79 protein-coding genes are annotated in these 94,964 nt (G+C 66.8%); 16 read left to right on the top strand and 63 right to left on the bottom strand.

Features of this window, described 5'->3' with window-relative positions; genetic code table 11:
- Positions 1-209 precede the first annotated feature (209 nt).
- The 3 genes from M2D63_RS13690 to M2D63_RS13680 all read right to left on the bottom strand — a co-directional run bounded on the left by M2D63_RS13690 (position 210) and on the right by M2D63_RS13680 (position 4,329).
- On the bottom strand, positions 210-1,547 hold the full coding sequence (locus tag M2D63_RS13690) for a DUF1329 domain-containing protein (RefSeq protein WP_285863461.1): 1,338 nt from the start codon (positions 1,545-1,547) through the stop codon (positions 210-212).
- A 14-nt stretch (positions 1,548-1,561) separates the two neighbouring features.
- The gene (locus tag M2D63_RS13685) at positions 1,562-3,382 is read right to left on the bottom strand and encodes a DUF1302 domain-containing protein (RefSeq protein ID WP_285863460.1); all 1,821 of its coding nucleotides are present in this window, start codon (positions 3,380-3,382) and stop codon (positions 1,562-1,564) included.
- 98 nt (positions 3,383-3,480) lie between these two features.
- Positions 3,481-4,329, bottom strand: a complete 849-nt coding sequence (locus M2D63_RS13680; RefSeq protein WP_285863459.1) for an AraC family transcriptional regulator — start codon at positions 4,327-4,329, stop codon at positions 3,481-3,483.
- 97 nt (positions 4,330-4,426) lie between these two features.
- Here M2D63_RS13680 and M2D63_RS13675 point away from each other — a divergent pair, with 97 nt between their 5' ends.
- Positions 4,427-5,347, top strand: coding sequence for a LysR family transcriptional regulator (locus M2D63_RS13675; protein WP_405310036.1), 921 nt, complete (start codon positions 4,427-4,429; stop codon positions 5,345-5,347).
- Positions 5,344-6,351 carry an AraC family transcriptional regulator gene (locus M2D63_RS13670; protein WP_285863457.1) on the top strand — a complete coding sequence of 336 codons (1,008 nt, stop codon included), beginning with the start codon at positions 5,344-5,346 and terminating at the stop codon, positions 6,349-6,351. Before M2D63_RS13675 ends, M2D63_RS13670 begins: the two co-directional genes overlap by 4 nt.
- Positions 6,352-6,357: 6 nt before the next feature.
- Here M2D63_RS13670 and M2D63_RS13665 read toward each other — a convergent pair whose 3' ends face one another.
- The 4 genes from M2D63_RS13665 to M2D63_RS13650 are packed head-to-tail and all read right to left on the bottom strand — an operon-like array spanning position 6,358 to position 10,975.
- Positions 6,358-7,542: an acetyl-CoA C-acyltransferase gene (locus M2D63_RS13665; RefSeq protein WP_285863456.1), complete on the bottom strand. Its 1,185-nt coding sequence runs from the start codon at positions 7,540-7,542 to the stop codon at positions 6,358-6,360.
- 17 nt (positions 7,543-7,559) lie between these two features.
- Positions 7,560-7,988, bottom strand: coding sequence for a thioesterase family protein (locus M2D63_RS13660; protein WP_285863455.1), 429 nt, complete (start codon positions 7,986-7,988; stop codon positions 7,560-7,562).
- 21 nt (positions 7,989-8,009) lie between these two features.
- Positions 8,010-9,791 (bottom strand): acyl-CoA dehydrogenase C-terminal domain-containing protein, encoded by a 1,782-nt coding sequence (locus M2D63_RS13655; RefSeq protein WP_285863454.1) that lies wholly within the window; start codon positions 9,789-9,791, stop codon positions 8,010-8,012.
- Positions 9,788-10,975, bottom strand: a complete 1,188-nt coding sequence (locus M2D63_RS13650; protein WP_405310039.1) for a 3-hydroxyacyl-CoA dehydrogenase family protein — start codon at positions 10,973-10,975, stop codon at positions 9,788-9,790. Before M2D63_RS13650 ends, M2D63_RS13655 begins: the two co-directional genes overlap by 4 nt.
- 147 nt (positions 10,976-11,122) lie before the next feature.
- On the opposite strand from M2D63_RS13650, the gene M2D63_RS13645 reads away from it, so the two are divergent.
- Positions 11,123-12,013, top strand: a complete 891-nt coding sequence (locus tag M2D63_RS13645; protein ID WP_405310032.1) for a LysR family transcriptional regulator — start codon at positions 11,123-11,125, stop codon at positions 12,011-12,013.
- 72 nt (positions 12,014-12,085) lie between these two features.
- On the opposite strand, the gene M2D63_RS13640 is transcribed toward M2D63_RS13645, so the two are convergent.
- A complete protein-coding gene (locus M2D63_RS13640) occupies positions 12,086-13,504 on the bottom strand; it encodes an amino acid permease (protein WP_285863451.1) in 1,419 nt (472 codons plus the stop codon).
- Between the two features lie 186 nt (positions 13,505-13,690).
- On the opposite strand from M2D63_RS13640, the gene M2D63_RS13635 reads away from it, so the two are divergent.
- Positions 13,691-15,097, top strand: coding sequence for a PLP-dependent aminotransferase family protein (locus tag M2D63_RS13635; protein ID WP_285863450.1), 1,407 nt, complete (start codon positions 13,691-13,693; stop codon positions 15,095-15,097).
- Between the two features lie 152 nt (positions 15,098-15,249).
- Positions 15,250-15,537, top strand: a complete 288-nt coding sequence (locus M2D63_RS13630) for a hypothetical protein (RefSeq protein WP_285863449.1) — start codon at positions 15,250-15,252, stop codon at positions 15,535-15,537.
- Positions 15,538-15,743: 206 nt separating this feature from the next.
- On the opposite strand, the gene M2D63_RS13625 is transcribed toward M2D63_RS13630, so the two are convergent.
- From M2D63_RS13625 to M2D63_RS13535, 19 genes are all read right to left on the bottom strand, one after another.
- Positions 15,744-15,893 carry a hypothetical protein gene (locus M2D63_RS13625; protein WP_285863448.1) on the bottom strand — a complete coding sequence of 50 codons (150 nt, stop codon included), beginning with the start codon at positions 15,891-15,893 and terminating at the stop codon, positions 15,744-15,746.
- Between the two features lie 33 nt (positions 15,894-15,926).
- A complete protein-coding gene (locus tag M2D63_RS13620; RefSeq protein WP_285863447.1) occupies positions 15,927-16,967 on the bottom strand; it encodes a Rieske 2Fe-2S domain-containing protein in 1,041 nt (346 codons plus the stop codon).
- A gap of 129 nt (positions 16,968-17,096) precedes the next feature.
- Positions 17,097-18,497, bottom strand: a complete 1,401-nt coding sequence (locus M2D63_RS13615; RefSeq protein WP_285863446.1) for a DUF1329 domain-containing protein — start codon at positions 18,495-18,497, stop codon at positions 17,097-17,099.
- 87 nt (positions 18,498-18,584) lie between these two features.
- Positions 18,585-19,793 carry a helix-turn-helix transcriptional regulator gene (locus tag M2D63_RS13610; protein ID WP_285863445.1) on the bottom strand — a complete coding sequence of 403 codons (1,209 nt, stop codon included), beginning with the start codon at positions 19,791-19,793 and terminating at the stop codon, positions 18,585-18,587.
- Between the two features lie 64 nt (positions 19,794-19,857).
- Positions 19,858-22,242 (bottom strand): RND family transporter, encoded by a 2,385-nt coding sequence (locus M2D63_RS13605; protein ID WP_285863444.1) that lies wholly within the window; start codon positions 22,240-22,242, stop codon positions 19,858-19,860.
- A 7-nt stretch (positions 22,243-22,249) separates the two neighbouring features.
- Entirely contained in the window at positions 22,250-23,224 is a 975-nt protein-coding gene (locus M2D63_RS13600) for a YCF48-related protein (RefSeq protein ID WP_285863443.1), read from the bottom strand.
- Positions 23,225-23,340: 116 nt separating this feature from the next.
- Positions 23,341-24,549 carry an acetyl-CoA C-acyltransferase gene (locus M2D63_RS13595; protein ID WP_285863442.1) on the bottom strand — a complete coding sequence of 403 codons (1,209 nt, stop codon included), beginning with the start codon at positions 24,547-24,549 and terminating at the stop codon, positions 23,341-23,343.
- Between the two features lie 8 nt (positions 24,550-24,557).
- Positions 24,558-25,028 (bottom strand): MaoC family dehydratase, encoded by a 471-nt coding sequence (locus tag M2D63_RS13590; protein ID WP_285863441.1) that lies wholly within the window; start codon positions 25,026-25,028, stop codon positions 24,558-24,560.
- Positions 25,029-25,038: 10 nt separating this feature from the next.
- Complete coding sequence (locus M2D63_RS13585) at positions 25,039-25,824, bottom strand: SDR family oxidoreductase (protein WP_285863440.1); 786 nt, start codon at positions 25,822-25,824, stop codon at positions 25,039-25,041.
- 341 nt (positions 25,825-26,165) lie between these two features.
- Positions 26,166-27,044: an SDR family oxidoreductase gene (locus M2D63_RS13580; RefSeq protein ID WP_285863439.1), complete on the bottom strand. Its 879-nt coding sequence runs from the start codon at positions 27,042-27,044 to the stop codon at positions 26,166-26,168.
- Between the two features lie 18 nt (positions 27,045-27,062).
- Entirely contained in the window at positions 27,063-28,214 is a 1,152-nt protein-coding gene (locus M2D63_RS13575; protein ID WP_285863438.1) for an acetyl-CoA C-acetyltransferase, read from the bottom strand.
- A 3-nt stretch (positions 28,215-28,217) separates the two neighbouring features.
- The gene (locus tag M2D63_RS13570) at positions 28,218-29,276 is read right to left on the bottom strand and encodes an acyl-CoA dehydrogenase family protein (protein ID WP_285863437.1); all 1,059 of its coding nucleotides are present in this window, start codon (positions 29,274-29,276) and stop codon (positions 28,218-28,220) included.
- 9 nt (positions 29,277-29,285) lie between these two features.
- Positions 29,286-30,449: an acyl-CoA dehydrogenase family protein gene (locus M2D63_RS13565; RefSeq protein ID WP_285863436.1), complete on the bottom strand. Its 1,164-nt coding sequence runs from the start codon at positions 30,447-30,449 to the stop codon at positions 29,286-29,288.
- Between the two features lie 9 nt (positions 30,450-30,458).
- Positions 30,459-31,211 (bottom strand): enoyl-CoA hydratase family protein, encoded by a 753-nt coding sequence (locus tag M2D63_RS13560; protein ID WP_285863435.1) that lies wholly within the window; start codon positions 31,209-31,211, stop codon positions 30,459-30,461.
- Positions 31,208-32,332 carry a nitronate monooxygenase family protein gene (locus M2D63_RS13555; protein ID WP_285863434.1) on the bottom strand — a complete coding sequence of 375 codons (1,125 nt, stop codon included), beginning with the start codon at positions 32,330-32,332 and terminating at the stop codon, positions 31,208-31,210. Before M2D63_RS13555 ends, M2D63_RS13560 begins: the two co-directional genes overlap by 4 nt.
- Positions 32,329-33,231: an enoyl-CoA hydratase gene (locus M2D63_RS13550; RefSeq protein WP_285863433.1), complete on the bottom strand. Its 903-nt coding sequence runs from the start codon at positions 33,229-33,231 to the stop codon at positions 32,329-32,331. The genes M2D63_RS13555 and M2D63_RS13550 overlap by 4 nt, the downstream gene beginning before the upstream one ends.
- Before the next feature lie 16 nt (positions 33,232-33,247).
- On the bottom strand, positions 33,248-34,045 hold the full coding sequence (locus M2D63_RS13545; RefSeq protein WP_285863432.1) for a CoA-transferase subunit beta: 798 nt from the start codon (positions 34,043-34,045) through the stop codon (positions 33,248-33,250).
- A gap of 12 nt (positions 34,046-34,057) precedes the next feature.
- The gene (locus tag M2D63_RS13540) at positions 34,058-34,933 is read right to left on the bottom strand and encodes a CoA transferase subunit A (RefSeq protein ID WP_285863431.1); all 876 of its coding nucleotides are present in this window, start codon (positions 34,931-34,933) and stop codon (positions 34,058-34,060) included.
- 12 nt (positions 34,934-34,945) lie between these two features.
- A complete protein-coding gene (locus tag M2D63_RS13535; protein ID WP_285863430.1) occupies positions 34,946-35,836 on the bottom strand; it encodes a VOC family protein in 891 nt (296 codons plus the stop codon).
- 194 nt (positions 35,837-36,030) lie between these two features.
- On the opposite strand from M2D63_RS13535, the gene M2D63_RS13530 reads away from it, so the two are divergent.
- Together M2D63_RS13530 and M2D63_RS13525 are read left to right on the top strand one after the other, a co-directional pair.
- Positions 36,031-37,200, top strand: a complete 1,170-nt coding sequence (locus M2D63_RS13530; protein WP_285863429.1) for an acyl-CoA dehydrogenase family protein — start codon at positions 36,031-36,033, stop codon at positions 37,198-37,200.
- Positions 37,197-38,384, top strand: coding sequence for an acyl-CoA dehydrogenase family protein (locus tag M2D63_RS13525; protein ID WP_285863428.1), 1,188 nt, complete (start codon positions 37,197-37,199; stop codon positions 38,382-38,384). Before M2D63_RS13530 ends, M2D63_RS13525 begins: the two co-directional genes overlap by 4 nt.
- A 604-nt stretch (positions 38,385-38,988) precedes the next feature.
- Here the strand turns inward: M2D63_RS13525 and M2D63_RS13520 are convergent.
- From M2D63_RS13520 to M2D63_RS13510, 3 genes are read right to left on the bottom strand one after another with little or no spacing between them, the layout of a single operon-like run.
- A complete protein-coding gene (locus M2D63_RS13520) occupies positions 38,989-39,618 on the bottom strand; it encodes a nuclear transport factor 2 family protein (RefSeq protein WP_285863427.1) in 630 nt (209 codons plus the stop codon).
- A gap of 5 nt (positions 39,619-39,623) precedes the next feature.
- Entirely contained in the window at positions 39,624-40,397 is a 774-nt protein-coding gene (locus tag M2D63_RS13515; RefSeq protein ID WP_285863426.1) for an SDR family NAD(P)-dependent oxidoreductase, read from the bottom strand.
- A gap of 10 nt (positions 40,398-40,407) precedes the next feature.
- A complete protein-coding gene (locus M2D63_RS13510; RefSeq protein WP_285863425.1) occupies positions 40,408-41,151 on the bottom strand; it encodes an SDR family NAD(P)-dependent oxidoreductase in 744 nt (247 codons plus the stop codon).
- Between the two features lie 258 nt (positions 41,152-41,409).
- On the opposite strand from M2D63_RS13510, the gene M2D63_RS13505 reads away from it, so the two are divergent.
- The gene (locus M2D63_RS13505) at positions 41,410-42,243 is read left to right on the top strand and encodes an alpha/beta fold hydrolase (protein WP_285863424.1); all 834 of its coding nucleotides are present in this window, start codon (positions 41,410-41,412) and stop codon (positions 42,241-42,243) included.
- 22 nt (positions 42,244-42,265) lie between these two features.
- Here M2D63_RS13505 and M2D63_RS13500 read toward each other — a convergent pair whose 3' ends face one another.
- The 5 genes from M2D63_RS13500 to M2D63_RS13480 all read right to left on the bottom strand — a co-directional run bounded on the left by M2D63_RS13500 (position 42,266) and on the right by M2D63_RS13480 (position 49,185).
- Positions 42,266-43,486 (bottom strand): NADH:flavin oxidoreductase, encoded by a 1,221-nt coding sequence (locus M2D63_RS13500; RefSeq protein WP_285863423.1) that lies wholly within the window; start codon positions 43,484-43,486, stop codon positions 42,266-42,268.
- 16 nt (positions 43,487-43,502) lie between these two features.
- The gene (locus tag M2D63_RS13495) at positions 43,503-45,137 is read right to left on the bottom strand and encodes a DUF1302 domain-containing protein (protein ID WP_285863422.1); all 1,635 of its coding nucleotides are present in this window, start codon (positions 45,135-45,137) and stop codon (positions 43,503-43,505) included.
- A 197-nt stretch (positions 45,138-45,334) separates the two neighbouring features.
- Positions 45,335-46,897, bottom strand: a complete 1,563-nt coding sequence (locus tag M2D63_RS13490; RefSeq protein ID WP_285863420.1) for a FadD3 family acyl-CoA ligase — start codon at positions 46,895-46,897, stop codon at positions 45,335-45,337.
- A 20-nt stretch (positions 46,898-46,917) separates the two neighbouring features.
- Positions 46,918-47,940 carry a ferredoxin--NADP reductase gene (locus M2D63_RS13485; RefSeq protein ID WP_285863419.1) on the bottom strand — a complete coding sequence of 341 codons (1,023 nt, stop codon included), beginning with the start codon at positions 47,938-47,940 and terminating at the stop codon, positions 46,918-46,920.
- 57 nt (positions 47,941-47,997) lie between these two features.
- On the bottom strand, positions 47,998-49,185 hold the full coding sequence (locus M2D63_RS13480; RefSeq protein WP_285863418.1) for an acyl-CoA dehydrogenase family protein: 1,188 nt from the start codon (positions 49,183-49,185) through the stop codon (positions 47,998-48,000).
- A 281-nt stretch (positions 49,186-49,466) separates the two neighbouring features.
- On the opposite strand from M2D63_RS13480, the gene M2D63_RS13475 reads away from it, so the two are divergent.
- From M2D63_RS13475 to dmpG, 4 genes are all read left to right on the top strand, one after another.
- Positions 49,467-50,240 carry a glucose 1-dehydrogenase gene (locus M2D63_RS13475; RefSeq protein ID WP_285863417.1) on the top strand — a complete coding sequence of 258 codons (774 nt, stop codon included), beginning with the start codon at positions 49,467-49,469 and terminating at the stop codon, positions 50,238-50,240.
- Between the two features lie 73 nt (positions 50,241-50,313).
- Positions 50,314-51,105, top strand: coding sequence for a fumarylacetoacetate hydrolase family protein (locus M2D63_RS13470; RefSeq protein WP_285863416.1), 792 nt, complete (start codon positions 50,314-50,316; stop codon positions 51,103-51,105).
- 36 nt (positions 51,106-51,141) lie between these two features.
- Positions 51,142-52,068, top strand: a complete 927-nt coding sequence (locus M2D63_RS13465; protein WP_285863415.1) for an acetaldehyde dehydrogenase (acetylating) — start codon at positions 51,142-51,144, stop codon at positions 52,066-52,068.
- A 10-nt stretch (positions 52,069-52,078) separates the two neighbouring features.
- Complete coding sequence (dmpG, locus tag M2D63_RS13460) at positions 52,079-53,101, top strand: 4-hydroxy-2-oxovalerate aldolase (RefSeq protein ID WP_285863414.1); 1,023 nt, start codon at positions 52,079-52,081, stop codon at positions 53,099-53,101.
- Between the two features lie 246 nt (positions 53,102-53,347).
- On the opposite strand, the gene M2D63_RS13455 is transcribed toward dmpG, so the two are convergent.
- The 12 genes from M2D63_RS13455 to M2D63_RS13400 form a co-directional block, all read right to left on the bottom strand.
- Positions 53,348-53,803, bottom strand: a complete 456-nt coding sequence (locus M2D63_RS13455) for an REP-associated tyrosine transposase (RefSeq protein ID WP_285863413.1) — start codon at positions 53,801-53,803, stop codon at positions 53,348-53,350.
- 378 nt (positions 53,804-54,181) lie between these two features.
- Positions 54,182-55,027 carry an SDR family NAD(P)-dependent oxidoreductase gene (locus M2D63_RS13450; RefSeq protein ID WP_285863412.1) on the bottom strand — a complete coding sequence of 282 codons (846 nt, stop codon included), beginning with the start codon at positions 55,025-55,027 and terminating at the stop codon, positions 54,182-54,184.
- 11 nt (positions 55,028-55,038) lie between these two features.
- Entirely contained in the window at positions 55,039-55,806 is a 768-nt protein-coding gene (locus M2D63_RS13445; protein WP_285863411.1) for an SDR family oxidoreductase, read from the bottom strand.
- Positions 55,807-55,874: 68 nt separating this feature from the next.
- A complete protein-coding gene (locus M2D63_RS13440; RefSeq protein ID WP_285863410.1) occupies positions 55,875-57,110 on the bottom strand; it encodes a helix-turn-helix transcriptional regulator in 1,236 nt (411 codons plus the stop codon).
- A gap of 118 nt (positions 57,111-57,228) precedes the next feature.
- Positions 57,229-59,637 carry an RND family transporter gene (locus tag M2D63_RS13435; protein WP_285863409.1) on the bottom strand — a complete coding sequence of 803 codons (2,409 nt, stop codon included), beginning with the start codon at positions 59,635-59,637 and terminating at the stop codon, positions 57,229-57,231.
- Positions 59,638-59,646: 9 nt separating this feature from the next.
- Positions 59,647-60,618 carry a YCF48-related protein gene (locus M2D63_RS13430; protein WP_285863408.1) on the bottom strand — a complete coding sequence of 324 codons (972 nt, stop codon included), beginning with the start codon at positions 60,616-60,618 and terminating at the stop codon, positions 59,647-59,649.
- A gap of 250 nt (positions 60,619-60,868) precedes the next feature.
- Entirely contained in the window at positions 60,869-61,813 is a 945-nt protein-coding gene (locus M2D63_RS13425; RefSeq protein ID WP_285863407.1) for an OB-fold domain-containing protein, read from the bottom strand.
- A gap of 4 nt (positions 61,814-61,817) precedes the next feature.
- Positions 61,818-63,029 (bottom strand): thiolase family protein, encoded by a 1,212-nt coding sequence (locus M2D63_RS13420; RefSeq protein ID WP_285863406.1) that lies wholly within the window; start codon positions 63,027-63,029, stop codon positions 61,818-61,820.
- Between the two features lie 111 nt (positions 63,030-63,140).
- Positions 63,141-64,808: a DUF1302 domain-containing protein gene (locus M2D63_RS13415; protein ID WP_285863405.1), complete on the bottom strand. Its 1,668-nt coding sequence runs from the start codon at positions 64,806-64,808 to the stop codon at positions 63,141-63,143.
- Between the two features lie 69 nt (positions 64,809-64,877).
- On the bottom strand, positions 64,878-65,954 hold the full coding sequence (locus M2D63_RS13410) for an MBL fold metallo-hydrolase (RefSeq protein WP_285863404.1): 1,077 nt from the start codon (positions 65,952-65,954) through the stop codon (positions 64,878-64,880).
- Positions 65,951-67,801 carry a long-chain-acyl-CoA synthetase gene (locus tag M2D63_RS13405; protein ID WP_285863403.1) on the bottom strand — a complete coding sequence of 617 codons (1,851 nt, stop codon included), beginning with the start codon at positions 67,799-67,801 and terminating at the stop codon, positions 65,951-65,953. The genes M2D63_RS13410 and M2D63_RS13405 overlap by 4 nt, the downstream gene beginning before the upstream one ends.
- The gene (locus M2D63_RS13400) at positions 67,798-68,883 is read right to left on the bottom strand and encodes an alkene reductase (protein WP_285863402.1); all 1,086 of its coding nucleotides are present in this window, start codon (positions 68,881-68,883) and stop codon (positions 67,798-67,800) included. Before M2D63_RS13400 ends, M2D63_RS13405 begins: the two co-directional genes overlap by 4 nt.
- Positions 68,884-69,203: 320 nt before the next feature.
- Between M2D63_RS13400 and M2D63_RS13395 the strand changes: the two genes are divergently transcribed.
- Positions 69,204-70,532 (top strand): MFS transporter, encoded by a 1,329-nt coding sequence (locus tag M2D63_RS13395; RefSeq protein ID WP_285863401.1) that lies wholly within the window; start codon positions 69,204-69,206, stop codon positions 70,530-70,532.
- 129 nt (positions 70,533-70,661) lie between these two features.
- On the opposite strand, the gene M2D63_RS13390 is transcribed toward M2D63_RS13395, so the two are convergent.
- The 11 genes from M2D63_RS13390 to M2D63_RS13340 all read right to left on the bottom strand — a co-directional run bounded on the left by M2D63_RS13390 (position 70,662) and on the right by M2D63_RS13340 (position 82,838).
- Positions 70,662-71,372, bottom strand: coding sequence for a TraX family protein (locus tag M2D63_RS13390; RefSeq protein WP_285863400.1), 711 nt, complete (start codon positions 71,370-71,372; stop codon positions 70,662-70,664).
- A gap of 139 nt (positions 71,373-71,511) precedes the next feature.
- Positions 71,512-72,894, bottom strand: a complete 1,383-nt coding sequence (locus M2D63_RS13385) for a DUF1329 domain-containing protein (protein WP_285863399.1) — start codon at positions 72,892-72,894, stop codon at positions 71,512-71,514.
- Positions 72,895-72,974: 80 nt separating this feature from the next.
- On the bottom strand, positions 72,975-74,663 hold the full coding sequence (locus tag M2D63_RS13380) for a class I adenylate-forming enzyme family protein (protein ID WP_285863398.1): 1,689 nt from the start codon (positions 74,661-74,663) through the stop codon (positions 72,975-72,977).
- Positions 74,656-75,816 (bottom strand): acyl-CoA dehydrogenase family protein, encoded by a 1,161-nt coding sequence (locus M2D63_RS13375; protein WP_285863397.1) that lies wholly within the window; start codon positions 75,814-75,816, stop codon positions 74,656-74,658. The genes M2D63_RS13380 and M2D63_RS13375 overlap by 8 nt, the downstream gene beginning before the upstream one ends.
- Positions 75,813-77,018, bottom strand: coding sequence for an acyl-CoA dehydrogenase family protein (locus M2D63_RS13370; RefSeq protein WP_285863396.1), 1,206 nt, complete (start codon positions 77,016-77,018; stop codon positions 75,813-75,815). Before M2D63_RS13370 ends, M2D63_RS13375 begins: the two co-directional genes overlap by 4 nt.
- A 103-nt stretch (positions 77,019-77,121) precedes the next feature.
- Positions 77,122-78,291, bottom strand: coding sequence for an acyl-CoA dehydrogenase family protein (locus tag M2D63_RS13365; protein WP_285863395.1), 1,170 nt, complete (start codon positions 78,289-78,291; stop codon positions 77,122-77,124).
- 10 nt (positions 78,292-78,301) lie between these two features.
- Positions 78,302-79,480: a lipid-transfer protein gene (locus M2D63_RS13360; protein WP_285863394.1), complete on the bottom strand. Its 1,179-nt coding sequence runs from the start codon at positions 79,478-79,480 to the stop codon at positions 78,302-78,304.
- A gap of 17 nt (positions 79,481-79,497) precedes the next feature.
- On the bottom strand, positions 79,498-79,917 hold the full coding sequence (locus M2D63_RS13355) for a MaoC family dehydratase (RefSeq protein WP_285863393.1): 420 nt from the start codon (positions 79,915-79,917) through the stop codon (positions 79,498-79,500).
- A complete protein-coding gene (locus tag M2D63_RS13350; RefSeq protein ID WP_285863392.1) occupies positions 79,889-81,022 on the bottom strand; it encodes an acyl-CoA dehydrogenase family protein in 1,134 nt (377 codons plus the stop codon). Before M2D63_RS13350 ends, M2D63_RS13355 begins: the two co-directional genes overlap by 29 nt.
- Positions 81,007-81,996, bottom strand: a complete 990-nt coding sequence (locus M2D63_RS13345; RefSeq protein WP_285863391.1) for a bifunctional MaoC family dehydratase N-terminal/OB-fold nucleic acid binding domain-containing protein — start codon at positions 81,994-81,996, stop codon at positions 81,007-81,009. The genes M2D63_RS13350 and M2D63_RS13345 overlap by 16 nt, the downstream gene beginning before the upstream one ends.
- A gap of 56 nt (positions 81,997-82,052) precedes the next feature.
- A complete protein-coding gene (locus M2D63_RS13340) occupies positions 82,053-82,838 on the bottom strand; it encodes an SDR family oxidoreductase (RefSeq protein WP_285863390.1) in 786 nt (261 codons plus the stop codon).
- A 135-nt stretch (positions 82,839-82,973) separates the two neighbouring features.
- Between M2D63_RS13340 and M2D63_RS13335 the strand changes: the two genes are divergently transcribed.
- Positions 82,974-83,759, top strand: coding sequence for an enoyl-CoA hydratase (locus M2D63_RS13335; protein ID WP_285863389.1), 786 nt, complete (start codon positions 82,974-82,976; stop codon positions 83,757-83,759).
- Between the two features lie 102 nt (positions 83,760-83,861).
- Here the strand turns inward: M2D63_RS13335 and M2D63_RS13330 are convergent, their stop codons facing one another.
- The 5 genes from M2D63_RS13330 to M2D63_RS13310 form a co-directional block, all read right to left on the bottom strand.
- A complete protein-coding gene (locus tag M2D63_RS13330; protein WP_285863388.1) occupies positions 83,862-84,620 on the bottom strand; it encodes an SDR family oxidoreductase in 759 nt (252 codons plus the stop codon).
- Positions 84,621-84,727: 107 nt separating this feature from the next.
- Entirely contained in the window at positions 84,728-86,422 is a 1,695-nt protein-coding gene (locus M2D63_RS13325; protein ID WP_285863387.1) for an FAD-binding protein, read from the bottom strand.
- An 8-nt stretch (positions 86,423-86,430) separates the two neighbouring features.
- Entirely contained in the window at positions 86,431-88,140 is a 1,710-nt protein-coding gene (locus M2D63_RS13320) for an FAD-dependent oxidoreductase (RefSeq protein WP_285863386.1), read from the bottom strand.
- Positions 88,141-88,314: 174 nt separating this feature from the next.
- The gene (locus tag M2D63_RS13315) at positions 88,315-89,883 is read right to left on the bottom strand and encodes an amidase (protein ID WP_285863462.1); all 1,569 of its coding nucleotides are present in this window, start codon (positions 89,881-89,883) and stop codon (positions 88,315-88,317) included.
- Positions 89,884-89,934: 51 nt separating this feature from the next.
- Positions 89,935-91,371 carry a coniferyl aldehyde dehydrogenase gene (locus M2D63_RS13310; RefSeq protein WP_285863385.1) on the bottom strand — a complete coding sequence of 479 codons (1,437 nt, stop codon included), beginning with the start codon at positions 91,369-91,371 and terminating at the stop codon, positions 89,935-89,937.
- A 178-nt stretch (positions 91,372-91,549) separates the two neighbouring features.
- Here M2D63_RS13310 and M2D63_RS13305 point away from each other — a divergent pair, with 178 nt between their 5' ends.
- The gene (locus M2D63_RS13305; protein ID WP_285863384.1) at positions 91,550-92,533 is read left to right on the top strand and encodes a flavin reductase family protein; all 984 of its coding nucleotides are present in this window, start codon (positions 91,550-91,552) and stop codon (positions 92,531-92,533) included.
- Complete coding sequence (locus M2D63_RS13300) at positions 92,518-93,837, top strand: MFS transporter (protein WP_285863383.1); 1,320 nt, start codon at positions 92,518-92,520, stop codon at positions 93,835-93,837. The genes M2D63_RS13305 and M2D63_RS13300 overlap by 16 nt, the downstream gene beginning before the upstream one ends.
- Positions 93,838-94,964 lie beyond the last annotated feature (1,127 nt).

Below are 94,964 nucleotides of genomic sequence, written 5' to 3'. Positions count from 1 at the left end.
AGGTCGCCAGGTTTGCGACCGCTTCGCGCTCGATCGCAGCCTGGCGGCAGCTCCCACAGGGTGAACTGCACCCCAAAAGTGGACACCCATCCAACCTTTGGGGTCTGTTCAGGGGCCTCAGCCTTCCGCTGTGGGAGCTGGCAGCGCCAGCGATCGACTGCGCAGCAGTCGCAATTCGGCCACCTCGTAGCGTCTGGCTACACACCCCTCTACTTGGCCCAGCGCCGCAGCTCGGACGGTGTGTAGTCATCTGTCCTGGCCATGAACCCCACCCGCATCGGCGTCTTCTCTTCGTTGCTCAGCCCCCCGGCGTAATAACGGCCGGAGATCAGGTCGTAGGAAGTCTCCAGCACGTTGTAGGTGAAGTCATGATCGTAGTGCTGGATGGCATGCAGCTCCGAGCTGCGCCACAGCTCACCGCGGCTGTCGTATTGATCGACCTGGGCGATCTGCCAGCTGTCCTCATCCACATAGAAGCGCCGCTTGCTGTAGATGTGCCGGGCACCGGGCTTGAGCGTGGCCTCCACCACCCAGACCCGGTGCTTTTCGTAACGGGTATGGGCCGGGTTGATGTGATTGGGCTTGACCAGTTCGGACAGGCTCAAGCTCCGGCTACCCAGACGGTAGCTGTTGTAGGCAATGAACATTTCCTGCTTGCCGACCAGCTTCCAGTCGAAGCGGTCCGGTGCACCGTTGAACCCGTCGATGTTGTCGGCGGTGATCAGGCCGTTGCTGTAGCGCGCACTGTTGTCGTAGGCCAGCATCGGCGCGCGCCGCACCCGGCGCTGGGCCGGCAGGTACTGCCAGGCCGAACGCGGCTCGGCGACCTGGTCGAGCGGCTCGTGCACCAGTACGGTTTCACCGGCCAGGCGCGCCGGTTCCAGCACCCGGCTCTTGAACATGAACAGCACGTTGGCCGCCGGCTCAAGGCCACCGACCGCTTCGGCAAAGCTCACCAGCGACTGCGCGCGGATAAAGCTCACCGCGCCGTTCTCGCGCACCAGGGCAATGCTGCTCAAGCGTTCGAAGCTGCCACCGCGCCAGCGGGTCATGTGGTTCCACATCACCTCCAGGCCTTCGGTGGGCAAGGGAAAAGGAATGCCACGCCCATAGTCATGCAGGCCGTTGCCGCCGTCGGCCAGGGTGGTCTTGCCGGCATTGACGCGGCTATCGGCCAGTACCTGGGCGGGCAGCCGGGCGCTGCGGTGGCTGGGGTACACCGGCATCTGGAAGCTGGCCGGGTAGCGCTTGAACATCGCCACCTGCCCCGGGCTGAGGAAGGCCTGGTACTGGCTGATATTCTGCGCCGTCAGAATGAACAGGGGCTTTTCACCGGCATAAGGATCGCTGTAGCCGCCATTGGCATCGAGACGCCCGGCGCCCTTGTCGAGGCCGCCGGTCCAGGCCGGGATGCTGCCGTCGGCATTGCCGGCGCGCTCCGAGCCCATGGGCGTGAGGGTCTTGTCCAGCGGGCCGAGGTCATTGCTCTTGGCCAGCACCGAGGCACTGACACAGGTCAGGGCCAACAACAGGGGATGGATTCGCATGGTTATTGTGCTCCTTAGAAATCGACCTTGAAATTGACCGAGGCGAAGTCGCGGTCATCCAGGGTGCTGTAGTCGTTGCTGCCAAAGAAGGCGTTGTAGGCGAGTTCGACGCTGTAGTCGTTGAGGTAGCTGGCGGTCAGGCTCAGGCCCAGGGCCTGCTGGCCTTCCTGGAAGGGACCGAGGGGGTCGTAGGAATAGCCGTCGACGTCATGGCGCCAGTTGAGCGCGGGGATCAAGTTGACGCCCGGCAGCACGTCGCTGTACTCAAGGCTCGCGCGCAGGCGGTAGCCCCAGGACCAGTCGGTGGCAAAGCCTTTGTCCGTGCAGAAGCGATTGGTCACCCCGGACGCCGGCGGATTGCAGGTGCTGCCGTTGCGCGGGGCACTGCGACCGAAGGCGGCGTTGCGCCCCAGGCGTTCGTCGCCCAGGGCGTCGATATGCACCACGCCCACTTCGGCGAACAGGCTCAGGCGCGTGGCCCCCAGCACGTTGTCGATGGCCTGGGTCGCCGAACCGGTCCACTGCCACACGCCTTTGCGCTCCCAGCCGTCGAAGCGGTCGCCGCCGCGGGTGTCGAAGTCGTCGGGCAATTGCACCCAGGCACTGCCCGCAGCGCCGGCCACCACGGCGGTGGTGACGTCCGGCGTGTTGTACGCCAGCGGCATGTTTGGCCGGTAACTCAGTTCGGTGGCCAGCGCGATACCCGAGGAAGGCTCGACGCCGGTCAGGCTGACGCCGTACAGGCGGATGTTCTCGGGAAAGGCTGCCGCGTAGGACGGCCCCTGCCCGCCCCCGGGGAAAGTGCCCGGCAGGCTGGTATCGCGGGCATCGAGGGTCAGGTACGGCATGCGCGAGTGGTAGTTGATGAAGTACAGCGCAGCCTCGGCATCGTTCAAGGACGGCAACAGCTGGCGCAGGGCGAAGCCGAACTGGCCGCTGTCGGCGGGCGACTCGTTGCCCCGGGCGCTGGCGAACAGGCCGCTGGCCTGCATCTGCTGGTCGGTCAGCACCTGGCTCAGGAACAACGGCCCGCAGCCTGGCTGGATCACGTCGCTGGCGGCAAAGAAGGTGCCGCAGCCATCGAGCACGCTGGGCCGCCAGTTGTACTGGTAGAAACCTTCCAGGTTGAGGGTGTCGGACACACCAAAACTGAACGACAGCATCTCCACCGGCAACTGGCCTTCCTTGATCTCCACCCCGGGCCGGTTGAACGCCGAGAGGTCCAGCGGGTTGATCACGTTGATGCCGTTCTGGACCAGCAGCGCCTCGCCCCAGGACAGCACCTGCTTGCCCAGCTTGACGCCCAGCGGATGGCCGGCCACCTGCATGTCCTTCCACACATAGGCGTCCAGTGCTTCCAGGCCCTGGAACCTGGCCAGGTCGTCCCAGCCGCTGTCGTCGAAATCCTTGAAGCGGCCGTCGCGGGTTTCATAGGCATGGTCGTACCAGTATTTCAGGCGCAGGAAGGCGCCCTGCCCCTGGCCATCGAGGCTGAAGTCGGTCAGGCCCTTGAAGGTCTGCGAGATCGGATCGCCCTTCTCGAAATTCAGCCGGTTGTCGTCGGCCGTGACACTGGCACCATCGGCATTCACCCCCTGGGCCTGCAGGGCGTTGGCGCGGGTCATCAGGTGGCGGTCGGGGCTCTGGGTCGACCAACTGCTGCCCAGGCTCAGGCTGCTGCGGGTGGTGAAGCTCCAGTCTTCAGTGAGGTCGAAGGTGATCGCCTGGGCCGGTGCGGCGACACCTGCCAGCATCGCCAGCCACAACGGCGAGCCCCTTCGAACGGTACCGTGATGCGGGCGCACGCGCGCCGTTGTCGAGCTTGTTGTTGTCATTATCGAGCTCCATGAGGATTACCCAGCCCGATAACGATGCCCAAGCGTCAGCGGCGCGACGCAAGCGACGCACGACAAAAAACAATCATCGCCCGCCGCTACAGCGCCAGTGCGCCGGCCAGGCGAAACTGCTTGGGCGTGACCCCGAACTGCTTGCGAAAGGCGCGGATGAAATTGCTCGGCTGGCGGTAGCCCAGGCGCTCGGCAATCCGCTCGATGGGCTGGTCGCCCGCCGCCAGCCAGTGGCGGGCCAGTTGCAGGCTGTCCTTGCGTTCATCGGCCAGGGTCGTGCCCTGGCACTGGCGCAACATGCGCTGGTGCAGAAACGGATTGGCGCCGGGCAGCGGCAGGTCCAGGGCGTGGGGAACCAGGTGCAGGCTCGGCCAGGGCCCCTCGACGGTTGCCACGCCCCAGCCCTGCAAGCAGTCACCCGCGGCCTGCAACCGGGTCAGGCTGACCTGGCTGAACATCTGCGCCGGGGGCTTGCCAGCGCGCCGGGCGATGTTGCGCACCAGGCTCAGCACGGCGGCATCGAGCATGTAGTAATGCGGCTGATGCCGATAGCGGCGCAAGTGCAGGACCGCCGTGCAGCCAGCCTCTTCCAGGCTCACCTGAACGCAATTGGTCACCAGCGGCAGGTAGCGGATGAAGCATTCCAGGCTGGCGCGCACCGTGGTGGCGGAATCGAGCAGGATGTTAAGCCCCTGCAACGAACTGGTGGCCATGCCTGGCACCAGTTCGCAGCCGAAGCTGCGTCCGGCGCCGGCCGCTTCAAAGGCGTACAGCAACTGCTCGACGGCCAGTGCCGGTATCTCATGCTGGTCCTCGAGCCAGGCGCGGGCGATGCCGGCCTGCTGTACCAGGCGTTCGACGGGCAGGCCACAGCCTTGGGCATGGGCCACCAAGGTGCGCAGGAAAGCGCTGGAAACGAAGGGTGCATCCGGCATGGCAGGTCACGAAAAAGGAACAGGCGTCGATTAAAGCCAGCCGCTACACTATCGATCAAATGCATAATAAGTATCTGCAACATGCAAGAGGTGCATGGTGGATCTACGACAACTTCGTCACTTCGTGGCCCTGGCCGATTACCGCGGGTTCGTGCGCGCCGCCGATGCGGTCAACCTCAGCCAGCCAGCGTTCAGCCGCAGCATCCAGACCCTGGAACGCGACCTCGATTGCGCCCTGGTCGAGCGCGGCAACCGCGAATTCCGCCTGACCGGCCAGGGCCAGCTGGTGCTGCAGCACGCCAGGCGCCTGCTGGCCGGCAGCCAGACCCTGCACAACGAACTGCTGCAGTACAACGGCCTGGAGGGTGGCGAGCTGAACTTCGGCAGCGGCCCCTACCCGGCCCAGCTGCTGGTGCCCGAAGCCCTGGCCCAGTTCATCCACGACCACCCGTTGATCCGCGCACGCTTCCACCAGGGCGACTGGGAAGAACTGGCGGTGCGCCTCAAGGAGCAGCAGATCGAGTTCTTCGTCGCCGACGCTCGTGCCTTCAAGGACGATCCGCGCTACCAGGTACAGGTGCTGCGGCCCCGCCGCGGGCACTTCTTCTGCCGCGCCGGGCACCCCTTGGCGGGGCGCGGGCCACTCAGGTTCAGCGCCCTGCTCGACTACCCCATCGCCGGCACGCGCATACCACCGTTGATCCGCAAGATCCTCGCCCGCGCCCAGGGCACCCAGGACTTCGTCACCAGCGTCGAATGCGCCCAGTTCGACGCCATTCGCCGGGTGGTGCTGCGCTCCGACGCCATTGGCCTGGCCACCGCCGAAGCCCTGAACGAGCGCACCGCAGCGGATGGGATCTGCCCGCTCAGCTTCGTCGACCTGGACCGCGACCACCCCGACCTGCAACTGCTCTACGGCATCGTCAGCCGCGCCGGCGACTCCCTGACCCCGGCAGCGCAGGCCATGATCGCCACGATCCTGAGCGTCGACCAGCAATTGCGCGAGGGCCAGCCATGAACGGCGCGCCCAATGCCTTCTACGCGCCGACGCTGCTGCCCGCCATCGAGGAGCTGCTGGCCCGGGGCGTGGAGCCGCAGGCCATCGAGGCGGTGTTTCGCCGCAGCCTGTTCGAATTGCGCACGCCGTTCCTGCGCGTACCCCTGGTGTTGTCGCGGCGCTTCTGGACCCTGGCCCTGGCCCACAGCGGCGATCCGCTGATCGGCCTGGCCGCCGGCAAGCGCTTCGTCTCCACCGCCACCAATGGCCTGACCTACCTGTTCGATGTGGCCGCCTCGCTTGAGAGCGCCTGCGCCTGGTTCGTGACCTATTTCCCATTCTTCAACGGCCACTTCCAGGCCCGCATCGAGCGCAGCGAACAGCACATCAGCCTGTGCCTGCACGATTGCGGCAGCCTCAAGGCCAGTGCGCCGATCACCGACTACATCCTCACCAGCCTGTTGAGCATGCTGCGCCGCAAGGTGTCGGCCAGCGGCGTGGACCGCGACCCGATCCTGGCGGTCGAACTGGCCCACCCGACGCCCGCTGACACCAGCACGCACCCACGGGCCTGGCGCACGCACGTCAGCTGGGGCCATGCCGAGCATGGCATCCGCCTCGACCCGGCGTTGTTCAGCCAGCCCCTGGCGCCCGGCAACCAGGCACTGGAACAGATGCTGGTGGAGGTGCTGCAACAGACCCGCGGCAACACCCGGCCGACCCTGCTGGAGCTGGCCAGCGACTACCTGGCCGCGCACCTGGCCGACAACGAACGCTGGCCGCACTTCTGCGCCAGCCAGCACCTGCTCGAACGCACCGCAGCCCGGCGCCTGAAAGCGCTGGGCTGGAGCTTCTCGGAACTGCTCGACGAGTACCGCCGCTACCGCGCCGAAGACCTCCTGCACGGCAGCGAGCTGGAACTGGCGCAGATCGCCGACCAGCTCGGCTACAGCGATGTGCAGAGTTTTCACCGCGCCTGCCTGCGCTGGTTCGACTGCGCGCCCGGGGCCTACCGGGCGCGCTGATGGCCGTCACAGCACTTCGAACAAGCCGGCGGCGCCCATGCCGCCGCCCACGCACATGCTCACCACCACGTACTTGACCCCACGGCGTTTGCCTTCGAGCAAGGCGTGGCCGACCATGCGCGCGCCGCTCATGCCATAGGGATGGCCGATGGCGATGGCGCCGCCATTGACGTTCAGCCGCGCCGGGTCGATGCCCAGGGTCTGGGCGCTGTACAGCACCTGGCAGGCGAAGGCTTCGTTGATCTCCCACAGGCCGATGTCGTCGACCCGCAGGCCGTGCTGGCGCAACAGCTTGGGAATCGCCAGCACCGGACCGATGCCCATTTCCTCCGGCGCCAGACCCGCCACGGCGATGCCACGGTACAGGCCCAACGGCTTGACCCCGATGCGCGCCGCCAGGGCGCCACTCATCAGCACGCTGGCGCTGGCGCCATCGGACAGCTGACTGGCATTGCCGGCGGTGATGCAGCCGCCTTCGCGCACCGGCGCCAGCTGCTGCAGGTCGGCCAGAGTGGTCTGCGGGCGGTTGCCTTCATCGCGGGTCAGGCGGACCTCTTCATAGCTCACCGCGCCGCTGACCTTGTCGACGACTTTCTTGCGCGCCGTCACCGCCACGATCTCGTCATCGAACAGCCCCGCCGCCTGGGCCGCTGCGGTGCGCTGCTGGGATTGCAGGCTGTAGGCGTCCTGGGCCTCGCGGCTGATGTGGTAGCGCCGGGCGACGATCTCGGCAGTCTGCAGCATCGGCATGTAGGCATGCTCGGCCATGCGCATTACGGTGGCGTCCTGCTCGGCGGCCGCTGCCTGCATGTGCGGGTTCTGCACCAGGCTGATCTGCTCCTGGCCGGCACCGACGGTGACCTGCATGCCGTCGACCATGATCTGCTTGGCGGCGATGGCGATGGCCATCAGCCCCGACGCGCACTGGCGGTCGATGGTCTGGCCGCTGACCGACAACGGCAGCCCGGCCGCCAGTGCCGACAGCCGCGCCAGGTTGGTCGAGGCGGTACCACTCTGCATGGCGGTGCCCATCACCAGGTCGTCGATCTGACCCGGCTCTATCGCGGCCCGTTCCACCGCGGCGCGAATGGCCACGGCGCTCATCGACGGCGCCTTGAGGTCGTTGAAGGCACCGCGAAACGCCTTGGCGATCGGCGTGCGGGCGGTGGAGACGATAACGGCATCTTGCATGGCAAAGCACTCCAGGGTCAGTCACACAGCAGACGGCTCAATACCGCCCGCGCAGGTTGAGGAATAGGCACCGGGCGATTGCTGGTGCGGTCGACGAACACATGCACGAAACGCCCGACCGCACAGGCCTGCTGTTCGCCGTCGGCGAACACGCCCAGGCTGTAGTGCACCGAGCTGTTGCCCAGTTTGCTCACCGCCACCCCCACCTCGATACGCTGGGGAAAGGCGATGGAGGCGAAGTAGTCGCAGCTGGAACTGACCACGTAGGCAATGACCTCGCCGTGCTGGATATCCAGCACGCCGGCGTCGATCAGGTAGCTGTTCACCGCACTGTCGAAGAAGCTGTAGTAGACGACGTTGTTGACATGGCCATAGACGTCGTTGTCGTGCCAGCGCGTGGTGATCGGCTGGAAATGGCGAAAGTGTTCGCGCGATAGCAGGTTCATCTCGATAGCTCGCTGGTTGGCTCAGAAGGCGAAGTCGTCCTCGGGCAGGCTCATCAGGCAGCCGGCGCCGGCCAGCAGTGCCTCACGGTGGGCGTCGGCCCTGGGCAGGATCCTGCGCAGGTAGAAGTCCGCCGCCGTAAGCTTGGCCCGGTAGAACGCTGCCTCGCCGCTGCCCGCAGCCAGGGCCGAACTGGCCGTGCTCGCGGCCTGCAACCATAGCGCGGCCAGCACCACGTAAGCCGAATAGGCGAGAAAATCCACCGACATCGCGCCGATCTCCTGAGGGTCGCGCCGGCAGGCTTGCAGCACTGTGTCAGTCAGTGCGCGCCACTCTTCAAGGCGCGCTGCGACCCGTTCGGCCAGCTCCGGCACGGCGCCGGCCTGATCCACTTGCGTCGCCAGTTCATCGATCAGCGCATTGAGCTCCGCGCCGCCATCGCCCAGCACCTTGCGACGGATCAGGTCCAGGGCCTGGATGCCGTTGGTGCCCTCATAGAGCTGGGTGATGCGACTGTCGCGCATCAATTGCTCCATGCCCCACTCGCGGATATAGCCGTGCCCACCATAGAGCTGCACGCCGAGGCTGGCCACTTCCTGGCCGCAATCGGTGAAGAAGGCCTTGACGATGGGAATCAGCAAGGCCGCGCGGCGCGCCGCGGCCTGGCGCGTATCGGCATCGACGGCGCCATGCTCCAGGTCCAGCTGGCGGGCGCTGTAGGCCGCCAGCATGCGGCAGCCTTCGGACAGGGTTTTCTGGGTCAGCAGCATGCGCCGCACATCCGGGTGGACAATGATCGGATCGGCCGGCTTGTCCGGCGCCGCCGGGCCGCCGAGTGCCCGCGACTGCAAACGCTCGCGGGCATAGGCCAGGCCGCCCTGGAACGCCGCCTCGGCGATGCCCAGGCCCTGCAAGCCGACCTGGAAGCGCGCATCGTTCATCATGGTGAACATGCAGGCCAGGCCCTGGTTCGCCTCACCCACCAGCCAGCCACGGGCGCCGTCGAAGTTCATCACGCAGGTGGAGGCACCCTTGAGGCCCATCTTGTGCTCCAGCGCGCCGCAGCTCACGGCATTGCGCTCGCCCAGCGAGCCGTCGCCGTTGACCAGGCGCTTGGGCACCAGGAACAGGCTGATGCCCTTGACCCCGGGCGGTGCATCGGCAAGACGGGCGAGCACCAGGTGGATGATGTTGTCGGTGAGGTCCTGATCGCCGCCGGTTATGAAGATCTTGCTGCCATCGAGCCGGTAGCTGCCATCGGCCTCGGGCCGGGCACGGGTGCGCAGCAGCGCCAGGTCGGTGCCGGCCTGGGGTTCGGTCAGGCACATGGTGCCGGTCCATTCGCCACTTACCAGCCGGGCCAGGTAGGTCTGCTTGAGCGCGGCGCTGCCGTGGTGGTCCAGGGCCAGTACCGTACCTTCGGTCAGCCCCGAGTAGGCGCGAAACGCCAGCGAAGCGCTCATCAGCATCTCATGGAAACTGGCCGCGACCATCTGTGGCAAACCCTGGCCACCAAAGGCCAGCGGCCCGGTCATGCTCGCCCAGCCTTGCCCGGCATACTGCCGGTAGGCCTGGCGGAAGCCGTCCGGGGTGATCACTTCGCCGTCCTGCAGGCGGCAGCCCTGCTCATCGCTGTTGCGATTGAGCGGCGCCACCACCTCGGCGGCGAAGCGTGCGGCCTCTTCCAGCACGCCATCGATGGTCTCGCGGTCCAGGCCGTTGTCCAGTTGCTGGCAGTGGCCTTGTACATCGAACAGTTCATGCAGCACGAATCGCATGTCGCGCAGCGGTGCCCGATAGTTCATACCCGGCCCTCCAGCACATCGGCAAAGCCCTTGCCCGCCGCCACCAGCCGGCCAATCAGGGCAGCCGCTTGCCAGTGCTCGCCGAGCATGCGCTGCAAGCGCTCGAGACGATCCTGGATAGAAGCCAGGCCCTGGCCGTCGGCCCAGGTCATCGGCCCGCCCACCGCAGCCGGGAAGCCATAGCCGTTGAGGTAGACCAGGTCGACGTCATGGCTGTTGGCGGCGATGTTCTCCTGGAGAATCTTCGCCCCCTCGTTGACCAACGCCAGCAGCGAGCGCTCGAGAATTTCCTGGTCGCTGATGGATCGCCGCCGATAACCCAGGCCGCTGGAAATCTCCATCACCAGCGCGTCGACCTCGGCATCCGGCTCGGCCTCGCGGCTGCCCTCGGCATAGCGGTAGAAACCGCGCCCGCTCTTCTGGCCGAAGCGGCCCAGCTCGCACAGGGCGTTGTCCACCTGTATCAACGGGTTGTCCATGCCCTGCCCGGCCAGCTGGCGGGCACGCCATTCCAGGTCGACGCCGACCACGTCGTACATGCGAAACGGCCCCATGGCAAAGCCGAAGGCCTGCAACGCGCCATCCACCTGGCGGGGCAAGGCGCCTTCGAGCAGCATCTTGCGCGCTTCGTTGGTGTAGGTCTTGAGCATGCGATTGCCAATGAAGCCAGGGCAGTTGCCGGCCACCACCGCCACTTTGCCCAGGCGCTGGCCGAGCACCCGAGCGGCATCGAGCACGGCCGCCGAGGTGTGTTCGCCACGGACGATCTCCAGCAGCTTCATGATGTGCGCCGGGCTGAAGAAATGCAGGCCCAGCACCTGCCCGGGGCGCCCGGTGACCGCGGCGATGGCGTCGATGTCCAGTGCCGAAGTGTTGCTGGCCAGGATCGCCGCCGGCTTTAAGGTGGCATCCAGGGTGCGGAAGATCTCCTGCTTGAGCTCGAGGTTCTCGTAGACCGCTTCGATCACCAGGTCGACGTCGGCCAGCGCCGCGTAGCTGTCCACCGCCTGCACCCGCGCCAGGTGCTCACTGGCCTGAGCCTGGCTGATACGGCCCTTGACCACCTGCTGGGCCCAGGTGTCCCTGGCCGCTTTCAGCCCCGCCGCCAGTACCTGCGCGTTGCTGTCGAGCCACAACACCGGAATACCGGCACTGGCCAGGCTGATGACGATACCCCGGCCCATGGTTCCGGCCCCCACTACCGCAGCCTGCTGCACATCGATTCCCTTGCTCACATCGGCACTCCCGGTTCGGAAAGAAGGATTGCCGACACACTAGGCAGGCGCCTACTATTTGAGAAATTTCATTTTCATATGCCTGATATTGGTCAGATGAATATATCTACCTTCGACCTCAACCTGCTGCGGGTCTTCGACGTGCTGCTGCGCGAACAGAATGTCTCCCGCGCCGCCGAGCGCCTGGCCCTCAGCCAGCCCACCGTCAGCAATGCCCTGGCGCGCCTGCGCGAGCTGCTCGACGACCCCTTGCTGGTGCGCATCGGCCGGCGCATGCAGCCCACGCCCAAGGCCCTGGCCCTGGAAGGGCCGATCCGCGCTGCGCTGTTGCAGATCGAACAGACCCTCACGGCAGGCGACAGCTTCGACCCTCGGCACAGCCGCCAGACCTTTCGCCTGGCCATGACCGACTTCGTCGAGCAGTGGTGCATGCCGGCCCTGCTGCGCCGGCTGCAGGACCGTGCGCCGAACCTGCGCCTGGACATCGTGCCGCTTGCGACCAGCCTGCCGGTCGATGCCCTGGATCGTGGCCAGCTCGACCTGGTGGTGGGCCGCTTCAACGACATCCCGGCACGCTTCGTGCGCCATCTCTGGCGCAGCGAAACCCTGCAGATCGCCCTGCGCAAGGACCATCCGCAGGTCAGCGGTGGGCTGGACCTGGATACCTTCCTGCGCCTGCGCCACCTGTGGGTGTATGGCGGCCAGACCCGCGGCATGGTCGATCAATGGCTGGGGGAACAAGGTCTGGTGCGGCAGATCGTCTACACCACGCCCAACTACCTGCAGGCGGCGCATCTGGTGGCGGAAACGGATCTGTGCGTGGTGCTGCCAACGCAACTGGCCCGGCGCTTTGCCACCCTGTTGCCGTTGCAACTGTTCGACTTGCCGTTCGCCCTGGAGGCGTTCGACACCGACGTGGTCTACCTGGCCCAACGCGGACAAGAGCGGGCGCTCAGTTGGCTGGTAGGGGAAATTTTGCAGCTGTAGGAGCGGGCTTGCCCCGCGATTGCGGAGTATCAGCCACATCGCAATCGCGGGGCAAGCCCGCTCCCACAAGTATCAGGCGCGGGCTTTTTTCGCCGCCCGCACATGCAATACCGCGCCCATCAGCGCCACGACAATCGCCGCCGCACCGGTGGAGATCACCAGCACCTGGTAGTCCGGCACGAAGGCCATGGTCACCAGGCAGCCAATGATGAACACGATCACCAGGTAGGTCAGCCAGGGGAACAGCCACATCTTCAGGCGGATCTCCTTGCCCTCGGCTTCCAGCTTGCGGCGCATTTTCAGCTGCGAGAAGGCGATCACCAGGTACACCAGCAGGGCAATCATGCCGGTGGTGTTCATCAGCACGTCCAGCACGTCTTTCGGACGCAGGGTCTCGCTGAAGTTGATCAGCGCGACGAACACCGCCACCGAGCAGGAGCCGATGATGGCGAACACCGGCACGCCCTTGCCGGCGCGGGTGATCTTGAAGAACGACGGTGCATCGCCACGGCTGGCCAGGGAGAACAGCATGCGCGAAGCGGTGTAGTGCGCCGAGATCAGGCAGCTGCTCACCGAGGTCAGGACCACGAAGTTCATTACGAACTCAGCGCCCGGGATGCCCAGCAGTTCCAGGGTACGGCGGTAGGAGCCGTAGCCCGACTGGCCCAGCAGTGGATCGTTCCACGGCACCAGGGCGACGATCAGGAAGATCGAACCGACATAGAACAGGCAGACCCGCCACACCACCGAGTTGGTGGCCTTGACGATCTGCTCGGACGGGTTCTTCGACTCGGCCGCGGCGATGGTGACGATTTCGGCACCGAGGAAGGCGAACATCACCCCGAGCATGGCCACCACCACCGACTCCATGCCGTTGGGCATGAAGCCCTGGGCCGTGAGGTTGCTGATGCCGTGCACCGCGCTGCCGGACCAGAGGTTGAACACCGCCAGGCTACAGACCACAAGGAAGCATATGATCGCCACCACCTTGATCAGCGCGAACCAGAATTCGAACTCACCGTAGTGCTTGACGTTGAAGAAGTTGACGCTGATCAGCACCAGGGTGGTGGCCAGGACGAAGGTGTTGACGCTGATCGAAGGGAACCAGCCATGCAGGATCTTGCCCGCCACATAGGCTTCCCAGGCCATGAGAATGACCCAGAACCACCAGTACAGCCAGCCGATGGTAAAACCGGCCCAGCGGCCGATGGCGCGCTCGGCGTAGGTGGAGAACGAACCGGTGTCCGGCGAAGAGGTCGCCATTTCACCGAGCATGCGCATGATCAGCACCACCAGGATGCCGCCAGCCAGGTAGGCCAGGATGGCGGCGGGGCCGGCGCTGTGGATCACACTGCCGGAGCCGACGAACAAGGCGCCGCCGATGACCCCGGCGATCGACATCATGGTCAGGTGGCGAGACTTGAGCGAAGCGCTGAGCTTGCTCTCGTGCTCCACCTTGGCTGTGGAAGTGGATGTGGATGTTGCGTCCATCTGTAACTTACCTCGTATTCTTTTTATAACTGGCGATAACAGACCCCTAATGTAAAAATGTCTGACAAAGAGAGCCATGCACAGCAGACAGTAAAATCCACTGCACTGTACAGGCCGCCCGACCAGTACACCCCGTTCTCCTGCAGGCGCCCGGCGGTACGCACCCCCTGAAGGCACAGCTTCCCGATGCTTGAATTACGACCCGATGCAGCGCCGCCACTGGTCAACCAGATCATCAACGGCCTGCGTGAACTGATCGAGAACCAGACTCTCAAGCCCGGCGCCAAGGTCCCCTCGATCCGCGCCTTTGCGGCCACCTACTCGGTCAGTACCTTCACCGTGGTCGAGGCCTACGACCGCCTGGTCGCCCAGGGTTTGCTGGTCAGCCGGGGCAACGCGGGGTTCTACGTCAATCGTGCGGTGGTCGAAACCCGGGCCAGCGATCCTGTGCCAGACAAACCGGCATTCGACTCCGAGTGGTACCTGCAGAAGATCTTCGAAAGCCGCCAGCTGCCGTTCAAGCCGGGCTGTGGCTGGTTGCCCAATGACTGGATGTACGAGGATGGCCTACGCCGGGGCATGCGTCAGGTCGCCAGCAGCGTGCTGGAGCTCAGCGGCTACGGCGACCCCATGGGCCTGCTGGAACTGCGCACCCTCACCGCGCAGAACCTGCAACAGGACCTGCGCATCGTCGCCAACCCGGCCCAGTTGATGCTCACCCATGGCGCCAGCCAGGCCCTGGACCTGGCGGTGCGTACCCTGGTGCGCCCGGGGGACGTGGTGCTGGTGGACGATCCCGGCTACCCCAACTTGATGAGCATCCTGCGTTTCCACGGCGCGACCCTGGTGGGCGTGCCGCGCACCCCGCACGGCTATGACCTGGACCAGCTCGAACGGCTGCTCGAACACCACCGCCCGACGGTGTTCTTCACCCAGCCGCACCTGCACAGCCCGACCAGCTCGCGCGCGCCGCTGGCGCAACTGCATCGCCTGCTGCAACTGGCGGCCCGGCATGGTTTTCGCCTGGTGGAGAACAACCTGTACGCCGACATGATCGGCGAGCCGCTGCCCTGCCTGACCAGCCTCGACCACCTGCAGCAGGTGGTGTATGTGGGTAGCTATTCCAAGAGCATCTCGCCCAACGTGCGGGTCGGTTTCATGCTGGCCAACCCCGAGCTGATGCAGCAGCTGCTGCAGTTGAAGATGCGTTCGGGGCTGACCACCTCCCAGGTGATGGAGCGGGTGGTGTATGCGGCGATCACCGACGGCCGCTGGCGCAAGCACCTCAAGCGCCTGCGCCAGCGCCTGGCCGAGGCGCAGCAGGAGGTTAGCCAGCACCTTGACCGACTGGGCTTCGAGCGTTTTGTCGAGGGTGATGAAGGCATGTACCTGTGGACCCGCCACCCGGCCATCGCCGACAGTGCGGCGCTGGTGGACGATGCCCTGGAGCAGGGCATCATGCTCGGCCCCGGGCAGCTGTTCATGGTCGATTCGCGGCCCACGGGCTGGATGCGCTTCAACGTGGCGTTCAGCACCGCGCCGGAGCTGTGGGAGAAGCTTGAGCGGTTGCTGGTCAAGCATGCACGCCGCTGACAAGTGGGCCATTGGAGACCTGACATTTCTATCAGTATCCACACTCCGCGATCCGAAATAGATTGGTTCCAGCCCGGTAACGGGTACCTGGCGGGGTGCATCTTCCCCGGACCGAGTTGAACGGAACCCTCAATCAGAAGGATCAAGACATCATGAGCACTTCAACCCAAAATGCCCCGACCGTCACCTTCGATCCGGCACGACCTGAAGTCGGCGCTACAGTTACGGTGCGAAGCCCACATATTAGAGGACTCACGGGTTTACAGTTCCATATGAACGAGACTGTTAAACAGGTCACCGTAGTACCAGACGCCCAGGGGGGCTTCGTATTCACTATGCCGGATATCGTCGGTGGCGTTCTTGTCGTAAGCTGGTTCGACGGAGGCGCAAGCAGCCCGCTGTCAAATTTGATTGTCGATGCCAAAAAGCACCAGCACTGACTCGCCACGCGCAAATTACGTTGCGATGAGCCCCCACAGGTCTTCGGCCTGTACCGATCCCTGTGGGAGCAACTGTCTTTTGTAGGAGCGGGCTTGCCCCGCGATTGCAATCGGTCAGTTACATCGCATCGCGGGGCAAGCCCGCTCCTACAGGCCATAGCCTTTTTCCTGTGGGAGCCTGCGATAGTCGCCCGCCCCAAGACGCCCTAACGCAACGCCTGCAACCCCTGAAAACTCGGCATCGCGCAGGCCGGACAGCTCCTGGATTTCTGCGGCACGGCCGTCAGCGCGGTGTACAGCACGATCACCAGGCACAACAGCGGTACAGCATAGGCGCGAAGGCTTTTTATTTTCATTGTCAGCACTCCTCTCCCCTGCACAGCGAAGAATCAACGCTCGTCGACGGTCACGATCTCCCGACGCTCGGCCATGCTCGCCGGTACCAGGTCCTCATCGGTGAAGAACTGCTGGTACCACTCGCGCAGCTGGTACACCGGCCCGTCGTTCTCGGCCAGCACCGGCTTGTCGATGCGGATCTTGTGCTTCCAGATGTCCACGTCCTGGTAGAACGAGGCACGGTTGCCCATGACATAGGCCTGGGCCACTTCACGGTTCTGCTCCTCGCTCCAGCCCGGCACGCGCTTGACCATGCAGCCGAAACGCAGCTGGAAGCTGTCGGGCGTCACCGGCACATGGCTGTTGAGCAGGATGGCATGCACCCGCACCTCGCCGAACATCGAGCTCAGGTGGGTGAAGTGGGTCGCCGGGCCGTAGTAGGCCGATGGCGCGATCAGGTCGCCGCCCAGGCGCTCGGAGTCGCCATGGAAGATCTGCCGGCCGATATGGCCTTCGAAGACGTTGGCAAAATACTTGGTCGGCGTGCCATGCACCGGGCCGAAGTGCTGGGCATCGACCAGGTTGTCGACCAGCTCCCGCGGGTTGGTGTCGATCAGCATGGTGTCGATGTTCCACTCATGGATCCACTCGTCGCTGTCCATCTCCTCCAGGTGCGGAATGATCACGCCCTCTTTCGGCGGCCGGCCCTCGGGGTTGTTCCAGACGAACAGCAGCTTGTTCTCTTCGCAAGTCAGCCAGCTGCGGGTCTTGGCCTTGGGCGGGATGCGCTTGCAGTACGGAATCTCCACGCACTTGCCGCTGGTGTCGTACTTCCAGTGGTGGAAGGGGCAGACCACGGTATCGTTCTCGATGGTGCCCTGGGACAGGTCGGCACCCATGTGCGGGCAAAAGGCGTCGAGAATGCTGATCTTGCCCTGGCTGTCGGCGAAGGCCACCAGGCGGGTGCCGAAGATGTTCAGGGTGTGCAGCTTGCCATCACGGTAGTCGGCGGCATCACCCAGGCAGTGCCAGCCACGGGCATAGCGGTGGGTGCGCTGGGTGTTTTCGATGCTCAGTTCTGCGAGTTTCGTCATGTTCTTGTTCTTCCTCTGGTGCAAACCCGGGTCGGGCGATGCCAGGGCTGAGCGCCAGCACCTTCCCCTACCCGACATCATTGAGCAGCCGTCGCCGGCCGCTCATCCTTCAAATGGACTAGATCGCCGTTACTGCCCTGCCCGGCGCGCCGCCTCCGGGCCGAAGTCGCGCGGGCTGAAGCCACCCTTGTTGAGCACATAGCCGTTGCGCTGTTCGTTGATCAGGTTGAAGGCCAGGTAGCTGCCGGCGTTGAGGTCGTGGTACAGGCCGACTCCGGCCTGGGGCACCTGGCTTTCGTAGGCATAGAAATAGTTGACCATCGAGGTGCGCCACAGCTCGCCACGGTTGTCGTAGTTGTCGGCCAGCATCGGGAACCAGGTGTCTTCGTCGATGTACAACTTGCGCTTGCCGTACAGGTGGCGGTAGCCGGGCTTGAGGGTGCCTTCCAGCTCCCACACGCGGTGGCGCTCATAACGCATGGCCTGGGGATTGATGTGGCCCGGGGTGAGCAGCTCGGCGTATTTGAGTTCCGGGGCATGCAGGCGGTAGGTGTTGTAGGGGATGAACATCTCGCGCTTGCCGACGATCTTCCAGTCGTAGCGCTGGCCGGAGCCGTTGAACAGGCGCACCTCATCGACGGTGATCGAGCCGCCGGAGCCCGGGAAGGCCATGTCGAAGCCATAGCCCGGCGACTGCCGCACCCGCCGCGTGCCCGGGTCGTAGCGCCAGCTCTGGCGCGGCTCGGTCTTGTCGTTCCAGAACTCGGTGCCGGTGTTGATCTCGCCCTTGTCGCGCTGGGGCAGCAGGGTTTCGTTGAGGTAGAACGAGGAGTTGCCCACGGTCTCGCCAATCTTGCCCGGCTGCAGCGCCGGCGCCAGGTTGCGCGAATGTACCCGGCCCCAGTTGATGTTGCCGTCCTTGAGCACGTAGGCGTTGTCGGAAACGTACTCCTCGGTCCAGGCCCGCAGGGTGAAGGTCGAGGCGTTCTTCAGCAGTTCCAGGCCGCTGCGCGGTACCGGGAACGGCGTGCCGCCGGTCTTGCCCACCACACCTTCGCCGTCGTCCACCAGGCGCGCCAGGCTGGCGTTCTCGCGGGTTGCCTCACACACCGAATCGGCAAAGCGAAAATCCCGGTGGGTCGGGTAGATCGGCATGTTGAAGGTTTGCGGGTAGAGCTTGAACAGGGCTTTCTGCCCGTCGGACAGGTAGTCGGCGTACTGCGCCAGGTTAGCGGCAGTGATCACGAACAGCGGCTTCTCGTCCGGGTAGGGATCGACCGGATGATGGCCGGTGCCCTTGAACTGCACCTGTGGAGGCACCCCCAGCCACTTCCCGGCATAGGGCGGGATGCTGCCGTCGGCATTGCCGCGCTTGTCGGCGCCGACGCAGGTCAGCTCGCTACCCAGGCGCGCCACATCCTCCGGCGCGGCCTGCAGCGGGCCTGCGGTGGCGCAGCCCAGGGCCAGGGCCAGCAACCAGCGGCGAGAGTCGGCGTGGGCCTTGGGCACACAGAAATTACGCTCGGTCATTGTTGTTCTCCATGGTTTCCGATAGCGGTGGCCCAGTATCGGCAGCGCGACAAAGGCCAGGCATCGTCTGCTCGGACTAACGCATTTTTACCCCGCCGCCTTCACCGCCGGCGGCAAGGCACCGGGCGGCCCCAGGGCCACCACGCTGTTGAGCAGGATGCGCACAAGCTCCGTCTGGCGCCGTACACCGGTCTTGGAGAAGATCGAGCGCAGGTGCGCGCGGGCGGTGTTGCGGCGGATATTGAGCAGCTCGGAGGCTTCCTCCAGCGACAGGCCGTTGGCCAGTTCCAGGGCCAGGCCGGTTTCCGCCGGCGTCAGGTTGTACAGCTGCGAGGTCGCCAGGTTGCTGACCAGCGACTTGCCCACCGCATCGCGTACATAGACCACCACGGTGGGCTGGCCCTTGCCCTCGACCCGCTCCTGGCACGGGATCAGCTCCACCACCACGCCGAGGTTGACCTGCCCGGACGGCCGCGAGATCGACAGGGCGGCGGCGCTGCACTGGCCGTTGTCGCCCTGGCGCGCCCGCTGGAAGGCCTCGCGCACCAGGCGCGACAGCTCGCGGTTGTCGCTCGGGTAGGTCGCCTCCAGGCGCCCGCCCACCAATTTGAGGCCATCGTTGCTGTCGAGAATGTCCCGGGCCACCGGGTTCAGTTGCAGCACACTGGCGTTCTCATCGAGGACGATGGTCGCCACCGACAGCCGACTGATGGCCTCGAAGTACAGGCTGCCCAGGGACTGGCTGCGGTCAAGCAGCGCATGCAGGTGCAAGGCCCGGCGCAGGTGCGGCAACAGCATCGCGCACAGCGCCCGGTCGGCCTCGCAGAAGGTCGGCTGGTCACGCCGGCGGTTGATGCGAAAGCGCAAGCGGCCGCCATCGGGCATGCCGATATCGGCGCCGAGCATCTGGTGGCAGCCGTAGGGCTGGCAATACAGCAGGTAGAAGGAGGAACCGAGCCATTCCTCCTCGCTCATCAGGTCGTCGATGGTGAACACCTGGTCCAGCGGCAGATGGTTGAACGGGGTCGACTTGCTGTAATAGGCATAGTGCTGGATCTCGCCGGCCCCCGGCACCTCGCCCACCGCCAGCATCGGCGACAGGTACGGCTCGTCCACCGCGCGCAGGATCAGGGTGACGATATGCGCCTGGAACAGACCCTGCAGCTGGCGCAGGCAGTCGGCCATGCGCCGGGTATCCAGGGCGCCGTCGTAGAGATCGCCGATCAGCTGTTCATACCCCTCCATGTCGAGCCCCATCTGCGCCAGGACCTGCGAGTTCGGCATACGGCTTTGCATAGACACACCCCCAAGGTGGTTCAATCGGTAGGAGCGGGCTTGCCCCGCGATTACGCTCTGCTCTTCAAACCGCATCGCGAGGCAAGCTCGCTCCCACCGGCAAGCCCGCTCCCACAAGCGGCCGACCCTGGTTGAACCAGGCGGCCAGGGCCGGCAGCAGGAAGATCGCCCCCAGCACGTTGACCAGGAACATGAACGCCAGCAGGATGCCCATGTCCGCCTGCAGCTTGAGCGGCGCAAAGGCCCAGGTGCCGACCCCGACCGCCATGGTCAGGGCGGTGAACACCGCCGCCGTACCCCGTTGGCACATGGCCAGGTAGAACGCCTGGCGCAGCCCGGCACCGGCGGCCATCTCGTGCTGGATGCGCTCGTACAGGTAGATGCCGTAGTCGACCCCCACCCCGACCCCCAGGGCCATCACCGGCAAGGTGGCGACCTTAAGGCCAATACCCAGCATGGCCATCAGCGCATTGCACAGGATCGCCACCACCCCCAGCGGCACCAGGATGCACAGCACCGCCCGCAGCGAGCGGAAGGTCAGCAGGCAGAACAGCGCCACCGAACAGAACAGCGCGGCGAGCATGATCACTTCAGCGTGCTTGACCGCCTCGTTGGACGCGGCCATGACCCCGACATTGCCGCCGGCCAGCCTGAACTCGACCTCCGGCGCCTGGATACCGGCGATGATGCGCTTGGCTTCCTTGACCACATGGAACACCGTGGCGCCTTCGTGATCGTTGAGGAACACCAGGATCTGCATGCGCTTGCAGCCTTCGGTGACCAGCCCCGAATCCGCCGAGTAGGCCAACGAGCCCTGCTGCAGGCCCCGGGACGAACCGGGAATGGCCGACCAGCGCGGGTTGCCTTCGTTGTTGCCGGCGATCATTTCCTTGCCCATGCCGGCCACGCTCTGCACCGACTGAACCCCGGCCACCGCACGCATCTGGAAGTCGAAGGCCTCGACTGCGCGCATCACCTGGGGGTTGAGGCAGGCCTCGTCGCCGGCATGGGTCTGCAGGAACACCGCCAGCACATCCAGGCCGATGGAATAGCTGCCGATGATGCGCTGGTTGTCCTGGTTGTAGCGCGAGTCGGCGCGCAATTCCGGCGCGCCGACGCCGATATCGCCGACCTCCAGCTGCCGCGCCTTGACCACCCCCAGCGCCAGCAGCACCAGGCTCAGCGCGAACACCGCCAGCGCAGGCTTGGGCTCGGCCAGCGCCGAAAGGCGCCACCACAGGGCATGGCGGGTGCTACGCGGCTGCGACTTGGCAGCCCGGGCCGGCATCGACAGCCCCGCCAGGATCAGTGGCAACAGCATCTTGTTGGTGACGATCATCAGCATCACACCGATGCAGGCAGTCACCCCCAGTTCATGGACGATGGGAATGTCGATCAGCATGATCACGGCAAAGCCCAGGGCGTTCATCAGCAGTGCAAGAGCGCCGGGGATGAAGATCGCGCAGAACGCCGAGCGCGCAGCACTGGCGGCATCGCTGCCGGCCAGCACGTCCTGGCGCCAGGCGTTGCTCATCTGCACGGCATGGGACACGCCGATGGAAAAGATCAAAAACGGCACCAGCACCGACATCGGGTCGATGCCCAGGCCCAGCAACGGCAGCAACCCGAGCAGCCAGACCACCGGCAGCAAGGCCACCAGCAGCGCCACCAGGGTCAACGCCTGCGAGCGGGTATAAAGCCATAGCAACAGCGCCGTGATGACGAAGGCCACGGCGAAGAACAGCAGCACCGTGTTCAGCCCCTCGACCACATCGCCCACCAGCTTGGCGAAGCCGACCACGTTGATTTCGATGTCATCGCTGTTGTAGCGGGCGCGGATCTCCTCCAGGCGCTGGGCGATCTCGACATAGGACACCGGCTGGCCGGTCTTGGGGTCGGTGTCCTGCAGGTCGGCGCGCACCAGGGCCGAACGCTGGTCGTTGGCCAGCAGGCGGCCGACCTGTCCTGCGCGGGCGGCGTTGCTGCGCACCTTGGCCAGGTCCTCGGCGCTGCCGGCGTACTGCGGCGGCACCACCAGGTCACCGACATAACCCTCTTCGGTGATCTCCACGTAGCGCACATTGGGGGTGAACAGCGAAGTCACGCTGGGGCGGCTGACCCCGGAGATGAAGAACACATCGTCGGTGACCTTCTGCAACACGTCGAGGAACTGCGGGTTATAGATGTCGCCCTCGCCCTTCCAGCGCACATTGACCAGCAGGCGGTTGGCGCCGGTGAACACCCGGCTGAAGTCGAGGAAATTGAGCATGTAGTCATGGCGCACCGGGATCTGCTTGTTGAAGCCCGGATCCAGGCGCACCTGGGTGGCGCTGTAGCCCAGGCCCAGGCTGAGCAGCAGGAACAGCATCAACCAGAAGCGTCGATGGGTGAACAGCAGGTCGGCGCAGCCCTGTACGCCGCGTTGCAGCCAAGCGGAAGAGGAAGTCATGGCAAGCTCACTGTGCATGGGCGGCCAGGCCGCTGTCCGGTCCTTGGGAAACGCCGCGCTCGCCGGCCACCAGCAGGTGCCGGGCATTGAGCGCCACCGCCGAGGTCAGGGTGCCCAGGCCGCTGCGCCTGGCGCTGTCTTGCAACTGGCCGCGGGCGTCGAGGCGAATCAACTGGCTGCCGGCCCCCACCAGCACCAGCCCGGCGTCACCCGGCAGGCGGGCATGGCCGTAGATCGGCTGTCTGCTGTGCAACTCGACACGCTGCCAACTGTCGCCAAAATCCTCGCTGCGAAACACCTGCCCGCGCATGCCGTAGGCCACCCAGTGCGACGCCGACAGGCTGACCACGCCGAACAGCGAGCCGTTGTAGAACGCCGGCAACTGCTGCCAGTGCTGGCCGCCATCGTCCGAGCGCAGCACCAGACCCTGCTCGCCCACCAGCATGCGCCGGCCCTGGCGGTCGCCGTCCATGCCGTTGAAGTGCGCACCGTCGCCGGGCAGCTCGCGCGCTTGCCAGTGACGGCCGGCATCATTGGATTCCAGGTACTTGCCATAGCTGCCGTAGGCCACCACCTGCTGGCCGTCGCCACTCCAGACACCGAGCAAAGGCTCGCCCAGCTCGGCGTCGTAGCGGCTTTCCTGCCAGCTGCGGCCACTGTCGTCCGAGCGCAGGATCCAGCCATCGTGGCCGACGGCAACCAGGGTCTGCGGGGTCAGGGCGATCAGCCCGGTCAGGGTCGCTTCGCGCTCGGCGGAGACCCTGGCGGCCTGCCAGGAGCGGCCGCTGTCGAGGCTGGTCAGCAGGGTGCCGCGCTCGCCGGCCGCCAGCAACTGCGGGCCGTTGGCGAGCAAGGCATTGACCTGCACGCGGTCGACCTGCAACTGCGTGGCGGCCAGGGGCGCCGGGTTACGCGGGGCGAAGGCGAAGGCCACGGCCGCCAGGATCACGCCGCTGACGGCGTAACCGATCAGCTGGCGCATGGCGACCTCCGGGATGAACGTCGTGGAAAATGGCACATGGGGCGGTGATCCTGTTGTTATTGTCAGCCGGATCATCAAGCCGCCCCCGGCGCCGCTACATCGTCCAAACGGCCTAGTCAGGCCAGCTCGAACAACCCTGCCGCGCCCATGCCGCCGCCAATGCACATGGCCACCACCACATAGCGGGCACCGCGCCGGCGCCCTTCGAGCAAGGCGTGGCCGACCATGCGCGCCCCGGACATGCCGAACGGATGGCCGATGGCGATGGCGCCGCCATTGACGTTCAGGCGCTCGGGCGGGATGCCCAGGGCGTCGCGGCAATGCAGCACCTGGCTGGCGAAGGCTTCGTTGATTTCCCACAGATCAATGTCGGCCACCGTCAGACCGAAGCGCTTGAGCAGCTTGGGCACCGCCAGCACCGGGCCGATGCCCATTTCCTCCGGGGCGCAGCCGGCCACGGCGATGCCGCGGTAGATACCCAGCGGGGTCAGGCCGCGGCGGCGTGCCTCGGCGCGGCTCATCAGCAGGCAGGCGGCGGCGCCGTCGGAGAACTGCGAGGCGTTGCCGGCGGTGACGAATGCGCCCTGCTCGATCCACTGGCCGTCCTTCCACACCGGCTTGAGCGCGGCCAGGTCCTCCAGGCGAGTGCCCGGGCGATTGCATTCGTCGCGGTCGACCCACACCGACTCATGCCCGGTCGGCTTGCCCTCCTTGTCCAGGCACAGCTTGTTGACGGTAAGGCCGACGATTTCCTCGTCGAACAGCCCGGCACGCTGGGCCGCGGCCGTGCGCTGCTGGCTGTGCAGGCTGTACTCGTCCTGGGCGGCGCGGCTGATGTTGTAGCGGCGCGAGACGATCTCGGCGGTTTCGATCATCGGGATATAGGCGCTGGGCATCACCTCCAGCACCGCCTCGGAGCGGGCCCGGTAGCTGTTCTTGTGCTTGGTCTGGGTCAGCGACAGCGACTCCACGCCGCCGCCGATGGCGACGCTCATCTCACCGGCGAGGATGCCCTTGGCGGCCACCCCGATACTCATCAGCCCCGAGGCGCACATGCGGTCCAGGGCCATGCCCGGCACGCTGTCGGGCAGGCCGGCGGTGTAGGCGCACAGGCGGCCGATGTTGTAGCCCTGGGTGCCCTGCTGCACCGCGGCGCCCATGATCACATCCTCGACGGCGTCGGCCTCGATGCCGGCGCGCTCGAGCACGGCGCGCACCACGTGACCGCCCAGCACGGGCGCCTCGGTGTCGTTGAACGATCCGCGAAAGGACTTGGCCAGGGCGGTCCGGGCGGTGGCGACGATCACTACTTCATTCTGGTCCATGCACAGGCTCACTCGGTTACGGGGTTGAAGGTGTAGCGGCTGATGGTGTCGACCACACAGCCCGGGCGCTCCTGGCCCTCGATCTCGACGCTGATGCGCACCACCAGCTGCACGGCGCTGCCGAGGGCTTCGGCGCGCAGCACTTGGCCGCGTCCGCGCACTCGCGAGCCGACCCGCACCGGCGCCGGAAAGCGCACCCGGTCGCAGCCGTAGTTGACGCCCATGGCCAGGTTGTCGACGCTCATCAACTGCGGCATGAACAGGTTGGCCAGGGCCTGGGTCAGGTAGCCGTGGGCGATGCAGGCGCCGAACGGGCCGCTGGCGGCGCGCGCAGGGTCGACATGAATCCACTGGTGGTCACCGGTGGCCTCGGCGAACAGATCGATGCGCGACTGCTCGATGGTCAGCCAGTCGGTATGGCCCAGGTCCATGCCCTGGGCGTCGAGCAGTGCCTGGGCACTGGCAAATACATGAGTCATGGGGCGCTCCTCAGGCCTGTTGCGAACTGACCGACAGCACTTCGCCGACCATATAGGAGGCGTAGTCGCTGGCCAGGAACATCATCACGTTGGCCACTTCCCAGACTTCGGCGGCGCGGCCGAAGGCTTCGCGGTTGGCCAGGCTTGCCAGCAGCTCTTCGCTGGAGGCCTTCTTGAGAAAATCGTGCAGGGCGATGGACGGCGCCACAGCGTTGATGCGCACACCGAACTCGGCGGCTTCCAGGCCGCTGCAACGGGTCAGGGCCATGACCCCGGCCTTGGCAGCGGCGTAATGGGCCTGCTCCTTCTGCGCCCGCCAGCCGAGCACCGAAGCGTTGTTGACGATCACCCCGGCGCCGCGTTGCTGCATGGCCGGGAGCATGGCGCGGGTCATGCGGAAGGTGCCGGTGAGGGTCACGTCGATCACCTTCAGCCATTCCTGGTCGGTCATCTCCACCAGGGTTTTCTGCCCGCCCAGGCCTGCGTTGTTGATCAGCACATCGACGCCGCCCAGGGCGCTTTCGGCGCTGGCGACCAGGGCCTGCACCTGTTCTTCGCAGGTGACGTCGCAGAGCTGGCCGTAGACTGCCTGCAGGCCGGTTTCGGCTTTCAGGCGCTCGACCGCTTCTTCCAGCCGGCGTGGGTGCACATCGGAAATCATCAGGGCCCGGCAGCCTTCCTCGGCGCTGCGCCGGGCGGCCGCGTAACCGATCCCGGCGCCGGCGGCGGCGGTGATCAGCACGGATTTGCCGGCCAGCAACTGGTGGCCGGGCACGTAGGGGGGAGCTTGTTTCACAGCGATAATCTCCAGGGAATCAATACGCTGTCAGGTATAAAGACTCGCCTGGATGGGGACATCGTCAAAACGGGGTATGAAGCGATCGCAGGCTTCGCCAGCTCCCACAGCTTTCATGGTTTGGTTGGAGTATCTGTGGGAGCTGCCGACAGGCTGCGATCGGGCGCGAAGCGGCCGCAAAGCCTGACACCACCGAACACCCGACCAACCGCGGCGCCCCGATTGCGACTGCTGCGCAGTCGATCGCAGGCTTCGCCAGCTCCCACAGTCGTCATGGGTTTGCATGAGTCTCTGTGGGAGCTGCCGACAGGCTGCGATCGGCCACGTCCAACGAGGAAACCTCAGCTCCCCCACACCTTCTGCGCCTTCGGCGCCTCGGCCAGGATCTCGCCCACCGCCGCCCCCACCTCTTCCACCCGCCACAAGGCCCCCTTGTCACGGGTCGTGCCGGTACGCCAGCCATCCCCCAGGGAAATACGCCCGCCCTGGCTCTCGAACACCTGCCCGGTCACATGCCCGGACTGCTCGCTGCCCAGCCACACCACCAGCGGTGCGACGTTCTCCGGGGCCCAGGCATCGAAGCTGCCGTCCTCGGGCTTTTTCACCAGTTCCGGCATGGCGCTTTCGGTCATGGCCGTGCGCGCCGCCGGCGCCAGGGCGTTGGCGGTAATGCCGTAGCGGGCCAGCTCCGCCGCCTGCACCAGGGTCAGCGCGGCAATCCCGCCCTTGGCCGCGGAGTAGTTGGATTGGCCGATCGAGCCCTGCAAGCCGGCGCCGGAGCTGGTGTTGATGATTCGCCCAGCCACCGGCGTGCCGGCCTTGGCCAGGTCGCGCCAGCGCCGCGCCAGCAGGTTGGCCAGGCAGTAATGGCCCTTGAGGTGCACGCGCATCACCGCGTCCCAGTCGTCTTCGCTCAGGCTCAGGAACAAGCGGTCGCGCAGGATGCCGGCATTGTTGACCAGCACATGCACCTCGCCGAACGCCGCCAGGGCGGCATCGACAATGCGCCCGGCGCTGTCCAGGGTGGTGATGTCGTCGCTGTTGGCAATAGCCTGGCCGCCGCTCGCGTGGATCTGCCCGACCACATCGCGGGCTGCTTCGGCGCGGATATCGTTGACCACGACATTGGCCCCTTCGGCGGCGAACGCCAGGGCATAGGCGCGGCCCAGGCCGCCACCGGCGCCGGTGATGATGACGGTGCGTCCGTTACAGATAGGCATGGCAAACTCCTGTGAGGTCTAGAGACGTTCGATAATGGTGACGTTGGCCTGGCCGCCGCCTTCGCACATGGTCTGCAGGCCGTAGCGACCGCCGCTGCATTCCAGCTCGTTGAGCAGCGTGGTCATCAGCCGCGCGCCAGTGGCGCCGAGCGGGTGGCCCAGGGCGATGGCGCCGCCGTTGACGTTGGTCTGCGCCGGGTCGTAGTCCAGCTCCCGGGCCCAGGCCATGACCACCGAGGCGAAGGCTTCGTTGATCTCCACCCGGTCGATGTCGGCCATGCGCAGGCCGGCCTTTTGCAGGGCCTTGCGGGTCGCGGCGATAGGTGCGGTGAGGTGCCAGATCGGGTCGTCGCCCATCACCGTCAGGTGATGGATGCGCGCCCGCGGGGTCAGGTCGTAGCGCTTGAGCGCCGCTTCCGACACCACCAGCAGCGCCGCCGAGGCGTCGCAGGTCTGGCTCGACACCGCGGCAGTGATCGACGGGTACTGTGGGTCCACCGGCTCCAGCCCGGCCATTTTCTCCAGCGTGGTCAGGCGCGGTGTCTCGTCCACGCGCAGCTGCTGGTAGGGCACGATCTCGCGGTCGAAGCGTCCGCTGGCCATCGCTTCCAGGGCGCGCTGGTGGCTTTGCAGGGCGAAGGCTTCCATCTGCTCGCGGCTCAGTTGCCAGTGTTCGGCGATGCGCTGGGCGGCATAGAACTGGTTAACCGGCTGCTGGCCAAAGCGTGCGCGCCAGCCGACGCTGCCACTGAACGGGTCGACAAAGCCCAGGGGCTGGCCGGCAAGCATCGCCGAGCTGATCGGGATCCGCGTCATGGTCTGCACGCCGCCCACCGCCACCACATCCTGGGTGCCGCTCATCACCGCCTGGGCGGCAAAGTGCAGCGCCTGTTGCGACGAGCCGCACTGGCGATCCACGGTGGTACCCGGCACACACAGCGGCAGGCCGGCGGCCAGCCAGCTGGTGCGGGCGATGTCGCCGGCCTGGGCGCCGATGGTGTCGACGCAGCCGAAGATCACATCGTCGTAGTCTTCGGCAGGAATGGCGTTGCGTTGCACCAGCGCCTTGAGCACATGGGCGCCCAGGTCGATGGCGTGAACCTCGGACAGCGCGCCCTTGCGCTTGCCGGTGGGGCTGCGCAGGGCGTCGATGATATAGGCCTCTGGCATGGATCAGTCCTCGAAGGTATGGCCCGGGCCGAGCCGGGCGCCAGCGGCGAACAGGTAGTCGCCGACACGGGATTTATGAAAACCGCGGTCGCCCCAGGCCGCGTCCAGCGACCAGGCGCGCTTCATGAACATCTGCAGGTCGACCTCCCAGGTGTAACCCATGGCGCCATGCACCTGGATACCCTTGCGCGCCGCCAGCCAGCTGGCTTCGCAGCAGGCCAGGCGCGCCTGGGACACCCAGCGCCCGGCGCTGGCATCGCCCCGGGCCAGGCCATGGGCGGCGCGGTACAGCACAGGCTTGGCCTGTTCGATCTGCCGGGCGACGTCGGCCAGGTGGTGCTTGACCGCCTGGAAGCTGCCGATCGGCTTGCCGAACTGCTTGCGCTGGGCCACGTAGTCCACCGACAGATCGAGCATGCGCTGGGCCAGGCCCAGCAACTGCCCGGCCACCGACAGCGCGCCCCGATCGAGCAACTGCGCCTGCAGCGCCCGCCCCTGTTCGCCATCGATCAGCAGGGTCGCCGAAGTGGCCTGCCAGCTGACCCGGCCCAGGCGGCGCGAGGCGTCGATGCTGGGGTTGGCCTCGACGTCGACTTCGGCACGCGGCACCGCGTGCACGGCGTCGCCGTCGAGCAGAATCAGCACTTCGGCCAGCTGGGCGTCGCTGACCAGCGGGTTGACCGGGTGGCCGATGGCCAGGCGCACACTGCCGTCGGCAATGCGCGGCAACAGCCGGGCACGGGCCGGATGCTCGGCCGGCAGGCCGGCCAGCAGCCCGGCGGCGACATAGGCGGTATCGGCCAGCGAGTCGGGAATGGCGTAGTAGCCCAGCTCCTGGGTCATCAGCGCCCAGGCCACATCGTCCATGCCCAGGCCGCCTTCGGCCTCGGGCACCGACAAGGCGGTCAGGCCCTGGGCGGCGATCTTGTTGCGCAGGTCCGGGGAGCGCCCGGCGTCGGTGTCCCAGATTTCCCGGAGCATCTCCGGGGCCGCTTCGGTCATCAGAAACCGACTGATGGCTTCGCGAAAGCTCAGCTGGTCATCGCTAAAGGTGAAGTCCATGGCCCGCTCCTACTTCGGCAAACCGAGCATCCGCTCGGCAATGATGTTGCGCTGGATTTCGTTGGTGCCGGCGTAGATCGGCCCGGACTGGGCGAACAAAAAGCCCTCCAGCCAACCGGCGGCATCGCCCGCCGCAGGAGCCCCGGCCAGCAGCTCGCCACGGGCGCCGAGCAGGCGCATGGCGGTGTCGTGCATCTTCAGGTCCAGCTCCGACCAGATGATCTTGTTGATGCTCGATTCGGCGCCGATCTGCGCGCCGCGGCTCAGCCGCCCCACCGTGTGGTAGGCCGACAGGGCGTAGGCTTCGGCGCCCATCCAGCAATCCTGCACGGCATCGCGCAGGCCCGGGTCGCGGTCGGCACTGGCCTGGTGCGCCAGGTACAGCTCCACCAGCTTGCGTGCGGTGTACTGGAAGCGCGCCGGCGAGCGCAGCAACAGGCCGCGCTCGAATCCGGCGGTGGCCATCGCCACATGCCAGCCCTCGCCCTGGGCGCCGATGCGGTTGTCCACTGGCACCCGCACGTCGTCGAAGAACACTTCGGCAAAGGCGTCCTTGCCGTTGAGCGCCTTGATCGGGCGAATGCTCACCCCGGGCGCGTCCAACGGCACCATCAGAAACGACAGGCCGTGGTGGCGGCTGGAGCCCGGCTCACTGCGGAACAGGCCGAACAGCCAGTCGGCGAAGATCGCCCGGGTCGACCAGGTCTTCTGCCCGTTGAGTACATAGTGGTCGCCTTCGAGCACCGCCTTGCTGGTGATCGCCGCCATGTCGGAGCCGGCATTGGGCTCCGACCAGCCCTGGGCCCACATGTCCAGGCTGGCGGCCATGCGCGGCAAAAAGCGCTGCTTCTGCTGCTCGGTGCCGAATTCCATCAGGGTCGGGCCGAGCAACAGCTGGCCGTTCTGGTTGACCCGCATCGGCGCGCCGGCACCGTAGTATTCCTCTTCGAAGATCAGCCACTCGATCAGGCCGCAACCGCGCCCACCGAGTGCGGCCGGCCACATCACCATCGACAGGCGGCTGTCGAACAGCTTCGCCTCCCAGGCCCGGTGCTGCTCGAAGCCTTCGCGGGTGTCATAGCTGGCCAGCGGCTGGCGCGGCAGGTTGTCCTTGAGCCAGGCGCGCACTTCGGCGCGAAAGGCGATCTGTTCGGGGGTGTAGGTAAGTTCCATGGCGATCCCTCAGAACTTCGCGTCGCGTTTTTCGACGAAGGCCCGGCGCGTCTCGGCCGAGTCCGGGCTGCTGTAGGCCTGCAGGGTGAAGCCCTGCTCCCAGCGGTACTTGTCTTCCAGGTTGCCGTCTTCGATGCCGTTGAGCGCTTCCTTGGCGATGCGGATCATCTGCGGGCTCTTGCTGGCGATGCGCGCGGCGATCTCCAGGGCGGTCTCGCGTAGCTGTTCGCGGGGCACCACACGCTCGATGAAGCCGTACTGGCTGGCCTCGCGGGCACCGATGCTGTCGCCGGTGAAGAACAGGTAACGCACCTTCTGCACGCCGAACAGGCGCTGCAGGTGGGCACCGCCGCCCATGGCGCCACGGTCCACTTCCGGCAGGGCGAAGCTGGCGCACTCGGCGGCGACGACAATGTCGGCGGCGCCGGTGATGCCGATGCCGCCGCCCAGCACGTAGCCGTGCACCGCGGCGATCACCGGCACGGGGCTGCGGTGCACGGCCTTGAAGGTGGCGTAGTTGCCGGCGTTGACCGCGACGATGCGCTCGGGGTGGGCATCCAGCTCCTTGATGTCGACGCCGGCGCAAAAGCCCCGGCCCTCGGCACGAATGACGATGACCCGCACCTGCGGGTCGGCACCCAGGGCTTCGATCTGCTCGGCCAGGGCCTGCCATTGCTGGCTGTCCAGGGCATTGACCGGTGGCTTGGCGATCACCAGCTCGGCGATGCCTGCATTGAGTTGGGTAGTAAAGGCCGGATTCACAGGGCTTCTCCAGTGTTCGCCAGGCGAACTGAGGGGGTTGTGTCACAGCCCGGCTGGCGCCGGGCCGACAAGGCGTCCAGGCAGCGCTCAGCCTCGGCGGCGATGCCTTCGATTACGTCACGGCAACTGAGCAGTTCATCGATGGCGGCCGCCACCTGGCCGCTGGGCAGGATGCCCTCGTCCGGCAGGCCGTCGACCATCGAGCGTTGCAGCAGCACCGGCTGGTTGGCGGCCATCACTACCTGGGACAACGCCGCCGGGTCTTCGCGCAGGCCGCGCAGGAACACCCCGAGCATGTGCCCCAGGCTCATGCCGGTGTGCTGCTTCCACTGCCAGGCGCTGCCCAGGGCGATGCGCAGGCGGCCGAACGGCCCGGCCTGCTCCAGGCGGTTGATGAAGGGGTTCTCGATCATCCGGTGGCGCATGCCGTCCACCGCCGTGGTCACCCGCACCTGCTGCGGGTCGCTGACCTTCAGGTAGTGCGCCAGGGTCGCCGCCGGGGTCGGTGATTCGCGGGTCATCAAAAAGCGCGTGCCCATGGCGATGCCGCTGGCGCCTGCGGCCAGCGCCGAGGCCAGGCCACGGCCGGTGGCAAAACCGCCGGCGGCGATCACCGGCACGCTGACCGCGTCCAGCACCTGGGGCAAGAGGATCGAGCTGGGCACGCCACCGGTATGGCCACCGCCCTCGCCGCCCTGGATGGTGATCAGGTCGGCGCCCAGGGCCTGGGCCTTGAGCGCATGCTTGACCGCGCCCACCGTGGGGATGCACAGCACCTTGGCGGCCTTGAAGCGGGCGATGGTCTGCGCATCCGGGCCGCGTCCGTAGCTCACCGCGCGCAGCCGGTAACGAATGGCCAAGTCAACGCACTGCGCGGCGTTGTCCTGGAACATATGGAAATTCAGGCCGAAGTTGCTGGCGCCGGTGGCGTCGATGACCTTGCGGATCTCGCCTTCCAGGTCCTTGCCGGCGATGGTCGCCCCGGCCAGGAAACCGAAGCCGCCGGCCTGGGTGGTGGCGATCACCAGGTTGGCGTCGGCAACCCAGCCCATGGCCGTCTGCACGATCGGGTAGCGGCAGCCCAGGGCCTCGGTCAGCGGGGTATTGAGCCAGGCGCTCATGTCGACTGCTCCTGGCGGTTGGCCTTGGCCATGCCCTTGGCATCGAAACCGCCGAGCTTGTCGCCCGACAGCAGCTCATTGTGGGCATGGGCGAAGTGGTGCCAGGCGAACGCCGCGTCCATGGCCGCGCGCTTGCCCTGCAGGTCCTCGACATGGTTGATCGCCTGCTTGGTCAGGGCCAGGCCCATGCGCGGCTGACGGGCGATGTTGGCCGCCAGCGCGTAGGTTGTCTGCTCAAGCTCGGCGGCCGGCAGCACACGGTTGACCATGCCCAGCTCATAGGCGCGGGCCGCGCTCATGCGCTCGCCGGCAAACAGGAACTCCTTGGCGATGCGCGGGTTGAGCTCGTAGGGGTGGGCGAAGTACTCCACCCCGGGAATGCCCATGCGCACCACCGGGTCCTGGAAGAAGGCATCGTCGCTGGCGACGATCAGGTCACAGACCCAGGCCAGCATCAGCCCGCCGGCGATGCAGGCGCCGTGGACCATGGCGATGGTCGGCTTGGGCAGCTCGCGCCAGCGCCGGCACATGCCCAGGTACACCTCCTGCTCGCGGGCATACAGCTGTTCGCCGCCAGGCTTGTTGGTGTGGTCCCACCACAGGTGCGCGCGCTCGAACGGCTTGTCGATATCGCGCCCCGGGGTGCCGATGTCGTGCCCGGCGGAAAAGTGCTTGCCGGCCCCGCGCAGGACGATGACCTTGACCTGGTCGTCGTCCACCGCCCGGCGCAGCGCGGCATCCAGGGCATAGGTCATCTGCGAGTTCTGCGCGTTGTTATAGGTCGGCCGGTTCAGCGTCAGCGTGGCGATGTGCTCGGCCACGCTGTAGAGCACCGGCGCCTCGGTCTCGTAGACCGCACGGTCCTCGCGGACCACGAACGAACTGTCGCTGCTGTGCATGTTGGCGCTCCTTGGGTCAGACGCTGCGGATGCCGGGCGGGTTGCCCTTGATCGCGGCGGCGCGGTAGTCGTGGGGGTCGAGGCGGCGGATCAGCGCCAGCTGCTCGGCGCTGGGGGGCGCGGTTTCCTGCAGCAGCGGCGACTTGAGTAGCGGGAAGCCGGTCTTGTCCTGGACCTCGTCGAAGCTCACCCCCGGGTGCAGGGTGCGCACCTGGGCGGCGCGCTGCGGGCCGTCGAAATCCAGGGTGCAGAGGTCGGTGACCACCCGGCGGATGTCCATCAGGTCGCGGCGCACGCCGTCAGGCCAGCGCTCGGCCTTGAAGCCGACGCCGGAGACCATGTCCACTTCGCCTTCAACGAACACCCGGGTGTTGTGGTTGGGCACGAAGAACGAGTTGAGGTGGTTGATGCTGTTGCCCGGCAGGCCGCGCACCCCGAGGATCGCGCTCTTGGGTTTCTGGTAATCACCGATGCACGACAGGTTGGTCTGACCCCAGCGGTCGATCTGGGTCGGGCCGATCATGGCGTGACGGCGCCCGCCCCACACGCATTCGAAGACCCGCTCGAAGGACATGTAGCCCGAGTAGCGCGGCTGGTAATCGCCCCTTGGCCCCAAGGGCACCGGCTCTTCGACCAGGAAGGCCTCGCTGTCGGTCATCAGCAGTTGCGGGCTATGGGTCAGTTTGGCCAGGCTCGCGCCCAGGCGCGGGATCACCCCCAGGCCCGAGGCAATCACTTCACCGTCGCCACGCCAGGCTTCGGAAGCGGCGACGATCATCAGTTCGGCGAGGGTGAACTCACGGGTTGCAGACATTTTTCATCCTCCTCAGAACACGGGCAGGGGCAAGGCGCCCATGCGTGCGGCGCCGCCATTGGCGTCTTGATAGGCCTGCTCGCCGCCGGCCAGGTAGGTGCTGACGTACTGCTCCCAGCCCTGCTCCTGCTGGCTGCTGGCGACATAGGCCTTCAGGTGTTGCAGGTCCCAGCCGTAGGCCGACGGGCAGGAGGTCGGGTGGGCGCCCAGCGGTGCATGCACCACACCGGTCACCAGGTAACGCTCGAAGGTGTTGCCGCGCGCCTGCTCGGCGTCCAGCTCCAGGCGCTCTTCCAGGCGCTCACAAGAGACGAAGCACTGCTGCGCGGCGCGGGCGAACAGGTGGTCGAAATACGGGTCGGGACCGGTGACCAGGCAGTTGCCCAGGCGGTCGGCGACGTTGACGTGAAGGAAAGCCACGTCCAGTTCCAGCGCCGGCATGGCCAGCAGCACCTCGCCGTCGGCGTAGGGCGAGGCCACGGTCTTGAGTGCCGGGTTCAGCGCCGTCACATCGGTGGCCAGGCCGCAGCGGGTGGGCAGGAACGGCAGGCGCATGCCGGCGGCGCGCAGGCCCCACTGGAACATGCCTTCGTCCAGTTCCAGCAGCTCCAGCTCGCCCGCTTCCCGGGCCTTGCGGTAGTAGGGTTCGAGCGGAATGGCGTCGAGGGTGACGAAACCGAAGATCAGCTTGCGCACCTTGCCGGCGGCGCAGAGCATGCCCACTTCCGGGCCGCCATAGGCGACCACGGTCAGGTCCTTGACCGATGAGCGGAGGATCTCGCGGACGATCGCCATGGGCTTGCGTCGCGGCCCCCAGCCACCGAAACCGATGGTCATGCCATCGCGCAGTTGTGCGACCGCATCGGCCGCCGTCAGTTGTTTGTTCATGTGCAGGTTCCTTTACGGTTGGCCGACCGAGAAGTCGTGCCCCCAGATGCTCACGCGGGTGAATTCGAAGGCCGAGTGCTCGGCCCAGTCGACCTGCAGGCCGCCGAAGCCGTACTCCAGGTCGAAGGCCGAAGGGGTTTTCATGTAGAAGCTGGTCATGCGGTCGTTCAGGTGCTGGCCCAGGGTCGCCGACAGGCGCACATCCGCAGCCTTGAGGCGGTCATGGGCGCGGCCGACTTCGGTCATCGAGTCGACCTCGACCATCACGTGCACGCAGCCCGACGGCACCGGGTACTCGGCCAGGGCCAGGCTGTGGTGGCGGGCATTGCGACAATGCAGGAAGTGGATGCGCACCGCTGACGCGGCAGGGTCGGGGCGGAAGTTGAAGATGTCCGACAGCTCGAAGCCCAGCACCTCCTTGGCGAACGCCAGGGTGGCGTCGAAGTTCGGCGCCGGCAGCACGGTGTGACCCAGGCCCATGTCGCCAGTGACGAAGCGCGGCACGCCCTGGGGCGAGACGAACGGCAGGCAGTCGGAACGGTGACCCCAGCTCAGTTCGTGGCAGTTGCCCGACGGGTCCGTGAGGCTGACCAGGGCCTGCACGCCGCGCTGCTCGATCTGTTCGCTGCTGCCGCGCTGCCATTCGATGCCCAAGGCATCCAGGTGCGCCAGGGCCGCGTCGAAGGCCTGCTGCGAAGCCAGTTCCCAGCCCGAGGCCAGGTAGCGCGGCTCACTGCCTTCGACGATCAGCATGCGAAACGGACGCTCGTCCATCTTCACGTACAGCCCGCCCTGTGGCGCCGGCTGCACCGGCATGCCGAGCACGTCCTCGGCGTAGCGCTGCCACTGGCTGAGGTTCTCGCACTGGGCGACGAAATAGCTCAAACCGCGAATCTCGATCATGCCGCTGCTCCTGACTGGCAAATTCGGTACTGGCGGCCATTGTGCGAAGCGCGGGGCTGGCCCTCATCGTCCGTTGAGACTACGCAGGGGCCCTCTGCCGGGCCGTCGCCGGACTAGTCCGTTTCAATGATTCAGGGCAGACGGCGGCGCTCCTAGACTCGGGTCTTCATCCGCCGTAACCGGGTCCGACACCTATGGAGTTCGCATTCAACGAAGAACAACTGATGATCCAGGACAGCGCCGCGCGCTTCCTCGCCCAGGCCAGCGACAGCCACGCCGTGCGCACCGCCATGGCCCGCACCGACGGCCATGACCTGGCGCTGTGGCAACGGATCAGCGATGAGCTGTGCTGGCCGGCCCTGATGATTCCCGAGCGTTTCGGCGGGCTGGGGCTGGGCTTTGTCGAGCTGGCGATCCTGCTGGAACAGAGCGGTCGCCACCTGCTCTGCGCGCCGCTGTTCGCCACCACCTGCCAGGCCACCCCGGCCTTGCTGCTGGCCAGTAACCCGGCGGTGCAGGACCACTGGCTCGGCGCGATCGCCAGCGGCGCCACGGCGACCCTGGCCTTTGCCAGCCAGGCGGGGCTGGAGGCCGACAGCGTGCAAGCCCAGGCCGAGCCCTGCGACGCTGGCTATCGCTTGCGTGGCAGCTACCTGCAGGTGATCGATGGCGCCCAGGCCCAACTGCTGATCGTTGCCGCGCGGACGCCGGGTAGCCAGGGCGAGGCCGGCATCAGCCTGTTCGCCCTGCCCGCTGACAGTGCCGGGGTGGTCCGCACGGCCCTGCCGACCCTCGACCAGACCCGCCGCCTGGCCCGCATCGAGTTGCAGGATGTGCAGGTAACGCCTGCGCAGCTGCTCAGCGAGGCCGGCCAGGGCTGGCCGCTGCTGCGCGATGTGCTGCACATCGCCGCCATTGGCCTTGCCGCCGAGCAGGTCGGCGGCGCGCAGCAGGCCCTGGACCTGACCCTGGCCTACACCGCCGAACGCCGTCAGTTCGGGCGTGCCATCTCCAGCTTCCAGGCGATCAAGCACCGCTGCGCCGACCTCATGCTGCAACTGGAATGCGCCCGCTCGGCCGCCTGGTACGCGGCCTGCGTGGCCCAGGAGCGCCTCGACCCGGCAGGTGATGCAGCGGTTGCCGGCGAGCTCGCCGAAGCCGCCGCCACCGCGCAAATTCATGCCAGCGAAGCCTTCTTCAATGCCGCTGCCGAGTCGATCCAGTTGCATGGCGGGGTCGGCTTTACCTGGGAATACGACCCGCACCTGTATTTCAAACGCGCCCGCGCCAGCGAGCAGTTGCTCGGCAGCCCTGCCCTGCACCGCGAACGCCTGGCGGCGCAGCTCTTTGGAGAATCGCTATGAAGATTGGATTCAGCGCTGAAGATGAAGCCTTCCGCGCCGAGGTCGCCCACTGGCTGGCCGAGCACCTGAAGGGTGAGTTTGCCCCCCTGCGCTTTCGCGGCGGGCCGGGTGACGAGCACAGCTTCCCGGGGGAGCGCAAGGCCTGGGAGCGACAACTGGCTGCCGGTGGCTGGATCGGTGTGGGCTGGTCCGAGGCCGACGGCGGTCGCGGCCTGAGCCTGACCCGCCAGGTGATCTTCCATGAAGAATATGCCCGCGCCGGCGGCCCAGGGCGCATGGGCCATATCGGCGAAGGCCTGGTCGGCCCGACCCTGGCCGCCTTCGGCAGCCCGGCGCAGAAGCAGCGTTTCCTGCCGGGCATCCTTGCCGGCACGCAGTTCTGGTGCCAGGGCTATTCCGAGCCTGGCGCCGGCTCCGATCTTGCCAACGTGCAGACCCGCGCGCGCCTGGACGACAGCGGCGAGCACTGGCTGATCAGCGGGCAGAAAGTGTGGACCTCCCTGGCTCACGAGTCCGACTGGTGCTTCGTGCTGGCCCGTACCGAACCCGGTAGCCGTGGGCATCATGGGCTGTCCTTTTTGCTGGTGCCGATGGACCAGGCGCAGATCCGCGTACAGCCGATCCAGCAGATGACCGGCACCAGCGAGTTCAACGAAGTGTTCTTCGACCAGGCGCGCACGGCGGTGGACAACATGATCGGAGCGCCGGGCGAAGGCTGGAAGATCGCCATGGCCCTGCTGGGCTTCGAACGCGGCGCCTCGACGCTGGGGCAGCAGATGCAGTTTCACAATGAACTGGAAGAAGTCATTGCTGTGGCCCGGCGCAATGGTGCGGCCCGTGATCCGCTGCTGCGCCAGCGCATCGCCCAGGCCTGGGCGGGGCTGAAAGTACTGCGCTACAACTCCCTGCGCATGCTCTCCGGGCCCCAAGACGGCAGCCTGCGGCGCGAGGCGATGATCTACAAGCTGGCCTGGTCGACCTGGCATGCCGAACTGGGCAAGCTGGCGATGGATGTGCTGGGGGATGAGGCTGAGGTGCTGGAGGGTGGGTCGTATCAGCTGAGCCGGTTGCAGGCGCTGTTTTTGTTCAGCCGGGCCGATACCCTGTATGGCGGCAGCAACGAGATCCAGCGCAACATCATTGCCGAGCGGGCCTTGGGCATGCCGCGGGAGGCGCGGGCCTGAGCCTGGGGCTGCTCTGCAGCCCATCGCAGGCTTCGCCAGCTCCCACAATGTTCCCCGTCGCCTAGGGCTGCTGTGCAGCCCATCGCAGGCTTCGCCAGCTCCCACAGTGTTCCCTGCCACCTTGGGCTGCTGTGCAGCCCATCGCAGGCTTCGCCAGCTCCCACAGTGTTCCCTGCCGCCTTGGGCTGCTGTGCAGCCCATCGCAGGCTTCGCCAGCTCCCACAGTGTTCCCCGTCGCCTGGGGGCTGCTGTGCTGCCCATCGCAGGCTTCGCCAGCTCCCACAGTGTTCCCCGTCGCCTGTGGGCTGCTGTGCAGCCCATCGCAGGCTTCGCCAGCTCCTACAATGTTCCCCGTCGCCTGGGGGCTGCTGTGCAGCCCATCGCAGGCTTCGCCAGCTCCCACAGTGTTCCCCGTCGCCTGGGGGCTGCTGTGCAGCCCATCGCAGGCTTCGCCAGCTCCTACAATGTTCCCCGCCGCCTGGGGGCTGCTGTGCAGCCCATCGCAGGCTTCGCCAGCTCCCACAGCGACCGGGACATACCGGGGACCACTGTGGGAGCTGGCGAAGCCTGCGATCGGCCGCGAAGCGGCCGCTAAACCCGTCAGCTACCGAACGCGGATCTTCGGCTCCCCCGCCCCCCGCCGCATGGTCACCAGGAACTGCTCCAGTGGCGCCGGTTCGGCAATCTGTGGCAAGGCGTCCTTGTCCGGTCGTTGCGCCCAGAACGCATCCCACGACGGAAACAGCTCATGAAAACTCCCGGCATAGGGCTCACGCCCCGGCCAGCGCATTTTCATGCCGCCAATCGGTGGTTTGTTGAGGTCGCTGGCGTACCAGTAGCACGGCAGCCGCCGGCGAAAGCACCAGCGCCCGTCAACCCGCTCATAGTCGTCCCAGTACAGCATCTGCATGATCACCCATTCAGCCCCGGTCTCATGCTCGTTCTTCGAATAGACCACGCCGGTGGCATGGTCGGCATCGATGAACTCGATGATGTGCTGGCCCAGGTGATGCGAGGTGCCATGGAACTGGCGGCGCATGGTTTCATCCAGCCAGGCCTTGAAATGCGCCCGCCCCTGTTTGTCGCGGCCAACCTTGACGTCCGGGACGAAGCAGTTGGCCATGGCATCCATGTCGCGCATGTCCAGGGCCAGGGCGTACTTGCCGGCCAGCTGGCGGATCGCATCCAGGGATTCCAGGCGCTCGATCCGCGCCTGCAGTGAAGTCGCGTCCATGTCCATCATTCCAGCACCGTGTACAGGTCGGAGCTGCGCCCGCCATCCACCGCCAGGCTCGCGCCAGTGACATAGGAGGCTTCGTCGCTGGCCAGGAACAGGATCGCGTTGGCCAGCTCCAGCGGCAGGCCCACCCGTTTCATCGGGATGACCTTCTCGGTATTGGCGCGGGTCTTGGCATCATTGAGCATGCCGGCGGTGGCCGGGGTATCGACCACGCCCGGGATCACCACGTTGCAGCGGATGTTGTGCGCAGCGCCCTCGCTGGCCACCGCCCGGCTGAAGTTGATCACCGCCGCCTTGGCCGCCGAGTAGCCGGCCATCCAGGCGGTGCCGAACAGGCCGCAGATCGAGGCGATGTTGACGATGGCGCCGCCGCCCTGGTCCTTCATCAGGCGCATGGCCGTGCGGGTGCCCCAGAAAGTGCCATCGACCGTGGTGCTGAAGTTGGCGTGCCAGTCGGCGGTGGACAGGCTGTCGATGCCGCCCCAGGTGTAGGCCATGGCGTTGTTGACCAGGATATCCAGGCGCCCGTGGCGTTTGGCCGCCGCTTCCAGCGCGCCGACATAGGCCTGCTCGTCACTGACGTCGGCCACGGCGATATCGCCCTGCCCGCCTGCCGCGCGAATCTGCTCCAGCACCTGCTCAAGGGGCTCTGCTCGCCGCCCGCAGAGCACCACGGTGGCGCCCTCCTGGGCAAAGCGCAGGGCCGTGGCCTGGCCGATGCCGGAGCCGGCACCGGTGATAAAGGCGATCTTGTCCTGTAGTCGCTTGCTCATCGATTTTCCCTCAGATAAAGGCCATGCCGCCGTTGACTGCAATGTTCTGGCCGGTGATGAAGCTGGCATCGTCGCCGGCCAGGAACACCGCCACCCCGGCGATTTCGTCGGTCTCGCACAGGCGCCCCAGCGGCACGTTCTTGAGCATTGCCTGCATGTGTTCCTCGGCAACGCCGGCCATCATCGGCGTGTTGGTCGGGCCCGGTACCAGGCTGTTGACGCGGATGCCCGACGGCGCCAGCTCGCGGGCGATGGAACGGGTCAGGCCCATGACCCCGGCTTTCGAGGCGCAGTAGTGGCTGGGGCCTTCGCCGGTCAGTGCGGCGGTGCTGGAGAGGTTGATGATCGCCCCCTTGCGCCCGCCCTTGACCATCAACCGGGCACCTTCGCGACAGCACAGGAAGGTGCCACCCAGGTTCACCCCCAGTACCCGCGCCCAGCTCTCGTCCGGGGTGTCGAGGAAGCTGTCGAAAGCGCCGACGCCGGCGTTGTTGACCAGGATGTCGAGGCCGCCGAAGCGGGCTTCGACCTGGCCCATGGCATCGGCCACCGAGGCTGCGTCGGCGACGTTGCAGGCCAGTGCCAGGACCCGGTCGTCGAGGTCGGCAAGGTCGGCCAGGCTGTCGGCCAGCGCCGCCTGGTTGAGGTCCACCGCCACCACCTTGGCGCCTTCGGCGACAAAACGGCGAACCATGGCCTGGCCCATGCCCTGTCCCGCGCCTGTGACAAAGGCGACTTTGTTCAGCAACTTCATAGCGTTCTCCTGCAGTGCAGTGCGTAGAAGCCCGCTGACATCCCAGCAGGCCGGTCAGCGTCATGATCAGACCGGGCCCGCGTCGCGAGCATCGTCCGATAGGACTAACGCCCCCGCCGTGGTCTGAATGGACGATGCCACTGCCGCCCCGGCGACGGACGATCGACCCTGCGCAAGCCAGGCCCGGCGCCCTTGCCCCTTCAGGCACGCCGTGGCCTGGTCGGTGCGCGCCCTTTTCGCCGACTCTGGAGACTCGACATGAACCAACCTGAAGACCTGCCGCTACCCACCGGCCATTACCTGACCGCGCCCAGCGGCCTGCGCCTGCACTACCTGGACGAAGGCAGCGGCCCGGTGGTGCTGTGGCTGCATGGCAGCGGCCCGGGCGCCAGTGGCTTCAGCAACTTCAAGGGCAACTACCCGCTGTTCGTCGAGGCGGGTTATCGCAACATCGTCCTCGACCTGCCCGGCTTCGGCCGCTCGGACAAGCCCGAGGATGTGCAGTACCACCTGGATTTCTTCATCGACCACGTGATCGCCCTGCTCGACGCCCTGGACATCGAGCACTGCACGCTGCTGGGCAATTCCCTGGGCGGGGCCATCGCCCTGGGCCTGGCGCTGCGCCAGCCGGCGCGGGCCGAGCGCTTGATCCTGCTGGCCCCGGGCGGCGTCGAGGAGCGCGAGACCTACTTCCAGATGCAGGGCATCGTGCGCATGGTCAGCCTGTTCAATGCCGGCCCCATCGGCCTTGAAGAGATGCGCAGCATGATGCGCCTGCAACTGTTCGACGACTCGATCCTGCCGGAGAGCCTGCTGCTGGAGCGGGTGGCGGTGGCGGTGACGCAACCGAAGAACCTGTTCAGCACCATGCTGGTGCCGAACATGGAATCACGCCTGGGCGAGCTGCAGTGCCCGATCCTCGGTTTCTGGGGCAGCAACGACCACTTCAACCCGGTCGGCGGTGCCCAGCGCATCATCGATGGCGCGGCCAATGCACGCTTCATCGTGCTCAACCGCTGCGGCCACTGGGTGCAGGTCGAGCACCGTGACCTGTTCAACCGCAGCTGCCTGGAGTTCCTGCGCCACGGTTGAACAGCATTGCCGGTGCCAGCGCCTAAGGCGCTGCCGCCGGTTGCCGGTTGAGCTCGGCATCGCCGGGCTGGCCGAGCACGCAGGAGGTGCCGCCGGGGGTGTACATCATCGCCACGCAGCGGTTGCAGGCGGTGCAGATCGAGTCCTTGCTGGCACCGGTAGCGAGCTTTTTGACATAGTCCTTTTCGGCCAGCAGCACCCGGCCCATGGCGACCAGGTCGAAGCCTTCGGCCATCACCTGCTCGATGCTCGCCAGGCTCTTGGCCCCACCCAGGTAGGCCAGGGGCATCTTCACCGCCGCCCTTACCTTGCGCGCATGTTCCAGCAGGTACAGCTCGCGGAATTCCACCTTGGGGTCGCGCAGGCGCTGGATCTTCATGGCCAGGGCGATCACCGGGTTCTTTTGCTGCACACGGTTTTCCTTGGGGAACGAGGAGCCGAACATGGTGGTGATCGACTCGGCGTTCATCCCGGCGCTGAGCACCAGCAGGTGGGCGCCCTCCTGTTCGAGCATGCGCGCGATCTTCGCCCCGTCCTCGGCACTGTTGCCGCCCCGGGCGCCCTCGGTGACGCTGTACTTGCAGATCACCGCAAGGTCGCTTCCTACCGCTTCGAGCACTGCGCGCAGCACCCGGCGCGGAAAGCGCATGCGGTTTTCCAGGCTGCCGCCGTAGTGGTCGCGGCGCTTGTTGTACATCGGCGAGATGAACTGGCTGAGCAGGTAGCCGTGGCCCATGTGGATTTCCACCGCATCGAAGCCGGCCTCGCGAGCCAGGCGCGCACCCTGGGCGAAGTCCTCGACCACCTGGCGCATGTCGGCCTCGGTCATGGCCTGCTTGAAGAACATGCCGCTCATCATGCCGATCTTGTTGAAGCCGCCACTGGCCGACAGCGGGTAGCGGGTGGCGCGCTCGCGCATGAAGGTGAAGCAGCCGCCATGGGTGATCTGCGCGCTGACCAGGCCGCCTTCACGGTGCACGCCCTCGGTCAAGGCCTTGAAGTGCGGCAGGGCCTCGCGGGTCAGGGTCAGCTGGTTGGGCAAGGTGCGGCCGTCGCGACTGACCGCGCAGTAGGCCACGGTGGTCAGGGCCACCGCGCCGCGGGCAAGGTCGGCATGCAACTTGACCAGTTGCCGCGACGGCAGGCCCTGGGTACTCATGCCTTCGTTGGTGGCCGCCTTGATAAAGCGGTTCTTCAGGGTCAGCGGGCCGATGGTGATCGGGCTGAAGGGTGAGGTGTGCATGGCAGGCCCTTTTCGGTCAGAAGGTGTATTTGGCATTGAACGACAGGTAATCGCGGTCGGCCAGCAAACGGCCCTGGGCGATATCCGGTGAGCTGAGGTAGGCGACGTAGGTCAGGCCGACCTGGAAGTTGCCCAGGTACTTGAAGTCGCCACCGACGGTCAGGCGCTTCTCGTCGCGGCCCAGGCCCTGGTAGGCACTGCCGTCGACATTCTGGGTCCAGACCACGCGGGTGGTCAGGTCCAGGCCGTCGGCGATGCCCAGGTAGTCCATGTAGGTGCCGATGCCGAGCAGGGTCTGGCCGCGGGTCTGAGTCTTGTATTCGAAGTTGTCGAAGCTGCCGTCGACGCCCGGCCCGCCACCGCTGATGTGCAGGGTGTCGACGCCATCGATGCGCTGGTGCACCACTTCGGCCATGAAGGTGGTTTGCTGGGCGAGCAGGCTCGGGCCGAGGATATAGCTGCCGTTGAGGTTGCCCTGCCACAGCTGGCCCCGGGCCGGAGCGCCGTTGTCCAGGTACACCGCGGCGCCGTCGCGGTAGCTCAAGTCGCCGGCGAACTGCACCGAGTCGCCGACCTTGGAGCTGAAGCTGACCCCGGTCAGCTCGACATCGTCGAAGTAGCCCACCCGGTACACCGGGCCGCCACCGGCCGTGGCGTAGCGCCCGACGCGGTTGAGCGAGGAGTACTGGGTCTGGCCGCTGAAGTCGAAGAACAGCGCGCCGACCCGCTCGTGGTAACGGTAGTGGAACAGGCCGACCTCGGTGTTCTCGGTGAGCCGGTAGCGCACGCCCAGGCCCCACTGACCACTGTCGCGGGGCTCGACGTCGCCGGCATAGGTGACGGCGGTGAAGCTGGTGTCGGGTAGGCTGTCGATCACCCCGGGGGCCAGGCGAAAGAACTCGGCGCCAGGGCCGAAGGTGTCGCTGCCGAAGTAGTCGCCCACCGGGTTGAGCTGGGTCTTTTCCCACTCGTACTGGTAGAAGCCCACCAGCGCCAGGTCCTCGTTCAGCGCCCAGGACGCCGACACCTGGCCCACCGGCAGGTAGGCGTCCTTGGCCTCGGTGCCGGGCACGTTGAACTTGGTGGCATCCACCGGTGCCTGGCCCTGGCTGATGTTGGCCCAGAACAGGCTCTCGCCCCAGGCCACCAGGTGGCGGCCGGCCTTGACCGACAGATACTGGCTGTCGGCGACGTCGAAGTTGCCGTAGACATAGGCATCGAGCAGGCGCGCCTTGCTGCCGCTCAGGCGCCGGGTGTCCTCGCTGAAACCGTTGGCGCGGCCGATCTTGTTCACCGTGTCGGGCGAGTCGTTGTCATTGCGCTCGTGGTAGACATCGTCGTAGAAGTGACTGCCGCGCAGCACGGCGCCGAGGTTGTCGTGCTTGAGCAGCAGTTCGCCGAACAGGCTGACGCGGTTGGTGACCAGCGCCCCCCGGTCGAAGTTGCGCGTGCCGTCGTCGTTGTTGAGGTCGTTGAGGTATTGGTGGGCGGGTTTGGCGGTACGCATCGAGGCGGTGTAGTTGACCGTCAGCGACGAATCCAGGGTGGTGTCCTCGCCCAGCTCCAGCCGAGGGCCGGCGTGGGCCTGGGCGCAGGCCACGGTGAGTGAGAGCAGCAATCCGCCGTGAGTGGCGATGGTGGTCCTAGACATGCAGCGATCCTTTTCTTGTTGTTGTGGATGACCCGTGCAGAGTGGAATGGCGCCGCGGTACGGGCATCATCCATTTGGCCTAGGCCAACCGGCCCCTGTAGGAGCGGGCTTGCCCCGCGATCGGCCGCAACCTGATGTGCAAGGTGTGCTGGCCTCATCGCGGGGCAAGCCCGCTCCCACAGAAGCCCGCTCCCACCTCAGCCCTGCGCCACCAGCGCCCGCAACTCGTTCTTGGCCACCTTGGCCGACGGGTTCAGCGGCAGCGCGCTCATGAAGCGCACCTGCCGTGGCACTTTGTAGTTGGCCATGCGCTCGCGGCTCCAGCCGATCAGTTCCTGCTCCTGCAACTGCGCGCCCTCGCGCAGTACCACACAGGCACACCCCACCTCGCCCATGCGCTCATCGGCAATCCCCACCACCGCCACCTGGGCAATGGCCGGGTGGGCGATGAGCATGGCTTCGATTTCCGCCGGGTAGCAGTTGAAGCCGCCGACGATGAACAGGTCCTTGAGGCGATCGGTGATGATCAGGTTGCCCGCCGCATCCAGGTGGCCGACGTCACCGGTGTGCAGCCAGCCCTGCGGGTCGATGGCTTCGGCGGTGGCCTCGGGATTCTGGAAATAGCCCTGCATCACATGGAATCCGCGCAAGCAGATTTCCCCGGTCTGCCCACTGGCCAGCGCCTGGTTGTGCGGGTCGCGGATGCTTACCTCGGTGCCGGCCAGCGGTCGGCCACTGGTGCCGGCAATGACCTCGGCCGAATCCTGCGGGTCGCACAGGGTCGCCAGGCCTCCGCATTCGGTCAGGCCGTAGGCGGTGGTCACGCAACTGAAACCCAGTTCGTTGCGCATGCGCTCGATCAGGCTCGGCGGAATGCTCGCCGAGCCGGTCACGGCGATGCGCAGGCTCGACAGGTCGGTCTCGCCCAGGCGCGGATGGGCCAGCAGCGACAGGTACAGGGTCGGCGCCCCCGGCAGCACGCTGATGCGCTCGCGGGCGATGCGCTCGAACACCGCCTCCGCGTCGAACACCGCATGGGGCAGGATGGTCGCCCCGGCGATCAGGCAGGTCAGCCAGCCGGCCTTGTAGCCGAAGGCATGGAAGAACGGGTTGACGATCAGGTAGCGATCCTCGGGCAGCAGGCCGATCACCCGCACGTATTCGCTGAAGGCCCGCAGGCACTGGCCGTGGCCGCTCATCACGCCCTTGGGCTTGCCGGTGGTGCCGGAGGTGAACAGCAGGTCGCACACAGCATCGGGCTGCACCGCCAGGGCGCGGCGCTCGGCGGTGACGGCTTCGATGGTGGCTGCGCCGGCAACGAACTGCTCGTAGCTCAGGTCGCTGGCCTGCAGCGCACCGTCGCTTGCGAACACCACCAGGTGCTCAAGGCCGTCCGGCCGGTGCGCCTGGAGCAAGGCTGGGTAATCGACATCGAGAAAGCGCTGCTGCACGAACAGCACCCGGCAGCCGCTGCGCGCCAGCACATCGGCGGCCTCCATGCCCTTCATGCGCGTGTTGATCGGCACCAGCACGGCACCGGCGCAGTGGATGCCCAGGGCGGCGATGATCCACGCCCGGCCATTGGGCGCCCACACCGCAACCCGGTCACCCGGCTGGACACCCAGCGCCATCAGGCCGCGGGTAACGGTCAGGGCCAGCGCCGGCAGCTCGGCGTAGTCGGTGCACACACCCTCATCTTCGATCGCCGTGTGCCCGGCAAAGCGCCGGGCGCTGTCGAACAGCAGGCGGGGAATGGTCATGGCTAATTCGTTCATCGGCATCACTCAGGGAATCGGATACGCAGGTGCGCACTGGTGGGAACCGCCTGGCAGGCCAGGATCCAGCCTTCGGCCAGTTCGTCGGCGTCCAGCGCATCGTTGATCAGCAGTTCGATAGCGCCGCTTTCCAGGGTGCACATGCACGAGGCGCAACCGCCGACCCGGCAGGCGCTGGGCGGCTTGAGGCCGGCGCGTTCCATGGCCGCCAGCAGGGTTTCGCCGCTGTCGCAGGCCAGTTGGTGGTCTGCTCCGTCCAGGCGCACGGCCAGTTGGGCGGCAACCGCAGCCTCGCTGGCGGCGACCTGCGGCACGTCGTTCTCGCCCGGCAACGACACGAAGCGCTCCACGCGCACGCGCTCGGCCGGCATGCCCAGGCCTTTCAAGGCGCTGACGGCGGTGTCCATGAACGGCCCCGGCCCGCAGATAAAGGCCTGGGCATCGATAAAGGGTTGCGCCAACGCCGCCAGTTGCGCCGCCGACGGGATGCCCTGCAACGAATCCAGCCAGTGGACGATCTGCAGGCGCTCGGGATGGGCCTCGGCGAGAAAGCGCAGCTCGTCGCGAAAGATCACCGACTGCTCATCGCGATTGGCGTAGATCAGCAGCACCCGCCCCTGCCCGGCCAGCAGCGCCGAACGCAGGATCGACAGCACCGGAGTGATCCCGCTGCCGCCGCCGAACAGCAGCAGGTCGCCGTCCAGGCTGCGCGGCACGAACACCCCGGCCGGCGGCAGCACCTGCAGGGTCTGGCCTTCCTGCAGCTCGCCGCACAGCCAGTTGGAGGCGCGCCCGTCGCGTACGCGCTTGACCGTCACGCGCAGGGGTTCGTCCAGCAACGGCGTGCTCGACAACGAGTAGCAGCGCGGCAACCAGTCATCGGCGTACGGAATGCGCAGGGTCAAAAACTGCCCGGGCTGGTAGCGGAAACGCTCGGCCAGCTGCTCGGGCACATCGAAGATCAGCGAGCGGGCATCGGCCGTTTCCTCGACCACCCGCGCCACGCGCAAGGCAAGAAAGTCATTCATGGCTCGGTTCTCAAGGGTCCCCTGCCCGGCGGGCGGGCAGGTCGACGGGCGAAGGCTTCAGACGTAAGGGTCGGGGTTGGGCAGGCCCAGTTGCACGGCGCCCAGAACCCGGCCATAGGCCTGGTAGTTGTTGGCGATATGCCCGCGGGCCTGGTGCAGGTCGCGGAACAGGCGCGCCACCGGGTTGCTGGTGTACAGCCCCGAGGCCGCCATACAGCGCAGCAGCTCGTTGACCTTCTCGGCGCAGAGGTTGGTGACATAGGCCGATTGGTAGCGGTACAGCAGGCGGGTTTCCACGTCCGGGTACTCGCCGGCGCGGGCCAGTTGCATCAGGTGCTCGTAGTTGCGTTCCAGCACCAGCTTGAGACTGTCGACCGTGAGCGTGGCTTCGGCCACTGCGGTTTGCGCCGCCGGATCGTCCGCGGTGCGCGCGCCGTGCTTGCCAATATGCTGGGCGGCGTTGGCGCGGAACAGGTCGATGGCGCCCTGCAGCGCGCCGATGGCCGAGGTCGATACGGCGCGGGAGAACACCTGGGCGAAGGGAATGGCGTAAATCGGGTTGGTGTTGACCAGCCGCCCCGGGGTCGCCTCCAGGGTCCAGTTGTTGGTGCGCTGGACCCGGTGCGCTGGCACGAAGGCGTCTTCGACAACGATATCGTGGCTGCCGGTACCACGCAGGCCGAGCACCTCCCAGTTACGTTCGATGCGGTAGTCGCTGCGTGGCAACAGGAAGGTGCCGTGCTCGGCAGCCAGCTCACCATCGGCCGGCAGGATGCCGCCCAGCAGCACCCACTGGCAGTGCTCGCTGCCGCTGGAGAAGCCCCAGCGGCCGCTGATCCGGTAGCCGCCTTCGACCACTGTGACCTTGGCAGTGGGCATATAGGTGGACGACACCAGGGTGTCGTGATCCTCGCCCCATACCTCGCGCTGGGTCTCGATCGGGTAGCGCGCCAGCTGCCAGGGGTGCACGCCCATCACGCCGTAGACCCAGGCGGTGGACATGCAGCCTTCGGCAAGGATCATCTGGATCTCGAAGAAGGTGCGCGGGTCCACTTCATAGCCGCCGAACGCCCGCGGTTGCAGGGCGCGCAGCAGCCCTGCCGATTTAAGTGCTGCAATGTTCTCGTCGGCGACCTTGAGCTCGCGATCGCCTTGCGCCGAGCGCTCGCGCAGTGCCGGTAGCAAGCGCCGCGCCCGTTCCAGCAGTTCGATTTCTTCCTGGGTCTTTTCTCGCATGCTGTGCATCCTTCTTGTTCTCCCAATCTCGTAGCGCCAATGCGCGAGCCGTGATTGATGATCGGATTGCACGGGCCTTGCTTCATCGTCAAAGCGGACTAGAGCGGTGTGGTGTCCGTCGCAGGCTCCCACAGTAGGTGTGTGCAGCGGGTTCCTGTGGGAGCTGGCGAAGCCTGCGATAAGGGCCAGCCCCGTAGTCCATTGAGACGATGTGGCCCGCAAGGGGCCGGGAAACAATCGTCCTATCGACTACAGCCCGCGTCCACTCACCCACAGCAAAGGACAGCCGCATGAGTATCCTGCAACGTTTCCAGCTACCCGGCAGTGTCGCCATCGTCACCGGCAGTGGCCGCGGCATCGGCCGCGCCATCGCCCTGGCCTACGCCGAAGCCGGCGCCGATGTGGTCTTGAGCGCCCGCAGCGCCGAGGACATCGAACGCGTCGCCGACGAGGTACGCAGCCTCGGGCGCCGCGCCCTGGCCGTGGCCTGTGACGTCAACCACAGCCAGCAGCGCCAGGCCCTGGTACGCCGTAGCCAGGAGCAGTTCGGGCGCATCACCCACCTGGTCAACAACGCCGGCGGTGGCGGCCCCAACGATGCCCTGGCGATGCCGCCGGAGCAGTTCGACGAGATCCTGCGCTTCAACGTCTCCAGCACCTATGCCCTGTGCCAGCTGTGCGTGCCGCTGATGCGCGAGGCCGGTGGCGGCAACATCGTCAATATCAGCTCGGTGGCCGCCCGCTATGCCCAGCGCCACTTCAGCGCCTACGGCACCGCCAAGGCCGCCCTGAGCCACCTGACCCGCCTGCTGGCCCAGGACTTCGCCCCGCAGGTGCGGGTCAACGCCGTGGCGCCCGGGCCAACCCTGACCGAAGCGCTGAACAAGGTCATGCCCGCCGCCATGCGCCAGGCCATGGAAGCCAATACACCGCTCAAGTGCCTGGGCAGCCCCGAAGACATCGCCGCCGCCGCGCTGTACCTGGCCAGCCCCGCCTCGGGCTGGGTCACCGGCAAGATCATCGACGTCGATGGCGGTGCCGACAGCAGCGTCTGGCCCGGCTGACAGTCCCCTTTTGCCGGTGCCCTGGACCCTTGGGACCGGCTTTTTTATTCCCCCCGTACAGAGTGAGCCGCCAATGGATGCCTCCCTGATCACCGCCCTGGGCGATGAACTGTTCAATGCCTTGCGCGGGCGCACCACCCTCGCGCCGCTGACCCAACGCCACCCGGCCATCAGCCTGGACCAGGCCTACCGCATTTCCCTGCGCTTCCTGCAGCGCCGCGAAGCCCTGGGCGAGCGGGTGATCGGCAAGAAGATCGGCGTCACCAGTCGCGCCGTGCAGCAGATGCTCGATGTTCACCAGCCGGACTTCGGCTTTCTTACCGATGCCATGCAGGTCGAAGACGCCAGCGAAGTCAGCTTCGCCCGCTACCAGTTGATCCAGCCACGGGCCGAGGGCGAGATCGCCTTCATCCTCGGCGAGGACCTCAAGGGCCCGGGCATCAGCGCCGAAGACGTGCTGGCCGCCAGCGCGGCGGTGGCGCCGTGCTTCGAGATCGTCGACTCGCGCATCGACAACTGGCAGATCCGCATCCAGGACACCGTGGCCGACAACGCCTCGTGCGGGGTCTTCGCCCTCGGCGAACAACGCATCGACCCGCGCGACCTGGACCTGGCCCGGGTCGAGATGCAGATGTTCAAGAACGGCCAGCCGGCCGGCAGCGGCCTGGGCTCGGCGGTTCAGGGCCATCCGTGCGCGGCGGTGGCCTGGCTGGCCAATACCCTGGGCGAGCTGGGCATTCCCTTCCGCCAGGGCGAAATCATTCTCTCCGGCGCCCTGGCGCCGCTGGTACCGCTGGTGCCGGGCGATCGCATCAACCTGTCGATGAGCGGCCTGGGCAACGCCAGCCTGCGCTTCGTTGCCTGAGGCGCGCCCGCCTTTCCTTCCCTGGAGTGCTGAACCATGAGCAAGAAGATCAAATGTGCGCTGATCGGGCCGGGCAACATCGGCACCGACCTGCTCTACAAACTGCTGCGCAGCGAGGTGCTGGAGCCGGTATGGATGGTCGGCATCGAAGCCGGCTCCGAAGGCCTGCAGCGCGCCCGTGAACTGGGCCTGAAGACCACCGCCGAGGGTGTCGACGGCTTGCTGCCCCATGTGCTCGAAGACCAGGTGCAGATCGCCTTCGACGCCACCTCCGCCTACGTCCACGCCGAGAACTCGCGCAAGCTCAATGCCCTGGGCGTGCTGATGATCGACCTCACCCCCTGTGCCATCGGCCCCTACTGCGTGCCGCCGGTCAACCTCAAGGCCAACCTCGCCGCCGGGGTGATGAACGTCAACATGGTCACCTGCGGCGGCCAGGCGACCATCCCGCTGGTAGCCGCGGTGTCCAGCGTGCAGGCGGTGGACTATGCCGAGATCATCGCCACCGCGGCCTCGAAATCGGTCGGCCCGGGCACCCGCAAGAACATCGACGAATTCACCCGCACCACGGCCCGCGCCGTGGAGCAGGTAGGCGGGGCGAAACAGGGCAAGGCGATCATCATCGTCAACCCGGCCGAGCCGCCGCTGATCATGCGCGACACCGTGCACTGCCTGACCGCCGAGGCACCTGACGAAGCGGCGATCCGCGCCGCCATCGACGCCATGATCGTCCAGGTGCAGCGCTACGTGCCCGGCTACAAGCTGGTCAACGGCCCGGTGTTCGACGGCAACCGGGTGTCGATCTTCATGGAAGTCGAAGGCCTGGGCGACTACCTGCCCAAGTACGCCGGCAACCTCGACATCATGACCGCCGCGGCGGCACGCACCGCCGAAATGTTCGCCGAGGACATCCTCAAGGGCGACCTGCAACTGCGCGCCACCCCCGAACCTGCCATTGCCTGAGGAAACGTCCATGGAACTTAGCGGCAAGCGAATCACCGTCCACGACATGTGCCTGCGCGACGGCATGCACCCCAAGCGTCACCGCATCAGCCTGCAGCAGATGAAAGACATCGCCTGCGGCCTGGACCAGGCTGGCGTACCGCTGATCGAAGTCACCCACGGCGATGGCCTGGGCGGCAGTTCGGTCAACTATGGCTTTCCGGCGCACAGTGACGAGGAGTACCTGTCGGCGGTGATTCCGCTGATGAAAAACGCCAAGGTCTCGGCCCTGCTGCTGCCGGGCATCGGTACCGTCGACCACCTGAAAATGGCCCATGAGCTTGGGGTCAACACCATCCGCGTGGCCACTCACTGCACCGAGGCCGATGTCAGCGAACAGCACATCGCCCATGCCCGCCAGCTGGGCATGGACACCGTGGGCTTTCTGATGATGGCGCACATGAACAGCCCCGAAGGCCTGGTCAAGCAGGGCCTGCTGATGGAGAGCTACGGCGCCAACTGCATCTACCTGACCGACTCGGCCGGTTACCTGCTGCCCCATGACGTCAGCGCCCGGGTGGCGGCCATGCGTGCGGCGCTCAAGCCGGGAACCGAGATCGGCTTCCATGGCCACCACAACCTGTCCATGGGCGTGGCCAACTCCATCGCCGCCATCGCCGCCGGTGCCACCCGCATCGACGCCGCCTGCGCAGGCCTGGGTGCCGGCGCCGGCAACACACCGATGGAAGTGCTGGTGGCGGTGTGCGAGCGCATGGGCATCGAGACCGGCGTCAGCGTGTTCGGCATCCAGGACGTGGCCGAAGACCTGGTGGTGCCGATCATGGACTTCCCCATCCGCAGCGACCGCGATGCCCTGACCATGGGCTATGCCGGGGTCTATGGCTCGTTCCTGCTGTTCGCCAAGCGTGCCGAGCAGAAATACGGCGTGCCGGCACGGGAGATCCTCGTGGAGATGGGCCGGCGCGGCATGGTCGGCGGCCAGGAGGACATGATCGAGGACACCGCGATGACCCTGGCCCGCCAGAGGGCCTGACCCCTGCCCTGCTCCCGCAGCCCAATCCGCTGTGGGAGCAACTGTCTTTGTGGGAGCCGGCGAAGCCTGCGATCGACTGCGCAGCAGTCGCAATCCGGCCACCTCGTTGGACCAGACAGATCGGTGCGGTCCATTATTGCGGCCGTTTCACGGCCGATCGCAGCCTGTCGGCAGCTCCCACTGCACCCTGGCAAAGCCAGCAATCCCGGTTGGAGCGGGCGCAGCCCGCGATAGCCTTCACCCGATTCAAAGCCAGACCGCATCCCAATGCGGGTAATCCCCGACCCGCGAAACCAGCCCTGCCCTTAACGGGTTGGCGACGATGTACCGTGCCACGGCCGGCACATCGTCTTCCCGACGCAGGGCCCGGTCATGGTATCCCCTCTGCCATAAGCGGCCATGTCGTTTACCGGTCCTGTTGATCAGGCAGGTGCTGCGGCATTTCATCCGGCGCATCAAGGCGTCCAGCGTGTTGCTCTGCAGTTCGACCAGCCAATGCAGGTGATCGGGCATCAGCACCCAGGCCAAAGACCTGGCCAGGGTGCAGTGTTGGGCATCGCGCAATTGCCCGACAACGATCCTGGCCAGGTGCAAGTCAGTGAAAACAGGTTGGCGATGCTCCACCGTGGTGGTCAGCAGATACACCTGGCCCGGGATTGATACCCGGCCGCGGCGCAAGAGGTGGGAGGCTGGACGGTCCATGTCGTGCTCCTTGAGGGGGAGTTTTCAAGGTAGCTGTGAAAGGCTCGGTGGGTGGCGGGTTAATGGCACCTCATGTTTCCGGATTGCGGCCGCTGCGCGGCTGATCGCAGGCTTCGCCAGCTCCCACACCAGGACCGGGACATGTCAAGAACCCTGTAGGAGCTGGCAAAGCCTGCGCTGAACTGCACAGTAACCCAGGGCATGCCTGAAACCCTTGTGGGAACTGGCGAAGCCTGCGATGGACTACACAGCAACCCGGGGCATGCCTGAAACCCTTGTGGGAGCTGGCAAAGCCTGCGCTGAACTGCACAGTAGCCCAGGGCATGCCTGAAACCCTTGTGGGAGCTGGCGAAGCCTGCGATGGGCTGCACAGCAGCCCTACGCCTGACGCTCCCGCCAATCCGCCACAATCCCCTCCTCCAACGCAATCACCTGCGCGGCAATGGTCCGTCGCTGATACCGCGGCGCCTCAGGCGAGGTCGCCAGCCACAGCATCACTTCGGCCGGCACCTGCGGCGGCGCTATCCCGGCACGCAAGGCAATCACGCCCTTGTCGCCGATGGTCGCCTTCAGCGCTTCGGTACTCACCACGCCAGGGTTGAGGGTATAGGCACAGATGCCCCGCGCCCCCAACTCCACCGCCAGCACCCCGGACAAGCGCGACACCGCCGCCTTGCCCGCGCCATAGGCATAGCCCCAGCCGCCCTTGTCGGCCGCCACCGGCGGGTCGCTCTCGCCCGCCCCGGAGGTGACGTTGATCACCACGCCACCACCCTGCTCGAGCATCTGCTCAGCCACCGCCCGGGTCAGCAGGAACGGCGTCATCATATAGCCCTGGAACACCCGCTCCAGGGTCTGCGGCTGCAAGTCGAGGAAGCTGCTGTTGAGGTCGCGGCCCTGGTAGATGGCGTTGTTGATCAGCACGTCGATGCGCCCGTACTCGGCGATAACCCGGGCGCAGGCCGCCAGCGCCGAAGCGCTGTCGAGCAGGTCCATGGGCACCACCAGCACGCGCCGCCCCAGTTCACGGATCGCTGCGGCTGTGCTGTTCAAGCTGCCGGCCAACGGCTCACCCGCCGCATCGCGCAGGGCATGGTCGTGCTGTTCGCCCTCGTCGACGGTGCGGGCGCTGATCGCCACGTCGAAACCGGCGCGGGCAAAGGCCAGCGCCGCTTCACGGCCGATACCACGGCTGGCGCCGGTGATGAATGCCACTTTGTTCATGGGCTGTCCTTCTAGAAGCGTTGCGGGCGGACCATGGCGTCCATGCCGCCGTCGATAAAGACCACGCTGCCGTGGATGAAGGCCGCCTGGCTCGATTGCAGGAAGGCCACCAGCGCAGCGATTTCCTCCGGGCGACCGCTGCGGCCCAACGGGGCGACGAATTCGCGTACCGCCTTGCCGAACCGGGCATCGTCCAGCGAGGCCTGGTGCAGCGGGGTTTCCACTGCGCCCGGGGCCACCACGTTCAGGCGAATGCCCCGCTCGGCCCAGGGTTTGGCCAGGCGGCGTACCTGCTGGGTAATGGCGTACTTGGAGCAGGCATAGGCGACATGGGGCTGGGCGAGGTTTTCAGCCAGGGCGCAGGCGCCGGCCTCGTCCCCACCGAGCATCAGCTCGGTCATGGGTTGCTGTTCGGCACCGGCCTGGGTCGAGGCCACCGAGCCGATCACCAGCGCCGCCGGGTTGTTGCCCTTGGCCAGCGCGCCGGCGAGGCCGTCGAGCAACTGGCTGACGCCGAAGTAGTTGACCGACAGGATCAGCCCGCAGGACGGCGCGGTGACGCCGACCCCGGCGCAGCAGACCAGGCCGTCGAGCACGCCGTTGCACTGTTCGAGCACCGCGGCCGCGGCCGCTTCACGTCCCGATGCAGTGGAGAGGTCGGCAAGCACCTCGGCATTGGCGCGGTCGATACCGATGACCCGGTGTCCGGCGGCACGCAACACGGCACTGACCGCAGCGCCGATACCCGAGGCGCTGCCGGTGATAGCTGTAACTGGCATAGTGAGTCTCCATGGAAGGTCCAGGCAGTATCCTCAGCACGATGCCGCATCGGCATCGTCCGGGCGGACTACGCCTGGCGACGGGTCGCCAGGGTCAGGGGCGGAACCTGCACCCGGGACTTTTCCACGACCTTGAGGTTCACCTGCGGCTTGCCCAGGGCCACCACGCTGTTGAGCAGGATGCGCACCAGCTCCGTCTGGCGCCGTACGCCGGTCTTGGAGAAGATCGAGCGCAGGTGGGCACGGGCGGTGTTGCGGCGGATGTTCAGGCTCTCGGCGGCTTCTTCCAGCGACAGGCCGTTGGCCAGCTCCATAGCCAGGGCGGTCTCGGCCTTGGTCAGGTTGAACAGCTGCTTGGTCACCACTTCACTGGCCTGCGACTTGCTGGCCGCATCGCGGATGTACACCAGGGCGGCCGGTTTGCCCTTCTCGTCGGCCCAGTCCAGTGACGGAATGGGCTCGACCACCAGGCCCAGGCTGACCTGCCCGGAAGGCCGGGTCACCGACATGGCCTCGGCGCTCTTGGCGGTGTTCTCGGCGAACGCCGAGCGAATCAGGCGCTGCAGCTCGCGGTTGTCGCTCGGGTAGGTGGCTTCCAGGCGCCCGCCCACAAGCTTGAGGCCGTCGCCGCCGGCGAGTATGCCCTGGGCCACCGGGTTGATCTGCAGCACGCTGCCGCACTCGTCGAGCACCAGGGTGGCCACCGACAGGCGGCTGATGGCCTGGGCGTAGAGTTCGTTCAGCGACTCGCTGCGATCGAGCAGGTTGTGGATGTTCAGGGCGCGGCGCAGGTGCGGCAGGAACATGGCGCACAGGGCCCGGTCGTTGACCGAGAAGCTCGGCGCCGATTTGGCCCGGGTCACGCGAAAGCGCAGCTTGCCGCCATCGGGGGTGGAGATGTCGGACCCCATCACGTGGTACACCCCTTGCGGGCCGCAGTGCATCTTGAAGTAGGCGCTCTGCTCCCACTGGGTGGCGGTCATGATGTCGTCGACGGTGAAGACGTAGTCCAGCGGCTGGTTGGCGAACGGCGTGTTGGTCTGCGGGTAGGCCATGTAGATGACCTCACCCTCGCCTTCGATGTCGCCGGCGACGATCATCACGCCCATGTCGGGCTGGTCGGGCACACGCAGGATCAGGGTGACGTAGTTGGCCTGGAACACCTCGCGCATGTTCTCGAGGATGCTGGCCATGGGCTTGGGGTCGAGGGCGCCATCATAGATGTCGCCCACCATACGATCGTAGTCGGCAAGGTTGAGGCCGAGCTCGGCCAGCGCCTGGTGGGTCAGAACCGGATTTTCCACAGTCTTCTCCTTGCACGGACAGGCAATTGGCCTGTCCTTTTTATTGTTATTGTTTCGCAGGTGTGGCCTGGGGCCCGCTCGCCAGTCTCCTGTCTGGCTATCGCCGCGGCAATAGGCGTTAGATGTTAATTTTTGTTTCAGCATGCATCGGCGATGGACGGTGCTCCACCACAGGTGCGGCAGGTACCAACCGACGCCCGCGGTTGAACCAGGCGGCCAGTGCCGGCAGCAGGAAAATCGCGCCCAGCACGTTGACCAGGAACATGAACGACAGCAGCACGCCCATGTCGGCCTGGAACTTGAGCGGGGCGAAGGCCCAGGTGATCACCCCGATGGACATGGTCAGGGCGGTGAACACCGCCGCCGTGCCGCGCTGGCACATGGCCTGGTAGAAGGCCTCGCGCAGGTCGGCGCCGGCGGCCATCTCGTGCTGGATACGCTCGTACAGGTAGATGCCGTAGTCGACCCCGACACCGACGCCCAGGGCCATCACCGGCAAGGTGGCGACCTTCAGGCCAATGCCCAGCAGCGCCATCAGCGCGTTGCACAGGATCGCCACGATCGCCAGCGGCACCAGGATGCACAGCACGGCGCGGATCGAGCGGAAGGTCAGCCAGCAGAACAGCGCCACCGAGCCGAACAGAGCGGCGAGCATGAAGATCTCGGCGTGCTTGACCGCCTCGTTGGAGGCCGCCATGACGCCGACGTTGCCGCCGCCCAGGTAGAAATCCAGCTCCGGGGTGCGGAGCTGTTCGATGATGCGTTGCGCTTCACCCAGCACATGGCTGAGGGTGGCGCCCTCGTGGTCGGTGAGGAACACCAGGATCTGCATCTGCTGGCAGGCGTCGGTGACCAGCCCGTCGTCCGGCATATAGGCCCGCGCGCCCTGGCTCAGGCCGCGTGCCGACCCCGGGATCGCCGCCCAGCGCGGGTTGCCTTCGTTGTTGCCGGCGATCACCACCTTGCCCTTGCCGGCCACGCTCTGCACCGACTGCACGCCCTTGACCGCGCGCATGCGAAAATCGAAGGCTTCCACCGCGCGCATCACCGCAGGGTCCAGGCAGCCTTCCTCGATCCCCTTGACCTCGACGAACACCGAGAGCACGTCCAGGCCGATGGAATAGCTGCTGACGATCTTGTGGTTGTCGAGGTTGTAGCGCGAGTCATCACGCAGCTCCGGCGCACCGGCACCGATATCGCCCACCGCCAGGTCCCGCGCCTTGTAGGCACCGGCTGCCAGCAACAGCAGGCTCAAGGCGAACACGCCCAGGGCCGGACCGGGTTCGGCCAGTGCCGACAGCCGCCACCACAGGCGATGACGACCGGTGCCCTGGGCCCGAGCGTGTTGCAGCACCGAAGGCTCCAGGCGCAGGTAGGCGATGATCACCGGCAGCATCAGCTTGTTGGTGGCGATCATCAGCATCACCCCGATGCACGCGGTCACCCCCAGTTCGTGGACGATGGGAATGTCGATCAGCATGATCACGGCAAAGCCCAGGGCGTTCATCAGCAGCGCCAGGGAGCCAGGTATGAAGATCTTGCAGAACGCCCCGTGGGCTGCCTGCACCGAATCGCGCCCGGCCAGCACCTCCTGCTTCCAGGCGTTGGTCATCTGCACGGCGTGGGACACGCCGATGGAGAAGATCAAAAACGGCACCAGGATCGACATCGGGTCGATGCCCAACCCCAGCAATGGCAACAGGCCCAGCAGCCAGACCACCGGCAGCAAGGCCACCAGCAGCGCCACCAGGGTCAGGCGCCAGGAGCGTGAATACAGCCACAGCAGCAGGCCGGTGATCAGGAAGGCGATGACGAAAAAGCCGATCACCGTGTTCAGGCCTTCGACCACATCGCCCACCAGCTTGGCAAAGCCGACGATGTTGATTTCGATCTGCGCGTTACTGTAGCGGGCGCGGATGTCTTCCAGGCGCCTGGCGACCTCGGCGTAGTCCACCGGCTTGCCGGTCTGCGGGTCGAGGTCCTGCAGGTCGGCACGGACCATGGCCGACTTCAGGTCGTTGGCCACCAGCCGGCCGATCTGCCCGGAGGCCGCGGCATTGCTGCGCACCTGGGCCAGGTCGCGGGCCGAGCCGTCGAAGCGTGGCGGCACCACTACGTCGCCGAAGAAGCCTTCTTCGGTGATTTCGATGTAGCGCACATTGGCGGTGAACAGCGAGGTCACGCTGGCGCGATTGACCCCGGAGATGAAGAACACCTCGTCGCTGACCTTGCGCAAGGTATCGAGGAACTGCGCGTTGTAGATATCGCCCTCGCCTTTCCAGCGCACGCTGACCAGGAAGCGGTTGGCGCCGGTGAAGTACTGGCTGAAGCGCAGGAAATTGACCATGTACTCATGGCGCACCGGAATCTGCTTGCTGAAGCCCGGGTCCAGTTGTGTGTGCGTGGCGCTGTACCCCAGGCCCAGGCTCAGCAGCACGAACAGCGCCAGCAGGCCCTTGCGCCAGGCCATCAGGCCATCGGCGATACGTTCGACACTGCGTGTCGCCCAGCTTTTAGCATGATTCATTGCCGTCTCTCACTTGCCGAGGGCGGCAACGCTGCCACCGGATTCCTGGAACACCCCACGCTCGCCGCCCACCAGCAGGCGCGAGCCGATCATCACCGCCGAGGTCAAGGTGCCCAGGCCTGCCAGGCGGCCGACATGGAGCAACTGCCCCCGGGCATCGAGCCGCACCAGCGAGCCGCCGGCGCCGACGATCAACAACCCACCCTGCCCGGGCAGCAGCACATGGCCGTACAGCGGCAGCTGGTTGCCGATCGGCAACTGGCGCCAGCTGTCGCCGAAGTCATGGCTGACGAACACATGGCCGCGCATGCCGTAGCTGACCCAATGCTCATCGCTCAGGCGCACCACGCCGAACAGCGAGCCGCTGTAGAACGCCGGCAAGGTCTGCCAGTGCTGGCCGCCATCGCGACTGCGCATCACCAGGCCCTGCTCACCGACCAGCATGCGCCGACCATCGGCGCCGCCATCCAGGCTGTTGAGGTGAGCGCTGTCCACCTCCAGGGCCAGGGCGCGCCAGTTCAGGCCGGCATCGTCGGACTGGTAGAACTTGCCGAAACTGCCATAGGCCAGCACCCGCTCGCCGCCGGCGGCCCAGGCACCGAGCAGCGGCTCGCCCAGTTCATTGTCATGACGCACCTCCTGCCAGTGGCTGCCGCTATCCGTGGAGCGCAGGATCCAGCCGTCGTGCCCGACTGCCAGCAGACGCTGCTGGCCGAGATCGACCAGGGCGGTGAGCGCCACATTGCGCTGCGGCTGGACGGTCGCCGACTGCCAGCTCACGCCCTGGTCATCGCTGACCAGGATGCTGCCGCGCTCGCCGGCGGCCAGCACCCGCTCGCCGACCTTGAGCAAGGCATTGATCTGCACCCGGTCGGTGCGCAGCGGTTCCTCGCCGGGCAGCGGGACAGGACGGGGGGCGAAGGCGTAGCCGATGGTCAGGGCCACCACCAGGCACACCAGGTAACCGATCAACGAGCGCATGGGCATGGCTCCGTTGCTGGGCGGGGGGATACAAGGACATTCATGCGGCCGATCCTCTTGTTCTACTTGCGCGCCCGCGCAGGCTGCGCGGGGCGTGACGGGGCATTGCCTGCACTCGATACTCAGGGTTGGCGGGGTTGGAAACATCGTCCAAATGGCTTACGAATGGTGGGAGCGGGCTTGCCCCGCGATAGCGGTTTGTCAGCCCCTTTGCATCGCGGGGCAAGCCCGCTCCCACCCAAGGCAGGTCTCAAGCCTGGTAGAGAATCACCAGGTCATTGATCACCGACGGCCGCTCCTGGCCCAGCACATGGGTGTGCAGTTCCAGGGTCAGTTGGGTGCCACGTGCCTGCACCTGCACTGCCTTGACCCGTGCCCGGGCATGGATCCGCGCACCCGCCGGTACCGGCGCCGGGAAGCGCAGGCGGTCGGAGCCATAGTTGATCTGGGTGCTGTAGCCGGTGATCTCGAAGCCCAGCGCCAGTTTCATCCGCGACTGCAACACCTGCACCAGCGCACCATGGGCGATGGTGCCGCCAAACGGGCTGCTCAGCCGGGCCTTCTGCGGGTCGGTGTGAATCCAGTAGTCATCCCCCGACAACTGGGCAAAAGCATCGATCAACGCCTGGTCCACCAACACGCTGTTGCTCCAGTCGCTGAACTGCTCGCTGACCAGCGCCTGCAAGCCCTCGGCATCGTCCAGGGCGACCTGCAACGGCGCCGGGCCCGACGCGGCCACCGGCTCACTCGCCTCGAAGGCCGGTGCCTCCAGCGCCGCAACGTCCTTGTCCAGGCCGGTAAAGCGCAGCAGCCGGTTACCCTTGGCATCGACCTCGGCGAACACCGGTTGCAGGCGCATGCCGATCTTGATCTCGTCTTCGTCCAGCCCCACCAGGTTGGTGTTGATGCGCACCCCCTGGTCAAGCTCGACCACCGCCAGCTTCTGCGGCATTTCATCAGCAAAGTCGGGCAAGGTGGCGATGCGGGTCACGGTGTAGCTGTACAAGGTTGCACCGCCGTCGACCGCGCGCCAGCTCAGGTCATGGGCCAGGCACGCCGGGCAATGCCGGCGCGGGTAGAACAGCCACTGCGCACAGGCATTGCACTGCTGGACCAGCAGGTTGCGGGCCTTGAGCCCTTCCCAGAACGGTGCGGAAATCTCGGTGGCCAGCGGCATGGGTTTGTTGTTGGACATGGTCTCAGGCTCCCTGCAGGATCAAGGCGCCCTGCTCGCTCATCACGCCGCCGGTACCGGAGACGTAGACGTTGTCGCAGCGCGTCAGTTGGCGTTCGCCGGCCTGGCCGGCAATCTGGGTGACCGCTTCGATCACCTGGGACATGCCCCCGGCGGAACCGGCCTGGCCGAAGCTGAGCTGACCACCGTGGGTGTTCATCGGGAAGTCGCCGCGCCAGGTCAGGTCGTGTTCGCGGACGAAGGCCATGCCCTCGCCCTTGGCGCAGAAGCCGGCGTCTTCCAGGGTCAGCAAGGCGGTGATGGTGTAGCAGTCGTAGATCTGCGCCGCATGCATGTCACCCGGCTTGAGACCGGCCATGGCGAAGGCGCGCTGCGAGGCCGGGCCGATCGGGGTGTGGAGCATGTCCTTGGCATAGGACGGCGACTTGAACGCCAGGTGCTCGCCAAAGCCTGTGATGAACGCCGGACGCTTGCGGGTACGCGCCGCCACCTCGCGGGAGGTGACGATCAACGCCGCGCCACCGGCCACCGGCATGACGATTTCCAGCACATGCAGCGGGTCGGCGACTTTCTTGCTGGCCAGCACCTGCTCGATGGTCAACGGCTGGCCGAAGAACATCGCCTGGTCGTTGGCCTGGGCATTGAAGCGCTGGTCGACGGCGATCTTGGCCATGGCCCGCGGGTCGTAGCCGTACTGGGCGGCATAGCGCTGGGCGATCATGGCGTAGCCGGTGTTCTGGCCCATGTGCCCATAAGGCAGGTCGAACTCCGCCTCCGGCGCGCCATAGGCGGTGCTGTGCCCGCCAAAGCGCATGGCCCGGGCCATCCAGGCCGGGTCTTCCTCCGGCCCGAACGGCGCCATGCGCGCCGGCAGCACGCACAGCACCGCCTGGCACAGCCCCAGTTCGATGGCCGCCGCCGCGCGCCAGACCATGCCCACCGGGGTGCAACCGCCAAGGTCCACCACTTCGGCGAAGTTCAGTTGCAGGCCCAGGTATTCGGCGGCCATGGCCGGCACGAACACCGACGCTTCGTGAAAGTGCGGGCCGTTGATCACCAGCCCGTCCAGATCCTCGGCACGCAGCCCGGCGTCGGCCAGGGCCCGCGCCGCGAGGTCAGCGACCTGCTCCAGGTGAAACATGCGTGGTGCGGTGGCGTACTTCTCAGGCTTGTATTGCGCAGTGCCGACGATCGCGGCCTGTCCTTTGAGTCCCATAAGTCCCCCTCTTGCAACGGTTTAAATGAAGATTCGGTAGGAGCGGGCTTGCCCCGCGATTGCGTGCTACCAGTCACATCGCATCGCGGGGCAAGCCCGCTCCCACAGCACTCAGAAGGTGTATTTCATCGAGAACGTGGCGTAGTCACGGTCGGCGAACGGCCGCTTGACCGGGTCCGGCGAGCCCAGGTAGCCGACCATGGTCAGGGCCACTTCCAGGTTGCTCAGGTACTTGAAGGTGGTGCCGACGCTGTAGCGTCGGTCGCCCTGCACCCCGGAGATGCTGCCGGCCATGGGTGTCGAGCCACTGAACACGTTGGAGAAGCGCACCGGCACCTCCAGATCCCAGCCCTGGAAAACCCCCGGATAACTGAACGAGGCGCCGAGGGTGTAGGCGCTGGCGTCCTGGCTGCGCCAGGCGGAGCTGGTCTTGTAGGTGAAGTCATCGGAATCTCCCACCAGTGGCGCCAGCGACGGCAACAGGTTGACGCCCTGCAGATTGGGCGCCGCCGAGGCCGACTCGACGCTGTCGGCGCGTACATGAATGATTTCCGCGGTCAGCGTGGTCTGGCTGGCCCAGGGGCGGTCGCCGAGGATGCGCATGGCCGAGACCTGGAACTGCTGGCCCTTGCCCTTGGCCGGCACCGGGCCGAGGCCTGTGTTGACCATGATCGGCGCGCCGTCGCGGTACGACCATTCGGCACCGATCTGGGTCTCGCCCAGCTTGGTCGACAGGCTCAGGCCGGTCAGTTTGATGTCTTCGAAGTAATTGATGCGGTAGCCGTTAGTGGCGAAGGCGAACTGGCCATTGCCCAGGGGCACGGCGTTGTAGCCCACCAGCGCGGTGGCCGGGTTCTTGTCGTGGTAGTTGACATGGAACAGCGCCAGCTCGATGGCCGGTATCGGCCGGTAGCGCACCTGTACGCCCCACTGGCCGCTGTCGCGGGGCTCGTCGGTGCCGCGGTACGGCACGGTGCCGGTGGCGGTGCGGATGAACTCGCGACCCGGCCCGACCACGTCGCTGCTCGACAGGTAGCTGCCCACCGGCGGCAGTTCGGTACCCTTCCACTCGTACTGCACATAAGCACCGAAGGTGACCTGCGGGTTGATCCGGTAGGAACCGGAGAACTGCCCCACCGGCAGCAGAACTTCCTTGACCTCGACCCCGGGCTGCGCCGCCTTCACCGCATCGGAGGGGTTCTGCACGCCGTTGACCCCGGGGTAGTACAGGCTCTCGCCCCAGGACTCGATATGCTTCCCGGCCTTGACGTCGAGCATGGTGTCGTTGTCGAAGCGCCAGCCACCGAACACATAGGCGTCGAGCAGACGGCTGCGACCGCCGCTGTAGTAACGGGTGCGGCTGGTGAACTCGTCGTTGTCACCGCTCTTGTTCACCGTTTGCGGCGAATCGTTGTCGTTGTCCTGGTGGTAGACGTCATCGTAGAAGGTACTGGCGCGCAGCACCGCGCCATAGTTGTCCTGGCGCAGGATCATCTCGCCCAGGGCGCCGATGCGGTTGGTGGTCAGGCTGCCCTGGTCGAAGTTGCGGTTGGCATCGTCGGCGTTGAGGGTCATCAGCCGGTCGCTGGGCTTGCCCACGCGCACGCCCATGCCGTAGCTGGTGGTCACCGACCAGTCGAGGGTCGCGCCGTTGTCGAACTCGATGGTTTCCCCCGACCAGGCCGGCGTCGCCGCCAGTGCCACGGCCAGCGCCAGGCCGGTGGCCTGGAAGGCCTGCGCATCCAGGCCAGTACAATTATTGTTGTTCTTGTCGTTCACACTGACTCTCCTCTAGGGCAACCGCAAAGGCCGCCTGGACTGTTCACCAAGACCGGGACACCGGCGTGCTCAGAACACCCGCTGCGGGTCGGGGGCCACGGCTTGCGCCGGAGCGCGCCGATACCGCCGCAGTTCCCCGTGTTCTTCGCGCACCAGGGCGCCTTCGCTGATGAGGTAGTTGGCATGCGCCAAGGTTTCACCCAGGGCCATCAGTTCGTCGAAACGACCCGACAGCCTGGGAAACAGCACGGCCATCAGCTCGAGCGCGGTACGCGGCTCGTCGCAGCTGGCCAGCATTCGCTCCAGGTGGCCCTGGTGGTGGACCTGCAATTGCGCCAGGCGCTGGTGCAGGTTGAAGAACGGACGCTCATGGGCCGGCAGCACCAGCACGCTGTCGGGCACGCTGCGCAGGCGTTCGAGGGAATCCAGCCAGTCGCGCAGCGGGTCGGCCTCGGGCTCGGTGGCCTGGACGCCGACCGTGGAGGTGATGCGCGGCAGCACCTGGTCGCCGGAAATCAGCAGGCCATCCTCGGCGGCGTACAGGCAGGCATGCTCGGGCGAGTGGCCGCTGCCGATCAGCACCTGCCAGCGCCGATCTCCGATCTTGAGCTCGCTACCCTCGCGCAAGCGCCGAAAGCCCGTGCAATTCAGTGGCCGAAAATGCTTGTTCTGGATCGCCCCATGGAACTCGCCGGCCTGCTCGAGGCTGAAGCCGGCCTTGCGGTAGAAGTCGACAAAGGCCCAGGCCGGCGGCGCCTCGTCCGGCACCTGGACGTGCAGGCTGCGAAACTCGGCGGCGGTCATGTACAGCGGGCAGTGGAAACGCTCGGTGAGCCAGGCCGCCACCCCGGCGTGATCGCTGTGAAAATGCGTGCAGATCACCGCCAGCACCGGCTGGCCCTGGAACACCTCGGCAAACACCCGCTCCCACACCGCGACGGTCTGCGCGGTGTTCATGCCGGTGTCGACCACCACCCAGCCGGCCTCGTGGCGCAGCAGGTAGAGGTTGATATGGTCGAGGCGAAACGGCAGCGGCATGCGCAGCCACAACACACCGTCGGCCACTTCCAGCACCTCGCCGCTGGCCGGCGGCTGCGCCCAGGGGTAGCGCAGGCCGTCGCGCACCTCGGCGTCCCCGCCGTTCATGCCGCACCCCCGGCGAAGGGTTGCAGGCCGGCGCGTTGCAGCACCTCCGGCGAGTACGGCTGATAGCTGCGCGTGTGCTCATCGCGGATGTACAGCGGGTCCTGGCACGCCTCTGGGCAGTAGCCCTGGCGCTGCAGGTCGACCTTGCGCAGCTTGAAGGTGCTGGTCAGGTCGGCCGCGGCGCTGACCCGCACGAACACCGGCGCCGCGTAGCGTGGCAGGGACTGCTCGGTGAGGGCATAGAAGGCCTCGGGGTCGAAGCATTGCCCTGCCTGCATCAGCACCGCCGCCATGCCGGCGCGGCCTTCGTGGCCGGGCACCTGCACGCCGTAGATATTGATCAGCTCAAGGCCCGGCAGGTCGCCCAGGGCATCGGCCACTTCCTGGGTCGAGACGTTCTCGCTCTTCCAGCGGAAGGTATCGCCGATGCGATCGACGAAGTAGCAGTAGCCGTCGCGGTCCTCGCGCAGCAGGTCGCCCGAGCTCCAGTAGGCATCGCCTTGGCGGAACACGTTGCGGCGAATCTTGCCTTCGCTGGCTTCAGCCGAGGTGTAGCCCTCGAAACGCCCGCCGCCGATGTCCGGGTGATCGACGATAAAGCCCATGGCCTCGCCCACCTCGCCCACTTCGCACAGCTGATAGAAGCCCTGCGCGTCCCGTGGATGGCAGTCGTTCTCCACGTCGTAGCGCACCAGACGCAGGTTGGTGCGGCTCCAGTCCGGCACCCGCCCGCAGGAGCCGGCGTAGTTGTCGACGTTGATCAGGTTGGCATTGGCCTCGGTGGCGCCCCAGCCTTCGAAGATCTGGATCGGCCCGAAGCGCTCGACCCAGCGCTGCCAGGATTCCGGGGTCAGGCCGGCGCCGAGCATGCAGCGCAGGCTGTGCTCACGCTCGCCTTCGACCAGCGGCTGGTTGAGCAGGTAGCGGCAGATTTCGCCGATGTACTGGAACACGCTGATGCGCTGCTGACGCACATCCTTCCAGAACTCGCGCACGCTGAACTTGCGCCGCACCACGATGCTGGCACCGGCGCGCAATGCCGTGGAGGTCACCGAGGTCGCCGCCGCGCCGTGGTACAGCGGCAGGCAGCAATAGAACACGTCTTCGCAGGTGGCTTTGAGCGTCACTTCCATCACGTCGCCCGACGACAGCCAGCGCATGTGACTGTAACGCGCTGCCTTGGGCAGGCCGGTGGTGCCGGAGGTGAAGATCAACAGGGTCGGTGCCTGGGCCTCGATGCCGGCGCGCATGTCCCGTGGGAAGGCGCTGGCGGGGGCGCTGTCCAGGCGCGCGGCAAAATGGCCGTCCACCCCCTTGGGCAGCGCTGCATTCCAGGGGTTCTCGGCATCCGGCACCAGCCAGTAGGACAACGCCGGCAGCTCGTCGCTGGCCTGCAGGTTGGCCAGGCATTCCTCGCCGACCACCACGGCCTTGGCGGCGGTGGTCTCAAGGGCATGCTGCAGGGCGCGTCCGTTGACCTGAGTGTTGATGAAGGCGACCACCACGCCGAGCTTGACCAGCCCGAACCAGGTGCAGAAGAATTCAGGACGATTCTCCATCAGCAGCGCGCAGACATCGCCGGCGCGCAGGCCCTTGGCGTAGAAGGTGTGGGCCATCTGGTTGGCCCGGGCGTCGACCCGGGCATAGCTGTAGGGCTGCCCGGCGTAAATCAGGAAAGGCCGCTCGCCTTGCGTGCGCGCCTGTTCTTCGAAGCGGTCGGCCAGGGTGTAGTGATCCCGTGGCTTGATCTGCGCACTGGCGGCGGCGCGCTGGTCGAGCAGCGCCTGGGTCTGCTCGCGGGGCACCACCACGCCGGGCATCAGGTTGGCGTTTTGAATCGAGCTCATGGCGTCACCTCCAGGCTGGCGGTCTGAAAGGCCGGATAATCCGAGTAGCCGCGCGCCCCCGGGGTGTAGAGGGTGTGACGGTCGAAGCCGGCCAGCGGCAGGCCTCGCTGCAGGCGCTCGACCAGGTCCGGGTTGGCGATGAAGTGCCGGCCGAACGACACGGCATCGCCCTCGCCCGCTTGCAGCGCGGCCCTGGCCGACTCGCCGTCGAAGCCGTCATTGAGGATCAGGCCGCTGCTGTGGTGCTGGCGCGCCAGGGCGAAGGCATCGAGCCCCGGCAGCGGCGAGCGCATGATGTGCAGGTAGGCCAGGCCCAGCGGCGCCACGGCTTCGCACAAGGCCGCCGCGGTGGCCGCCGGATCGGCGTCGTCGATGTCGTTGTAGGGGTTGCCCGGGCACTGGCGATAACCGACGCGGCCGGCGCCGATGGCCGCCGCCATGGCTTCGAGCACCTCTTTGGCAAAGCGCACGCGGTTGGCCGCACTGCCGCCGTAGGCATCCTCGCGACGGTTGCTGCCAGAGGCCATGAATTGCATCGGCAGGTAGCCACTGGTGCAGTGCAGCTCGACGCCATCGAACCCGGCTTCACGGGCATTGATGGCCGCCTGGCGATAGTCGCCGATCACCTCGGCGATGCCGTCCAGGGTCAGTGCCTGGGGTTCGTCGGTATCGACCATGCCGGCCACATCGGTGAACAGCCGGGTGCCTGCGCGCAGCGCCGACGGCGCCACGGTGGCTGCGCCCCGGGGCTTGTTGTGATGGCTGGCGGCGCGGCCCACGTGCATCAGTTGCAGCACGATGCGCCCGCCGCGTTCATGCACCGCGTCGGTCACCTGGCGCCAGGCCGCCACCTGCTCGCGGCTGTAGATCGCCGGGGTGCGGCAGTAGCCCAGGCCGCTGGCCGAAGGCGCGGTGCCCTCGGCGACGATCAGCCCGGCACTGGCGCGCTGGCGGTAGTACTCGACCATCTCGGCGCCAGGCACGGCATCGCTGCCGGCACGGCTGCGGGTCATCGGCGCCATGACAATGCGGTTGGCCAGTTGCAGGTCGCCCAGACGCAGCGGCTCGAACAAGATGCTCATGTCAGCTCCTTCACTTCTTGGAAATTCCCGGCTATGCCAGAATCGCGCTGCACGGCGGCAGGGATCGCGCAATGCCGGAGATGGGCCGAATGATTGACCCGGGGCTGTCACGAAACATCGTCCGTCAAGACTAGATTTTCAGCACAGGGGCGAGGTGTTCGAAACTGGTCTGAACGGACGATGAAAAAGCCTGGATGGGCCCCGATGCTGCTCACTTCAGGTAGGAGCGGGCTTGCCCCGCGATTGCGTTTTGCCAGGTAGATCGCAATCGCGGGGCAAGCCCGCTCCCACAACCAGAAACAAGACCGGGAGCACCCGCTGTGAACACCTCGACCCCTGTGACATGGCGCACGCACTATGCGTTGTTCGTGCTGGCCGCCATCTACGTCTTCAACTACATCGATCGCCAGCTGATGGCGATCCTGATCGAGCCGGTGAAGCTTGAATTCGGCATTTCCGACACCGGCATCGGCCTGCTCTCGGGGGTGACCTTCGCGGTGTTCTACACCCTGTTCGGCTTCCCCCTGGGACGCCTGTCCGACCGCATCGGACGCAAGCCGGTGATTGCCCTGAGCTGCATCGCCTGGAGCCTGATGACCATGCTCTGTGGCCTGGCCGGCAGCTTCCTGATGCTGGTGCTGGCGCGCATTGGCGTGGCGGTGGGCGAAGCCGGCGGCACCGCGCCGTCGGTGGCCATGGTCTCCGACCTCTATCCGCCGCGGCGGCGCTCCACGGCCCTGGCGGTGCTGATGCTCGGCTCGAGCCTGGGCGCAGTGGTGGGCCTGGGCCTGGGTGGCTGGATTGCCCAGCACCATGGCTGGCGCCTGGCCTTCCTGTTGATCGGCGCACCGGGGATCTTCCTCGGGCTGTTGTTGCTGCTGACCGTGCGCAGCCCGAAACCTGCCGCTGCGGCCGTGCAGGTGGCGGCGCCACAGCAAGGCTGGTTGAAGACCCTGCTGGAGCTGCTGCACATGCCGTCGTTTTTCTGGCTGGTGCTGACCGGCGGCGCGGCAGCCATCGCCGGCTATGCCATCGGCACCTGGAGCCCGAGCTTTTTGATCCGCTCCCATGGCCTGAACGTGCAGCAGGCGGGCTTTCTGGTCGGCGTGGTCGGCGGCAGCGGCGCGGCCCTCGGCACCCTGGCCTGCGGCCTGGTCACCGACCGCATGGCCCGTCGCGATGCCGGCTGGCAGATCGGCGTGCCGTTGCTCGGCACCCTGGTCAGCATCCCCTTCGCCCTGGCCTACTTCCTCTGGCCCCAGGGCACGCTGCTGCAGGTAGGCGGCATCGATGTGCCGACGGCGTTCCTGTTCTACAGCGTGTTCGCCTTCTTCGGTGTGTGGTGGGCAACACCGTGCCTTGGCGCCATCACCCACCTGTTCCCGGCCACCCGCCTGGCCCAGGCGACCTCGATCTTCGTGATGTCCATGACCCTGCTCGGCGTGGGCGTGGGGCCGTTGCTGATCGGCGTGCTCAGTGATTTCTTCGTGCCGACCCTAGGCGCTGAGTCGTTGCGCTATGCGCTGGCGGCGTCGGTGTCGATGCTGGTGCTGGCGGCGGTGTTCCTGGCGCTGGCGTTGCCGGGCTATCGCCGGCAGTTGCGTGAGCCGGCAACCGCAAAAGTCGCCGCAGGCGCAGTCACAGCCTGAAGCCATGTAGCCGCTCCCACCCTGTGGGAGCGGGCTTGTCCCGCGATTGATCTCACCGCCGCATCGCGGGGCAAGCCCGCTCCCACAGGGCCGCAGCGGCTACACGTGAATCACATCCAGCCTTATGCCTTAGAGCAGCCGGGTCAGCAGCTTGATCACGACCAGGTGCAGCGGATAGAACCAGTACCCCCACTTCCCCACCGGCCATACCCGAGCCTTGTACGGCCTGCGCAACAGCCACAGCCCCAGCGCCGCCGACAGCAACGCCACCGCCAGGATCATCAACGCTATCGGTTGGGCCACGTTGCTGCGTACCCAATGGTTGGTCAGGTTCCCCGCCACCGCGATAAACCCGGGCACCAGCCAGGTGCCCCTGCCCCCGCGCAGCGCCAGCACGAACGCCGCCGGCAGTAACACGCCCGGCCAGCCATACATCAGAACATCCGCCGCCAGCAGCGCCACCAGCACCACGCCCAGGGCCATGAGCCGACGGTGATGCTGCACGCCCAGGGCCAGCAGCAGGCCCAAGGTCAACGTCGGCATGATGCTGAAGGTGCCGGAACCGACGTCCAGCGCGCGGTAGGGCCACTCGGACAGCAGCGAAAACGCCACCATCCAGCCCAGATAGCGGCCATTGGCGGCGGTAAACAGCTGCCCTGGCGTCGAGCGTGCGACATTGGCGGCGATGCCCAGGCAGAACAGCGGGAACGCCAGGCGCCCGACCACGTACAGCCAGTCGGCCGTGGGCATGAGAAAGCGCAGGTGATCGGCGACCATGGTCAGCATTGCCAGCCACTTGAGCAGATCCAGGCCTGCCGAACGCTGGGGTGTGGGGGGCATGGGCGTCCTTGGATGCGTGCGGGGATCAGCTCACAGCATAGGAGGCCTGGCGGCCAAACGAAAAGGCCCCATCGCGGGGCAAGCCCGCTCCTACCCGGTAGGAGCGGGCTTGCCCCGCGATGGGGCCGGTGCGATCAGCTCAGCGCCCGATCGCGCGTGCCGCGTCGGAGGTGTACATGTCGGCGGTGAACTTCGACTCGTTGAGGATCGGGCCTTTCTTCGCCTCGTTGGTCATGCCATACCCGGTGTACTGCCCCGAGTTCAGGTCCATGAAGAACTGCGAGCCGGCCTGCCAGCCACTCATGTCCGGGTGGTAGTAGTAGTTGATCATTGCGTGCTTCCACAACTGCCCACGGGCATCGTAGTTGTCGGCCATCACCGCGTTCCAGGTGTCCTCGTCGATGAACAGGACGCGCTTGCCATAGACATGGCGGTAGCCTTCCTTCAGGTCAGCCTCCAGCACCCACACCCGGCGCAGTTCATAACGCATGTACTCGGGGTTGGGGTGGTTGGGGGTGAGCAGCTGCGCGTACTTGACGTTGGCGGCGTTGGCCTTGAAGGCGTTGGCCGGGCTGTAGATCTCGCGCTTGCCGACCAGCTTCCAGCTGTAGCGCTCGGGTGCGCCGTTGAACAGGCGGTCTTCGTCGACGGTCATGGTGCCGTTGGTGCCGATCATCGGCTGGTCATAGCCATAGCCCGGCATCTGCCGCACGCGCCGGGTGGACGGGCTGTAGGCCCAGGCCTGGCGCGGGTTGGTGGCGAAGTTGTAGGGCTCGTGGGCGATGCTGATCACGCCGTTGTCGCGGGCCGGCTTGAGCGTGGTGTTGTAGCTCATCGCCTGGACCTTGTCCTCGGTCTTGGGCTCGACCGTCGGCGAGTTGGCCTGGGACAGGTTGCGCGCATGGGCACGGCCCCAGCCGATGCTGCCGTTGGGCAGTACCGAGGCGAGGTCGCTGATCTTTTCCTCGGTGTAGGCGCGCGCCGGCAACTGGTGGTTCCACAGCAGTTCCATGCCGGTCTTGGGAATCGGGAACGGCACCTGGCCCAGGCCTTCGATACCCAGCCCGTCGTTGACCAGGCGGGCATTGAGGGCGTTGTACTTGACCCGTTCGCAGACGTAGTCCGGGTAACGGAAATCCCTGTGCCCCGGGTAGATGTTCATCTTGTAGCTGTCGGGGTATTTCTTCAGCAGGGCCTTCTGCCCCTCGGTCAGGCGCGATTCGTACTGGGCCATGTTCTGCGCGGTGATCACCAGGATCGGCTTCTCGGCAGCGTACGGGTCCACCGGCTGGTCGCCGGAGAACTTCACATGGTTCCAGCCCGGCACTTCGCCTAGGTACTTGCCGGTGTAAGGCGGGATGCTGCCATCGGCGTTGCCGGCTTTTTCGGCGCCGACGCAGGTCAGCTCCTTGCCCAGTTTGTCGGCTTCCTGGGGCGACACCTGCGCCGCTGCGCTACCGACCAGGCCGGTATTGACCACCATCGCGGCCGCGAGCACGGCACCTGTTGTTGTTATTTTCATGTATTGCCTCCTTCGCTGATAAGGCTTTCGGTTAGTACCCATTCTTCGCGTTCTGGCGGCGTATTCATCGTCCGGAAAGACTAAGAATCGAACGTGCCGACCGATTGCTGCAGTTGGGCCTTGAGCACTTTGCCGGTGGCGTTGCGCGGCAACGGCGTGGCGTGCAGGTAGACCCGGGCCGGCACCTTGTAGGCCGCCAGGCGAGCGGCGATATAGGCCTGGATGGCGCCCGCCTCCAGGTGGGGTTCAGCGCGCACCGCCAGGGCCACCGCCTCGCCCAGCTGGCTGTCGGCGACGGCAAAGGCCGCCGCCTCCTGCACCCCGGGCATGTCGCCGATGCAGGCCTCGATCTCGGCCGCGGAGATCTTCTCGCCGCCACGGTTGATCAGGTCCTTGACCCGTCCGCTGATACACAGGAAGCCCTCGTCGTCGAGGTAGCCGGTGTCGCCAGTGTCGAGCCAGCCACCGCGCAAGGTCGCGGCGCTGTCCGCCGCCAGGTTCCAGTAGCCGCTCATCAGGGTCGGCGAGCGCAACCAGATCAGCCCGGGACTGCCCGCCGGCAATGGGTGCTGCGGGTCATCGCCGATGCGCACATCGACGATCGGCAGCGGCCAGCCGCAACTGCCCGGTTTGTAGACGAACTGGTCGCCACCGATAGCGGCGCCGATGCCATTGCTTTCGGTCAGGCCATAGCCGCTGCCGCCAATGGCATCGGGCTTGCGTTCGATCATGCTGGCCAGCAGGCTGCTGGACGACGCCCCGCCGCCCAGGCCGAGGCCGAACAGGCTGGCGGTGTCGGCGCCACCGAAACGCGGCGAGGCCAGCAACTGCTGCATCATCACCGGCGCACCGTTGAACTGGGTGCAGCGCTCGTCACGGATCAGGTCCAGCGCCCGCTCCACGTCCCACTTGTACATCAGCACCAGGCGCCGGCCGGCACGCAGGGCCAGGAGGAACTGCGCATGCAGGCCACTGACATGGAACAGCGGCACCGCCATCAGGGTGGTCGGCGCCAGGCCGCTGTTGATCACCACGCCGATGCGCTCGGGCGAGCTCATGGCACAGAACGCGCCCTGGAACTCCAGCGCCGTCAGTGCCTGGCAGATCGCCCGGTGGCTGGACAGCACGCCCTTGGCGCGGCTGGTGGTGCCGGAGGTGTAGAGGATCAGCGCCGCAGCATCGGGGTCGAGCTGCAGGCTCGGCACCGGCAACGGCGGCGCGGCCAGCAGGTCCTCGTAGCGCAGGCAATGCTCGGACAGTACCTGGTCGGCTGCGGTGCCGACGACGATGGTCGACAGCGACCCACTCCCCAGATCGCCGCCCAGTACCCGCAGGCGTGCCTCGTCACACAGCAGCAGGCAGGCGCCACTGTCCTGCAGGCCGTGCAGCAGCTCGTCGCGCAGCCCCCAGCTGTTGAGCGGCACGCACACCGCGCCACAGCGCTGGATCGCGGCAAAGGCCACCAGCCAGGCCGGCTGGTTGCGCATGGCGATGGCCACCCGCGCACCGGGTTGCAGCTTGAAGGAACCGATCAATTGCCCGGCCAGGCGGTCGACCTGATCGAAATACTGGGCGAAGGTCAGGCGCTGCTCCTGCCACACCAGGAACTCACGGTCGCCATGCACGCGACCGGCGTCGATGGCCTGCAACAGGTCCGGCGCGGTGTGGCGAAATCGACGGGGGCCGCCGTCTTCGGGGCTCACTACTTCAAAGGGCGAACCTGGGGCGATCAGCTGCGCCCAGGCCTGGCGCCAGCGTTGTTCACTCATGCTCTGCCCCCTGGGCCAGGGCCCCGTAGCGCTGGCAATGAAAGTCGCGATCGCCCAGGGTTGCCTGGGCCACACGCACGCGCTTGAGGTACAGGCCCACGTCCAGCTCGTCGGTCACGCCGATGCCGCCGTGCATCTGCACCGCCTCGTTGCAGACCTTGATCGCGGTATCCCCGGCTTTCCACTTCGCCAGGCTGACCAGGCGGCCACGGGCGGCGGCATCCAGCGTGTCGTCATCCAGTGCCGACAGCGCCGCCATGACCGCACTGCGGCTCAGGGCCAGGTCGATGTACAACTGCGCGGCGCGGTGCTGCAGGGCCTGGAAGCTGCCGATCGGGGTGTCGAACTGCACCCGGGTCTTGAGGTACTCCAGGGTGGTTTCGAACAGCTGCTCGGCGGCGCCCAGCAGCTCGGCGGCCAGGCACGCACGGCCACGGTCCAGGGCCAGGTCGAGGCTGGCCCAGCCCTCGCCCGCCTGGCCGAGCAAGGCCTCGGCGCCGACCCGCACCTGCTGCAATTGCAGGCGTGCGCAGTTGCGCGCATCGATCAGCGGCAAGGCGCTGACACTCAGGCCCGGCGTATCGGCCGGCAGCAGGAACAGGCTGATGCCCTGGGGATCGCCGGCAAGCCCGGCCACCCGCGCCGCCACCAAGTAGGCATCGGCGCCGAGGCCATCGAGCACCCAGTACTTGTCGCCATTGAGGCAGTAACCATTCCCATCGGCCCGGGCCTGCAGCGCAGTGCCTTGCGGGGCGTGGCGGGCCTGCTCGTCCAAGGCCAGGGCCAGGCGCAGGTCGCCGGCGATCAGCGGCGCCAGCCAGCGGTCCTGCTGCGCGGCATCGCCGGCCAGGTGCAAGAGCGAACCGCCCAGCACCACGCTGGACAGCAAGGGCGTGGCCGCCAGGTTACGGCCGATGGACTCGAAGATCGGCCCCAGGCCCATGCAGCCGAAATCCAGCCCGCCCAGTTGTTCGGGGAAAGGAATGGCGCTCCAGCCCAGCGCTACCGCATCGCGCCACAACTGCGGATCGAAGCCAGTCGCGCTGCCCTCGTCACGCAACCGGCGCTGGGCGGCAACCGGGCTGCGGGCGGCAAGAAAGTCCCTTGCGCTGTCGGCCAGCAGGCGCTGCTCGTCGCTGTAGACCAGGTTCATGGCGTCACTCCTTTCTTGGCTTCGGGCAGGCCAAGCACGCGCTTGGCAATCACATTGAGCTGGACCTCCGACGCGCCGCCGGAGATGGTCAGGGCATAGCTGTTAAGCCAGCCGCGGGTAATGGCCATTTGCGAGTCGTTGCCAGCCTCGGCCTGCCAGCCCATGGCATGGCCACCCATGAGGTCGAGCAGCACCTCGAACTTGTCGCGCTCCTGCTCGGTGTGCACCAGTTTCATGATCGCCATCAGGCCGCTGATGTCGTCGCCGGCCTGGGCTGCCTGGCCCATGCGCTGCACGGTCAGGTCATAGGCACGTTCGTTCATCGCGCAGGCCAGGGCGCGCCCCTGCAGCACGTGTTCGCCCTGCCCTTGCGGACACGGCAGGTACTGGCGCAGCAGGGCCAGCAGGTCGACATGGGACGGCAGGCTGATTTCACCGAACTTGGACATGGCCTTGCGTTCGTGCTGGAGCAGGCGCTTGGCCAGATTCCAGCCGCCGTTGAGCGGCCCGATCAGTTGCGACTTGGGCACCTTTACAGCGTCGAAGAACACCTGGCAGAACGCCGACTTGCCGCTGATCAGATCGATGGGCACCGGGTTGACGCCGGGGCTGCGCATGTCCAGTACGATCAGGCTGATGCCTTCATGCTTGGGCGCGGCCGGGTCGGTGCGCACCAGGGCGTACATCCAGTCGGACTTGTCGCCGTAGGAGGTCCAGATCTTGCTGCCGTCGACCACGAAGTGATCGCCGGCATCGCGGGCGCTCATCTTCAGGCTGGCCAGGTCGGAGCCGGCGTTGGGTTCGGAGAAGCCCTGGCACCAGCGCACCTCGCCACGGGCCATGGGCGGCAGCAAGGTGCGTTTCTGTTCCTCGCTGCCGAACTCCAGCAGCAACGGGCCGAGCATCCAAACGCCCAGGTTGATCTGCGGCGGCCGGCACTTGAGGCGGCGCATTTCGCCCTCCAGCACGGCCAGTTGCTCGGCGTCCAGGCCGGCGCCGCCGTAGGCCTGCGGCCACTCGGGGCAGAACCAGCCCTTGTCGCGCATGCGTTCGAACCACAGCTGCGCATCGCTGCTGGGAAACTGCGGCTGCTGCGCGCCCCAGACCACGTCGCCCTCGCCCATGGCGGTGCGCATCGATGGCGGGCAGTTGGCCTCAAGCCAAGCCCGGGTGTCGTGCCTGAATTGCTCGATGGTGCTCATATGATTGACCCTTGTTTTTGTTTGATTGTGGGAGCGGGCTTGCCCCGCGATTGCGGTGTGTCAGGCAAATCGCGATCGCGGGGCAAGCCCGCGCCCACAGGCGCTAGCGCTGTGGACGCGGCATGCCCAGGCCGAACTGGGCGATCAGCTCACGCTGGATCTCGTTGGTGCCGCCGCCGAAGGTCACCGTCACCGAGGCGCGCACTTCGTACTCCAGGTCGCCCTGCAGCAGCGCCGCGGCCGTGCCGCTGCGCAGCGCGCCGTTGGCGCCGAGGATGGCGGCCAGGCGACGAAGGATCTCGATGGCCGACTCCGAGCCGTAGACCTTGGTGGTCGAGGCCAGCGCCACGTCTACCCGGTCGCGTTCGAGGTCGGCGGCGATCCTGAAGTTGATCAGGCGCATGGCTTCAAGGCGCGCATAGCACTCGGCCAGGGAGGTTCGCACCCAGGCCTTGTCCACCGCCCGGCGTCCCTGCTCGTCGCGGCTGCGCGCCCACAGGTAGACCCGGCGGAACAGCCCGGCGACCTTGTCCGACCAGGAGCCCAGGCCCAGGCGCTCGTGGTTGAGCTGCGCGGTGATCAGCTTCCAGCCGCCGTGCAGCTCGCCCACCAGCATGTCGCGGGGCACGCGCACGTTGTCGTAGTAGGTGGCGGCGGTCGGGTTGCTGGTGGTCGGGATCAGGGTGCTGGAGAAGCCCGGCAACTGGGTGTCGAGGATCAGGATCGACACGCCCTTGTGCCGCGCCCGCTCAGGATCGGTGCGCGCTGCCAGCCAGATGTAGTCGGCCGACTCGGCACCGGAGGTCCACAGCTTGTTGCCGTTGACCACGAAGTGCTCGCCGTCGAGCCGGGCGCTGGTCTTGAGTACCGCCAGGTCGCTGCCGGCACCGGGTTCGGAATAGCCGATGGCGAACATGATTTCGCCCCCTGCGATGCCGGGCAGAAAGCGCTCTTTCTGCGCAGCGCTGCCATGGGCGATCAGTGCTGGGCCGACGGTGCTGATGGTCACGAACGGCAAGGGCGCGCCAGCGATATTGGCCTCTTCGAAGAAGATCAACTGCTCGGTGGCGGCATAGCCCTGGCCGCCGTGTTCCTTGGGCCAGCCGACCGCCAGCCAGCCGTCGCGGCCCATCTGCCGCACGGTCTGGCGAAACAGCTCGCCGCCCTCCTGGCCGCGCAGTTGCTCGCGCAGGTGCGGGGTCATCAGGGCCTGGAAGTAGTCGCGCACCTTCAGGCGCAGCTGCTGTTGCTCGGGAGTGAGATCGACGAACATGAGCTGCTCCTTAGGCTGCGCCGAGAATCAGGCCGCTGGTGGGCACGCCGGTACCGGCGGTGACCAGCACGTTGTGCACATCGGCCACCTGGTTGACCGCCGTGCCGCGCACCTGGCGCACCGCTTCGGCAACGCCGTTCATGCCATGGATGTAGGCTTCGCCCAGCTGGCCGCCGTGGGTGTTGATCGGCAGCTTGCCGCCGCGGGCATGGTGGCCGGCGCGGATGAACTCCTTGGCCTCGCCGCGCGGGGCCAGGCCGAACTCTTCCAGTTGCGGCAGCACGAACGGGGTGAAGTGGTCGTAGATCACCGCGGTCTGCAGATCCTCCGGGCCGAGCTTCGACTGGCGGTACAGCTCGCGGGCCACCACGCCCATCTCCGGCAGGCCGGTGATGTCGTCGCGGTAGAACGAGGTCATGATCTGCTGGCCGTCGGTGATGCCCTGGGAGCCGGCCTTGATGATCACCGGTTTGTTCGGCAGGTCGCGGGCGCGCTCGGCCGAGGTGATGACCATGGCCACCGCGCCGTCGGATTCCTGGCAGCAGTCGAGCAGGTGCAAGGGCTCGCAGATCCAGCGCGAGGCCTGGTGTTCTTCCAGGGTGATCGGTTTGCCGTGGAAGAACGCCGCCGGGTTGGTCGCGGCAAAGTCGCGCACCGCCACCGCCACCCGGCCGAAGTCTTCGGAGGTGGCGCCGTAGGTGTGCATGTAGCGCTGGGCGAACATGCCGACCCAGGCCGCCGGGGTGTGGAAACCGTGGGGCATGTACCAGCCGTAGTTGACGTTCTCGAAGATCGGCGTCGAGGCAAAGCCGTAGGTGCCGGTGCCGAAGCGGTACCAGGAGCGTTCGTTCATCGCCCGGTAGACCACCACCACCTTGGCCACCCCGGTGGCCACCGCCATGGCCGCATGCATCACCGGCCCGCAGGCCGCGCCGCCGCCGTGGGGCACCTGGGAGAAGAACTTGACGTCCTTGCAGCCGAGCAGGCGGGCGATCTCGTACTCGGGCACCTTGTCCACCGAGTAGGAGCTGAAGCCCTCGACCTCGGAAGGGTCGATGCCGGCGTCCTTGAGCGCGCTCAAGGTGGCTTCCATGGCCAGGTGCAGCTCGGTGCGCCCGGAGTTCTTGGAAAATTCGGTGGCGCCCAGGCCGACAATGGCGGCGCGCCCGCTGATCGATGAATCGGTCATCTGTGTGTCTCCCGCTGTCAGGGCAGGATCAGCGCGACCGTGCCGGTCACGTGATTGCCCATGGAATTCTTGCCGCTCAGGGTCACTTCCACCGTGCGGGTGGCCGGGTCCTGGCGGGTCACGCTGCCGTTGAAGGTCATGCAGTCGCCGGGGTAGTTGGGCGCACCGAGCTTGATCTTCAGCGACACGAACTGCGCCAGCGGGCCGGCCCAGCCTTCGACGAAGCGCTGGACCAGGCCATTGGTGGTGAGGATGTTCATGAAGATGTGCTGCGAGCCCAGGGCCTTGGCCGCTTCCAGGTCGTGGTGACCGGGGAAGTAGTCGCGGGTGGCGATCGCGCCGCCGGTGATCAGGCCGACGGTGATGGGAATCGCCAGCGCCGGCAACGCTTCGCCGGGCTGCACGTCTTCAAAGCGCTTGGTGTTCTTCGAGGTCATATTTCCATCCCAGCTTGTCGTTATCGCCCAGCCAGTCGCCGAGGCGTTCCAGGCATGCCGCCGATCCTCCCAGGGCAAGGCCCAGGGCACGGCTCCAGTAGAGAAAGCGGTGAATCGGGTACGTCAGGTCGACGCCGATACCGCCATGCACATGCTGCGCGCTGTGGCCGATGCGGTGCCCGGCCTCGCAGGCCAGCCAGGCCGTGGCCAGGGCTTCGCAGGGCGCGGCAAGGCCGGCGTCGAGCCGGTAGCAGAGCTGCCAGAGCGCACTGCGCAGGGCTTCCAGGTCGATGTGCGCATCGGCCATGCGCATCTGCACGGCCTGGAAGCTGCCGATCGGCCGGTCGAACTGCTCGCGTTCGCTGACATAGGCCACGGTGCGGCGGATGTGCGCTTCGCTGACGCCCAGTTGCAAGGCCGCCAGCGCCGCCTGCACCCGTGGCTCCAGCCAGTCCAGCGCTGGTCCCGGCAACAGCTGTTCAGCGCTGATGCGCAGGCCTTCGATTTCGATCTCGGCCACCGGCTCGCCATGGGTGAGCACGCCGGGCACACGACGCACCTGCGTCGCGCTCAGATCGATCAGCACCAGTCGCGGCTGGCCCTCGGCCTCGGCCAGCACCAGCGCCGCTTGGGCCTGTTGGCCGAAGGCGAGCGCGGCGACCTTGCCATCCAGCACCCAGCCGCCTTCGCAAGGCCGGGCGTGCAGGTCGATGCCGCAGGCACTGGCACGGGCTTCGATCGACAGGGTCAGCAGTACCTCGGCGCTGGCCGCCCGCGCAGCCCAGCCCGCCGCCTCGCCCAGGGCGAAGTGCGCCAGGGTCGCCGCCGCCAGTTGATGACGCCACAGCGGCACCTGGCCCAGGCTGCGGCCCTGGGCCTGGAGCACCAGCATCAATTCGGTGATGCCCAGGTCGCTGCCGCCGGCCTGTTCGGGAATGGCCAGGGCATGCAGGCCGGTCTCCACGCACAGGCCCCAGAGGTCGGCCATCATCGCTTCGCCGCTGCTGTCCCACTGGCGCAGGGCATCGTCGTCGCAATGGTCGGTGAACAGGCTGTCGGCCATCTCGGCGATGGCGCGCTGGTCTTCGCTCAGTTCGAAGTCCATGCACCCTCCTCGGCCGGCACGGGCCGGAACAGCGGCAGGGTCAGCTGCTCATCGAAGGTCTGGAACTCGACCTGCAGGCGCTGGCCGATCTTCAGTTGCCCGGGTTCGACGCCGACCAGGCCGGCGATCAGGCGCACGCCCTCTTCCAGTTCGATCAGGCCGATGGGGTTGGGATGCTCGAACGGCGCGACCACCGGGTAGTGCATGACCACGAAGGAATACAGGCTGCCGCGGCCACTGGCCTGGACGCTGTCCCAGTCGAAGCTGTGGCACTTGATGCACACTGGCGCCGGAGGATGACGCAAGGTGGCGCAGGCGGTGCAGCGCTGGATCAGCAACTGCCCCTTGGCGCAGCCGTCCCAGAAGAAGCGGGTGTCGTCGCTGATACCAGGCAGTGGCCGCTTGGCCACCACCGGTGCTTCAACGGCAGGTGCCGGGGCAGCAGCGGCCGGACGGAACTTGAATACGCGGAACAGCAACTCGCCCACCGGCTCGTCGCCGCCGGCCTTCTCGACGAAATGGCTCATCACCAGGGTGACGAAGAAACCGGTGCCCAGGGCGGTGGTCTTCTCGTCGCCCACCGACTCCAGGCGGGTGGTGTAGTACAGCTTTTCGCCCAGGCGCAGCGGCCGGGTGAAGCTCAGCTCGGAGTTGACCGCCACCGTCGAGGTGTAGCCCTCGGCCTCGAACAGCTTGAGCACCTCGTAGGGGTTCTCGTCGGTGGAGCCCGGCGGGTAGTTGTTGGCGTGAAAGCCCTCCAGGGTCCACACCTGGAGCATCGCCGGCGGCGCGATCAGGCCTTCGTGGACGGTTTCAAGGGCCACGGCGGGGTCGGTGTAGAGGGGGTTTTCCACGCCCATGATCTCGCACCACTGGCGAATCATCGGCGCGTTGACCTCGTCCCAGGCATACACCCGCCCGTACTGGCGCCCCACCAGGGCGCTCACATTGGACAGCAATTGTGGATCTGCCACAGTCGTCTCCTGCAAAGTGAGGGCAGCACCCGGTACCCGGGCGCTGCCGGGGTGAATCAGGTCGGCAGCACCTGGGCCGCGTCGAGAAAGGCCGGACGCTCGCCACCGCCGTGCAGCAGCAGGTTGCAGCCACTGGCGTAGGCGGCGAGCGGCGAGGCCATGTACAGGCAGGCGTTGGCGATGTCTTCGGCCACCGCCATGCGCCCGGCCGGAATGCCGGCGCTGACCGCAGCGATGCCGGCGTCGGTGCCGTAGTGCAGATGCGCCTGCTCGGTCAGCACCAGGCCGGGGCTGACCGCCACCACCCGCACCTTCGGCGCCCACTCCACCGCCAGCGATTGCACCAGCGCCAGCACCCCGGCCTTGGCCGCGCCATAGGCGGCAGTGCCTGGCGAGGAACGCAGGGCGCTGATGCTGCCGATAAACAGGATGCAACCGCCTTCGGCCTGCGCCTGCATCAGCCGGTTGGCGTGCTGGGCGACATTGAAGGGGGCGATCAGGTTGAGGCGGATGATGCTCTCGTGAAACCGTGGCGATGCCTCGGCGGCCGGTGCCCGGGGGCTACCGCCGGCGTTGTTGACCAGCACATCGAGACGGCCATATTCATGGCGTATCGTGTCGAACAGCGCCTGCAGCGACTCGCTGTCGCGCACGTCCGCCGGCATGAACACGGCGCTGTTGCTGCCATGCGCCGGTACCTGCAGCGGCGCGTGCCGGGCGCAGACAATCACTCGTGCCCCGGCGGCGAGAAACTCGCTGGCGATACCGGCGCCGATCCCCTTGGTGCCGCCCGTGACGAGCACCACCTTGCCGCTGTAATCCAACCCCGCGTGCTGCCCCATGTCGTGCTCCTTGTGTTTCTGACAAGGGTCACTCTAGGGACAACCCATGGCGTGTTCGTCGTCTGAACGGACGATGAATCGACCCGGCCCGCTGGTGACACTGGCGGCCATCGCTACGCGCGCACGAGGATCATCATGCTTGATGCCAACGCCCCACCCGTCCTGCTCGACCACCCCCTGCCCGGCGTCGCCCGGCTGCGCCTGAACCGGCCCCAGGCCACCAACGCCCTGAGCCTGGAACTGCAGGCGCTGCTCTCATCGCACTTCACCGCCCTGGCCGAGAATCCCGAGGTGCGCTGCATCCTGCTCACCGGTGGCGACAAGGTATTTGCCGCCGGCGGCGACATCACCAGCATGGCCGGGGTCGGCGCCATCGACATCTACAAGCGCCACACCGAACGGGTCTGGGCGCCGATACAACACTGCCCCAAGCCTGTAATCGCCGCGGTGTGCGGCTATGCCTACGGCGGCGGTTGCGAGCTGGCGATGCTCGCCGACCTGATCGTCGCCGGTCGTGGCGCACGCTTCTGCCAGCCGGAAATCCGCATCGGCATCATGCCCGGCATTGGCGGCACCCAGCGCCTGGTGCGGGCGGTGGGTAAGGTCAAGGCCATGCGCATGGCGCTGACCGGGCAGCCGATCAGCGCCGAGGAAGCCTGGGTGGCCGGGTTGGTCAGCGACCTGGTGGACGATGACCAGGTGCAGACCAAGGCCCTGGAGCTGGCGGCGCTGATTGCCGGCATGCCGGCGCTGGCGGCCGAGCAGATCAAGGAAGTGATCCTGGCGGGCATGGACGGGCCGCTGGAGACCGGGCTGGCCCTGGAGCGCAAGGCCAATGCCCTGCTGTTCGCTTCGCGGGACCAGAAGGAAGGTATGCAGGCGTTCATCGACAAGCGTGCCCCTCAGTTTGAAGGCCACTGACACCCCTCCGTAGGAGCGGGCTTGCCCCGCGATAGCGTGCTGTCAGTTACATCGCATCGCGGGGCAAGCCCGTTCCTACAGTGGTGAACCCATGGATAGGCTTCAGATACTCATCAACAACTGACCACTGTCGATACGCATCTCCATGCCATTGATCGCCCGCGACTCGTCACTGGCCAGGAACAACACGCTCGCCGCCACATCCTCGGGCAGGCACATGCGCTGCATCGGGTCGTTGTCGATGGTCATGCGCTCGGGGTCCAGGCCGGCCGGCCAACTGGCGCGGGTCATGGCGGTAAGCACGCTGTCCGGGTGCAAGGTATTGCAGCGGATCCGGTACTTGCGCTGGCGGCAGTGCACCGCCACCGAACGCGACAAGGCCGCCACCGCGCCTTTCGAGGCGCTGTAGGCCATGTAGTCGCCACGCCCGCCGAGGGCGGCGATCGACGACATGTTGATGATCGAGCCACCGGTGGCCTTCATCAAGCCAATCGCCTCGCGGCAACCGAGGAACACGCTGTCGCTGTTGACCCGCAGCAGCTGGTGCCAGTCGGCCAGCGAGGTGTCCTCCACCGACCCGCTGCGCAGGATGCCGGCGTTGTTGAAGAGAATATCCAGGCGCCCGTGACGCTCGCGCAGGTACGCCATCACCTGCTGCCAGTCGCTTTCGCTGCTGGCGTCGTGGCGGATGAAGCTGGCCTGCTCGCCGATCTCGGCGGCCAGGGCCTGGCCGGCCTCGACGTCGATATCGCTGATCAGCACCTGGGCGCCTTCGGCCGCCAGCAGGCGCGCGCAGGCGCGACCGATGCCGTTGGCGCCGCCGGTGACCAGGGCGACTTTACCGTGTACACGTCCGTTCATGCGGTGGGTCCTTTTGATAGTGGGTGGTTTTGATGGCCTTATCGCGGGGCAAGCCCGCTCCTACCGACCTGTGGGAGCGGGCTTGCCCTGCGATTAGGCCCGCCCTGTCACGCCCTGCAACCGGCCGACAGCGAGGTTTGCTCTGCAGTCGCACCGGCCACCGCCGCCCCGGCGCGACGCCCGGAGAACACGCAATCGGCCAGCGACAGGCCACTGATATACAGGTGCGACGGAATACCCAGCGCAGTTCGCCCAGCCGCATACAACCCGGCAATCGGCTGCTCCTGTTCATCCAGCACGGCGCCGCTGCCTTCATCGACCTTCAAGCCCCCCAGGGTCAGCGCCCCAAGCGGAAAGATCGGGTTGCCCACGGAAATGTCGCAGGCATAGAACGGCCCCTGGTCGAGCACTTCGCGACTGCCCGGCGACTTGCCGAAGGCATCCTCGGCCTCACCGCGCGCGGCGGCGTTGTTGCGCTGCAGCGCCTGGGCCAGGGCCTCGGCCTGCATGCCGCTAGCGGCAGCCAGCTGCGCCGGGGTCTTGCCCTTGCGCGGCTTGAGCAGCATCAACGCCAGCGCCGGCACGCTCTGGAACCACCAATAGCCACCGAACAGCGCCTGGCGGATGGCCTTGGCCCTGAGCCTTGCATCGAGCACCAGCCAGGCGCGCCCGCCCTGCTCTTCCATCAGTGGCTGGCCGAGGGTCGCGCCGTAGACTTCCTCGTTGCAAAAACGTCGGCCTTCGCGGTTGACCACAATGCCCTTGGGCCAGCAATGCGGCGGGTTGATGAAACGCCAGGCCGACACCCGCTCAAGCCCGCTGCTGGCGGCACCGACCGTCTGGCCCAGGCGCAGGCCGCTGCCATCGCAGCCGGTGGCACCGACCTTGAAGTTGCGTCGATAGGCCGGTGCATGCTGACGCATCAACTCGCGGTTGAAGATGAAACCGCCGGTACTGAGGATCACGCCCTGGCGCGCCCGCACCCGGTACGGCTGGGCATGCTCGCGCTCCAGCTGGCTGACGCGCTGGCGCAGCTTGTCGCAGTAGCCTGGCGCCAGGTTCTGCCAGCGCTCGGCGCGGGCGGCCAGGCGGGCGTGGTCATCGGCGGCCTTGCTACCCGGCGGCAGGCGCCACAGCTCGACACCGAGCACCCGCCCCTGATGATCCTGCACCAGGCGCCGCGCCGCCGCTTGCAGCAAGGGGCGTACCCCGGCCTTGAGGCAGGCCGCGTTGAGGTGACCGTAGAGCACCGCACCGCATTGACCCTTGCCCACGGTGCGATGGCCACGGGGCGCGGGCGGCAGCGCGCCGCCATGGGACGGCACCAGTTCGTTGCCGGAGTAGTAGAGAAAATAGCCATCGCCCGGGTACGAGGTCTTGCCGCCCGGAGGCATCTCGTGACCGTACGGCGCGCCATGGCTTTGCAACCATTCGAGGTTGGCCACGCTCTGCTCGCAGAAGCGGCGCAGGGTGGCATCGCTGACCACGCCGCAGGTTTCGTGCTTGAGGTAGTCGAACATGGCCTGGGGGCTGTCGTTGATACCGGCGGCCAGTTGCTGGCGGGTACCGCCACCGGCATACACCACCCCACCGCTCTTGGCGCTGGCGCCACCGCCAGTGAAGCGGTCGGCGATCAGCACGTCGACGCCATTGGCCCGGGCTTCGAGGGCCGCGCAGGCACCGGCGGCGCCCCAGCCGACCACCAGCACGTCGCACTGGTCATCCCACTTGAGCGCCTGGCTGTCGGTCACCCGTACCGGCGGCAGGATGGAGCTGCAGGTTGAACTATCAGCAGTGTGCATGGCGGCTCCTAGCGCTGGCTGGCAAGGTGGTTGGCGGCGACATAGGCGAAGGTCAGCGCCGGCCCCAGGGTACCGCCGGCACCGGGGTAGCTGGTGCCCATCACCGAGGCCGAGCAGTTGCCGATGGCGTACAGCCCGGCGATCGGCTCACCGTTTTCGCGTACCACCTGGGCATCGGCGTTGGTCAATAGGCCGCCCTTGGTGCCGATGTCGCCGGCATCCATGCGCATGGCATAGAACGGCCCCTTGCGCACGGGCGCCAGGCACGGGTTGGGCTTGATGTTGCTGTCGCCGTAGTAGCGGTCGAAGACATTGCCGCCGCGGCCGAAGTCCGGGTCGACGCCGGTGCGGGCGTATTCGTTGACCTTGGCCACGGTGTTCTCCAGGCCCGCGGCATCGACACCGATCAGTTGCGCAAGCTCCGCCAGGGTATCGGCCTTCCAGTACAGGGTGTTGCGCCACTCCTTGCGCAGGCGGCTGTCGGGCATGACCTGGGCCGGCATCAGCGGGCCCATGGCGTAGTTGTGACGGAAATGCGCGTCGAAGATCACCCAGGCCGGCACGCTCTTGCCGCCGGTGACCTGGTTGTCGCGGTACATGGCGTCGACGAACTCCAGGTACGGCGCCGCCTCGTTGACGAAGCGCAGGCCCTGGCCGTTGACCACGACGGCGCCGGGGAAGGCCCGCTCGGCGAACACGCCGCGAGGTTTTTCTTCACCGGGTACGGCAATGGTCGGCGCCCACCAGGCCCAGTCGAGCAAGGCAGTCGCCGCGCCCTCGGCCATGCCGGCCTGCAAGGCAGCACCGGTATTGTTGCCCGGTGGCGTGGCGCTCCAGGCCATGCGTGTCGGTTGCGGCAGGTACTGCTCGCGCAACGTCTGGTTCTGCTCGAAGCCACCGGAGCCGAGAATCACCCCGTGACGGGCCTTCAACTGCAACGGGCGGCCTTCGCGGGTCACCGTCACGCCGGTGATGCGCCCGCCTTCGCTGACCAGCCCGGTGAAGTCGGTGTTCAGCCACAACGGTACATTGCGGTCCATCAGCGAGCGGCGCAGCGCCGCCACCAGCGAGCTGCCCAGGGCGGCGCGGCGGTCGAGCTTGCTCTTGCGCCGCCATTTGAAGTCCAGCTTGTAGCGCAGCATCAGGCCGATGATCAGCAGGCGCCAGCCGAAGCTGCGGGCCATGACCTTGTGGGCGTGACGGGCGGTCCAGGCGATACGGCCCATCAGCAGGGTCGAGGGCGATGGCTTGCGCAGGTTGCCCAGTTCCTCGGCCAGCAGGCTGGTGTCGAACAGCTCCGGGTCCAGGGTGCGGCCGCCGGGCAGCGAGCCTGGCAGGTGCGGGTAGTAGTCGGGGTATTTCTCGGCCACCGCGTAGCGCACGCGGCTGGTGCGGGTCAGGGCTTCGATCATCTTCGGCGCGTTGTCCAGGTAGGCGCGCAGACGGGATTCTTCCACCTGCTCGCCGGCGGCGGCCTTGAGGTACTTGAGGGCCAGTTCGAAGCTGTCGTGGCCACCCAGGCGGGCGAAGTAGTGGTTGTTGGGGATCCAGATCCCACCGCCGGAAATCGCCGAAGTGCCGCCGTACTTGTCGCTCTTTTCCACCACCAGCACGCTGAAGCCCTGGTCGGCGAGAAACACCGCCGAGGCCATGGCACCGGCACCGGAGCCGACGACGATGACGTCATAGGCACTTTGAGTCTGAACGTGAGCTGTCATTGTTGTTATGCCATTGGCTGAGAGTCAGGTTCGATCATCGACTCAGCGGGTGGCGGGCTCATCGTCAAAGTGGACTAGGTGTGGCTGGAGGGATGTTACGACCGCTTTGCGGTCGATCGCAGGCTTCGCCAGCTCCCACAGTAGGAGCGGGCTTGTCCCGCGATCGGTGTGGGATCAGAGCACCGCGCGCTTGCCCGCCCAGGGCATCGCCTGCTCCAGCTGCCGTGCCAGGCGCAGCAGCACGTCCTCGCCGCCCAGGCGCGCGGTGAACATCATGCCCACCGGCAGCCCGTCCGGGCTCCAGCCCAGCGGCAGGGAAATCGCCGGGTGGCCGCTGACATTGGCCAGCGCGGTGAAGCCGGCGCTGCCCATGGCATGGCTGGCATAAGTGGCCCAGTCCTGGTCCAGCGACAACAGACCGATGCGCGGGGTGAGGTTGGCGGTGACCGGCGAGAGGATCAGGTCGAAGCGTTCGAAGTGGCTTTCCATCAGCGCACCGATGCTTTCGAACGTCTGCCGCGCCCGGTACAAGCCCTCCGCCGTGGTGCCCCGGGCCCGTTCAAGCACGACCTGGGTGATCTTCTCCAGGTCCGCAGGCCCCGCGGCCCGCCCCAGCGCCTGCTCGCGATCGCGCACCAGGGTGGTCAGGGCCATGCCGATCACCGTGCCATGGGCGCCGAACATCTGCCGGGGATCGACCGCCAGGTTCAACTCCTCCAGTTCATGGCCCAGGCCGGTCAGTTGCTTGATGGTCTGCTCAAGGGTGGCGGCAATCGCCGGATCCAGCGGTGTGCCAGTCAGCGACTGGCGCACCACCGCGACCCGCAGCTTGCCAGGTTCACGCTCCAGTTCCTGGACGTAGGGCCGTGCCAGCGGCGTAATCCAGTACGGGCTGCCCGGCTCGTGCCCCTGGCCGACATCGAGAAACAGCGCCATGTCACGCACGCTGCGCGACACCACGTTGCCCACGCTGGCCCCGAACCAGCCTTCGAAATGCGCCGGCCCGCTGGGCGTGCGATAGCGGCTGGGCTTGAGCCCGATCAGCCCGCAATAGGACGCCGGAATACGAATCGAGCCGCCGCCATCGGTGGCATGGGCCACCGGTACGATGCCGGCCGCCACCGCACTGGCGGCGCCACCGGAGGAGCCGCCGGCGCTGTGGTCCAGGTTCCAGGGGTTGCGGGTCTGGCCCCAGAGCAGCGACTCGGTGGTGGTGGTCAGGCCGAATTCCGGGCAGGTGGTCTTGCCGAACGGCAGCGCCCCGGCCTGCTCGTAGCGGCTGATCAGGGTGCTGGTGCGGGCAGCGGGCGGCGCATCCTTGAACAGGCGGCTGCCGTTGCTGGTGACCGTGCCCTTGAGGTAGGTGTTGAGGTCCTTGACCAGCACCGGCACGCCGGCCAGCGCGCCCTGGGCCTGGCCGCTCTGCTTGAGCAAGGCACGGGCGTAGTCTTCATGCAGCATGTTGACCGCCTTGACCTTCGGGTTGACCGCACTGCAGCGCGCCAGGGCCGCCGCCAGCAGGTCTTCGCCGCTGAGCTCGCCCTTGCGCACCGCCTCGCTCATGGCCCAGGCGTCCAGGCCTTGATAGTCACTGTCCAACAGGCCCGCGGCGCGGGCATCGGCAAAGCGCCCGAGCAGGCCGACACCGGCCGCCAGGGCGCCGGCCTTGAGAACGCTGCGCCGCGGCCAGTTGGCAGGCCCTTCGCTGGCGCTGAGAGGGGTGACTGGAGTGTGCTCGGTCATGGGGACTTCCTGGGCAGTGGGTCGAAGGTCAAGCATGGGCGGGTCACCTTATCAGTCGGCGGTGACCATGGCGGTCATCGCCGCCAGGTAGTGATCACCATAGGGCGGCAGTACGCCCCATTCGCGGCGCGGGTCATGGGCCGGGGCCTTGAATACGGTACGCATATGGCTGAATTCGAGGAAGCCCTCGCGCCCGTGGTAATGCCCCAACCCCGAGGCGCCGACACCGCCGAAAGGCGCGTCGTGCATGGCGGCGTGCATCATTACCTCGTTGATGGTCACCCCGCCCGACAGGCTGTGCTCCAGCACATGACGCTGCTCGTCGAGGTCGGCGCCGAAGTAGTACAGGGCCAAGGGCCTTGGGCGTGCATTGATGTCGGCCAGCACCGGATCGAGCTGCTGGTAGGTCAGCACCACCATGGCCGGGCCGAAGATTTCTTCACGCATGATCAGGCTGTCCTTGGGCGGATTGACCACCACCTGCAGCGGCCGCCGACGGTCAGCGGCATCCAGCGGCACGGCTTCGGGCAGGCACTCGACCCGCGCCCCCAGGGCCCGCGCCTCCTGCACATAGCTTTCGACGCGCTCGACATGGCGCTGGTTGACCACCGCCACCACATCCGGGTTGCCGGCCACCGTAGGGTTGAGTTCCGAGTAGGCGCTGCGCAGGGCGGCGAGGAAGGCTTCGAGGCAGTCCTCGGGCACATAGACCAGGTCCGGGTTGATGCAGATCTGCCCGCCGTTGCTGGCCTTGGCCACCGCGATGCTGAAGGCGGCGCGGGCAAGATCGGCGCTGGGCGAAACGATCACCGGCGACTTGCCGCCCAGCTCCAGGGTCACCGGCACCAGGTTCTGCGCCGCGTTGCGCATCACCGAACGGCCGACTTCGGTACTGCCGGTGAACACCAGGTGATCGAACGGCATGGCGGAGAACACCTTGGCCACCGAAGAGTCGCCGGTGACCACCGCCACCTCCAGCGGGTCGATGTACTCGGCGAACAGTTGCTCCAGCAACTGCGCCGTGCGCGGGACCACGTCGGAGGGCTTGAGGATCGCCCGGTTGCCCGCCGCCAGGGCCGAGGCCAGCGGGCTGAGCAAGGTGTACAGCGGCGCGTTCCAGGTGCCGATGATGCCGACGCTGCCCTTGGGCTGGTGCATCACCCAGGCTTCGGCGCCGAGCAGGTCATAGGGCGCGAACGGCTGGCGGCGCTCATCCTGCATCCAGTCTTCGAGGTGGTCGCGGGCATGCTTGAGCGAGCCCAGGGCGCCGAGCACGTCGTTCATCAACGAGAAACCGGCAGGCCGGCCGCCGAAGTCCAGGTCGATGGCTTCGGTCAGTTGCGCGTGGTGACGTACCAGCAGCTCAATCACCTGCTGGAGGCGTCGACGGCGGGTGGCGGCAGGCACGGCGCCGGCGGTATTGAAGGCCTGTTTCTGTTCGGCCAGAAGGCCCGTCAGTGTATCCAGGATTGGGCTCGCTGCGTTCATCAAGGTCCCCTTGGCTCGGGTGGGTGGTGGCTGGCGCCACACTAGCGGTGCCAACGGGCCTTGCGCCTCGTCCGATCGGACGAGAATCCGGCAAAAGCGTTAGTCCGTTAAGACGATGTGTAGACAAGGGCTGCGACCAATACTGGCCTCACGAAAATCCCATCCCATGAGGTCAGTCATGGCAATGCCAAACACAGGTTTCGACCCCCAGGCCTTCCGCACCGCGCTGGGCACCTTCACCACCGGGGTCACCATCATTACCACCCAGGCCGAAGACGGCTCGCCGGTGGGCATCACCGCCAACAGCTTCAACTCGGTGTCGCTCAACCCGCCGCTGGTGCTCTGGAGCCTGTCGAAAAAAGCCCGCAGCCTGCCGGTGTTCAGCAGCGGCAAGCACTGGAACGTGCATGTGCTGTCCACCGAGCAGGAGTCGCTGTCGGGCCGTTTCGCCACCCAGGGCGAGGACAAGTTCGCCGAGATCCAGTTCGACAACGGCGTCAGCGAAGCGCCGCTGCTGCAGGACTGCACCGCGCGCTTCCAGTGCCGCACGGCGTTCCAGTACGAAGGCGGCGACCATGTGATCTTCGTCGGCGAGGTGCTCGCCTTCGACCACAGCGAGCGCGCGCCGCTGGCCTTCCAGAGCGGCCAGTACGCCCTGGCCACGCGCAAGCCACGCACCGAACTGCGCCTGGCCACCACCCCACCGCCGCCGGAGTGCAGCTACACCGAGGACCTGCTCGGCTACCTGCTGGGCCGCGCCCACTACCAGCTGCTCAACGCCCTGCGCCGGCTGCTGAACAACCAGCAACTGGACGAACAGGCGTTCTTCATCCTTTCGGTGCTGTGCATCCGCGACAACCTCAGCCTGGCAGAGATCAACACCTTCGTTAATTACACCGGCCATGAAGTGACGCTGCCGAGCATGCGCTTCCTCGAACGGCAGAACCTGGTGGCGATCGAAGGCGAGCCCGGGCAACAGCGCTTCGTGCTCACCGCCAACGGCCGCGAAGCCTCGTTGCAGCAACTGGCCCTGGCCAAGGTGGTGGAAGAGGAACTGGCAGCCAAGCTCGGACCTGCCGATGCCCAGGCATTGAAGGTGCTGCTCAAGCGCCTGATCGTGGTTAGCGACCCCGGTTTGCCGGACCTGTGGGCGCCGCGTTGAACGTCGGCGTGCATGGCCTGCCGGCGACCAGGGTCGGCTGGCGCAGCCATGGACTGCTGCTGTTGCTGGCCCTGGTGTTTGCCGACAACTTCGTCGGCCGGCAGATCCTGGCGGTGATGATTGACCCGATCAAGACCGAGTTCGGCGTCGGCGACACCGCCATGGGGCTGATCTCGGGGCTGGCCTTCGCCGCGGTGTATGCCGTGCTCGGCCTGCCGGCCGGGCGCCTGGTCGACCGCTTGCCGCGCACCCGCCTGCTGGCCCTGTCGTGCCTGCTCTGGGCCCTGGCGACCCTGGCCTGCGGGCTGGCCGGCAGCTTCCTGGTGCTGGCCATTGCGCGGATGCTGGTGGCGGTGAGCGAGTCGCCGACCACCTCGGCCTCGCTGTCGGTGATCGCCGACCTGTACCCGCCGCACCGACGCTCGTTCGCTATCAGTTGCTTCACCGCGGCACCGACCTTTTCCTCGATCATCGGCCTGAGCATCGGCGCCTGGGTGGTCGAGCACTATGGCTGGCGTAGTGCGTTCATTGCGCTGAGCCTGCCGGCCCTGGCGTTTTGCGTCATGTTGGCGCTGGTGCGCGACCCGCTGCGCGGCCGCTGGGACCTGACTGGCAGTACCCCGGCCGCCCCGCGCCTGAGCCTGGGCAACGAAGCGCGGGCGCTCTGGGCCCTGCCCGCCTATCGCTGCCTGATCCTGGCCGGCGGCCTGACCACGCTCAGCTCCTACGCAATCGGCATGTGGAACACCAGTTTCCTGATCCGCTCCCATGGCCTGTCGTTGCAGCATGCCGGCTTGCTGGCCGGGGTCATCTGTGGCGTAGCCGCCGGCATCGGCGGGCTGTTCGCCGGCTGGCTCAACGATCGCCTGAGCTATCGGGGGGCGCACTGGCAGATCCTGATCCCGGTGCTGGGCAACCTCACCGCCCTTGCCGCCCTGGTCGTCTACCTGCTGTGGCCGGCCGGGGTGCTGACTGAATGGGCGGGTGTGCCGATTCCAGTGGCCATGCTGTGGTGCGCGCTGTACAGCTTCTTCGTGGTCTGGTGGGTGGCGCCCTGCTACAACCTGGTGACCCAACTGGTGCCCGCCAGCCGGCGGGGTACGGCCATGGCCTTGCAGACCATTGTCAGTACCTTGCTGGGGGTGGGGATCGGGCCGGTGTTGACCGGGGTGTTCAGCGACCTGCTGCTGCCGTGGTGGGGGGAGGAATCGTTGCGCTATGCGCTGGTGCTGGTGAGTTTGCCTTTGCTGGGGGCGGTGGGATTGTTGGGCCGGGTGGCGGTGCATGCGGGGCGTCAGGGGTAAAGTGGTGACTGCATCGCAGGCTTCGCCAGCTCCTACAGGGGTTCCCGGCCTGCCCCGGACGCTGTGGGAGCTGCCGCCAGGCTGCGATCGGGCGCGAAGCGGCCGTAGAACCAGACCGCCTCAGTACACCTGCCCGAATGAGCTGGCCGGATTGCGACTGCTACGCAGTCGATCGCAGGCTTCGCCAGCTCCTACAGGGGTTCCCGGTATGCCCTGTGGGAGCTGCCGCCAGGCTGCGATCGGGCGCGAAGCGGCCGTAGAACCAGACCGCCTCAGTACACCTGCCCCAATGAGCTGGCCGGATTGCGACTGCTGCGCAGTCGATCGCAGGCTTCGCCAGCTCCTACAGGGGTTCCCAGCCTACCCGGACGCTGTGGGAGCTGCCGCCAGGCTGCGATCGGACGCGAAGCGGCCGTAAACCAGACCGCCTCAGTACACCTGCCCCAATGAGCTGGCCGGATTGCGACTGCTGCGCAGTCGATCGCAGGCTTCGCCAGCTCCTACAGGGGTTCCCAGCCTACCCGGACGCTGTGGGAGCTGCCGCCAGGCTGCGATCGGACGCGAAGCGGCCGTAAACCAGACCGCCTCAGTACACCTGCCCCAATGAGCTGGCCGGATTGCGACTGCTGCGCAGTCGATCGCAGGCTTCGCCAGCTCCCACAGGGGTTCCCGGCCTGCCCCGGACGCTGTGGTAGCTGCCGCCAGGCTGCGATCGGGCGCGAAGCGGCCGTAAAACCAGACCGCCTCAGTACACCTGCCCCAATGAGCTGGCCGGATTGCGACTGCTGCGCAGTCGATCGCAGGCTTCGCCAGCTCCCACAAGGGTTCCCAGCCTGCCCGGACGCTGTGGGAGCTGCCGCCAGGCTGCGATCGGGCGCGAAGCGGCCGTAAAACCAGACTGCCTCAGTACATCTGGCCCAATGAACTGGCCGGATTGCGACTGCTACGCAGTCGATCGCAGGCTTCGCCAGCTCCTACAGGGGTTCCCGGCATGCCCCGGACGCTGTGGGAGCTGCCGCCAGGCTGCGATCGGGCGCGAAGCGGCCGTAGAACCAGACTGCCTCAGTACATCTGGCCCAATGAACTGGCCGGATTGCGACTGCTACGCAGTCGATCGCAGGCTTCGC

This window comes from Pseudomonas sp. BJa5, from assembly GCF_030272875.2.
In the GTDB taxonomy this organism is placed as follows: Bacteria; Pseudomonadota; Gammaproteobacteria; order Pseudomonadales; family Pseudomonadaceae; genus Aquipseudomonas.
Note: the sequence above shows the minus strand (reverse complement) of the source record. Positions and strands in the feature narration are given on the sequence as shown.

What these genes read in the sequence shown, in the direction of transcription:
- M2D63_RS13690 (WP_285863461.1), bottom strand. Translation starts at nt 1,547, where the DNA reads ATGCGAATCCATCCCCTGTTGTTGGCCCTGACCTGTGTCAGTGCCTCG.
- M2D63_RS13685 (WP_285863460.1), bottom strand. Translation starts at nt 3,382, where the DNA reads ATGACAACAACAAGCTCGACAACGGCGCGCGTGCGCCCGCATCACGGT.
- M2D63_RS13680 (WP_285863459.1), bottom strand. Translation starts at nt 4,329, where the DNA reads ATGCCGGATGCACCCTTCGTTTCCAGCGCTTTCCTGCGCACCTTGGTG.
- M2D63_RS13670 (WP_285863457.1), top strand. Translation starts at nt 5,344, where the DNA reads ATGAACGGCGCGCCCAATGCCTTCTACGCGCCGACGCTGCTGCCCGCC.
- M2D63_RS13665 (WP_285863456.1), bottom strand. Translation starts at nt 7,542, where the DNA reads ATGCAAGATGCCGTTATCGTCTCCACCGCCCGCACGCCGATCGCCAAG.
- M2D63_RS13660 (WP_285863455.1), bottom strand. Translation starts at nt 7,988, where the DNA reads ATGAACCTGCTATCGCGCGAACACTTTCGCCATTTCCAGCCGATCACC.
- M2D63_RS13655 (WP_285863454.1), bottom strand. Translation starts at nt 9,791, where the DNA reads ATGAACTATCGGGCACCGCTGCGCGACATGCGATTCGTGCTGCATGAA.
- M2D63_RS13650 (WP_405310039.1), bottom strand. Translation starts at nt 10,975, where the DNA reads ATGGGCCGGGGTATCGTCATCAGCCTGGCCAGTGCCGGTATTCCGGTG.
- M2D63_RS13645 (WP_405310032.1), top strand. Translation starts at nt 11,123, where the DNA reads ATGAATATATCTACCTTCGACCTCAACCTGCTGCGGGTCTTCGACGTG.
- M2D63_RS13640 (WP_285863451.1), bottom strand. Translation starts at nt 13,504, where the DNA reads ATGGACGCAACATCCACATCCACTTCCACAGCCAAGGTGGAGCACGAG.
- M2D63_RS13635 (WP_285863450.1), top strand. Translation starts at nt 13,691, where the DNA reads ATGCTTGAATTACGACCCGATGCAGCGCCGCCACTGGTCAACCAGATC.
- M2D63_RS13630 (WP_285863449.1), top strand. Translation starts at nt 15,250, where the DNA reads ATGAGCACTTCAACCCAAAATGCCCCGACCGTCACCTTCGATCCGGCA.
- M2D63_RS13625 (WP_285863448.1), bottom strand. Translation starts at nt 15,893, where the DNA reads ATGAAAATAAAAAGCCTTCGCGCCTATGCTGTACCGCTGTTGTGCCTG.
- M2D63_RS13620 (WP_285863447.1), bottom strand. Translation starts at nt 16,967, where the DNA reads ATGACGAAACTCGCAGAACTGAGCATCGAAAACACCCAGCGCACCCAC.
- M2D63_RS13615 (WP_285863446.1), bottom strand. Translation starts at nt 18,497, where the DNA reads ATGACCGAGCGTAATTTCTGTGTGCCCAAGGCCCACGCCGACTCTCGC.
- M2D63_RS13610 (WP_285863445.1), bottom strand. Translation starts at nt 19,793, where the DNA reads ATGCAAAGCCGTATGCCGAACTCGCAGGTCCTGGCGCAGATGGGGCTC.
- M2D63_RS13605 (WP_285863444.1), bottom strand. Translation starts at nt 22,242, where the DNA reads ATGACTTCCTCTTCCGCTTGGCTGCAACGCGGCGTACAGGGCTGCGCC.
- M2D63_RS13600 (WP_285863443.1), bottom strand. Translation starts at nt 23,224, where the DNA reads ATGCGCCAGCTGATCGGTTACGCCGTCAGCGGCGTGATCCTGGCGGCC.
- M2D63_RS13595 (WP_285863442.1), bottom strand. Translation starts at nt 24,549, where the DNA reads ATGGACCAGAATGAAGTAGTGATCGTCGCCACCGCCCGGACCGCCCTG.
- M2D63_RS13590 (WP_285863441.1), bottom strand. Translation starts at nt 25,028, where the DNA reads ATGACTCATGTATTTGCCAGTGCCCAGGCACTGCTCGACGCCCAGGGC.
- M2D63_RS13580 (WP_285863439.1), bottom strand. Translation starts at nt 27,044, where the DNA reads ATGCCTATCTGTAACGGACGCACCGTCATCATCACCGGCGCCGGTGGC.
- M2D63_RS13575 (WP_285863438.1), bottom strand. Translation starts at nt 28,214, where the DNA reads ATGCCAGAGGCCTATATCATCGACGCCCTGCGCAGCCCCACCGGCAAG.
- M2D63_RS13570 (WP_285863437.1), bottom strand. Translation starts at nt 29,276, where the DNA reads ATGGACTTCACCTTTAGCGATGACCAGCTGAGCTTTCGCGAAGCCATC.
- M2D63_RS13565 (WP_285863436.1), bottom strand. Translation starts at nt 30,449, where the DNA reads ATGGAACTTACCTACACCCCCGAACAGATCGCCTTTCGCGCCGAAGTG.
- M2D63_RS13555 (WP_285863434.1), bottom strand. Translation starts at nt 32,332, where the DNA reads ATGAGCGCCTGGCTCAATACCCCGCTGACCGAGGCCCTGGGCTGCCGC.
- M2D63_RS13550 (WP_285863433.1), bottom strand. Translation starts at nt 33,231, where the DNA reads ATGCACAGCAGCGACAGTTCGTTCGTGGTCCGCGAGGACCGTGCGGTC.
- M2D63_RS13545 (WP_285863432.1), bottom strand. Translation starts at nt 34,045, where the DNA reads ATGTCTGCAACCCGTGAGTTCACCCTCGCCGAACTGATGATCGTCGCC.
- M2D63_RS13540 (WP_285863431.1), bottom strand. Translation starts at nt 34,933, where the DNA reads ATGAACAAACAACTGACGGCGGCCGATGCGGTCGCACAACTGCGCGAT.
- M2D63_RS13535 (WP_285863430.1), bottom strand. Translation starts at nt 35,836, where the DNA reads ATGATCGAGATTCGCGGTTTGAGCTATTTCGTCGCCCAGTGCGAGAAC.
- M2D63_RS13530 (WP_285863429.1), top strand. Translation starts at nt 36,031, where the DNA reads ATGGAGTTCGCATTCAACGAAGAACAACTGATGATCCAGGACAGCGCC.
- M2D63_RS13525 (WP_285863428.1), top strand. Translation starts at nt 37,197, where the DNA reads ATGAAGATTGGATTCAGCGCTGAAGATGAAGCCTTCCGCGCCGAGGTC.
- M2D63_RS13520 (WP_285863427.1), bottom strand. Translation starts at nt 39,618, where the DNA reads ATGGACGCGACTTCACTGCAGGCGCGGATCGAGCGCCTGGAATCCCTG.
- M2D63_RS13515 (WP_285863426.1), bottom strand. Translation starts at nt 40,397, where the DNA reads ATGAGCAAGCGACTACAGGACAAGATCGCCTTTATCACCGGTGCCGGC.
- M2D63_RS13510 (WP_285863425.1), bottom strand. Translation starts at nt 41,151, where the DNA reads ATGAAGTTGCTGAACAAAGTCGCCTTTGTCACAGGCGCGGGACAGGGC.
- M2D63_RS13505 (WP_285863424.1), top strand. Translation starts at nt 41,410, where the DNA reads ATGAACCAACCTGAAGACCTGCCGCTACCCACCGGCCATTACCTGACC.
- M2D63_RS13500 (WP_285863423.1), bottom strand. Translation starts at nt 43,486, where the DNA reads ATGCACACCTCACCCTTCAGCCCGATCACCATCGGCCCGCTGACCCTG.
- M2D63_RS13495 (WP_285863422.1), bottom strand. Translation starts at nt 45,137, where the DNA reads ATGTCTAGGACCACCATCGCCACTCACGGCGGATTGCTGCTCTCACTC.
- M2D63_RS13490 (WP_285863420.1), bottom strand. Translation starts at nt 46,897, where the DNA reads ATGACCATTCCCCGCCTGCTGTTCGACAGCGCCCGGCGCTTTGCCGGG.
- M2D63_RS13485 (WP_285863419.1), bottom strand. Translation starts at nt 47,940, where the DNA reads ATGAATGACTTTCTTGCCTTGCGCGTGGCGCGGGTGGTCGAGGAAACG.
- M2D63_RS13480 (WP_285863418.1), bottom strand. Translation starts at nt 49,185, where the DNA reads ATGCACAGCATGCGAGAAAAGACCCAGGAAGAAATCGAACTGCTGGAA.
- M2D63_RS13475 (WP_285863417.1), top strand. Translation starts at nt 49,467, where the DNA reads ATGAGTATCCTGCAACGTTTCCAGCTACCCGGCAGTGTCGCCATCGTC.
- M2D63_RS13470 (WP_285863416.1), top strand. Translation starts at nt 50,314, where the DNA reads ATGGATGCCTCCCTGATCACCGCCCTGGGCGATGAACTGTTCAATGCC.
- M2D63_RS13465 (WP_285863415.1), top strand. Translation starts at nt 51,142, where the DNA reads ATGAGCAAGAAGATCAAATGTGCGCTGATCGGGCCGGGCAACATCGGC.
- dmpG (WP_285863414.1), top strand. Translation starts at nt 52,079, where the DNA reads ATGGAACTTAGCGGCAAGCGAATCACCGTCCACGACATGTGCCTGCGC.
- M2D63_RS13455 (WP_285863413.1), bottom strand. Translation starts at nt 53,803, where the DNA reads ATGGACCGTCCAGCCTCCCACCTCTTGCGCCGCGGCCGGGTATCAATC.
- M2D63_RS13450 (WP_285863412.1), bottom strand. Translation starts at nt 55,027, where the DNA reads ATGAACAAAGTGGCATTCATCACCGGCGCCAGCCGTGGTATCGGCCGT.
- M2D63_RS13445 (WP_285863411.1), bottom strand. Translation starts at nt 55,806, where the DNA reads ATGCCAGTTACAGCTATCACCGGCAGCGCCTCGGGTATCGGCGCTGCG.
- M2D63_RS13435 (WP_285863409.1), bottom strand. Translation starts at nt 59,637, where the DNA reads ATGAATCATGCTAAAAGCTGGGCGACACGCAGTGTCGAACGTATCGCC.
- M2D63_RS13430 (WP_285863408.1), bottom strand. Translation starts at nt 60,618, where the DNA reads ATGCGCTCGTTGATCGGTTACCTGGTGTGCCTGGTGGTGGCCCTGACC.
- M2D63_RS13425 (WP_285863407.1), bottom strand. Translation starts at nt 61,813, where the DNA reads ATGTCCAACAACAAACCCATGCCGCTGGCCACCGAGATTTCCGCACCG.
- M2D63_RS13420 (WP_285863406.1), bottom strand. Translation starts at nt 63,029, where the DNA reads ATGGGACTCAAAGGACAGGCCGCGATCGTCGGCACTGCGCAATACAAG.
- M2D63_RS13410 (WP_285863404.1), bottom strand. Translation starts at nt 65,954, where the DNA reads ATGAACGGCGGGGACGCCGAGGTGCGCGACGGCCTGCGCTACCCCTGG.
- M2D63_RS13405 (WP_285863403.1), bottom strand. Translation starts at nt 67,801, where the DNA reads ATGAGCTCGATTCAAAACGCCAACCTGATGCCCGGCGTGGTGGTGCCC.
- M2D63_RS13400 (WP_285863402.1), bottom strand. Translation starts at nt 68,883, where the DNA reads ATGAGCATCTTGTTCGAGCCGCTGCGTCTGGGCGACCTGCAACTGGCC.
- M2D63_RS13390 (WP_285863400.1), bottom strand. Translation starts at nt 71,372, where the DNA reads ATGCCCCCCACACCCCAGCGTTCGGCAGGCCTGGATCTGCTCAAGTGG.
- M2D63_RS13385 (WP_285863399.1), bottom strand. Translation starts at nt 72,894, where the DNA reads ATGAAAATAACAACAACAGGTGCCGTGCTCGCGGCCGCGATGGTGGTC.
- M2D63_RS13380 (WP_285863398.1), bottom strand. Translation starts at nt 74,663, where the DNA reads ATGAGTGAACAACGCTGGCGCCAGGCCTGGGCGCAGCTGATCGCCCCA.
- M2D63_RS13375 (WP_285863397.1), bottom strand. Translation starts at nt 75,816, where the DNA reads ATGAACCTGGTCTACAGCGACGAGCAGCGCCTGCTGGCCGACAGCGCA.
- M2D63_RS13370 (WP_285863396.1), bottom strand. Translation starts at nt 77,018, where the DNA reads ATGAGCACCATCGAGCAATTCAGGCACGACACCCGGGCTTGGCTTGAG.
- M2D63_RS13365 (WP_285863395.1), bottom strand. Translation starts at nt 78,291, where the DNA reads ATGTTCGTCGATCTCACTCCCGAGCAACAGCAGCTGCGCCTGAAGGTG.
- M2D63_RS13360 (WP_285863394.1), bottom strand. Translation starts at nt 79,480, where the DNA reads ATGACCGATTCATCGATCAGCGGGCGCGCCGCCATTGTCGGCCTGGGC.
- M2D63_RS13355 (WP_285863393.1), bottom strand. Translation starts at nt 79,917, where the DNA reads ATGACCTCGAAGAACACCAAGCGCTTTGAAGACGTGCAGCCCGGCGAA.
- M2D63_RS13350 (WP_285863392.1), bottom strand. Translation starts at nt 81,022, where the DNA reads ATGGACTTCGAACTGAGCGAAGACCAGCGCGCCATCGCCGAGATGGCC.
- M2D63_RS13340 (WP_285863390.1), bottom strand. Translation starts at nt 82,838, where the DNA reads ATGGGGCAGCACGCGGGGTTGGATTACAGCGGCAAGGTGGTGCTCGTC.
- M2D63_RS13335 (WP_285863389.1), top strand. Translation starts at nt 82,974, where the DNA reads ATGCTTGATGCCAACGCCCCACCCGTCCTGCTCGACCACCCCCTGCCC.
- M2D63_RS13330 (WP_285863388.1), bottom strand. Translation starts at nt 84,620, where the DNA reads ATGAACGGACGTGTACACGGTAAAGTCGCCCTGGTCACCGGCGGCGCC.
- M2D63_RS13325 (WP_285863387.1), bottom strand. Translation starts at nt 86,422, where the DNA reads ATGCACACTGCTGATAGTTCAACCTGCAGCTCCATCCTGCCGCCGGTA.
- M2D63_RS13320 (WP_285863386.1), bottom strand. Translation starts at nt 88,140, where the DNA reads ATGACAGCTCACGTTCAGACTCAAAGTGCCTATGACGTCATCGTCGTC.
- M2D63_RS13315 (WP_285863462.1), bottom strand. Translation starts at nt 89,883, where the DNA reads ATGACCGAGCACACTCCAGTCACCCCTCTCAGCGCCAGCGAAGGGCCT.
- M2D63_RS13310 (WP_285863385.1), bottom strand. Translation starts at nt 91,371, where the DNA reads ATGAACGCAGCGAGCCCAATCCTGGATACACTGACGGGCCTTCTGGCC.
- M2D63_RS13305 (WP_285863384.1), top strand. Translation starts at nt 91,550, where the DNA reads ATGGCAATGCCAAACACAGGTTTCGACCCCCAGGCCTTCCGCACCGCG.